Genomic DNA, 114803 nt, shown 5'->3' with positions numbered 1-114803 from the left:
TTCATCGAACGCGCCGGCAACGCCCTGCCCAACCCCATCGTCCTGTTCGCCGGGCTCTTCGCGCTGCTGGCCGTCGTCTCCACCGTCCTCGCCCTCGCCGGTGTCTCCGTCACCGTCCCCGGCACCGACGACACCAAGTCCATCGGCGGGCTGCTCACCGGTGAGGGGCTGCGCTGGCTGCTGGAGAACCTGATCCCCAACTTCGCCACGTTCCCGCCGATCGGCGCCGTGCTGGTGCTGATGATGGTGGTCGGACTCGCGGAGAAGACCGGTCTGCTGGAGACCGCGATGCGGGCCACGCTGGCCCGGGTGCCGCGTGCCGCGCTGCCGTACGCGGTGGCGATCATCGCCAGCCAGGCACACATGATGAGCGACGTCGGCGCCATCGTGCTGCCACCACTGGCGGCCCTGGTGTTCAAGAGCGCCGGACGCCATCCCGTCGCGGGCCTCATCGGCGGCTTCGCCTGTGTCACCGCGGGCTACGCGGCCGGGTTCACCATCGGCTCGCTGGACGCCCTGTACGTGGGCATCACCCAGCAGGCGGCCTCGGTGCTCCCGGCCGCCGAGGGCCTCCATATCCATGTGCTCATCAACTACTTCTTCACCGCCGCCAGCAGCGTCGTCCTGGGGCTGCTCGGCGGATTCCTCATCAGCCGTGTCCTCGAACCGCGCCTGGGTACCTACCAGGCGGCCGACGGCGAGACCACGGGGGAGGACCTGTCGCTCACCCCGGTGCAGCGCAAGGGGCTCGCGGTCACCTGCGCCGTCGTCGGTGTGTATCTGGCGGCGGTCCTCGCGCTGTGGCTGCCGCCCGGCGCCCCGCTGCGTGGGGAGGGCGGGGCCTTCGTCCCCTCGCCGGTGCTGACCGGTGTCGTCCCGGTGCTCTTCGGCGCCTTCCTGCTCGCCGGGCTCACCTACGGCTTCACGGTCAAGCAGCTCACCGGCACCGAGGACGTGGTCACCGCCATGACCGACTCGGTGAAGAACATGTCCGGCTACATCGTGATGATGTTCTTCGCCGCCCAGGTCATCGCGGTCTTCACCTGGTCCAACCTCGGGGTGCTGCTGGCGGTAAAGGCGGCCGCGCTGTTCAACTCCATCGGCGTGACGGGCTTCTGGGCGATCATCGCGTTCGTCCTGCTGGCCTCCTGCCTCAATCTGGTGATCCTCTCCGGATCCGCCCTGTGGTCCCTGGTCGGCCCCGTCTTCATCCCGGCCTTCATGCTCATGGACATGAGCCCGGCCCTCAGCCAGGCGGCCTTCCGCATCGGCGACTCGGCGACCGGCGCCATCACCCCGATGAACCCGTATCTCCTCCTGGTCCTGGCGATGGTCCGCGAATACGAACCGGAGGCCCGCCTGGGGACCCTCATCTCCCGGCTCGCCATCTTCGTGGTGCCGTTCCTGGTGGTGTGGCTGGCGATCCTCGGCATCTTCTACGGCCTGGACCTGCCGCTCGGCCCCGGAGCGTCCATCGGCGTCAAATGACGCTTCCCGAGCACCTGGGGTTGCCGTCCCCGCAGCCGTGGGGACGGCAACCATCAGGCACTCGGGGCTCAGCCGTCCCGCGGGCCGATCAGTACGCGGTCGGCCAGCCGCCGGACCAGTTCAGCAGGTTGACGCCCAGCTTCGGGGTGCCGTTGTCCTGGCCGTCGTAGTAGTGGTAGACGAGCAGATCGCCGTCGACGTCGCTCATCACCGACTGCCCGCCGGGGCCGATGTAGCGGCCGTGGGACTCCAGGACCGGGGTGCCGCCGTTGTTCATCATGTTCACCCCGCTCTTGTCGTAGTACGGACCGGTGGGGCTGGTGGCGCGGCCGACCTTGATCTTGTACGTGGAGCCGGCACCCGCGCAGCAGGTGTCGTACGACGCGAACAGGTAGTAGTAGCCGTTGCGCTTGACGACCGACGGGCCCTCGACCGCCTTGGTGCCGGTGGGCCGGGAGGCGATGGCGTAGACCGTCCTGTCGCCCGCGTACTGCTTGCCGGTGGCGGGGTCCAGGCGGATCATCTTCAGCCCCGACCACCACGAGCCGAACGACAGCCACCACTTTCCGTCGCTGTCCACGAAGAGGTTGGGGTCGATGGCGTTGTAGTCGCTGCCGCCGGTGGTGGCGTGCACGATGCCCCGGTCGGTCCAGGTCCCGGCCCTGCCGCTGGGGGAGGTGGCGAGGCCGATGGCGGAGTTGCTGGAGCCGAAGGACGAGACGGCGTAGTACATCAGGTAGGTGCCGCCCTGGTGCGAGATGTCCGGCGCCCAGGGGTCGTTGTCGGCGGAGTACGTCCGCCACCAGGAGGGCGGGGTGGTGAAGGCGCTGCCCGAGCGGCTGAAGGCGATCCGGTCGGTGGAGGTGCGGGCCTCCAGACCGCCGTGGGTGGAGTAGAGCAGATAGGTGCCGTCGGCGGCGCGGATCATCGACGGATCGTGGACGACGGTGTCGCCCGTCACCCGGCCGGGGTTGGGGTACGCGGAGGCGCTGGTGGGGAGCAGGGCGAGCAGGAGTGCGGTGGGCAGCGGGAGCCATCTGGTGGCGCGGCGCGCTTTCATGGCGGTTCTCCTCTCGTGGGCCTCGGGTGTGCGCGTTCGGCGAGCGAAAATGACGGAGCGTCAAGTCTAGTCGTGGACACGCGCGTAGGCCCTGGGCAGAGGCCCAGGGCCCTTCCGGGGCGAGGAGGTGTTTTACGCCTGTCGGTGTTCCTTCTCCCAGTTCGCCCTGCTGACCGGGGCCGGCCGGGGAAGCGGCCGGCCGTCCAGGTAGAGGTCGACCTTCTCGTTGTAGAAGGCGACCAGCCCCGCGATGGGGGACACCTGGCGGGTCGGGAAGTCATAGGTCCAGGCGAGGTCCGGGTGGGTGGCGGTGTCGGTCCGGACGGACCAGTAGCCGCTCGTCATGCCCTTGTACGGACAGCTGGTGACGGTCTCGGTGGGCTCCATGCGCGTCCAGTCCAGATACACCCGGTCCAGGTAGTAGCGGGTCGGGAGCCCCGTCTCCAGCACCATCACCGAGCTCGGGGCGTCGGCGAGCACGGCGCCGTCCAGCTCGACGCGCACGGCGCGGCCCGACCGGAGCGCGTCGACGCGGGTGTACGGGCTCCTGGGGTGGACGAAGACCTGCTCGTCCTCCTCGAACCAGGCGTCGATGGCCTCCCAGCGGAAGGTGAACTGGCCGACGATGCCGGAGGGCGCGTCCTCGCCCCACTCCCAGGCCGCGCCCGGGCGGGTGAGCGAGCCCACCTGGAGGGTCTGGCGGCGCGCCCCGCCGACCTTCAGCGCCATGCTCCGGCCCTCGTCGACGAGCGCCCCCTGGACTATGTCGTCGCGGGGCACGCAGTACTGCGGATAGCCCGGCCAGAGCCACACATAGCGCGCCCGCACCGTGTCGAAGACGGGACGGCCGGCCACGAAGCCACGGATGCGGCGCGGCACGGGCTCCACATGCCCGATCGGAACGATCATCGCGGGGTAGTCCGGTGTGTACTCCGTCATGCCTCTTCCAGGGCCTCTCCGAACTCGCGCAGCGCCTTGCCGTGCTGGCTGTGGGCCAGCCCGTGTCCGACCGCTATGGCCGCCGCCACCGGCCAATCGATGATCCCGACGGCGGCGATGACGCCGAGCCCGGCGAGGAAGCAGAGCTGCTCCCGCGACGGCAGCTCCACCCGCCGCCCATCGCACTGGACGGTCACCGAATGGCGCGCGCACACGTCCTCGGCCGCGGCGCGGGCACCGTGGGGTCGCCTCTTCCCCGCCGGAGCCGGTGTCCGGGAGGATGCCCTGGTGGGAGGGGCTGTACTGGTCGCTCTGGCCATTGCTTCGATCCGTTCGATCCGCTCATCGACCTGTGACGGACATCCGCGCGATGACCCTTCCACCGTAAGCCCACTTCCCGGGCTCATGCGCGTTGCGGGGTGACCCCGGGGGAGTGGAACACACTCACCGGCGGGCCCGTCATGGGCGGCAGGCCCGCGGTGGCGCCAATACCGGAATCGCTGCCTTCCACAATGGCGCGGAAATGCTTGCCACTGCCTATGGAACCGGAATGGTGAACAGCGTTCTGTGGGGGGTTTATGTCAAAGACCGCATTTCCGGGTCCCGCTGACGCGGTTCGACGGCAGCCTTGCGTCACTCTTCCGAGTCGGCCGAGCGCCGGAATCGTCAACGCAAGGAGAAGCGGTGTCGTCTTTCCAGATAGTTGTTCTTATGGTGGTGGCCTACATCGTCCTCATCGCGGCGGTGAGCGTCATCGCCCGTAAGGCGGGCGTGACGTCGGAAGGATTCGTCCGCGGCGGCCGGGTCTTCCCCGCAGCCGTGATCGGTCTGTTCATGGCGTCCGAAGTCGTGGGCACCACGGCCAGTATCGGGACGGCCCAGGGTGCCTTCACTTACGGAATCTCCGCTGCCTGGAACCTCGGCGCCCTGGGAATCGGGTTCATCGTCTTCGCCGTGCTGTTCGCGAAGCGATTCAAGCAACTGGACGAGGTGACCATCTCCGGCGCCCTGGAACGGGGATACGGAGCGGGCGTACGGCGAGCGGCTTCCGTGACCATGATCGTATCGCTCCTCCTGGTGGCCACCGCGGCCTATGTGAGCGGCGGAGCGATGATCTCGGCTCTGCTCAGGATCGATGCCGACTGGGCCGTCGTGATCGTTGGTGTCCTGTCGAGTGTCTACGTAGTGATCGGCGGTATGCGCTCGGTCATCTACACCAATCTGATCAACGTCTTCGTCAAAGTGGTAGGAATCGTTGTCGTCGCGGTGTCCGCGTACTTCGCCGCGGGGGGTTACGAAGGCATCAGCGACTCATCGCCGTCGAAGATGCTCGACTGGGACGGAGTCGGCTGGAATCAGATAGGCGCTTGGCTCATCGCCGGCGGCGGGGCCATGTTCGCGACGCAGTACGTAGTGCAGGCGATGACCGCGGTCGACGACGAGGCCAAAGCGCGGAACGCGGGCTTCTACACCAGCCTTGTCTTGATCCCCTATGGCATCCTCGCGGCATTCATCGGGGTCTGCGCGGCCGTGGTGCACCCCGACATCCCTAGCATCCAGGCACTTCCGTCCATGGTCGTCCGGCTCAGCCCATTTCTTCAGGGCATCGCGGTAACCGGACTGATCGCTTCGGTGTTCGGCCTCATATCCGCCCTGACGATCGGCGCTTCCACTCTGCTGCTGAAGGACTTCTACCAGCCGTATTTCAACCCGTCGGACAACGAGAAGAAGGCCGTGCGATTCGCCCGGCTCTCCACCCTTGGCTGCGGGCTGATCCCGGTGGTGGCGGCCCTGTTCGCATCGGACGTACTCGGCATGACGTTCCTCGCCAAGGCACTCCGGGCCTCCCTGGCCGTCTTCGTCGTCCTGATGTTCCGCCGGCCGTCGTACGGCTCCCGACAGGGCGCCCTGGCCGCCATCTGCCTGTCCCTCCCCGCAGTCGTCGGCTGGTACGCGGCGGGTGACCCCTTCGGCATCGACAACGCGTACATCGCCATCCTCACCCCCCTGCTGGTCATGACGATCGCCCAGCTCAGCGGGCGAGGCACCAAGGCGAGCGCGCCCATCGCCCGCACCCCCTCGACGGTGGCCGCCGCATCGCCCGCCGACTCGTCCCGGGAGGTGACGCACACAGACACATGAGCCGGTGCCGCAGCCCACTTCCCGGGCTCATGCGCGTTGCGGGGTCCCGAAGCGCACGGCGACCCCGGGGGAGTAGAGCACACTCACCGGCGGGCCCGTCATGGGCGGCAGGCCCGCGGTGGCGATCAGGCCGTCGTCGAGATCGAGCAGCTCGGCCCGGTGCAGCGGCCACGGTGCGTGGTCGTTCGGCAGGTGCACCGTGCGGCCGTGCCACGACACATGCAGCCCCCACCGGGCGGTCAGGAACCGTTCCAGCCGTGTGGGCTCCGTGATGGCCCCGCCTGTCCTCACCACGGCCCGGCTCGTGCGACCCCGGGCCGCCGGGCGCCGTCGCAGGCCGCAGCTATAGGTGATCACATCCTCCTCACGGCGCAGCCGCATCGTGGACCACCGATAGGGCAGCCGGACGGTGAGCCGGCCCACCAGCACGGGGAGCAGCCGGGCCGCGTCCAGGGACCGGAACACCACACCGCGCCGGCCCTGCCCGTCCACCGAGTACAGCCGCACGTTCGTCTCGCAGAACGTGCCCAGATACGGCAGGCCGGGCCCCGGCCCGAAGCCCACACCGCGCATCAGGAACGGGACCAGCCCGACATAGGTGACACCGTCGAGGGTGTCCGGGCGCGTACCGGCGGGCAGCAGCGGGGCCACGCGCTCCGGCTCCACCGGCCAGTGCAGGAAGGTGAGTTCATCCCAGCGCTGGACCAGTGTCGGCCGTCGCACGGGCCGTGGCGTGGACAGGGTGATCGGCTCGATCTCCATGGTCGGCGTCGTAGCACAGGAGTCCGGGCCACCCATCAGGCGGGTCCCGGATTCCCCGGCCGGGCGACCGGCTCGGAGAACTCGGCGCGCACCGCCTCCGTGTGCTCGCCCAGCTCCGGCACCGGCCGCATCGGCGCCCTGCGGCCCGCCACCTCCACCGGCGGCAGCAGACCGCGCAGCGGCCCGACCGGGGAGCCGAACTCGCCCCAGCGGCCGCGGGCGTCGAACTGGGGGTGGGCGGCGAACTCCGCGAGGTCGCGCAGCCGGGCGTTGGCGATACCGGCCCCGTCCAGCAGCGCGATCAGCCCCTCGGCGGTGTGGCCCGCGAAGCACGCCTCCAGCTCGGCCGTCAGCTCCTCGTCATGGGCGCGGCGCAGTGGGTTGTCCGCGAAGCGCGGATCGCGGATCAGCTCCGGGCGGCGGAGCACCCGCTCGCACAGGGCCACCCATTCCCGGTCGCTCTGCACGCTCAGGAACACCTGACCGCCGTCCCCGCAGCGGTAGGCGCCGTACGGCGAGATGGACGGATGGCGGGCGCCGCTGCGGACGACACCGGCACCGCCGTACGCCTGGGCGAAATAGGGGTGGCCCATCCACTCGCCCAGTGCGTCGAGCAGGCTCACGCTCAGATCGGTCCCCGCACCGGTGCGCTCCCGCTCGTACAGCGCGGTGAGGATGCCGGTGTAGGCGTACATCCCGCCCGCGATATCGGCGATCGAGATCCCGGGGCGGGCCGGGGCCTCGGGGCTGCCGGTGATCGACAGCAGCCCCGCCTCGCACTGGATGAGCAGGTCGTACGCCTTCTTCTCGCGGTACGGGCCGCTGTCCCCGTATCCGGAGATCGCGCAGGTGATCAGGCGGGGGTGGGCGGCCCGCAGCGTATCCGCCCCCAGGCCCAGCCGGTCCACGGCGCCGGGCGCCAGATTGTGCACGAAGACATCGGCGCGGGCGAGCATCGCATCGAGCAGCGCACGGTCGGTGGCGTCCTTGACGTCGAGGACGACGCTCTCCTTGCCCCGGTTGACCCAGACGAAGTAGGCCGACGCGCCCTTGACCTCGCGGTCGTACTCGCGGGCGAAGTCCCCGCGCCCCGGTCGCTCCACCTTGATGACCCTGGCCCCCAGATCGGCGAGCTGACGGGTGGCGAACGGGGCGGCGACGGCCTGCTCCAGGGCGACGACGGTGATGCCTTCCAGCGGTTGCGCGGGCACGGGCGGCTCCTTCGGTGCGGGTAGCCCCTGTCTACCCCGTGCCGGGCGGCGATCGAACGCCGCCCGGCACGTCCGGATCAGCCCAGCAGCCTCCGCAGGAAGGCGATCTGCTCGGCCTGCTGATGGGTGCCGCCGCCCTCGTGGCCGTTGAAGGACCACACCTTGAGGTCCTTCTCACCCGCGTAGTGGTGATAGGCGGCGAAGCCGCAGGAGGTCGGGGTGATCTCATCGCGCAGGGCGGTCGAGAACAGCGCCGGCGCGTTGGCGCGGGCCGCGAAGTTGAGCCCGTCGAAGTGGTCGAGCGTGGCGAACACCCGCTCGGCCAGCTCGCGCTGTCCGGCGCAGAACCGGGCCAGTTCACCGTAGGGATCGGCGTCGGTGATCTCGACCGCGCGCCGGATGTGGGTCATGAACGGCACATCCACCAGCGCCGCCGTCAGATCAGGCACCAGCCCGGCCGCCGCCAGGGCCAGCGCACCGCCCTGACTGCCCCCGCTGACCACGATCCGCGCGGGATCCACCAGCGGATGCTCACGGGCCGCCTCCACCGCCCGCACCGCGTCCGTGTACAGCCGGCGGTAGTAGTAGTCGTCCGGGGAGAGGACGCCGTGGGTCATCTTGCCCGGCGTCTCGGGCCCGGTGCCGCCGACCGGATCGGGGGTGACGCCGGGGGAGTGCTGGACCCACCCCTGACCCCGGCTGTCCATCACGAAGACCGCGTAGCCCGCCGACGGCCACAGCAGCCAGTTGTGCGGCAGCCCCCGGCCGCCGCTGTAGCCGAGGTACTGCACCACGCACGGCAGCGGGCCCGCCACGTCCCGCGGGGCCAGCAGCCAGCCGCGTATCCGGTGCCCGCCGAAGCCGGAGAACGCCACGTCGTAGGTGTGCACCCGGGTCAGTCCGGTGTCCTCCTCGGTGAACACCGCGTTCAGCTCGCTCGTGCGGGCCTCGGCGAGGGTCCGCTTCCAGAAGGCGTCGAAGCCGTCCGGTTCGGGCAGCGGGGGCTGGTAGGTGCGCAGCTGCTCCAGGGGCAGGTCGATGAACACGGTGGGCGGACCTCCGTAGTGATCGGTGCCGTGAAGGGATGTGCGGTCAGGAGCCGATTGAGGAGTCGGTTCAGGGGCGATGGAGGGTACGGGGGCGATGGAAGGGACGGGGGACACGGACTCGTCCGGACATCCGAGCAGTGTTCGACTCCTCGGTCATGAAGGAGCGCGGAGCGGCGGAGCGGTACTGGACCTGACCATGAGCCGGGTGGACAGCTCGGTCCGGACGGCCTCCGGCACCTCGCCGGTCATCAGCCGCAGCAGCGTGCGCAGCGCCGCGCCCGCCATCTCCGACAGGGGCTGACGGACCGTCGTCAGCGCGGGCGTGATCCAGCGGGCCTGCGGCAGATCGTCGAAGCCCACGACGCTGATGTCCCGCGGCACCCTCAGCCCCCGTCCCCTGACCGCCTGGTACACACCCGGCACCATCTGATCGGAGCAGACGAAGACGGCCGTGGGCGGCTCGGGCAGACCCAGCAGCTCACCCATCCGGTGGCGCGCCCCGGCCTCGCTGATCTCGCCGTAGCGCACATACGCGGACGGCACCGGTAACCCGGCCGCCGCCATCGCCGAACGGTACCCGGCGACCCGGCCGCCGTCCCGCGCCGCCCGTCCCAGGCCGCCGATCACCGCGATCCGGCGGTGGCCCAGCCCGATGAGGTGCTCGGTCGCGGCCATCCCGCCCTGCCAGTTGGCGGCCGCCACGGACGGCACCCCGGGCGGCGGGTCGCTCGCGGGGTCGATCAGCACGAACGGGATCCGCCGCTCGTCGAGCCAGGAGTACTGGGCGGGGGCGAGCTCCATGAGATGGAACAGCACACCCGAGCTGCCCCGGGCGTACAGCTTCTCCGGCCAGCCGTACTCGAGCCGGCCGTCCCGGCTCCGGGTGGCCGCGGCCGAGACCACCACCTCGAGTCCCGCCTCGTGCGCGGCCTCGGCCGCGCCGTGCAGCACCGCCCCCGACCAGGCGCTGTCGAGCGAGTGCACCACCAGGTCGACGATCGCGGTCGGCTTGGGCGCCTCGCAGCGCCGCCTGCGGATGTACCCCAGGCGGTCCAGGACCTCGGTGACCCGGCGGCGGGTCTCGGGGGCCACGTCCTCCCGGCCGTTGACCACCTTCGACGCGGTCGGCACCGACACACCCGCCTCACGGGCGACGACCGCCAGTGTGGGGCCCGTCGATCCCGAGGAACGAGCCATTGAGACTCCCTTCCCTAACCGCCCACGTGGAACCCCTGACCGGGCAGCAATCGGTTACCAACCCTAAGGCCGCCTCAAGTCGCCGGGAAGACCCCGGTCGTCGAGGTGGGAGGTCCGCGACTCCTTGTCGCCGCCGCCCGCGACAAGGTTGCCCGTTACGCGCCGTGGCGTCGCCGACCCGCGTCCCGCCCGCCGACCAGCACCCGGACCCGCGCCCGCACGGAGCTCAGCGGTCGATCCGCGCTCCGTGCGGGCCCGTGTCCGGCACCTCCCCGACCCGCGCCGCGGCCGGGTCGAGTACCCGGGTGAGAAAGGCCCGGGTGCGGGGGTGGGCCGGATCGGACACGACCTGCTCCGGTCCGCCCTCCTCCACGATCACCCCGTCGTCCATGAACACGACCCGGTCGGCGACCTCCCGCGCGAAGCTCATCTCATGGGTGACGACCAGCATCGTCATCCCCTCGTCGGCCAGGGCGCGCATCACCGCGAGCACATCGCCGACCAGCTCCGGATCGAGCGCCGACGTCGGCTCGTCGAACAGCATCAGCTCCGGGTCCATCGACAGCGCCCGGGCGATGGCCACCCGCTGCTGCTGGCCGCCCGAGAGCTGCGCCGGATAGGCCGACTCCTTGTCGCCCAGGCCGACCCGTCGCAGAGTCTCCCGTGCGATGCGCGCCGCCTCGGCCTTGTCTCGGCGCAGCACCCGCCGCTGGGCGATGGTGAGGTTCTCCAGCGCCGTCAGATGCGGAAAGAGATTGAACGCCTGGAACACCATGCCGATCCGCCGCCGCACCCGGTCGATGTCCACATCCGGGTCGGTCACCTCGGTCCCCGCCACGGTGACCGAGCCCGAGGTCGGCTCCTCCAGGAGGTTCACACAGCGCAGCAGCGTCGACTTGCCGGATCCCGAGGGGCCGATGACACAGACCACCTCGCCCCGCCGGACGGTGAGATCGATGCCCTTGAGCACCTCCAGCTCACCGAAGGACTTGTGCAGACCCGCCACCCGGATGGCGATGCCGTCCGCCTCGCCGGTTCCCTTCACCTCCGTCGTCTCCTTCACACCGGTCACCTCGCCTTCGCCGCGCGGGCCTCGAGCCGGCGCACCAGGTGGCCGAGCGGAACGGTGATGATCAGGTAGCACACCCCGGCGACCAGGATCGGGGTGAGGCTGCGGTGCTGATTCAGCGCGTCCCGGCCGAACTTGGACAGCTCGTACTGGTCCAGGGAGAGCCCCAGCAGATAGACCAGGGAGGAGTCCTTGGTCAGCAGCACCAGTTCATTGGTGAGCGGCGGCAGGACGATCCGGAACGCCTGCGGGATGATGATCGAGGCCATCGCCCGGCTGTGGGACATGCCCAGCGAACGCGCCGCCTCCATCTGCCCCTTGGGCACCGCCTGGATGCCCGCCCGCATCGTCTCCGCGATGTAGGCGGCGCCGACGAGCCCCAGCGCCAGCATGACCGTGACATACCGGTCCAGCGCCACCTGGAAGGCGAGCGGCACCCCGAATCCGAGCGCGATGAACACCAGCAGCGCGGGCACCCCGCGGAAGAACTCGATGTAGGCCACCGCCAGCCAGCGGTACGGCGGCACCTGGGAGAGCCGCATCAGCGCCAGCACCACCCCGAGGACCAGGCCGAAGCCGAAGCCGAGCAGGGTGTAGACGACGGTGTTGACCAGGGCGGTGGTGATGATGTCGGGAAACAGGGACCGGGCGACCTCGGCGTCGAAGAACGCGCGCCGCAGTTCACCCCAGTCCGCGGCCAGGACGATGGCGAGCAGCAGGGCGATCAGCACGGCGTACTGCACCGTTCGTATCGCCCGCGCCCGCTGCCGGCGGGTCATTGCCATAAGTGTGCGGACTCCTCAGCTCCGATGGCCGTCGGCGGGCGTCACTTCTTGGGCGCGGTGCCGAACCACTTCTTGTAGACGCGGTCGTAGGAGCCGTCCGCCCGGGCGGCCTTCAGCACCGCGTTGATCTTCTTGCGCAGTGCGTCGTTGCCGGTCCGCACGGCGATGCCGTAACTCTCGCCGGTGTCGAACTCGGCCGTCACCGCGGTGTCGGGGTTGTCCTTGACGTAGTCGTAGAGCACACCGTTGTCGTTGATGCCCGCGTCGGTCTGCCCGGTCTTGACGGCGGTCAGCAGCAGCGCGAGGTCCTCGAACTGGACCAGCTTCGCGCCCTTGGCGTGCTTCTGGGCGTAAGCCTCACCGGTGGTGCCCTGCTGGACCGCGAGCTTCTTGCCCTTGAGGTCGGCGAGGGAGGTGAACGGCTTGCCCTTGGCGGTGAGCAGCGCCTGCGTGGCCTCGAAATAGGGGGCGGAGAAGTCCAGGTTCTTCTCGCGTACGTCGGTGATGGTCATCCCGGCGGCGGCCACGTCGCACTGGTTGGTGTTGAGGTCCTCCCCGGACTGGATGCCCTCGAAGGGCGTGTCCACGATCTCCTGTTTCACATGGAGCGCCGAGGCCACGAGATCGACGATGTCCACATCGAAGCCGACGATCTTCTTGCCCTGCTTGGACTGGAAGGGCGGATAGGGCAGATGGGTACAGGTCGTGAGCTTCCCGGAGTTCACCAGGCTGATGTCCTTGCCGCCGGACCCCGACGACTTGGTGCTGGTGCACCCGGCCAGCAGGGCGGATACGGCGGCGACGGCTATGACGGGCGGCAGGGCGGAGCGAGCGAACACGGCACCTCCGGGGGCAGGGTCGGCGAACGACCACGGATCTCATGATCAGTGAGTCGGGCCGCATCCTCCCACCGGAAGTGGCGCGGTGTCTTTACGCGTGCAATTGCGACCGGGTAACGGAGAGGCGAGGTCAGCGCCGCCGGCGCCGCCTGCGGCGCTTGCTCCAGAACCAGCCGGCCGGCGGCTCGTCCGCCCGCCAGGGCTGGGGCTCGGGCGCGCCGCGCCGCCAGCGCGCGGTCAGCATCCGGGTGCGCGCGGCGGGCTCGGTGACCTCGGCGTCACGTATGAAGTCCGCGTCGAGGACGACGTCGTCCCAGTCGTCGGCGTCGTCCCCTCGGGGTGTGGATCCGGTGCTCACGGGCACCTCCCGTCGGCCGGTGCCGCTCGGGCACAGGAGCGTGTTCCTCGAGCGGGGAACGCGTGGGGTGTCCGCCGAGTTCCGGCGGACGCGGGGCGACCCATGCCGTGGTCGGCGAGGATCAGCAGGGCGGGTCCGGACGTCAGCCGGGCGGGGTCCGGACCGGGATCCACACCCGCATCGCGCCGGGCTCGCGGTTCGCCCACGCGTAGTACGGGATCGCGGTCACCGGGACCGGCTCGGGGGCCTTCGCGCCACCCGAGGCCCCGCCGGAGCCCGTACCGTCGCTCCGGTACGGCCACCAGCCGTCGCGCGCGACGGTGTGGGGCAGGGCCAGGGCGGTGATCACGGTCATCCCGCCCAGCAGCTCCGGCCGGTGCTCCGGGGCCGGCGCGGCATCCGGGTCGAGGTCGATGTCGTCCAACCGCAGCCCGGCGGGCTGATCGGGCTGCTCCAGGCAGTACACCAGCGGGCCGCGCTCGATCGCGGCACAGCCGCGCACCCCGTCGATCCGCGGATCGGGCCGGGTGAGCCGGGGGGCCAGGGGCAGGCCCAGCACGACCGTCTCACCGGGCCGCCAGCGCCGCCGCAGCCGCAACCAGCCGTTCTCGGCCCGCTCGGCCACCGGCTCCCCGCCGACCGTCGCCTCGTACGTCCGCGCCCAGTGCGGGATGCGCAGCGACAGCGTCCAGTCCTCGTCCGGCGGGGCCGCGTCCACGACCACCGCGATCCGCCCCTCCCAGGGGTAGCCGGTCCCCACCCGCACCGCGCCGCCGCCCGCCTCGTACGAGCCGGACGCGTACTGGTGCAGCTGGAGCCCCTCGGCGTCACCGCTCGCCATGTAGTGCGGCAGCGAGGCCAGCAGCCGCATCACGTTGGGCGGGCAGCAGGCACACCGGAACCACGGCGTCCGGTGGGCGCTCTGGTCACCGGTGGCGGCCTTACGGTGCTCATCGTCCTGGCGGACCCGCAGCGGATTCACATAGAGCCAGCGCTCACCGTCGATCGACACCCCCGACGCGAAGCCGTTGAACAGGGTCCGCTCCACCAGATCGCTGTAGCGGGCCTCCCCGGTCAGCAGCGCCATCCGCCAGCCGAAGTGGATGGCGGCGATGGCCGCGCAGGTCTCGGCGTACGCCCGGTCCTGCGGCAGCTCGTACGCGTCGCCGAAGGACTCCAGCTCGTGCCGGGAGCCCACCCCGCCGGTCAGATGGGTCTTGGTCGCGGCCATGTCCTCCCACAGCCGCACCAGGGCGTCCCGCAGCCCCTCGTCGCCGGTCTCCGCCGCCACATCGGCGGCCCCGGCCAGGAGGTACAGCTGGCGCACCGCATGACCGGCGACCGCCGTCGCCTCCCGCACCGGGACGTGGTCCTGCCAGTAGGGCGCCCCGGGACGGGGGCCGGGTGAGCCGTCCGGCGGGCCGTCGCCGAGGCTGCCCCGCCCGCGCCGGTCCACGAAGTACCCGGCCAGATCGAGATAGCGCCGCTCACCGGTCTCCCGGTACAGCTCGACCAGGGCGGTCTCGATCTCCGGATGGCCGCACACCGTCTCGTCCTTGCCGGGCCCGAAGGTGGCGTCGATCAGATCGGCGTACCGCACCGCCACATCGAGCAGTCCGTCCCGGCCGGTGGCCCGGTGATGGGCTATCGCGGCCTGGAGGAGATGGCCCGCGCAGTACAGCTCGTGCCCCCAGCGCGGGTCCGTCCACCGCCGGGCGTCCGGGCCGAGCTGGTAGTACGTCTGGAGATAGCCGTCCTCGTCCTGGGCGGCCGCGACCAGCCCGGCCAGCCGCTCCACCTGCCGGGACAGCTCCTCCTCGGCCGGTCCCTCGCCGCCGTCCGCGAGCTGCCAGGACGCCGCCTCCAGCCACTTGTGCACATCGGAGTCCTGGAACGGGAAGTCGCCCCGGAAGCCGGACTCCTCCGGCGCCGCTCCCGCGGCGGCCCGGAGGTTGGCGAGGTTGCCCGCCCGCTCCAGCCGGTCCGGCCCCTGGGGAACGCTCACCTCGGCGTTGACGCGGCGTCTGGCGGCCCAGAAGCCGCCGGTGATCCGCGCCGAGGTGGCCGGGCGGAGCGCGGTGCGCGCTTCCCGGGAGAGCCGGATCGGACCTGCGGACATCCGTCCACCCCTTACGCCGCGCCGCCGGCCACGCCCGTCTCCCGGTCACGCAGGAGTGGAAACCGGTTTCCGCCGCGAGCATATGGACGCGTTCTTCCGGCCGACAAGACCTTGCACACACCATTCATCGACGTTCGACAACCGGAGTCGGCGGGCGGGCGAGGCGGCCGGAGCGGCGGCTTACGCCGAGGTCAGCGCCCCCTGTTCGGCCACATGGGCCACCACACAGGTGACGTTGTCGGGCCCGCCCGCGCGGTTGGCGAGGGCGACCAGCTCCCGCACCGCCCTGCCCGGGTCGTCCTCCGAGGCGAGCACGCGCTGGATCTCCTCGGTGGGCACGACCCCCGTCAGCCCGTCCGAGCACAGCAGATAGCGGTCCTCGGCGCGGGCGTCCCGCAGGGCGAAGTCCGGCTCGAACGCCGAACCGGCGCCCACGGCGCGCAGCAGCAGCGCCCGCTGGGGGTGCGAGGCGGCCTCCTCGAGGGTGATCCGCCCCTCGTCGATCAGCGACTGGACCACCGTGTGGTCATGGGTGATCTGGAAGAGCTCGTCGTCGCGCAGCAGATAGGCGCGCGAGTCGCCGATGTGGACCAGCCCAAGACGGGAGCCCGACCACACCATCGCGGTGAGCGTCGTGCCGACATCCCGCAGCGCGGGGTCGGACGCGGCCAGCGCGGAGACCGACTCATGGGCCCGGTGCGCCGCCTCCTCCAGGGCGCTGAGCAGCTCTCCGCCCGGGACGCCCGCGTCCAGCGGTTTGAGCGCCTCGATCGCCGCCTCGCCCGCGCGCCGTCCGCCCCCGACTCCGTCGGCCACGGCGAGCAGGCGCGGACCGGCGTAACCGGCGTCGTCATTGCTCTCCCGGACCGAGCCGGTGTCGGAGAGCACGGCGTAGCGGATCCCCAGGGTGGTGTGGTCAGAAGACATCGTGGTGTCCTTCCCGGACAGATGGTCGACGAGGAAGGCGGCCAGGTCCCGCCGGGCGGCGGTGTCGGCCTCGACCCGCGCCCAGTACGCGCGCACCTCCCGCGCCGCTGCCTCCGGCTCCAGCTCGCACACCGCCCGGATGTCGGCCAGCGGCATGCCGAGCCGCCTCAGCCACGCCACCAGACGGGCCCGCTCCAGCTGGGCCGGATCGTAGAGGCGGTAGCCGGAGTACGGATCGACGCGGGCGGGCGGCAGCAGCCCGAGCTCGTCGTACAGGCGGAGCGCCTTGGGGGACAGCCGCGACGCCCTCGCGAACGCACCGATGGTCAGCAGCCCCATGCTCGCCCTCCTCGTCGCCGGGCACCTCGCCCGGCGACCACGATGCTCGGGCTTCCCCCTTGGGGAAGGTCAATGGGAGCAGCGGGACCAGCGGGAGAAGCGGTGTAGGGGCGAAGGGCGTTGGCCGGGGTCGCGATCAGTATCGCTCTTCTCGTATGACGATTTCCTAAGTAAGCGAGCGCGTCCAATCCGATATCCACCCCTCATGGCAATGAGTCGGTCATATCCACACATCTTGTCTTCTTCGGGTATCCGCCATGCTTGCCCCGGGAATTGACGGTGTATCCGCGCACTCTCGTGGCCTCACGAGGCATCACGAGAAGAGGGAGGTCCTCTCATGGTCGTTTCCACCACTCCCGGCACCGTCTGGGGCACCTGGATCAATCTTCAGGGCGGCATCCACTCCGAGCCCGCCCCGGTCGCGTTCGCCGACGACCGGGTGCAGGTCTTCATCCGGGGCGGGTCGAACATCCTGTGGAGCAGGGTGGAGGCCCGCGACGGCACGTGGGGGCCGTGGCAGCAATACCCGGGCCTGTCCGTCGACGGCATCCCGGCGCCGATCCGGGGCAAGGACGGAAAGATCCGGGTCTTCTACCGCACCCCGAGCAACAATCTGGAGGTCATCACCCAGACCTCCATCAACTCCGGCTACGGGCCGCCCCAGACCCTGGTCACCGGCATCGGGGACGACCCGGCCGCGGCGCTCGGCGCCGACGGCCGCATCTACGTGTTCTTCCCCGGCACCGACAACGCCCTGTGGTACATCCGCAATCAGGATCTGCAGTACGAGACCTACACCTCCGCGAGCTCGCTGGGCGGTGCCATCTTCGCCACGCCCTCGCCCATCCTCGACGGGGGAGGGCGGCTCGTGGTGGCGGTCAAGGGCTCCGGCGAGACCTTGTACACCATCCAGCAGCAGACCGAGAACTCCACTGTCTGGGAGGCGTTCTCGCTCAATGCCGCCAACGTGACCAGCCGTCCGTCGGTGTGCCTGGACGCGGCCGGCCGGGTGCAGATCTTCTACCGCGGTTCCGACGGGTCCGTCCGGCGGGTCGGACAGAGCGACGACTACGACACGTTCGGCGCCCCCGTGAGCCTCGGCGCGCAGATCGTCTGGCGGCCCGTCTGCGCCCTGGCCCAGGACGGCCGGGTCAACGTGTTCATCAAGGCCACCGACAACGCCCTGTGGGTCGCCGTGCAGAACACGGAGAACGGCACGGCCTACAGCGGCTTCCAGTCCCTGGGCGGGGTCGTCGGCTCCGCCGGCGTCGGTGTCCCCATCCTCAACGAGGAGAACCTGCTCTACGTCTTCATCCAGGGCAGCGGAACCGCCAGGGACCTCTGGCTGCAGCGCCAGACCTTCGTCTGATCCACCCCACCATTCCCTCGCGTCCTCCAGGGCTCCACGGTTTTCGAAACTTTCGCACCCTCTCCAGGGGCTGTCGGAAGTCATCAGAACCCTTAATCTCCGAACAAATTCGATCACTTCGGATCGCAGGAGCCCTCTGATGCCCCCGCATGCCACCCGACCCTGGAGAACGCCGGCAGTGCTGCTCGCGCTGCTGGCCGCCCTCGCTCTCGTGGTCCCCCTCACCGCGAGCCGTGTGCACGCCGCGGAGCACCACCGGAGCGACGGGAGCGGACGCGCCGCGCAGCAGCCCACCACGGTCTCCCGCTATCTGTTCACCGCCTTCACGAACAGCAGCGAGAGCAATATGTACGTCTACGGGTCCGACGACGCCCAGAACTTCTGGTCGATCCAGGACAAGGCGTACGCCCCGCCCTCCGGTCTCGTCCGCGACCCCAGCGTCATCCACCGCGGCGGCCGCTACTACGTGGCCTACACCACCGGATGGACCGGCACCACCTTCGGCCTCGCCGTGAGCGACGACCGCCGCACCTGGACCCATCTCGCCGACATCGACCACGGCGTGGCCGCCAACAACACCTGGGCACCGGAGTTCTTCACCGACGCGCCCGACGGCAAGGTCCGCATCGTCGTCTCGCTGTCCACCGGACCCACCGCCTACCGGCACTTCCAGCCCCATGTCCTCACCGCCCTCGACGACACCCTCACCAAGTGGAGCAAGCCCCAGCCGCTCGAGGGCATCTCGCCGAGCGAGAGCGACTACAACGGCTACATCGACACCTTCGTGGTCCGTAAGGGCGCCACATACCACGCGTTCACCAAGAACGCCACGGGCGAACTCATCGAGCACGCCGTCGCCGACCGCGTCACCGGTCCGTACCGCTTCACCGGCAAGGGCGACTGGGCGGGATGGGGCAGCCTGCTGGAGGGCCAGACCGTCGTCGCCCTGCCCGGCGGGGGCTATCGCATGTTCATGGACGGCTACACCGTCAAGAAGTACTACTACAGCGACAGCCCCGACCTGGAGCACTGGACGCCCAAACGGGAGCTGCCCGGCCTGTCGGGGGTGGTGCGCCACGGCACGGTCATCCGGGAGACCGCCACCGTGCGGCCCGGAGACTCCAACCCCGCGCTGCCCGGCTACCACGCCGACCCCGATGTGATGTACGCCGAGGGGCGGTACTGGATCTACCCCACCGAGGACGGTCACCCCGGCTGGAGCGGCACCCGTTTCAACGGCTTCTCCTCACCCGACCTCGTCCACTGGACCGACCACGGCCCCGCCCTCGACCTCGCCGATGTCTCCTGGTGCCACGAGAACGCCTGGGCCCCCTCGGTGGTCAGGAAGGGCGACACCTACTGGATGTACTTCAGCGCCTGCCAGTCCATCGGCGTCGCCAAGTCCTCCAGCCCCCAGGGACCGTTCACCGACGCCCTCGGCAAACCGCTGGTCGCCAAGGGGCAGTTCGGCCACCAGACGATCGACCCGGACGCCTTCGTCGACGACGACGGCACCCCCTACCTCTACTTCGGACAGGGCGCCTTCGAGACGGCCCGGCTGAACGACGACATGGTCTCCTTCGCCACCCAGCCGGTGAAGATCACTCCGCCCGGCTACAACGAGGCCCCGACCGTCTTCAAGCGCGCGGGCCGCTACTACGCGATGTGGTCGGAGGACGACACCCGCAGCCCCGACTACCGGGTGGCCTACGGGGTCTCCGACTCACCGCTCGGCCCCTTCACCAAGGCGGCGGGCAACCCGGTCCTGGCCAAGGACCCCGGCGATCAGATCCTCGGCACCGGCCACAACTCCGTCATCCAGGTCCCGGGCCGCGACGAGTGGTACATCGTCTACCACCGCTTCGCCCGCCCCGGCGGCGACGGCACCCATCGCGAAGTCGCCATCGACCGGATGCGGTTCGACCCCGACGGCACCATCCAGAAGGTCCGCCCGACGCAGGCCGGCATCGAGCCCGTCCGATAGACCGGCGTCACGCCCGTCCGATGTCAGGCGCAGCAGCCGCCAGAGCAGGAGAGAACCGTATGAGCCGCAGCGAAGAGCACCAGCCCAGCCGCAGACGCGTGGTGATGGGCGCCCTCGTCCTGGGGGCGGCCGCCGGAACACCCGGCATCGCGCGTGCCGCCACCCCCGCGGCGCCGCGAGCGGCCGCCAAGGCCCCCGCGTACGCCAATCCGCTGGTGCGCCGGCGCGCCGATCCGCACATCCTCAAGCACACGGATGGCTACTACTACTTCACGGCCACCGCCCCCGAGTACGACCGCATCGTCCTGCGGCGCTCCAGGACCATCGGCGGCCTGGCCACCGCCGCCGAGTCGGTGATCTGGAAGAAGCACACCAGCGGCGACATGGGCGCCCACATATGGGCCCCGGAAATCCACTTCATCGACGGCAAGTGGTACGTCTACTTCGCCTCGGCGCCCGCCAACGACGTCTGGAAGATCCGGATGTGGGTGCTGGAGAACGCGAGCGCCAACCCCCTGGCCGGGACCTGGACCGAGAAGGGCCGCATCGTCACGCCCGTCGACTCCTTCTCCCTCGACGCCTCCACCTTCACGCACCAGGGCACCCGCTATCTCGTCTGGGCCCAGAGCAACCCGGACGTCGGCAACAACTCGAGCATCTACCTCGCCCGGATGGCCAATCCGTGGACCATCACCGGGCCCCAGGTGGAGATCTCCCGGCCCACGTACGACTGGGAGACCCGGGGCTTCAAGGTCAACGAGGGCCCCTCGGTCCTCCAGCGGAACGGCCGGGTCTTCCTCACCTACTCCGCCAGCGCCACCGACGCCAACTACTGCATGGGGCTGCTGACCGCCTCCGCCGGCAGCGACCTGCTCGCCCCCGCGTCCTGGAAGAAGAGCCCGCAGCCGGTCTTCACCAGCAATGACACCACCAAGCAGTACGGGCCCGGCCACAACTCCTTCACCGTCGCCGAGGACGGCCACACCGACCTCCTCGTCTACCACGCCCGCCAGTACAAGGACATCACCGGCGACCCGCTGAACGACCCCAACCGGCACACCCGCGTCCAGGCGCTCGGCTGGAAGGCCGACGGCACCCCGGACTTCGGTGTGCCCGTGGCCGACGCGCCCGCGCGGGACACCACGGCCGCCACCCGCTTCACCATGACGGCGTTCACCAACAGCAGCGAGTCGAACATGTACGTCTACCAGTCGTCCGACGCGACCACGTACACCCTGCTCAAGGGACCCGCCTACACCCCGCCGTCCGGGCTGATCCGCGACCCCAGCGTCATCAAGCACACCGACGGCTACTACTACATCGTCTACACGACCGACTGGACCGGGAACACCATCGGCTTCGCGCGCAGCCGCGACCGCGTCAACTGGACCTTCGTCCGCAACCACACCCTCCCGGTGGCCGGTCTCGAGCGCACCTGGGCGCCCGAGTTCTTCGTGGACGACGGCGGCGGCGTCCACATCATCGTCTCGCTGGACACCACCGCCACACCCGACTACATCTTCCGGCCGCATCTGCTCACCGCCACCAACGCCTCGCTGTCGTCCTGGACCACGCCCACACCGCTGAAGGGCCTGGACACCGCCAACTACATCGACACCTTCGTGGTCCGCCACGCGGGGCAGTACCACGCCTTCACCAAGCAGGAGACGACCAAGTACATCGAGCACGCCACGGCCACCAGCCTCGGCGGGCCGTACACCTTCCGCGGCACCGGCGACTGGGCGGGCTGGGGCAACTGGCGCGAGGGGCCCGCGCTGGTGCGTCTGGACAACGGCGGCTGGCGGATCTACTTCGACGGCTACACCGAGCAGAAGTACTACTACAGCGACAGCCTCGACGGCTTCCGGACCTGGACCCCGATCCGGGAGCTGCCCGGGCTCACCGGATTCGCCCGCCACTTCACCGTGTGGAAGGAGACCGTGTGATGCGCGGACGTCCCAGGGCCCGTCTGTGGACCCTCGTCCTGGCCGCCGTCCTCGGGCTGCTCGCCCCGTTAGCGGGGGCCGGCGCGGCGCAGGCCGCCCCCGTGACCGTCGCCAACGGCACACAGTTCACCACCACGTCGGGCGAGGCGGTGCACGCCCACGGCGGGGGAGTCATCAAGTCCGGCGGCTACTACTACTGGTTCGGCGAGAACCGCAACGCCGACAACACCTTCCGTTATGTCTCCGCCTATCGCTCCACGGACCTGAAGACCTGGGAGTTCCGCCGCCACGTCCTCACCCAGGCCACCGACCCCGAGCTGGCCTCCGCCAACATCGAGCGGCCCAAGGTGCTCTACAACGAGCGGACCAGGAGTTACGTGATGTGGATGCACAAGGAGAACGGCAGCGACTACAGCGAGGCGCGCGCGGCCGTCGCCACCTCCGCCACCATCGACGGTGACTACACCTGGCGGGGCAGCTTCCGCCCGCTGGGCCGGCACATGTCCCGGGACATCACCCTCTTCCAGGACAGTGACGGCGCCGGATACATGGTCTCGGCCGCCCGGGACAACTACGACCTGCACATCTACCGGCTGACCGACGACTACACCGGGGTGGCGAGCCTGGTGGCCAACCCCTGGCCCGGCGGCCACCGTGAGGCACCGGCGCTCTTCAAGCGCGGGAACGTGTACTTCATGCTGACCTCCGGCGCCACCGGCTGGAACCCCAACCAGCAGCAGTACGCCACCGCCACCAGCCTGGCGGGCCCCTGGAGCGCGATGCGCGACGTGGGCGACGCCACCGCCTACGGTTCGCAGACCGCGTACGTCCTGCCGGTGCAGGGCAGCGGCACCACCTCGTACCTCTACCTGGGCGACCGCTGGGGGAACTCCTTCGGCGGCACCGTCAACGACTCGCGCTACGTCTGGCTGCCCCTGGCCTTCCCCACCGCCACCACCCTGACCATGGACTGGTATCCGCAGCTCACCATCGACACGGCGGCGGGCACGGTGACCGGCTCCGGCGGTCCGTACACCACGCTCAAGGCGCGGCACAGCGGCAAGTGCGCCGACATCGTCTCCGGCTCGCAGACCGATGGCACCGCGGCCGTGCAGTACACCTGCAACGGTGGTGGCAACCAGCTGTTCTGGTCCAAGGACGTGGGCGGTGGCCAGGTCCAGCTGGTCGCCCGGCACAGCTCCCAGTGTCTGACCGTGGCCGGCGGCTCCACCGCCGACGGCGCCGCCGTGGTCCAGTCGGCCTGTGGCACGGCGACGAACCAGCAGTGGCGGGCCACCGACACCGGTGACGGCTACGTCCGGTTCACCGCCCGCTCCAGCGGCAAGTGCCTGGACGTGGCGGACGAGTCCACGGCCGACAAGGCCGCGCTCCTCCAGTGGAGCTGCACCGGCGGCGCCAACCAGCAGTGGCGGCGCGAGTCATGAGCGAACCAGTCGACAGACGGCACTTCATCGCCACCACGGCCTCCGGAGCCGCGGCCGTGGCGCTCACCGTCGGCGCCGGAGGCACCGCCGCCGCGGCGCCCCCCGGCGCCACCCCGGCCGCGACCCACCGCAAACCCAAGGCGCTGACCAGTGCTCAGCCCTTTCCGCTCACCGCCGTGACCCTGCTCCCCGGCGCCTTCAAGGACAACCAGTCCCGTAACACCGCCTATCTGCGCTTCGTCGACATCGACCGGCTGCTGCACACCTTCCGCCTCAACGTGGGCCTCCCCAGCAGCGCCCAGCCCTGCGGCGGCTGGGAGAGCCCCAGCACGGAACTGCGCGGCCACAGCACCGGCCACCTCCTGTCCGGGCTGGCCCTCAGCTACGCGGGCACCGGCGACACCGCCCTGCTCGACAAGGGCCGCAAGCTGGTCTCGGCACTCGCCGCCTGCCAGGCCAAGTCCCCGGCCGCCGGCTACGGGCAGGGCTATCTCTCGGCGTTCCCCGAGAGCTTCTTCGACCGGCTGGAGGCCGGTACCGGGGTGTGGGCGCCGTACTACACCATCCACAAGATCATGGCCGGGCTCGTCGACCAGTACCGGCTCGCGGGCAACGCCGAGGCCCTGGAGACCGTGCTGCGCCAGGCCGCATGGGTCGACACCCGCACCGGCAAGCTCAGCTACGACCAGATGCAGCGGGTGCTGCAGACCGAGTTCGGCGGCATGAACGACGTCCTCGCCGATCTGCACGCCATCACCGGCGACAGCCGCTGGCTGAAGGTCGCCGAGCGCTTCACCCACGCCCGGGTCTTCGACCCGCTGGCCCGCAATGAGGACCGGCTCGCCGGGCTGCACGCCAACACCCAGATCCCCAAGATGGTCGGCGCCATGCGGCTGTGGGAGGAGGGGCTCGACAGCCGCTACCGCACCATCGGCGAGAACTTCTGGAAGATCGTCACCGACCACCACACCTATGTGATCGGCGGGAACAGCAACGGCGAGTCCTTCCACGAACCCGACGCCATCGCCGCGCAACTCAGCGACAACTGCTGCGAGAACTGCAACAGCTACAACATGCTCAAGCTCACCCGGCTGATCCACTTCCACGCGCCGGAGCGCGTGGACCTGCTCGACTACTACGAGCGCACCCTGTTCAACCAGATGCTCGGCGAACAGGACCCGGACTCGGCCCACGGCTTCAACATCTACTACACGGGTCTCGCCCCCGGCTCCTTCAAACAGCAGCCGTCCTTCATGGGCCCCGACCCCAATCAGTACTCCACCGACTACGACAACTTCTCCTGCGACCACGGCAGCGGCATGGAGACCCAGGCCAAGTTCGCCGACACCATCTACACCCACGCCGACCGCAGCCTGCTGGTGAACCTCTTCATCCCCTCCGAGCTGCGCTGGCAGGACAAGGGCATCACCTGGCGCCAGACCACCGGCTTCCCCGACCAGCAGACCACCACCCTCACCGTCACCTCCGGCGCGGCCTCCCTCGAACTGCGCGTCCGCGTCCCCTCCTGGGCGGCCGGGGCCCGCGCCACGCTCAACGGCACCACCCTCGCCGACCGGCCGCCCCCCGGGAGCTGGCTGATCATCGACCGCCAGTGGAAGACCGGCGACCGGGTCGAGGTGACCCTGCCGATGAAGCTGACGTTCGACCCCACCCCCGATGACCCCGACGTCCAGGCCGTGCTCTACGGGCCCGTGGTGCTCGCCGGGGCGTACGGCGGACGCACCGGGATGACCATGCCGCGCCTGGACACCGGATCCGTGTCCCAGACGGCCACCAGCCCCCTGCGGTTCAGCGCCACGGCCAGTGGGGAGAGCGTGACCCTGCTGCCGGTCGCCCGCGTCCACCACCAGCACTACAACGTGTACTGGCTGACCGGGCAGCCGCCCACCCCGCCGCCCGCCTTCGCCGCCTGGCACCGCTTCGACGAGACCTCCGGCACCACCGCGGCCGACGCCACCGGCCGGGGGAAAACCGCCCGGCTCGTCGGCGGCGCCTCCTGGACGGCGGGCAGGACCGGTGGCGCGGTCGCCCTGAACGGCACGGACGCCCATGTCGTCCTCGCCGACGACCTCCTGGCCGGCGCCCGTGCCTACACCCTGGCCACCTGGGTCCGGCTGGACGGCACCCCCGCCACCTGGACCCGGATCTTCGACATCGGCACCGGTGTCACCGCCAATATGTTCCTCACCCCCGTGGCCGACTCCGGAAAGCTGCGCTTCGCCATCACCGCGGGCGGCGGCGGAGCCGAGCAGCGCATCGAGGCCGCACCGCTGCCCACCGGCCAGTGGGTCCATGTGGCCGTCGCCTACGGCAGCGGCACCGCCGTCCTCTACGCCGGCGGGCGCGAGGTGGGGCGCAACACCGCCATCACCGTCGAGCCCGTCCACTTCGGCAACCACATCCGCGCCGGCTATCTCGGCAAGTCGCAGTACCCGGACCCGTACCTCAAGGCCGCGTTCGACGACGTCCGTGTGTACGGCAGGACACTCAGCGCCAATGAGGTCGCCACTTTGGCCCAAAGCTGACAAGCTCAGGCGGGCGGGCCGTCCCCACGGTCCGTCCGCTCCCCACCGCACCGTACGGACAAGGACGACGCGCATGGTCCACCTCGCCGCCGAGAAACGATACGACTCCATGCAGTACCAGCGCTGCGGCCGCAGCGGTGTGCTGCTTCCGAAGGTCTCGCTCGGCCTGTGGCACAACTTCGGCGACACCCACCCCCTGGAGACCCAGCGCGCGGTGCTGCGCCGCGCCTTCGACCTCGGGGTCACCCATATCGATCTGGCCAACAACTACGGTCCGCCGCCCGGCAGCGCCGAGAGCAACTTCGGCTCGATCTTCGCCCAGGACTTCCGCCCCTACCGCGATGAGCTCTTCATCGCCACCAAGGCGGGGCACCTCATGTGGCCGGGGCCGTACGGCGAGTGGGGTTCGCGCAAGTACGTCCTCGCCAGTCTCGACCAGTCGCTGTCCCGGATGGGACTGGACTACGTCGACGTCTTCTACTCCCACCGCTTCGACCCGGACACCCCGATCGAGGAGACGATGGTCGCCCTCGACAGCGCGGTGCGCCAGGGCAAGGCGCTGTACGCGGGCGTGTCCAACTACCCGCCGGAGGCGATCGCCGAGGCCGCCGCGATCCTGAAGGAGCTGCGCACCCCGTACCTGATCAACCAGTACCCGTACTCGATCCTCCAGCGCGGCGTCGAGGGCGGGGTGCTCCAGGCGTCCGCCGAGGCGGGCGTCGGGGTCATCGCCTTCTCGCCGCTGGCGCAGGGGCAGCTCACCGACCGCTATCTGCACGGGGTGCCCGCCGATTCGCGCATGGCGCTCGGCCACTTCCTCAAGCGCGAGACCCTCACCGAGGAGCGGCTGGCCCTGCTGCACGCCCTCAACAAGCTCGCGGAGGGGCGCGGCCAGACCCTCGCCCAGCTGGCGCTCGCCTGGGTGCTGCGGGACCCCCGGGTCGTCTCGGTGCTGATCGGCGCGAGCAGCGTCGCCCAGCTCGAGCAGAACGTCTCGGTGCTGGACTCGCCCGGCTTCAGCGACGCCGAGCTGGCCGAGATCGACCGCCTCTCGGCCGAGGCGGGGATCGAGATCCCCTGACGGGCCCGGACCCGGGAGCACGAAGGACCCGGGGCCCGCCGCGCCGGCGTGGCGGGCCCCGGTCACGCGCGCGACACGGTCATCGGCGGCCGGATAGCATGAGCGGTCCGCCCGAGATCACCACGGACCGCCGCACGGAGACACAGCCTTGGCCACACAACGGATTCCGGTCATTCTCGTCACGGGTTTTCTGGGCTCCGGCAAGACGACGATGCTCAACCATCTGATGCGGGACAGCGTGGACACCCGGATCGGCGTCATCGTCAACGACTTCGGATCGATCAACATCGACGCCCTGGCCGTCGCCGGGCAGGTCGATTCGATGATCCCGATCGAGAACGGCTGTCTGTGCTGTGCGGCGGACGCCTCCGAGATGGACGAGATGCTCGAGCGGCTCACCGATCCCGAGCTGCGCATCGATGTCGTGGTGATCGAGGCCAGCGGCCTCGCCGAGCCGCAGAGCATGATCCGTACGCTGCTGTCCAGCACCAATGAGCGGATCGTCTACGGCGGCCTGGTGGAGGTCGTGGACGCCGCGGAGTTCCCGGACACCCGCGTCCGCCACCCCGAGCTCGACCGTCATGTCCGCGCCGCGGACCTCGTCGTGCTCAACAAGACCGACCGCGTCGCCGAGGACGAGCGGCGGGGTCTGCTGGAGACCCTCCAGGAGATCGCCCCCGGTGCGCCGGTCGTGACCGCCGCGCACGGGCGCGTGGACCCCGCTCTCCTCTTCGACCGCCGGCCCCGCGAGACCGCGGAGGAAGGCTTCCGGCAGCTCTCGTTCGCCGACGTATGGGCCGACGAGGCGGGTGGCGCCGACGGGTGCGGGGACGACATCTGCGGCCACGGCCATGACCACAGCCACCACCTCCACGCCGCCTACGAGAGCGTGGAGTTCTCCGCGGCCGAGCCGCTCCATCCGCAACGGCTGATGGAATTCCTCGACCGCCGCCCGGCGGGCCTCTACCGGGCCAAGGGGTTCCTCCACTTCGCCGGCGCGGGCCGGGAGCGGAAGTTCGGGCTGCACGCGGTCGGCTCGTACCTCCGCTTCCAGCTCTCGCCCTGGGAGCGCGGCGAGCCCCGCACCACCCAGCTGGTGATGATCGGCACCGGGATCGACGCCGACACCCTCACCAAACGCCTGGCCGAGTGCGTGGCGACGCCCGAGGAAGAGATCGACGAGACCCACATGATGGGCGTGCTCCGCTATGTGGACGAGACGGACTAGGGAAATCCATGGAAGCGGCCGTGCAACCGTGAGGCGGCGTCAGGTGTCCTGCTGGGTGTACATGAGGTAAACGCTCATCAACGAGCAGGAGGAAGTGTGCGCCCCCGTTCCCTCACCACCGTCGTGCGCTGCGCGACGGTGGCCGCACTTGTGACCACCCCCGCCTTACTCGCCGTACCCTCCGCGGGCGCCGCCGAGGCGCGCCCCGCCGCGGCCGCCGCCCCGAAGGTCGACTTCAACAAGGACGGACGCGCCGACCTCGCCGTCTCCGCCCCCACCGCCACGGTGGGCGGCAAGGCCAAGGCGGGCTATGTCGCCGTCGTCTACGGCTCCGCCTCCGGCGCGGACACCGCCCACCGCCAGGTCGTCAGCCAGGCGACCGAGGGCGTCCCCGGCGACCCCGCCGCGTCGGCGTACTTCGGGGCCCATACCGTCGCCCGCGACCTGGACGGCGACGGCTACACCGATCTGGCGATCCAGCCCGGCCAGTCCCCGGCCCTCACGGTCCTGTGGGGCTCTCCGAACGGGCTGACCGGTGGCACCCCGCTGCCCGCGGGCAACGGCGACCACTGGGGCGACAGCGCCATCGCGGGTGGCGACTTCAACGGTGACGGCCACGCCGACCTGGTCGACGTGGTCACCACCGACGAGGGCTCGGAGGAGGAGAAGACCGGAGTGCGCGTCCGTCTCGGCCCATTCACCCGGGACGGCAAGGACGCGGGCAGCTCCTTCTCCGACACCGGCCGGTTCGACGGGCCGACCAGCCTGACCGCGGGCGACATCACCGGCGACGGCAAGGACGACCTCGTCTCCACCCACGCCTTCGAGGAGATGTCCCAGTCCAGCCTGTTCTTCAAGGGCGACGACAAGGGCCTGTCGCAGAAGGCCGCCGACCTCACCGACGCCGCCTCCGCGACCATCGCCGACGTCGACAAGGACGGCCACGGCGATCTGGTCCTGCGCACCGTCCCCGGTGACGTCATCGAGAACCTGCCGTACGACCACGGCACGCTCAAGGTCCTCTACGGCACCGCGTCGGGGCCGAGCACCACCCGCACCACGACCATCGACCAGAACACCGCGGGCGTCCCCGGCGTCAACGAGGACGGCGACCAGTTCGGCTACTCGCTCAGCTCCGGCGACGTCAACGGCGACGGCTACGCGGACATCGCCGTCGGCATCCCGTACGAGGGCCTGGACTCGGTCAAGGAGGCGGGCAGCGTCGTCCAGCTCTACGGCGGCCGGGGCGGGCTGTCCGGCACCGGAGCCCAGGCGTTCACCCAGGACACCGCCGGTGTCCCCGGTGTCGCGGAGGCGGGCGACCACTTCGCCATGGCGACCGGGCTCGCCGACACCGACGGCGACGGCAAGGACGACCTGGCCGTGGGCGCGCCCGACGAGGACGGCGCCCAGTCCACCAGCGGCGCGGCCTGGGTGCTGCGCGGCCAGGCGAGCGGTCTGACCACGGACGGCGTCGTCTCGTTCGGGCCGGACTCCCTCGGTGCGCCGGAGGCCGGTGCGGCCCTGGGGCACGGTTTCCAGCGGTAACCACATCGCCTCCGCACCGAACCGCTGGTCAGGCGTGAACAGTTGACGATCCCTCAGGTTTACTGGACGGTAGGTCCATGCCGACTCATGAGACACGAGGGATACGGATAGGCCGCCCCCGACCGGGTCGCACCCGGCTGCTCGGGGTGGCCGTCCTGCTGTTGGCGGCGGCCGCGGCCCCGGGCACTCCGGCGGCCGCGGCCGAGGCGCCCTGGTTCGACGGCCGGGCGGCGGACCAGGTGACCGTGGACGGCACCCGGTTCGCCGACGGCCACGGCCGCGAGGTCGTGCTGCGCGGCTTCAACGTGTCCGGCGAGACCAAACTGGAGGAGAACGGCGGGCTCCCGTTCGCCACCACCGCCGACGCCAGGAAGTCCGCCGCCGCCATGCGCCACCTGACCGGCGCCAACGCGGTGCGGTTCCTGCTGTCCTGGGCCCATGCCGAGCCCGAGCCCGGCCAGGTGGACACCGGCTATCTGGAGAAGGCCACCGCGCAGATGAAGGCGTTCCTCGACGCCGGAATCCGGGTCTTCCCCGACTTCCACCAGGACCTCTACTCCCGCCACCTCTTCGACAAGGACAGCTGGTACAGCGGCGACGGCGCCCCGAAGTGGGTCATCGACGCGGGCGGCTACCCCAAGGAGTCCTGCGGCATCTGCTTCCACTGGGGCCAGAACATCACCCAGAACCAGGCGGTCACAGGCGCCACCCGCGACTTCTGGCGCAACCGGGCCCTGACCACCGGCGCGGGCACCGTCCGCGTCCAGGACGCCTTCCTGGCCACCGCCGAGAAGACCATGACCTACCTCGCCCGCCATCTCACCGACGACCAGTTCACCCGCGTCGTCGGCTTCGACCCGCTCAACGAGCCGTACGCGGGCGCGTACGACGACGGCCAGAACAGCCGCACCTGGGAGAAGAGCGTGCTCTGGCCCTTCTACGAGAAGTTCCGCGCCCGCATGGACGCCGCGGGCTGGCAGGACAAGCCCGCCTTCGTGGAGCCCAATATGTTCTGGAACTCCAACCTGGACTTCCAGCGCCAGGAGGGCGGACTCCTCGACGCCGGAAAGCCCGGCCCCGACTACGTCTTCAACACCCACTACTACGACCAGAAGGCCATCTCCGGGGTCTTCATGCCCGGCAAGGCGGCCGACGGCCAGTACGCAGGCGACTTCGGCGCCCTGCGCGACCGCTCCACCGCCCTGGACCTGCCCGCCGTCATGAGCGAATTCGGCCATCCGCTGGCCGGCTTCACCTCCGACAAGGCCCCCACTGTCGTCAAGGGCATGTACCAGGCCCTGGACTCGCGCCTCCCCGGCGCCTCCTGGTGGACCCGGCCGGCCGCCTCCGGCGCCGTGCTCTCCTCCACCCAGTGGCAGTGGGACATCTACAACGACCGCCACCACGAGGCCATGAACGGCAACACCGGGAAGATCCTCACCGAGGGCGACGCCTGGAACGACGAGGACCTCTCGGCCGTCCGCCTCGACGACTCCGGCACCGCCGCCCTGCGCCAGGACGCCCGGCTGCTCGACCGGATCTATCCGCGCGCCGTCCAGGGCCGCACCCTCGCCTTCACCTTCGAGGACCGCTCACGCGACGGCTCCACCACGCTCAGCTGGGACCGCGTCCCCGGCAGCCTGCCCAACGTCGCCAAGGTCACCGGCTCCGGCCGCTACGGCATGCTGGTGTGGCGCTCCGACGGCGCCACCGGCGCCCCCACCGAACTCCGGCTGCCCCGCGACTTCGACCCCGCCCGGACCACCGTCGTCTCCGATCTCGGCACCGTCACCGGCCCGCCCGCGTACACCGCGCACGGCCACACCGCCGACCACCCCGTCGCCACCGCGGCGGAGCCCGGCGACGGCGACGGGAACCGGCTGGTGCTCTCCGCCCCGGCCGACGAGTCCACCGGCACCGTGCACTACGCGCTGGTCGCCGACGGCACCGCGGCCCCCTCGGCGGAGCAGCGCGCCGCCGCCCAGCGCGAACTCGCGCGATGGGCGGCGGACGCCGGCTTCTGAGCGCCGCGTGCCACCGTCACCAGCGATGGTGCACCCGGGCCCGGATCCGCCGGTCGTACAGGTCGCCGACGGCCTCCAGCGTGGCGCCCGGCAGTGGGGGCAGCCCCGCCGCGGCCGCGTTCGCCCGAGCCTGCTCGGGCGAACGCGCCCCCGGGATGACCGAGGTCACGCCCGGCTGCTGGATGATCCACCGCAGCGCCGTCTGCGCGGGGGTGGCTCCCCGCGGGGCCAGCTCGGCGAAGTCCACCGCCGCTTCGACACCCTCCTCGAAGCCCACCCCCGAGAACGTCTCGCCCTGGTCGAACATCTCGCCGTGCCGGTTGAAGGTGCGGTGGTCGTTCTCGGCGAAGACGGTGTCCTTGGTGTACGTCCCCGACAGCAGACCGGACGCCAGCGGCACCCGCGCGATGATTCCCACACCGGCCTCCAGCGCCGCCGGCACCACCTCCTCCAGCGGCTTCAGCCGGAACGGGTTGAGGATGATCTGCACACTCGCCGTGCCCGGACGCGCGATCGCCGCCATCGCCTCCGCACACGTCTCGACGCTCACCCCGTACGCCGCCACCCGCCCCTCGGCCACCAGCGTGTCCAGCGCGTCGAAGACCGCGGCCGAGGAGTGCACCGAGGACGGCGGGCAGTGCAACTGCACCAGATCCAGGGTGTCCACGCCCAGATTGGCCCGCGAACGGTCGGTCCACGCGCGGAAGTTGTCCAGGGTGTAGTTCTCCGCGAGCTGCGGCAGCCGCCGCCCCATCTTGGTCGCCACGAAGATCCCGGCGTCCGGGCGCTCCCGCAGGAACCGCCCGATGAGCTGCTCGCTGCGCCCGTCCCCGTACACATCGGCGGTGTCGAAGAACGTCACGCCCGCTTCGACGGCCGCGTCCAGCACGGTCAGGGCGTCGCTCTCGTCCACCTCGCCCCAGTCCGCGCCCAGCTGCCAGGTGCCCAGGCCCACCACCGAGACCTTCCGGCCGAGCCGGCCGAATTCACGCTGCTCCATGCTCCCTCTTCTCACTTACGGCGACGCGGCTCACCGTAGCTGGCGTTCACCAGTCGTGCACCGTGCCGTCCGCCAGCCGGTTCACCGGCAGATACGCGGGCTGGTAGCGGAAGGAGGTGCGGAAGACCTCCAGCGTGTCGGCGCTGTGCGGCATGTACTCCTGTATGCCGAAGTTGTGGACGGCCAGATCCAGGTGGAGCGCCGCGGCCATGCCCACGGGGGAGATGTCGGTCGGACCGTGCATACCGGACTTGATCCCGTAGACCGCGGCCAGGTCCAGCAGTTTGCGCATGGCGGTGACCCCGCCGGTGTGGGGTCACCGCCGAGCGCACGTAGTCGATCAGCCGCTCGCTCAGCAGGGTGGTGTAGTCGTGGACGTGGTTGAAGACCTCGCCGATGGCCAGCGGGGTGGTGGTGTGCTGCCGGATGAGCCGCAGCGCGGCCTGGTCCTCACCGGGCGTGGCGTCCTCCAGCCAGAACAGGTCGTACGGCTCCAGCGCCTTCCCGAGCCGGGCCGCCCGGATCGGTGTCATCCGGTGGTGGCCGTCGTGCGGCAGCGGCACCTACCCGCTTCCCGCCGCCGGGATCCGGAGGTGACGGCCCCTCGCGAACTCACCTCGCACACCGGTAGCGTGGCGGCATGCTTTGACGCGCGCACCCCCGAGGCCCACCGGGACACCTCCTTCGCATCGCCCGCACGCCATCAGGTATCGAAGGAGGCATCCGTCATGACCACCCTCACCGTCGCCCTGCTCCAACTCGCCCCGCCCGGGCCCGACCTGTCCGTGAACCTCGCCCTCGGCGAGGCGGCCTGCCGCCGGGCCCGGGCGCTCGGCGCCGATATCGCGCTCTTCCCCGAGATGTGGAGCAACGGCTACAGCTGCGCCGTCCCCGAAGGCTCCGCCGACGGCGACGTCTACCGCCATCCGTCGCTCTGGGACGGCGCCCGCACCCCGGCCGCGCCATGGCCCGAGCCGGTCTGGCTCGGCGAGCCGATCGCCCGCGACTCGCCGTTCGTCACCCGCTTCCGCGAGCTGGCCGCCGAGCTCGAGATGGCCATCGCGCTCACCTATCTGGAGCGCTGGGAAGGGCCGCCGCGCAACACCCTCTCCCTCATCGACCGGCACGGCCGCCTGGTGCTGACCTACGCCAAGGTGCACACCTGCGTCTTCGACCTGCCCGAGGCCGGCCTGACCCCGGGGGAGGGGTTCGAGGTGTGCGCCCTGGACACGGCGGTGGGCGAGGTGATGACCGGGGCGATGATCTGTTACGACCGCGAGTTCCCGGAGAGCGCCCGCGCCCTGATGCTCGCCGGGGCGGAGATCGTCCTCACCCCGAACGCCTGCGAGTTGGAGGTCAACCGGCTCTCCCAGTTCCGCTCCCGCGCCGTGGAGAACATGACCGGCATGGCCATGGCCAACTACGCCGGTCCCGGCTGGGGCCACTCCGTCGCCCACGACGGCGTCGCCTTCGTGGACGGGCGGTCGCGCGACACCCTGGTGGTCGAGGCGGGCGAGGCCGAGGGGGTCTATCCGGCCGTCTTCGACCTCGACGCGCTGCGCGACAACCGGCGCCGGGAGGCATGGGGAGACGCCTTCCGCCGCCCCGCCGCGTACCGGAGCCTGACGGACCGTGAGGTGCGCGAGCCGTTCGTCCGGGTCGGGCCCGACGGCGGTCCCGTCCCCGGCCGCAGCCGTCCCTAATGGCTGGAAAGGTTTGTCAAGTACCTACAAAAACATGATCTGAGCTGCGGCGATTGCTGACGGGGTACCTGGTGAGTAGGGTGTCCTCATGTCAGCACTCAACGTGGAATTCAGCGATCGAGAACTGGAGGACCTCCGTCAGATCGCCAAGGAGCGCGGTACCACGATGAAAGCCCTCGTCCGCGAGGCGACCGTGGCCGACATCGCGCGTCACCGCGCTCTGCAGGAGGGTGCCGAGGTCTTCCGGCGGTTCTTCGCGGACAACGCCGACGCCTTCGCGGACGCGTTCCCCGACGATGAGCACCGCCAGCCCGGGCAGGCCGCCTGACCATGGCCCCGCTGCTGCATATCGACGTCCCCTGGCTGCTGCAGCGCCATGAGGAGGTCATGCCGGAACAGCCGGCCATCTCGGACTTCTCGGGTCTGGTCGCGGCCGTCGCCCGCCACCGCGTCGACCCGCCGCGCCTGGGCGTCGATCCCGACCCCGCGTGGCGGGCCGCGGCCCTGCTGCACACCATCGCGCTGCTCAGGCCGCTTCCGGCGAGCAACGCGCGGTTCGCCGCCGCGACCGCGGTCGCCTATATGCACGCCTCCGGCGAGGGCATCGACCCGCCGTACGGGGCGCTGATCGACCTGGTCCGCGACATCCTCTCGGGCAAGTCCGATGTCTTCGACGCGGCCAGCCACATCCGCTCCTGGCGGATCTGAGGCTCCTGACGGATCTGAAGGGGGACGGTACGGGGCCCTCATGGACGGGGCCCGCCGGGGCCCCGTCCCGCGTCAGCCCGCCGAGCCGAGCTCCTCGGCCAGCGCCTGCTTTTCCAGCGTCTCGCGCCGCTCCTCGGCCGGGGTGTGTCCGGCCGCCTCCGCCGCCTGGACGCGCTCGGCCTCGGCGAGCAGCGAGTGCCCGGTGGCCAGGACGCCGATGCCCAGCGCGACCGCCGCGGCCCCGATGTAGAAGGGCAGATGCACACCGCTGTGCTCGGCGATCTTGCCCGCCGCGTACGGTGCGAGACCGCCGCCGATGAAGCGGACGAAACCGTAGGAGGCGGAGGCGACGGGCCGCTCGACGGGGGCGACGGTCATTACCGCCTGGGTGGTGATGGTGTTGTTGATCCCGATGAAGGCGCCGGCCACGATCACCGCCACGATCAGCGTCGTCTTGGAGTCGGTGAACAGGCCGATGACGAGGATGTCGAGGGCGAAGAGCGCCAGATTCAGATACAGCGAGCGGGCTATGCCGAGCCTCGCCTGCAGCCAGGGGGCGCCGAAGACCGAGAAGACGGCGACGAGCACACCCCAGCCGGTGAAGACGTAGCCGAGCTGATGGGTGCCCAGGTCCATCGGGAACGGGGCGTAGCCCAGCACCGTGAAGAAGCCCCAGTTGTAGCAGAGCGCGGTCAGCCCCATGGTGAGCAGTCCGCGGTGGCGCAGCGCCTTGATCGGGTCGGCGATCGAGGCCCGGCGCGCCGGCGTCGGGGTGGGCTGGACCAGCACGATCGTCGCGATCAGCGCGATGGCCATCAGGACCGCCACGCCGAAGAACGGCCCGCGCCAGCTGATCCCGCCGAGCTCGCCGCCCAGCAGCGGCCCGATCGCGATGCCGATGCCCAGCGCGGTCTCGTAGAGGATGATCGCGCCGGCGAAGCCACCGCTGGCCGAGCCCACGATGACGGCCAGCGAGGTGGCGATGAAGAGGGCGTTGCCCAGCCCCCATCCGGCGCGGAAGCCGACGATCCCGTCGATGCTGCCGGACGCCCCGGCCGCCGCGCTGAAGAGCACGATGAGCACCAGACCGGCCACCAGGGTGCGCTTGGCGCCGATACGGCTGGAGACGAACCCGGTGACCAGCATGGCGACGGCGGTGACCACCAGATAGCTGGTGAACAGCAGCGACACCTGGCTCGGCGTGGCATGCAGCTTGGCGGAGAGGGAGGGCAGGATCGGATCCACGAGGCCGATGCCCATGAAGGAGATCACACAGGCGAAGGCGACCGCCCATACGGCCTTCGGCTGCTTGAAGGGGTTGGGGGCGCTGGGATGAGCGGACAAATCGATGCTCCGTCGTTCAGGGCCCGAGCCGTGACGACATGGCGAGCCGTGGCGCGGCAGGGTGCCGGTTGATCAGGAAGCGGGGTTTCCCGGGGACCTCCGCGCCCGTGCCGCGTTCTCGACCAGCCGCTGGAAGGCGGGGGTGGCGGCGCGGACGGCGGTGGCGAGTGCCTGCTCGTCCTCGGGGGAGAGGGTGGCCAGCAGTTCGGCGAGCCGGTTCGTACGGCCGCGGCGCCGCTCGGCGAGCAGCTCCCGCCCGGCGTCGGTGATCGCCACCAGGACCACCCGCCCGTCGTGCGGATCGTCGACCCGGGTCACCAGACCCTGCCGTTCCAGCCGCTGGATGAGCTGGGTCATCGAGGGCTGGGTGACGCCCTCGTCGGCGGCCAGGGCCGTGAGGCGGGACGGGCCCTCCCGGCTGAGCCGGCCGAGGGTCGAGGCCGCGGTGAAGCTGATGTCCCGGTTGGTCAGATGGCGCACCGCGAGGAACGCCAGCCGCTCCAGCGCCTCCGCGACCTCCTCACGGGTGGCGGGGGCGTCGGATTCCCGGGCACCGGACTGCTGTGTGTATTCCACATCTAGTTTTATATCATGCCTCTATATAGGCAGGCTATGCAGATGGTCACAGGCCCCGCCGGGCACCTCCGGGGAATACCGCCTCAGCGGAAGATTCCGGTGTGCCCGAGGGAGTAGCGGCCGGGCTGGGGGTAGACCGCGAGCCCGTGCGGCCCGCCGCCGACCGGGATCCGGGCACGCAGCCGGCCGGTGCGGGTGTCGATCGCGTAGACCTCGGCGTTGTAGCGGCCCGAGAGCCACAGCACCTTGCCGTCGGTGGACACTCCGCCCATGTCGGGGCTGCCGCCGCCGGGGAGCCGCCACCGCCGCAGCAGCTTGCCGGTCTTGAAGGACAGCACCGAGATGGTGCCCTCGCCGCGGTTGGAGATGTACATGGAGCGGGAGTCGCGGCTGACGTAGAGGCCGTGCGTGCCCTTTCCGGTGGGCAGCAGCCGCGGCTTGCCGAAGGTGTCGCCGTTGAGCACCCACAGTCCGTTCGCCACCATGTCGGCGATGTACCACGTCTTGCCGTTGGGCGAGACCTTGACGTCCTGCGGCATGGCCCCGGCCATCGGCAGCCGCTGCTTGGCGATCACCTTCTTCTTCGCCGTGTCCACCTTCAGCAGCTCACCGGAGAACTCGCACGAGACGATGAAGTAGCGCCCGTCGGGTGAGAAATCCGCGTGGTTGACGCCGTAGCAGTCCACCGGAACCGACTTGACCACCTTCATGGTGTGCGCGTCCCGGAAGACCAGCGCCCGGTCCATGGAGGCCATCACCACGGCGTACTTCCCGTCCGGGGTGAAGTAGAGGTTGTACGGGTCGTGGACGTCCACCGGGCGGCCCACCCGGCCGTTGGCGGGATTGATGGGAGTGAGGGTGTTCCCCAGGTCGTTGTTGACCCACAGCGTCTTCAGATCCCACGAGGGCACCACGTGCTGCGGCTGGTGGCCCACCTGGACGGTGCGGATGACCTTGAACTTCTTCGGGTCGATGACGCTCACCGTGTCCGAGAGCGTGTTGGGTACGTACACCCGCGACGGATAGTCCTTCACCGTCCGGGACAGCTTCCCCGGCCGGTCGGCCGCGTAGAGGTCATGCGGGTCCAGCGGGGGCGGCATCCCCGGCAGCAGCCGGGCCGGTTCGGCCTTCTTCTCCGCCTTCTTCTTCGCCGCGGCCGACGCCTGGAGCGCGCTCTGCCGCGCCGACGCCGATGCCGCCCGGTCCGGCCGGTGCTCGCTGGAGGAGGCGCAGGCCGGAACCGCGGCCCCGCACAGCAGCAGGGCCGCCGCGGCCCGGACCGTGGCAGGCCGCCGGTGTGTGCGGGAGGGGGAGCGCGACGAGCCACGGGCCACGGGTTCCTCCAGCGGTGAGCGTGGGCTTCGGCCGTCCCCCGTACCGTGGCCGGCCATGGCCTCACCCTGGCACCGCCCCCGCCCACCGGCATCCGTCCGCGGCCAAGCGGGCGAGGGGCGTACCGCCCTCGGCCGAAGCGGCCGGGCCGCCCGGGCGTAGGATCGCGGCCGACACCCGGGGGAGGCCCCGGGGGCTTCGCGCGGAGGGGGACGGACAGTGCGGTTCGGAGTGCTGGGCACCGGACACTGGGCGGCCGAGACCCACGCGGCGGCGCTTGCCGCGCACCCCGTGGCCGAACTGGCCGGGATCTGGGGGCGCGATCCGGCGAAGGCGAAGGCGCTGGCGGACCGCTGGGGCACCCGCGCCTACCCGGACGCCGACGCCCTGATCGCCGACGTGGACGCCGTGGCCATCGCCCTCCCGCCGGACATCCAGAGCGGGCTCGCCGAGCGGGCCGCGCTGGCCGGGTGCCATCTGCTGCTGGACAAGCCACTGGCCTTCAGCACCGAGGAGGCCGACCGGATCGTGCGCGCCGTGGACGAACGCGCGCTGGCCTCGGTCGTGTTCTTCACCAACCGTTTCGCGGCGCCCGTCGAGACCTTCCTCCAGCGGGCCGCGGCGGACGGCGGCTGGGACGGCGGCCGTGCCACCGCCTTCGCCTCGATCTTCCAGCCCGGCGGCCACTACGGCGGCTCCCACTGGCGGCGGGAGCGCGGCGGGCTGTGGGACGTCGGCCCGCACTCGCTGTCCGTCCTGCTGCCGGTGCTCGGCCCGGTGGCCGAGGTCACCGCCCTGGAGGGGCCGCGCGGTGCCGCGCATGTGCTGCTGCGCCACCACTCCGGCGCCATCGGCACCCTCGCGCTCACCCTGGACGCCCGGCCCGCCGCCCAGGGCTTCTCCTGCGACTTCTACGGCGAGCGGGGGATCGCCGAGGTGCCCGAGGCGGGGACCACCGCGGTGGACGCCTTCGCCACGGCCGTCGACCGGCTGCTGAGCGCCGCCCGCGACGGCGGCGCGGCCGACCCCTGCGACGTGCGGTTCGGCCGGGAGGTCGTCGCCGTGCTGGAGGCCGCCGACCGCTCCGGCCGCGAGGGGCGCACCGTCGTGCCGCGCTGAGCGAGCGCCGTCCCCTGGACGAGTGCTGTCCCCTGGACGAGCGCTGTCCCCTGCTGGGCGAGCGCCGCCCCGCGCTGAGCGCGCCCGTCCCGCCCTGAGTGCGCGCCGCGCTCCGCCGAGTGCCCGCCGTGCTCCGCCGAGTGGGGGAAGGCTTCCCCCGTCCCCGCATATTCCGGCGTTCCCGGGGGAACCGGGGGCCATGACCAAGCTCTGCCTGCCCGATGGCATCCGAGCCTGCCTGTTCGACCTCGACGGGGTGCTGACCCGGACCGCGGTGGTGCACGCGGCGGCGTGGAAACAGATGTTCGACGAGTATCTGCGGCGGCGCGACGGCCCCTCCTTCCGCCCCTTCGACTCGGGCCGCGACTACGACGAGTACGTGGACGGCCGTCCGCGCGCCGACGGCGTACGCACCTTCCTCGCCTCCCGGGGCATCGAACTCCCCGACGGCGAGCCGGACGACCCGCCCGACAAGGACACCGTGCACGGCCTGGGCAACCGCAAGAACATCCTCGTCCTGGAGAAGATCCGGAAGGAGGGGGTGGAGGCGTACCCGGGCTCGGTGCGCTTCGTGGCGGCCGTGCGCGCCGAGGGCCTGCGGACCGCGGTCGTCTCCTCCAGCGCCAACTGCCGCGATGTGCTGATCGCCGCCGGTATCGAGCACCTCTTCGAGGTGCGGATCGACGGTGTGGTCGCCGCCGAGCGCAAGCTGCCCGGCAAACCACACCCCGACACCTTCCTGGAGGCCGGACGGGAGCTGGCCACCGGGCCCGAGGCGGCCGCCGTCTTCGAGGACGCCCTGGCGGGCATGGAGGCCGGGCACTCCGGGCACTTCGGCTGTGTCGTCGGCGTGGACCGAGTGGGCCAGGCCGACGCGCTGCGCGCACACGGCGCCGACATCGTGGTCGAGGATCTCGCCGAGCTGCTGGAGGACGACTCGTGATCACCGATTCCTCGTACGCCGTCGACCCCTGGCTGCTGCGGGAGACCGATCTCCGGCTCGATCTGCTGCCCCAGAGCGAATCGGTCTTCGCGCTCTCCAACGGCCATGTGGGCTGGCGCGCCAACCTCGACGAGGGGGAGCCCCACGGCCTCCCCGGCTCCTACCTCAACGGGGTGTACGAACGCCGTCCCCTGCCCTACGCCGAGGCCGGATACGGCTACCCCGAGGCCGGTCAGACCATGATCAACGTCACCAACGGCAAGATCATCCGGCTGCTGGTGGACGACGAGCCCTTCGATCTGCGCTACGGACGGCTGCGCTCCCACGAGCGGGTGCTCGACCTGCGCGGCGGACTGCTCCACCGCACCTGCGAATGGACCTCCCCCTCCGGCATCAGTGTGCGGGTCCGCTCCACCCGGCTGGTCTCCCTCACCCAGCGGGCCATCGCCGCCGTCGCCTACGAGGTGGAGGCCATCGACGCCCAGATCCGCGTCGTCGTCCAGTCCGAACTGGTCGCCAACGAGCAGCTCCCCGAGCGCGGCGGCGACCCCCGGGTGGCCGAGGCCCTGGAGTCCCCGCTGAAGCCCGAGGAGAACGCCGCCGACGACAAGCGGCTGCGGCTGATCCACTGCACCGAGGCCAGCTGCCTGCGGGTCGCGGCCGCCGCCGACCACCTGATCACCGGGCCGCCGCCCACCCGCTACGCCAGCGAGAGCGCCGACGACGTGGCCCGGCTGACCGTCACCTCGGTGCTGGAGCCGGGCCAGGTGCTGCGGCTGGAGAAGCTGGTGGCCTACGGCTGGTCCGGCGCCCGTTCGCTGCCCGCCGTACGGGACCAGGTCGAGGCCGCGCTGGCCGGGGCCGCCAGCACCGGCTGGCGCGGCCTGGTGGACCAGCAGCGCGCCTGGCTGGAGGACTTCTGGTCCCGCTCCGACGTCGAGGTCGAGGGCGATGCCGAGATCCAGCAGGCCGTGCGCTTCGCCCTCTTCCACGTCCTGCAGGCCGGCGCCCGTGCCGAGGAACGGGCCATCCCCGCCAAGGGCCTCACCGGCTCCGGCTACGACGGCCACTCGTTCTGGGACACCGACACCTTCGTCCTGCCCCTGCTCACCTACACCTTCCCCGAGTCCGTGGCCGAGGCGCTGCGCTGGCGCCAGTCCATCCTGCCCGCCGCCCGGGACCGGGCCCGGCAACTGGGCCACGAGGGCGCCGCCTTCCCCTGGCGCACCATCGACGGCTCCGAATGCTCCGCCTACTGGCCGGCCGGCACCGCGGCCTTCCACGTCAACGCCGATGTGGCGGACGCGGTGGTGCGCTATGTGGCCGCCACCGGGGACGACGAGTTCGAGCGCGAGACCGCCGTGGAACTGCTGGTGGAGACCGCCCGGCTGTGGCGCTCCCTCGGCCACCACGACCACCACGGCCGCTTCCACATCGACGGGGTGACCGGCCCCGACGAGTACAGCGCCGTCGCGGACGACAACGTGTACACCAACCTCATGGCCCAGTCGAACCTGCGGGCCGCCGCGGACATCGTCGAACGCCATCCGGACAAGGGCGCCGAACTGGGCGTCGACGACGAGGAGGCCGCCGCCTGGCGGGACGCCGCCGAGTCCATGACGGTCCCGTACAACAAGACCCTGGGCGTCCACGAGCAGTCCGCGGACTTCACCGGCCACCAGGAGTGGGACTTCCAGGGCACCCACGCCGACGAGTACCCGCTGATGCTCCACTTCCCGTACTTCGACATGTACCGCAAACAGGTGGTCAAACAGGCCGATCTGGTGCTGGCGATGTATCTGCGCGGCGAGTGCTTCACCGAGGAGCAGAAGGCCCGCAACTTCGACTACTACGAGCGGTTGACGGTCCGGGACTCCTCGCTTTCCGCGTGCGCCCAGGCCGTCATGGCCGCCGAGGTCGGCCATCTGCGGCTCGCCTACGACTACCTGGGCGAGGCGGCCCTGATGGACCTCAAGGACCTGGAGCACAACACCCGCGACGGTCTGCACATCGCCTCGCTCGCCGGCACCTGGATCGCCCTGGTCGCCGGGTTCGGCGGGATGCGGCACCGCGACGGCAGGCTGGAGTTCTCGCCCAAGCTGCCCGAGAAGCTGGCCCGGCTCGCCTTCACCATGCAGGTGCTGGGCCGGAGGCTGCGCGTGGAGATCACCAACCGCTCCGTCACCTACTCCCTGGCCGAGGGCGCCCCCCTGGAGGTCCGGCACTACGGCCGGCCCATCACCGTCTCCGAGAAGACCCCCCAGACCTGCGACATCGACGAGCTGACGGCACGTCCCGAACCCCGTCAGCCCCCCGGCCGCCGCCCGAACCGCCGCGCCTGAGGCACGGACGCCCTACGTCACGACACCCCGCACGCCACGCCACCCACAGCGAGGAGCGCCCGATGGACCCGCTGGAGGCCCTGGACCGGATCGCGTTTCTCCTGGAGCGCGCCCAGGCGCCGACCTACCGGGTGCGTGCCTTCCGCACGGCCCAGTCGGTGCTCGCCGACCTGGACCCCCAGGAGGTGGGGCGGCGTGCCGCGAACGGCACCCTCCGGTCGCTCAAGGGGCTCGGCCCCAAGACCTCGCAGGTGGTCCAGGAGGCGCTGAAGGACCAGGTGCCCGGGTATCTGGCGAAGCTGGAGGCCGAGGCCGCCGAGGCCGGGCGCGAGTCCGACGAGGACGCGGCGAAGCTGTGCGCCGCGCTGCGCGGGGACTGCCATATGCACTCGGACTGGTCCGACGGCGGTTCCCCGATCGAGCTGATGGCCCGTACGGCGGCGCGGCTGGGGCACAGATGGGCGGTGCTCACCGACCATTCCCCGCGGCTGACGGTGGCCCGCGGCCTCTCGGCGGACCGGCTGCGCGCCCAGCTGGACGTGGTGGCGGAGCTGCGCGCGAAGCTCGCCCCGTTCCAGCTGCTCACCGGGATCGAGGTCGACATCCTCCCCGACGGCTCCCTGGACCAGGAGCCGGAGCTGCTGGACCAGTTGGACGTGGTGGTGGCGTCGGTTCACTCCAAGCTGCGGATGGACGCCCGCCCCATGACCCGCCGGATGGTCACCGCCGTCAGCGATCCGCTGGTCGATGTGCTGGGCCACTGCACCGGACGGCTGCTCGGCGGCAAGCGCCCCGAGTCGGCCTTCGACCATGAGGAGGTCTTCGGCGCTTGCGCGGCCGCGGGCACCGCCGTGGAGATCAACTGTCGCCCGGAGCGGCTGGATCCGCCGCGCAGGCTGCTGCGGGAGGCCGTGCGGGCGGGGACGTTCTTCTCCATCGACACCGACGCCCACGCGCCCGGCCAGCTCGACTGGCAGCCGGGCGGGTGCGCTCGGGCCGTGGAATGCGGGGTGCCGACGGAGCGGGTCATCACCACCTGGACGGCCCGGCAGTTGGTGGACTGGACCCGCACGCGCAGGCCCCCGCGGACCTGCGGATGAGGCAGCGCTGTCCGCGCCATGTGGTGGACCGGCGGCCACCCCGCCCCCTGCGCCCGTGCCGTCGCCGCCGCATGGGTCTTCGCGGCCGGCGCCTGCCTTCCGGCGATCGGCATCTGGACGGGCGTCCTGGACGGGGTGTCCGCCTGAGGGGCGGTCGGGGACGGTCAGGGGCGGTCGCAGGTCGACAGGCCGGGCCGCCAGCGGCAGGCGATGGCGGCGAACCCGCCGTCCGCCGCGACCGGCACGGACAGGGTCTGCCCGCCGCGCACCACCCTGGGCGTGCGGACCAGACCGTCCGGGCCGTCCAGGATCAGATCGACCAGCCAGCGGCCCGGCTCCAGCCGCAGCGGCACCTCGGCGGTGTGCGCGGGGCCGGTGAACGTACCGCCGATGAACCACCGCGAGCCGTCGGCGCGGGCGAGCACCGCGCTCTCACCCGGCCGCCCCGCCAGCAGCCGGGTGCGGTCCCAACTCGCGGGGATCTGTTCCAGGAACCGGCGGGCGAGCGGACGGGCGTCGTAGGACTCCGGGGTGCCCGCCAGGTTCTGGATCCCGGACTCGTAGAGCACCGACAGGCCGACTTCGCCCGCGTCCGACGCCGCGTTGGGGCGCTGGGGCCGGTGGAAGGCCCCAGGGGTGAAGTCCATGGAGCCGATGACATTGCGGGTGAAGGGCAGCGTCGCCAGGTGCTGCGGGGTGTTGGTCCGCTTCTCCTCGCCGTTCACGCCCTCCATCGACATCACCTGCGGCCAGGTGCGCTGAATGCCCTTGGGGATCGTCGAGCCGTGGAAGTTGACGAGCAGATGGTGGGCCGCGGTGCCCTTGAGGATCTCGTCGTACCAGCGCAGCGTCTCCTGGGACTCGGAGTCCATGAAGTCGATCTTCACGCCCTTCACCCCCCACCGCTCCAGGGTGGGCAGCCACTGCTCGCGCTCCTCGGCGGTGTCGAGGTCACGGTGGTGGATCCAGACCTGGATGCCCACTCGCCGCTCGCGGGCGTAGTCCACGAGCTGCGGGATCCAGCTCGTCCGTTGCCAGTCGGGATCGGTGACGTCCCACTGGTCGGGGTCGAAGTACCAGCCCGCGTCGACCACCACATACGGCCATCCGCGCTGGGCCGCGTAGTCCACGTACCCCTTCTGCATCGACAGGCTCTGCCCGGCCGGTTTGCCGCCCGCGAGCCAGGTCCACAGGGCGGGGCCGGGCCGGATCCACGAGGTGTCGGCGACCCGTGACGCCGGTGCCAGATCGTCGGTGAAGGTGGACTGGGTGACGGTCGACAGATCGCCCACGATCAGGGCGCGCCAGGGTGTGCTGAGCGGCCCGTCGGACTCGACCCGCTCGTCCCACAGGCCGATGCGGTACGTGGGCACCCCCTGCTGGTGGATCAGCCGGGCGGCGGAGTAGCGGCCGGTGAGATCCGACTCCGCGATCAGGGCGTAGCCGCCGCCCGTCTCGAAGAGCGCCTGCGCCATGAACTCACCGGTGGGCGCGGTCGCCGCAGTGTACTCCTTGAACAGGTTCTCGTTGTCCTTGCGGTAGTCGCCCAGCCACGCGGCCGCGTCCGGGGGCAGCGTGAAGGCCGAGGTCTCGCCGAGGACATCGCCACTGCCGGAGGGCAGGTCGTAGCGATAGGCGACCCCGTCGTCCGAGACCCGCACCACGAGGTCCAGCCGGGCGTTCCCGCCGCCCCGGAACCGGAAGCGGGTCTCGGTCATCCGCGCGGTGCGCGAGCGCTGCTTGCCGACCGTCGACCGGTAGCGCTCCACGACGGTGCGGTCGTGGCGCCCCAGATAGCGCAGCCCGTGCGACAGATCCGCCCGCTCGGTGACGATGCCCACGGGCGAGGGCTCGACCACCGTACGTCCGCCCCGGGACACCTGGAGCGTCAGCGCTCCCGAGGCGCCGTCAAGCCGCAGTTGGGCGAGGGGACCGGAGTGGGGCGAGGGGCCGCGCACGGTCCAGGCGGAGTCCCTCGCCTGTGCGGGCCCGGTGGTAAAGAGCGTCATGGCCAGGACGCCGCAGAGCACGAATGCCACTGCGGAGCGTCGGTAAGATCTCGGCATCGTTGCCTCCCGAGGCGGATACGTTACCGAGTCATCCGATAACTGGGGAGGGGTTGAGCGGTATTACGCCCAGCCAAGGGTTGTTGACGGGTGAGAGATCGGATCTATGACTGGGTTGCTTCCCGGGATGGAGCCGGGGTAAAGGGTCGGCGAACGGACCCGCGTACGGTCCGGAAGAGGAGGCGCACACGATGAGCGGCACGGATCGGCCCGGCGACCCGGACCGGGAGACGGCGGACCCGGCGCCCGCCGAACCCGAGGGCGGGGACCCCGCCTGCTGGCTGGAGATGGTGTGCGCCGACTGCGGCGCGATCCAGGACACCGCCCACTTCACTCGCTGTGCGCGCTGCGGAGCCCCGAGGGAGTGAGCGGGGTGCCCGGGATGCGATGATGCCGGGCGACAAAGGCGAGCCAGGAGACTCACGCGGTCGCCTCCTCGAGCGACACCGGGGCGGACTTCCCCGGAGGAGGGGTGATGCGGCATGCCCGTGAGGCCGGCCGATCCGCTGCCGTGCCGGGTGACCGTGTGCCGGGACTGCTGCTGCGGCAGTCCCAAGGTGACCGGCATCGACCATGCTGCGCAGATCGCGCGGCTCGGCGAGGAGGCGCCCGTACGCGTCTCGGAGTGTCTGGACGTCTGCGACCAGGCCAATGTGATCGTGGTGCAGCCGTCGGCCGCCGGACGGGCCGCCGGGGGCAGGCCGGTGTGGCTCGGCCTGGTCAACGACCCGGACGCGACGGAGGACATCGTGGCCTGGGTCCGGGCGGGCGGCCCCGGGGTGGCGCCACTGCCCGACATCCTCGATCTGTACGCCTTCTCGCCGCGGGGCAGCGCCTCGACCGAGCCGTCGCCGGGCGGTCGCTGAGCGCCCGAAGTCCGCCGCGCCCTGACGGCGGCGGGCGGTGTGCTCGCCGGCGCCGCGCTCGCCCAGGCGGCGGTTCCGGCCCTCGCCGCTTCCGGGGCGTCCTCGGACGCGGACGCCATCGTGGTCGGCCACGGGCTCGCCGGGCTGGTGGCCACGGCGGAACTGGCGGCCGCGGGGCGCACGGTGCTCCTCCTCGACCAGGAGCCCGAGAGCAACCTCGGCGGCCAGGCGTTCTGGTCCTTCGGCGGCCTGTTCTTCGTCGACTCCGAGGAACAGCGGCTGATGGGGATCAAGGACTCCCCCGAACTGGCCTGGCAGGACTGGCCCCGACCGGCTCGGCTCACCGCCGAAGTTCATGGTCACCGGCGTCCCCGCGTATGTGGACGGCCGCATGCTGGCGATCACCGAGAAGGTGGGCGGACGGATCGTCAACCCCGACCGCATGTGGCACTACACCGAGGGCCTCAGGAACTACGACCCGATCTGGCCGGGCCATGGCATCCGCATTCTGCCGGGCCCGTCGTCGATGTGGTTCGACGCGAAGGGCAGGCGGAGTTCGCGCTCTCGGGCTCGGAGCAGAACCCGGACCTGACCAACAAGGACATCCCGCAACTCCTCTCCCGCATCTGGCAGACTCCCGGGCCGATCCAGCGGTTCCGGGACAAGGGCGAGGACTTCGTCGTCGCCGACAACCTGCCCCAACTCGTCGCGGGAATGAACAAGTTGACCGGCGACAACCTGATCGACCTGGCGGACCTCACCCGGCAGATCGAGGCCCGCGACCGCGAGATCGAGAACCCGTACACCAAGGACGTCCAGGTCATGGGCATCCGCAACGCGCTCGCCTACCCCGGGGCCACCCTCAGCCGCACCGCCTCCGCGCACCGGATCCTGGACCCGGGTGCCGGACCGCTGATCGCCGTGCGCCTCAACATCCTCACCCGCAAGACCCTCGGCGGCCTCCAGACCGACCTCTCCGGCCGCGTCCTGGACGCCTCCGGCCACCCGATCAGCGGCCTGTACGCGGCCGGTGAGGTCGCGGGCTTCGGCGGGGGAGGAGTGCACGGCTACCGCTCCCTGGAGGGCACCTTCCTCGGCGGTTGCCTCTTCTCGGGCCGCACCGCGGGCCGCGCGGCGGCGTCCGCGACCGCGACCTGAACCGGCGGGCGGAACGCTCTCGGTTCGGGCGGGGACGATCCGCACTCCGTGGCAAGGAGGACGCATTGGGCGGGGCGTGTCGCCGGACTCCGCTACCGCGCCGGGTCTGACTGAGCAACGGTGCGCTCCACCGCTGTGCGCCGCGGCAGCGTCACGCCGTCTCGCCGCCGTCGGCGCCGCCCGGAGACACCCGCCGGGGCGGTGAGGACGGCCAGGCAGGCGAGGACGAGTGCGATACCGCCCCAGCCGACGGCGGGGAGGCGTTCGCCGATGACCAGCACGGCGAGGACGGCCGCGACGGCCGGTTCCAGCAGGGACAGCGTGGTCGCCGTGCTGGCGGGCACATGCGCCAGTCCCCAGCCGAACAGGACGTAGCCCGCGAACATGGGCACCAGCGCCATGTACGCCCCGACGGCCATGTTGGGCCCGGAGTCGAGGAGCGGGGCCCCGGTGACCATGAGGACGGGCACCAGAAGCAGTCCGCCCACGCCGAAGACCGCGCCCATCGCCGCGCGTGAGGTGATCCCCTGGGTGATCAGCCGGTGGGCCGCCCAGGAGTAGAGGGCGTAGGTGGTGGCCGCGACGAGGCCCAGCCCCACGCCGAACACCGTGGCGGCCGTGGACACCTGCTCCGCGCCGCCGGGGGCCCCGGCGGCTTGGCCCGCGCAGAGCATGAGGGTGCCCAACAGGCCCAGGGCGGCGCCGAGTTTCCAGCGGCGCGTCAGCCGGCGCCGGTCCATGACGCGTTCGATCACGGCCGAGGCCAGCGGTGCCAAGCCGATGGACACCACGGTGCCCACCGCCACTCCGGCCAGGTGCATCGAGCTGTAGAACGCCAAGGGGTAGGCCGCCACCGCGACCGAGCCGAGAGTTACGGTGCCGCGCCGCGCGCGCAGCCGCGGGGCCTGGCGGGCGATGCGGGGAGCGGCGACCAGGGCCTGGAGCAGCCCGCCGAGGCCCATGGCGACGGCGCCGATGGCGAGGGGGCCGACGGCCGGGGCGAAGGTGGCCGCCGTGCCGGTGGTGCCCCACAACACGGACGCGGCGAGCACGCACAACGATCCGGCGCCCGCCGAACGGGCGCCGTGTCCGGGGGCCGTCACGGCCGGTCCAGCAGGGCCGCCGCCATCGCGCGGGCGTGCCGCAGGCGGCTGTCGTCGCCTTCCAGACCGGCGCGTGCCATCGCGCCCTCCAGCAGGAACGCCAGGTGCTCCGCCATCGTCCGAGCGTCGTCGGGGCGCCCGGGCAGCAGCTCTTCGAGGTGGCCGGCGATCAGCCGCTCGACCTCCTCCTTGTGGCGGCGTACGACGGTCCGCCCCTCGTCCCCGGCGGGCAGCTCGGCGGCCGCGTTGAGCAGGCCGCAGCCGCGAAAGCCGCGCTCGTAGGCGAACGCCGCGTGATCGGCGTAGGCGTCGAAGACCGCGAGGACGCCGTCGCGGGGGCTCCCGGCCCGCTCCAGCCGTGCCCGGTACAGCGCGAGCCACTCCTCGTGGCGGGCGTCGAGATAGGCCCTGACGAGATCGGCCTTGGAGGAGAAGTTGTTGTAGAGGCTCATCTTCGCCACGCCCGCTTCGGCCGTGATCGTGTCGATTCCGGTCGCCGTCACGCCGTCGGCGTAGAAGCGGCGTGCGGCGGCCGCCAGCAGACGCTCCCGCGCCGGCCGCCGCCTCCCGGGCTCCGTCGTCCTCACACCGGTCTCACTCATCGCATGCATCCTGACAGATTAGGTAGGTAGGTCTACCTACTATAGGGGGCGCCGGGGGCGTCCCGGAGCGCGCCGTCGCCGGCTCCGCCCGGCAGGCCGGGGCGCGGGTGGTCTTCGTCCCGCACCGCCGCTGGGAGTCACCGCGCTGCGAGAGGAGGGTCAGGGGGCGCAGGGGCCGCGCTACGACGTGGCGCCCGGGTCGGAACTGGCGGGCTCCCCGGGGGCCGGCGCAGGGTCGGCAGGTGGCGGACCAGGGCGAGCGTGGTGAGGAGTGCGACGAGTGCGCAGACACCCCACCAGCCGGCCCGGCCCCAGGCGCGTACGCCGAGCCAGGAACCCGCGCTGCCGCCCAGATAGGCGCAGGTCATATAGGCGGTGTTGAGCCTGCTGCGGACATCCGGGCGCAGAGCGTAGACGCGGGCCTGGTTGGCCACCATGCCGGACTGCATTGCCACGTCCAGCAGCAGCGTGCCGACCGTCAGGGCGGCCAGGCCCGGCGTTCCGCCCAGGGCACCCGCGGCGAGGATCGCGGCGGAGAGGAGCACCCCGAGCAGGCAGATGAGGTTCACCGGATCGGGCCCTCGGCGGTCCACCAGGCGCCCGGCGAGCGGGGTACCCAGCATGGTCGCCACGCCGACCAGGGCGAGCATGCCGACGGCCTGGGCACCGAGCCCGTAGGCGGGACTGGTGAGGAGGAGCGCCAGGCAGGTCCAGACGGCCGAGAATCCGGCGAAGACGGTCGCCTGGTACCAGCAGGAGCGGCGCAGCTCCGGCTCGGTGCGCAGCAGGCGCAGCGGTTCGGCCAGGAGCGCGGGGTAGGACTGCCGGGAGGCCGGGGTCGTGGCGGGGATCGCGAACGCCAGGACGGTGGCGAGCAGCAGTGCCAGGACCGCGGCCACGAGATACGGGGCCCGCCAGCCCAGCCACTCGCCGAGGGTGCCGCTGAAGGTACGGGCCAGCAGCATGCCGCCGGTCGATCCACTCAACAGGGTGCCGATCACCGCTCCCCGGCGGTCGGCGGCCACGAGACCGGCCGCCAGCGGGCCGACGATCTGCGCCGCCACCGTGGTCAGGCCGACGAGAGCGCTCGCGGCGACGAGGGGCGGCAGGGCCGGTGCGCACCCCGCGGCGAGCAGCGCCAGGCCGGTGAGGCCGAGCAGGACGACGAGGAACGTACGCTGCGGAATACGGTCGCCGAGCGGCACCAGCAGGACGATTCCGGCCGTGTAGCCGACCTGGGTGGCGGTCACCACCACGGCGGCCGAGTCGGCGGACACCTGCAGCCCGTCGGCCACCAGCGGGCCGATGGCCTGCGGGAAGTAGATGTTGCCCACCGCCACCGCGCAGGTGATGGCGAGGAGCAGGACCATGCGGCGGCTCATCCGGCCGTGGTCCGCACACGTGGGGTCCGCACACGCGGGGGGTGTCTCACGGAATGTGTCGTGGGATGTGTCATGGGCCGAAGTCCATGACACCGGAGCTCCACTGCCAATCGATGTAGCGTATGGCTTAATGATCAGCTTTGTGCTCGATGTCGAGGACCTGGCGGACACGCGGTTCGCCGTATCGCCCTTGAACGAGACGGTGTTCAGCCTGCGGGTGCTGCGCGATCCGAGCCTGTCCGCGGTGCATCTCCCGTGGCGCAGATCCGTGCTGGGCGGGCTCGGCGACCTGGACACCGACCTGCTGATGTCCCTGGTGGCGCGGCGACGCACCCTTCCGGACTTTCTGACTCCACGGCCCGCCACCTTCGCCCCGGCCTTCGAGGACGAGCTCGCCGTCGCCCGTCAGACCCCTCCCGGCCTGGTCCGCCGCGATCTGCTGGCCACGCACGCGCCGGACCCGCTGCCCCCGGCGCTGCGCGACGCCACCGCAGCCGACGACGCGTCCGTCGCCGGACTCCGTGACACCATCTGCGCCCTCCTGCGGCAGTACTGGGAGATCGCCGTCAAGCCGATGTGGCCGCGGATGCGACTCGTCGTGGAGGCGGACATGACCTACCGCGCGCGCCGACTGGCCATGGGAGGCGCCCGCCTGCTCTTCGCCGATATGCATCCCCATGTGCGCTGGCGCAACGGGGTGCTGCACATCGCCAAGATGATCAGTCGGCACCGTGTCGTGGCATCCGGCCGAGGGCTGCTTCTCCTGCCCTCCGTCTTCGCACACAAGCCCGCGCCCCCGGTGAGCCCGGAGGAACCTCCGTCGCTGGTCTACCCCAGCCGTGGCGTCGCGACGCTGTGGGCCTCGGCGCCCGCCCACGACGCGGCCGCTCTGGTGTCGCTCATCGGGGCGCCCCGGGCGAGGCTCCTCGGCCTCCTCGAGGAGCCCCTGCCCACCGTTGAACTCGCCCGCCGCCTGAGGGTGACTCCGAGCGCCGTGTCCCAGCACCTGCGCGTCCTGCACGCCACGGGGCTGGTCACCCGGGCGCGCCACGGACGGCAGGTGCTGTACCGGCGAAGTCCCCTCGGCGACCGACTCGCCGCCACGGACCGACCGCGCGAGTGAGGGCCTATTCGGACGGGGCCGGGTGCACGGGGCACCTCGGCTCTGCGCTCGACGGCGCGCGGTTCAGGGGCTGTTCGCGGGCCACGGCGACGGCGCGCTTTCCCGGGACGAGGGTCACGTGCCACATGCGCTGGGCCTCCGGCGCGGGGTCGGCGGCGGTCAGCTCCACCCTCCCCAGCACCTCGCGAATGATCACCTTCATCTCCATCATGGCGAGTTGCGCACCGACGCAGTAGCGGCGGCCGCCGCCGAACGGCAGGAACGACTTCTGTGCCGCCTGGGCGCCCTCACCGAGGAACCGCTCCGGCCGGAACTCCTCGGAGTCCGGATACGCCTCGCTGTCCTGGTGGATGAGCGAGAACATCGGGATGGCCACCCATCCGGCCGGGATCTCGTATCCGCCCAGCCGCAGCGGCTTGTCCAGCAGACGCCCCGAGCCGGTGATCACCGGGCGCAGCCGCAGCACCTCCTTGACGACCGCTTCGAGGTAGCTGTCGTCCTCGCCCCGCTCCAACTCCTCCCGCAGCCGCCGCAGTACGTCCGGGGAACGCATCAACCGTTCGAAGGCCCAGGAGAGGCCGGTCGCCGTGGTCTCGAGTCCGGCCTCCAGCAGGGTGAGCAGCTCATCGCGGATCTCCTGGTCGCTCATCGAGCGGCCCTGGTCGTCCCGCGCCTGCAGCAACCGCCCCAGCACATCGGTGGCGCCGCTGTCCTCCTCGTCCCTGCGCCGGGCGATCTCGGCGAAGAGGATCTCGTCCACCGCCGCGCTGGCCTTCATGGTGCGGGTCGTCGGCAGGACCGGTATGCGCATCGCCAGCGGCGACTTCTCCGCCCATGCCCGCAGTCGCGCGGGCATCAGGAACAGGAGCGGGGCGCCACTGGCCTTGGACAGGGTGAGGAGTAACGCCCGCAGCCGGGCCAGCTGTGTGACGTCGCGGATCCCGAAGACCAGCCGCAGGGTGATCTCCAGCGTGATGGCCTGCATGTGCTCCTGGAGCGCGAACGGCCTGCCGAGCGGCCACGTCCGGATGTCCTCCGCGGCGATCTCGGCGATGAGCTCCGGATAGCTCGCGATGGACCGGCCGTGCAGGGCCGGGCTGAGCAGCTTGCGGTGCCGCCACCACGGCTCGCCGTCGTTCGTGAACAGCGAATAGTCGCCGAGCCAGGGCACGTATCCGGCGCGCAGCGCCCCGGCCCGGTTGCCGTCGCCGTCCGTGCTGTAGATCTCCGCGGCGAGTTCCGCGGTGGACACCACCACTTGGGGCGGGAAGCCGATCAGCTTCATGCGGAACACCGGACCGTAGCGCCGCCGAAGTGACGCGAAGTAGTGGACCGGGTCGCGCATGCGCACGGTCTGCAGAAGGGCGGGCTGCCGGGAGCCGGGAGGAAGGAGGGACATCGGTTTTCTCCAGTTCTCCAGCGTCCGCTCAGTTCTCCGGCGTCCACGAGGTAGTGGCAACTAGTGGCCACTGTGCGGCCCACCAGGGATTCGCCACTGGCCGGGGAGAACAAAGGGCGTGGGGGCAGGAAACGGGGCGGAAGCAATGGCAAGGATCCTAGCGTTACCAGCTCACTACTACCCCCGGCGAACGCCGAGCGCCAGGGGTCGGCAACCACTAGGGGAATGCGTAGCAATCAGCCAAAGTGTCAGGGCGTCATGAAGTGGCCGTGCAAAAGAGCGGGGAACGATCGCAATCCCCAGACCCGTGGGGTACGGTGAAACTTCCTCGTGATCAAGCGGGGTGTGTTTCACGACGCGCGTGCCCGGAGGTCAAGGAAACCGATGCGAGCCATAGTCGACGACAGCCTCCCAGGTGAGGCTGCGAAGCTGGCGGGCGGGAAGGGGAAGAATCTCCATGAGCTCTCCAGGAACGGGCTCGCCGTCCCCCGGTGGGCAGTCGTCGGACTCGATGTGTTCCAGGAATTCATCGCCGCACTCGACGAGGCGGGACGCATCGAGAATCTGCTCGCCGAGGTCACCCAGGACAATGTGAACCGAATCTCCCGGCAGTTGGCCGAAATCATCGAGTCGGGGAAGTTGAGCGACGATGCCGCGTCGGTCGTCGAAGAAGCGTACGCGCATGTGGGGCGCCCCCGGGTCGCGGTGCGCTCTTCCGGCGCCGAGGAGGACGGCGCGGAGCTCTCCTTCGCCGGACAGTTCGCCACCTTCCTCAATGTGTCCGGGCTCCCCGAAGTGACGGCACACGTCAAGAAGTGCTGGGCCTCGGCATTCTCCGAGCGATCGCTGCACTACCGGCTGCGCCACGGGCTGCCGCTGCGCGACGCGGGCATCGCCGTCGTAGTGCAGGACATGGTGGATGCCGAGCGCAGCGGCGTCATGTTCACCGCCAACCCGGTGACCGGCAACCGGCGGCAGTATGTGATCAGTTCGGTGTACGGACTGGGCGAGGGCCTGGTCTCGGGCGCGGTGGACGCCGACACCGTCGTCCTCGACGGCGCCACGGGCGCGGTGGACGACACCGTGCTCGGCGACAAGCAGGAGCGATACCACCTGGATCCGACTGGTTCCGGATATCTGATCGCCGAAGTGGATCGGGCCGACCGGGAGAAGCTGTCGCTGGAGCCGAAGGACATAGCGCGGCTGCACGAGGCCGGGGCACGCATCGCGACGGTCTTCGACACGCCACAGGACGTCGAGTGGGCGCTCGCGGACGACGCGCTGTGGATTTTACAGGCCCGCAACATCACCGCGCTGCCGGATGTGATCCGGCCATCGGAGGATGAGTCAGGGCCGAGTGAAGGTGAACTCCGGATCTGGGACAACGCCAACATCATCGAGAGCTTCTCCGGAATCGTTTCACCGCTGACCTACAGCTTCGCGGCCAATGTCTACGGCAGGGTCTACGAATACTACGCCCGAGGGCTCCGGGTCCCGCCCGCCGCACTGCGCGAGATTGAGGAATGGGCTCCCCATATGCTCGGCTATTTTCATGGCCGGGTGTACTACAACCTGCTCCACTGGTACCGGATGGTACGCATCGCGCCACTGTACAAACTCAACAGGAAAGTACTGGAGGTCGCGATCGGCGTCGAGGAGCCACTCGACGACGAAATGGCCGAGACCCTCTACCCGTACACCTTCTCTTCTTCTCCGCGCGGCCGGCTGTCCCGCGCGAGGACGGTGGCCGCTTTCGTACGCCGCTTCCTCACCATGAACCGCTCTGTCGAACGTTTCATGGCCTACTTCTACAAGGCGTACGAGGAGTTCGACAACGTCGACTACGACGCGATGGAGGGCCAGGACGTCTACCGGCGATTCCGCGCCCTGGAGAAGGACCTGCTGGAGAAGTGGGGTCCGATGCAGACCCTGGACGCGGCGATTCTCTGGTCCATCGGCGCACTCGCCCTGCTGAACAGACGCTGGCTGCCCGACGCCCCCGAGTGGCTCACCTGGAGCGCCGCCAGCCCCGGCTCCCGGGTGGAGTCCATCGAACCCGCCCGCGCGCTGTCGGCGCTCGCCGCCACCGTCCGTGCCGACGCCGAACTGAGCCGCCTCATCCAGGAAACCCCGGCCGCGGACACCTATCAGGCGCTGCGCGACGGCGGCCACACCGCGTTCCTCGCCTCGGTGGACGAGTACGTCGCCGCGTACGGATACCGCAGTGTCGACGAGCTCAAGCTCGAAGTGCCCGATCTGCGCGAGGACCCGTCGAGCCTGTTCGCCATGGTGCGTGCCGCGCTGCCCGAGGTGGACGCCCATTCCGGCGAGAAGGCCGACGCCTATCTGGACGAGCACCTGCGCGGACCGCGCCGGATGCTCTACAACGTCGTCCGCCGCAAGGCACAGACCTCCCTCTACAACCGGGAGCGGCTGAGATTCTGCCGCACCCGCGCCTTCGGCTCGGCGAAGCGGATGCTGCGCGCCATGGGCCGCGATCTCGCCAGGATGCGGGCGATCGACCACTGGAACGATGTCTTCTTCCTTCGCCTGGAGGAGCTGCGGGGCGCCTACGAGGGCACGACGGCGCACACCGATCTGCGCGGCCTCGTGGAGCTGCGCAAGCGTCAGCGGGCCGAGGACGAGCAACTGTCCGCGCCGTCCCGGTTCACCACCCGTGGGGCCGCCTACTGGCGGGGCAATCTGGAGCGGGCCGGCTTTGTGAAGGGCGGCGTGGCGCGCACCGGTGTCCGGGAGTTGCGCGGCACCCCGTCCTGCCCCGGTGTGGTGGAGGCCCGCGCCGTCGTCACGGACACTCCGGTGGATGTGGACGGCGGTGTCCTGGTGACCTACCGCACGGATCCGGGCTGGGTCGCCGCGCTGCCGTCCGCCTCGGCACTCATCATCGAGCGGGGCAGCCCGCTGACGCATGTGGCGATCGTCGCCCGTGAGCTCGGCATTCCGACGGTCGTCCAGGTCAAGGGCGCGGTCACGGAGATGGAGACCGGTATGCGGCTGAGGGTGGACGGAGGCACGGGGGCGATCACGTTCCTGGACGACGACACCCCGGCCGAAACCGGCACCGGGGCCGGAACGGACAGCGGGGCCGGAACGGACAGCCGGGCCGAGGCCGGGAAGGCGAAGGACGCGAAGAGTGAGTGACGCACTGCTGCCCTGGCTGACGGACCCTCCTCGGACGGCCGGAGACCTCCACGGCCGAGGCATCCACCTCGCCGACGACCGAGGCGGCTGGGAGTTCCACGGATACCCCGAACTCGCCGCCTCCGCACGACGGGTGGCCGGATCGCTGGCGGCACAGGGCGTACGCCCCGGCCACGTGGTGTGTGTCCTCCTGCCCACCGGTTTCCCGTGTCTGTCGTCGCTCTTCGGCGTCTGGGCCGCGGGCGCCACGGTCTGCCTCATCCCCCCGCCGGCGTTCGCCGCCGAGGCCGAGTACGTGGAGCACGCGGCCGGGATCCTGCGGCAGACCGAGGCCGCCGTCACCATCACCGCCGAGGGCCTCGCCCCCCTGGCCGCCCGGGTACTGGCCGCCGCGGGCTCCGACCGCGAGCCGTGGATCTGGCGCGATGACGGCGATGAGATCCAGCCCCGCGAACCCGGCGAACTCGCCCTCCTCCAGTTCACCTCGGGCTCCAGCAGCCGGCCCCGCGGGGTCCGGGTCACCTGGGCGAACCTGGAGGCCAACCTCGCGCTGATCCGGAGCGCACTCGGCTGGCGCGCGGGCGACGCCGGGGCCTCCTGGCTGCCGCTCCACCACGACATGGGCCTCATCGGCTGTCTGCTCACCCCCGTGAGCGTGAGGGACGATCTGTGGCTCATGCGCCCCGAGCAGTTCATCCGCGATCCGGCCCGCTGGCTGCGGTGCTTCGCCGTCGCCGCGCACACCGCCGCCCCGCCCTTCGCGTTCGAGTACGCGGCCCGGCGGCTCGGCGACCGGCTCGCTGACCTGGACCTGTCCGCGTGGCGCAACGCCATCGTCGGCGCCGAACCCATCAACCCCCGTACCCTGGAGCACTTCGCCCGGCTCGCCGCACCCGCCGGGTTCTCCCCCTCCGTCTACCTCCCGTCGTACGGGCTCGCCGAGGCCACGCTCGCGGTGACCGTCCGTACCTCCGAGGCTCCCGCGCCGACCGTGCGCGTGGACACCGGCACGCTGCGCTTCGGGAGCCCCGTCACCATCGACGAGGAGGGCGAATTCGCGAGCTCCGTGAACGCGCCCCCGGACGACGGCGAAGACGGCTGGCTGATCGGCTGCGGTGGCCCCGGCGACGGGATGGGCGCCACGGTGGTCGACGACGAGGGACGGCCCCTGCCGGACGGGCACCTCGGCGAGATCGAGGTGACGGGCCCCTCGGTGACGAGTGGCTACCACGCCGGGCGCACCGGCTCCACACGGTTCGTCGACGGCGGCATCAGGACCGGGGACGCCGGGTTCTTCCACCGCGGCGAGCTGTTCGTGCTCGGCCGGATGGGCGACAGCCTCAAGGCGCGCGGACGCAGCGTCTACATGGAGGACCTGGAGGCGAAGGTGGTCTCCGCGACCGGGATCGCCCGGGAGAAGTGCGCGGTCGTCGGCGTCGAGGGCACCGGCGGCACCTCGGTGACGCTGTTCGCGGAGAAGGCCGAGGGCGCGTGGGTGGAGGACGCCACGCTGGTCCTGCGCGGCGCACTCGGCGACGAGGTCGCCATCACCGTCGTCACCGGCCGCAGCGGGCTGATCAGAAAGACGTCCAGCGGCAAGCCGAGACGCCGCCACATGTGGGAAGAGCTGCGAGCGGGCCGTCTCAAAGACGCGCGCGTCCTCGAGACGGCCCATGTCACCACCGGGAGGCCCGTGTGATCCTCAGCGAGGACTATCTGCAGAACCTGCTCGACAAGACCATTCCGCGGATCCACTCCGTCGCCAACTGCGCCGTGGTCCTCGAGGGTTCGATCGCCGAGGGCTTCGGCAATTCCTCGTCCGACATCGACTTCCTGCTCATCGCCGACAGCGACGCCGACCTGCCCACCATGCCCTCGCTCCTGTTCCTGGACGGGCGGCGGGTCGAGGTCAGGACCCGTTCCGTGCGGCAGCTCGCCGAGCAGTTCTCCGCGATCACCGCCGACACGCACGGCCACGTGGGCGCCGTCCCGGAGGATCTGCTGAACCGCTGTCAGCGTCTGCTGCGCAGCTTCCCGCTGCGCAATCCGGACCTGGTGGCGAAGGTCAAGGGGCTGATGTCCTTCGAGGACTTCCAGGACACGATGCGGGAGTGGTGGGCACACCACGCGCGCCAGTCGATCCGCTACGCGCTCGCCCTTCGGGAACTCGGCCAGGACGGGGAAGCCGCGGCATGGACCGAAGCCGGACTGCTCCAGGCGGTGAAGTCCTGGGCGGCGGGGCAGGGAGAGACCTATCTGGAGCCGAAGTGGCTGCCCATGCAGCTCGACCGCATCGGTGACCAACCGCTGTGTGACCGGTACCGGACGCTCGCCTCGCCGGAGGCATCGGGCCTCGACACCGCCGAGTACATCACCGCGGGCGTCCGGCTCACGGCCGATCTGGGGGTGGCGGGCGCCGAACCCGACTCCGAGCGGATCACCGTGGCCAGGGCCACCGGGGTGACCACCTGGCAGACCGGCGACCGTGTGCATGTCGTACGCGACAAGCAGGACGTGTTCGTCCTCGGTAACCGGGCGGCGCGGGCCTGGCGTTCGGTCGTCTTCGGCCGGCCCCTGGGCAGCGTCGTGGCCGTGGCGGACGCGTCGGGGGCACCGCAGGCGGGCCCGCTGATCGCCCAGTTCCTCCGCTTCGGCCTGGTGAAGGTGGCGTGGCAGGGCGACGGCCCGATCGTCCCCGCCATGCCGCTGGCCGCCCCGTCCGGCCCCGTCACTCCGCCACCGAGTATCGCGCGGCCCCTCGTCACCGTGGGCGGGGCCGCGGTCGGCGGTGAGGAGGGCATCGACCTCGTGCCCATGCCCGCCCGCCGGTTCAGCGCCGCCGCGATGACCCTGGTGTGGTCCAACGTGCTGGTCGAGAACGCCCGCGAGGACCTCACCGGCGCCCTGGACCGCGAGCAGTGGAGCGTCGCCGAACTGAGCGCCCGGAGGATACTGCGGGCCGCGCTGCGCGGCGTGCTCAGCGCCTACGGCGTCAACCCGCTGCCACCGGACTCCGAGGTCGTCCGCAGGCTGTCCCTCCTTCCCGCGGGGGCGGACACCGACGAGATCCGGGCGAAGGCCCGGCACCTCGCCACGCTGACGATCGCGTCCGAGGCCCAGGGCGGCGCGGCGCTCACCGCACTGGACGACTTCGTCGCCCTGGTCCGGCACACGATCGGCGCGCACGGCTTCCCGTCCTCCTTCGACTCCTCGGACGGATGGCGGCAGACGCTGGAGATCGGCTACGACTGGCTGCGCCTCGGCGCCCACCTCGACGCGGACCTGCCCATCGACGAGGCGAGCGATCTGCTGTCCAGCGGTGGTGCGCAGCCCCATCTCGCCACCACCTGACGCTGAGGGAGGAACGTTGACGTCAAGCACCAGCACACCATCGCTGAACGAGGACGAGACGCGGAGCAAGGTGTACGCGATCGTCGGCGCGATGGCGCCCGCGGGGGGCGCCACCCTGGCCGACGACACCGCGCTCGTCGCGGATCTGGCCTATGACTCGCTCCGGCTCATCGGGCTGACACTGGCGCTGGAGGAGGCATTCGGGCTCGGGGAGCTCGCTCAGGAGCGGACCGCCACGGTCACCACGCTCGGCGACATCGTCCGCCTGGTGACGGACGTACGGCAAGAGACCGAGGCGCGGCGAGAGACCGAAGCGCGGCAAGCGGAGGCGGGCCGATGACGGAGCGCTTGAGGATCCTGGTGACCGGCGCGGCCGGGCTGGTCGGCGCGGAGGTCACCGCCCGGCTGGTGGCGGCCGGGCACCAGGTCACCGCCCTGGTCCACAACCAGCCGGTGGTCATACGCAACGACGGCACCCCGCTGGAGCCGGACGCCGTCACCTGCCTGCCGGGCGATGTGACCAGGCCCCGGCTGGGCCTGCCCGGGGCCGCGTACCAGGCGCTGGTCGCGGACGGCCTCGACCGGATCGTGCACTGCGCCGCCATCACCGACTTCGGCCTCCCCGACGAGGTCTACCAGGCGGTCAACGTCGACGGCACCGCCCACGTCCTGGAGTTGGCCCGGGCCGGCGGCGTGCCTCTCGTGCACGTGGGAACCGCCTATGTGTGCGGTGAGCGCGACGGGCTGATCCGCGAGACGGAGCTGGACGAGGGCCAGCGCCTCGCCAACGCCTACGAGGACAGCAAGTTCCGGGCCGAGACCCTGGTGCACAAGGCCCGGGCCGACGGGGTGCGAGCCGCGATCGTCCGCCCCAGCATCGTCGTGGGCGATGAGCGAACCGGCGTGGTGCGCGACTACAAGAACATCTACGTCGTGCTCAAACTGGCCACCGAGGGCAAGGTCCGCTCCATCCCCGGCCAGTACGAGGCGCGTCTCGACCTGGTGCCCGTGGACTATGTGGCGGACATCATCACCGAGGTCACCCACCGGTTCCAGGAGGCGGCGGGCCGGACCTTCCACGCGGTGGGCGCACCGCTGACGCTGCGGGACTTCTCCGATGTGATGGCCGAGTACCCGCCGTTCCACGTGCCGCGGTTCGTCCCGCCGACGAGCTTCGACGCCCAGCGGCTGCCCCGCCGGGAGCGGGCGTACTACGAGCGTGTCATGACGCTCTACGAGAGCTACTTCCGGCGCCGGACGCGTTTCGACGACTCCCACACGGCGGGCCTCGCCGCCCGCAGGCCACCGGCGGACGGGCAGGACTTCCTGCGCGCACTGATCGACCACTGCCTGGAGACGGGCTACCTGGGCGCACCGCCCGCCGACGCCACGGAGGTGCTCGCCCGGCTGAACATATCGGCCCCGGACGCGACCCCGGCGGCGAACGGGACCAGCCCGACCGCGAGCGATGTGAACGGAGCCGGCCGATGACCGACGACACGACGAACGGCCGGCCCTTCGGCGACGACATATCCCCGGCCCTGAGCTGCGATCCGCGCAAGCGCGTCCTCTTCGGCTCGGACACCTACTTCCTGGAGAGCGTCGAACAGCTCGCCACCCTCACCGCCGATGCCGACGGTTTCCTCCACCGGCACGCCGCGCTGCTGCTCAAGCCCGACGCCGTGGTCAGCAGGCAGTTACCGACGACCGTCGACTGGCTGGCCCGGGAGGGCTTCCGGATCGTGGCCGCGGAACGCACCCGGCTCACCCCCAACACCGTGCGGGCGCTGTGGTACTTCCAGTGGAACCTGGCCACACCGGAGCGCCGCCGTCTCGCCGATCTGTTCACCGACACCTGCGACGCGGTGGTGCTCGTGGTGCGCCAGGACGCCGACGGGGCCGAGGCTCTGCCGAGCGTACCCGCGGCGGTCGTCCTGACCGAGCGGAAGGGCCCCACCGACCCGCGGGCCCGGATTCCCGGTCAGCTCCGCCACGCGACCGGCCGCTACAGCTATCTGCTCAACCTCGTCCACACCCCCGACGAACCCGCCGATGTGGCCCGGGAGTTGGGTATCTACTTCGGCGCGGCGCTCCGGCAGCGGGTCTACGCCTCCGCGCTGGCGGGCGAGGACCAGTCGGCCCGAGCGCGTGAGCTCGGCGAGCGGTTGCACGCCGAGGTGCCCGAGCGGGATCTCTCCTTCGAACCGGCCGCGGAACGGCTCAAGCGGGCCGTGGCGGAGGCGGAGGAATCCCTGGCCCCCGGCGCCGCCCGGGACGAGCTGCGCGCGGCCCGGCTCGCCGCCCGGGACCAGGAGGGCTACCGGCGGCTGATCGAAGCCGTCTGGCGGGCGGGGCTGACGCTCGACGCCTGGGACACGGTGATCGTCGGCTCCCACGTCCTGCCGATGAAGCGCAAGGGGCTGGCGCCCGTGCTCGGTGGAGTCAGCGTGTCCGACTGGCAGCACCACCTGGCGCGGTCGGCGGTTCGGTAACACAGAGGGGGAAGCATGGACACGGTGGAATTCAGCCAGACGGTGCCGCGGGAGCTCGTCCATCGGCTGAGCCTGGCCGAGGTGTTTCTGACCGGCGTGCTCGCCCGGGACGAGGACACCCTCGACATCGGGGTGCAGATACCCCGCTCACACGCCTTCTACCGGGACACGGCGGGCTGCCGCCACGTCTACGACCCGATGGTCCTGGTGGAGGCCGTCCGGCAGTCGCTCCTCATGCTGGGCCACGATCTGTTCGAGAACCCGTTCGGTACGAAGTTCATCCTCCGGGACATCGCCCTGCGCGACGCGGACATCACCGCACTCGCGGTAGGCGACGTACCCACCGAGGTGGTGCTGCGCTGCCGCATCGTGCGCCGCTTCCGTGGCCGCGAGGGCCTGAAGGGGGCGCGGCTGTCCTACACCGCGCTGATCGGTGACCGCGTTGTGGCGGTGCTGGAGGGCTCCATGTCCTGGCTGACGCCCGCCCAGTGGCAAGCGGCGCGCGAGGAAGTGCGTGCCACACTGGGGCTGCCCGTCCAGGCCACGTTCACGGCCTGTGAGCCGGGGCCGCGGATCGGGGAGGCCCTGGTCGACCGCAGGGACGCCGCGAACGTGGTCATCTCCCCATTCCAGCTCCAACTCCCACCGGACGGCGAAGAGATGGGGGCCGCGCGGCTTCTCGTCGACACCAGCCACCCCGTGCTGTTCGACCACCCCCTGGACCATGTCCCCGGCATGCTGACCCTTGAGGCGTTCCGGCAGCTGAGCATCGCCACCGCCGTGGAAACCGGGGCGCTGCCGTCGGCGTCGGCCGTCCTCACGGGGCTGAGGGCGCGGTTCACGGGCTTCGGCGAGCTGGATCTGCCGATCACCTGTGAGAGCGTCCGGGTGGAGGGCGACGGGACGAGCGCCGTTCTGCGCTGTGCCATGAAGCAGGCCGGACACACCATCGCCGAGGGCGAACTGCGTCTGACACCGGCCCCGGCGGAAGCGCGGCCGATATGACCGCCGCCCCCGGCACGCTCGACCGTCCCCTGTCCGGGAGACGGTGGCGGCGTTGAGCGATGTCCTGACCGCTGCCCGCGTGCCGGCCCGGCTGGGCCGTTTCGTCCTGCGGATGTTCCGCCCGCAGATCTACGTCACCTACGGCGTGCTGTGGACCCTGACCCTGGAAGGCTCGGCCGAGGCACTCTCGGGGCCCTCCTCGCACTGGACGCCCTCCGGGGCGACCGTGGTGCGCGCGGTGAGCGTGGTGCTGGCCCTGCTGTTCGCCCGCATGGTCGATGAGCAGAAGGACCTGGAGTACGACCGCCGGCACAACCCGGACCGGCCGCTGGTGACGGGCGCCATCACGGTGGCGGAGCTGCGCGGCGCCATGGCGCTCATCACGGTACTCGTCGTCGTGCTGAACGCACTCGTCTCGGCCCTCTCCGTGCTGCTGATCCTGCTCGCCCTCGGATACACGCTGTTCCTGGTCGCGCTGGAACGCTGGTCGCCGCGGATCGGCGAGGCCCTCATCGCCAATCTCCTCGTCAGCTACCCGGTGCAGCTGCTGCTCTCCGTCTACCTCTATGTCTCGCTGCTGACCAGCGACGCGATCGACGGTGACGGGCGGGCCGTCCCGCTGATGGCCATGTTCGCCTGCGCCTTCCTCCAGTTCGAGTTCGCGCGGAAGACCGAGTGGCGGCGGGACCCGGAGGCACGGCTGTACTCGGAGGTTTTCGGCCCGCGCGGCAGCGCGGCCGTGTGCCTCGCTCTCGCCGTGGGCGCGGTGGCACTCGGGCTCCTGCTCTTCGGGACGCGGGGCCTGCTGCCGGCGCTGAGCATCGTCTTCCCCGCCCTCGGCGCCTGGCGCTTCCTGGTGCGCAGACAGCCATCCGGGCTGATGCTCCCGGCGATGGGCTTTGTGCTCTTCTTCAACCTGCTGTGCTTCTACGGTTCCACAGCGATCGCGATCGGACGGTGAGAGAGGTGCGGCCGGTGATCATCGACAAGGTGCGGATCTTCGACGGGACAGCGCTGCTGGGCCCCGGCTCGGTGGAATTCGCCGACGGGGTCATCACCCGCGTCCTGACGGAGCCCGCCGTGGCCTCGGAGGCATCGGCGTCGGCCGATGTGATCGACGGAACGGGTTTGACGCTGCTGCCCGGGCTGATCGACGCGCATACGCATGTGTTCGGCGCCGAGAGCAATCTCGAACTGGCGCTGGCCTTCGGTGTGACGACCGAGCTGGACATGTTCATGGGCCCGCCGGAGCTCACCCGGGCCCTGTGCACGGCGGCCGGTCAGCGTGCCGACCTCGCCGATATGCGCAGCTCGGGGCTGGTGGCAAGCGCGCCCGGAGGGCATCCCGGCCACGCCATGCCGCTGCTGCCGACGGTGGCCGGGCCCGATGAGGCCGACACGTTCGTGGCCGCGCGACAGGCGGAGGGCGCGCACTTCATCAAGATCATCGTGGACGATGGCGCGAACCACGGGATGTCGCTGCCCGCCCTGGACGGGGCGACCGTGACGGCGCTCGCCGACGCCGCGCGGCGCCGGGGCCTGCCCACCGTGGCCCATGTGTCCGCCGGGTGGTCCGCGCGACTCGCCCTGGACAGCGGTGTGGACATGCTGACGCACCTTCCGCTGGAAGCCCCTCTGGACGACGCGTTCGTCAGCCGGACCGCGGACGAGAAGCGGGTCGCCATCCCCACCCTGGCCATGCTGGAGGCGTCCGCCCCGGAGACCTCCTCCCGGTCCGGTACGGGACGAGCGCTGGCGGACGATCCGCGGATCGTCGCCTACCTCCCGGACCACGCCCGTACCGCGATCGCGGAAGGCCACGAGGGCCTCTGCGTGGAGAAGGCGTCCCCCGAGCACCACTTCACCCACGCCCTGGCGAGCGTGGCCCGTCTGCACCGGGCAGGAGTCCCCGTGCTGGCGGGAACCGACACCAACTACCGGCCGGACCGCGCCTGCCCGGTCGTCCACGGCGCCAGTCTCCACACCGAGCTGGCCCTCCTCGTCGAGGCCGGACTGACTCCGGCGGAGGCGCTCACGGCGGCGACCTCGGCCCCCGCCGCGCACTTCGGTCTGTCCGACCGCGGGGTGATCGCGCCGGGGCGGCGCGCGGACCTCGTCCTGGTCGAGGGCGACCCCACGCAGGACATCACGCGCACCCGGTCGATCGAGGCGATCTGGCGGGGCGGCGTCCGCTTCGACCGTGCGGCGTACCGCGAGCGCACCGCCTCATGAGCTGGAGCGACACGCTCATGAGCGGGAACGACGCGCTCATGAACGGGAGAGAAGACATGAGAGACCACCACACGAAGCGGAGGACCACGTGACCGACGGACACGAGCGCCTGGCGGGAGTCAGCAGCACCGCGCTGTTCGTGGGCATCACTCGCGCGGACGAGAGCCGGCGCCCGGACCGGCTGTTCGAGGACACCCTGGCCACGCGTTTCGTCGACGCCGCGGGCGCCGAGCAGCAGGCGGTCTGGACCGAGGGGCAGGGAAAGCTGTTCACCGAGGCCATGGGCGACTACTTCGCCCTGCGCACCCGGTACTTCGACGACTACTTCATACAGGCGTGCGCGGCGGGCTGCCGCCAGGCCGTCCTGCTCGCGGCGGGCCTGGACACCCGTGCCTTCCGTCTGCACTGGCCGGACGGGACACGCCTCTTCGAACTGGACCAGCCCGAGGTGCTCGACTTCAAGGAACACGTCCTCCGGGGCGAGGAGCCGCGCTGCGAGCGCGAGGTGATCGCGGCCGACCTGCGCGAGGACTGGCCGTCGTTGCTGGCGAAGCAGGGCTTCCGCGAGGACGTGCCGACGGCCTGGCTGGTCGAGGGGATACTCGTCTACCTGACCGAGCGCGACGCCGACCATCTGCTCGACCGGATCACCGCGCTGTCCGCGCCGGGCAGCCACCTCGGGGTGGAACATGTCACCCGGTCGATGGTGAACACCGACCAGGCCCAGGAGGCGGCGTCCGCCTCACCGGAGGGCATCATGGGCATGCTGTCCTCCCTGTGGAAGAACGAGATGACGCGGCCCCCCGCGAACTGGCTCGCGGACCACGGCTGGAGCGCCGCGGAAGAACTCCTCACCGACCTGGCGGAGCGCCACGCCCGCCCCGTCCCCCCGGCCTTCGACCCGGCCCTCCCCGGCACGGGCCGCGTCCGCCTGCTGACGGCGGACCGCTGACCGACCGCCGCCGCCAGGTGGTCAGCCTTGACTTCAACTTAGGTTGAACTTCTACGGTCGATCCCATCGTCAATCGAGTTCACGCAACGACGGAGGGGCCGGCCATGGAGTACTCCCACAGCGACGCCGAACTGCTCAACCAGCCCATCGGATACTGGAGTTGGGCGGCCTACAAGGCCGTGGTCAGCCGCATCCAGGCGGCTCTCGCCGGGGTCGGCACCACCCAGCCACAGTGGTGGGTCATCGCGCAGGTCGCGCGCGCCGACACCGTCAAGACCCGCGGCGAGGTGTCCGGCCTCCTCCGCAACTATCTCGACGCAGGTCCGGAGGTCATGGAGGCGGAGATCGACCGGACCATCGCCCTGGGCTGGATCACCGAGGACGCCGAGGGGCGCCTGCGCCTCACGGAGGAGGGCCGGGCCTTTTACGACAAGGCCGCGGCGCTCCAGGACGAGCTGTGGGCGGAACGGCACGCGGGCATCTCCGACGAGGAGTACCTGACGACCCTCAAGGTGTTGCAGCGCTTCATCCACAACACGGGCGGTCACGCCTGGCACCACTAGATCCCCCTGCCTTGGATCAGGTGCTCGGCCGGGCCGGGAGGGATGCGGCGGTGACAGTGCCGACCAAACGGTTCCCCAGCATTCAGAGGCTGACCACCGGCCGGTCCCGCCTGCCCGTACGGCTCTCCACCGTCGAGCCCGGCCAAGGGCGCGTGTGTTCCGGGCGGATCCCGCCGCCCGGAACACACGCGGCGCCGGAGCGGCAGAGCGCTCACGTGCTGATCAGTAAATGGTGGTCAGCATGTTCAGGACCTGCGCCTGATCGGGCGACAGCGGATTGTTCTTCGTCACCGCGTCCGCCACCGCCCCGGCGGCGATGGAGGGCAGCATGGCGCGGTCGGCGCCGAGCGTCCTCAGGGGGCGTTTCACCTCGACGGTGCCCGCGATCTCGCGTACCCCCTCGATGGCCGCCCTCGTCCAGTCCCCGTCGGCGGGCGGTGCGAGGCGCATGGCCCGTGCCACCTGTTCGTAGGCGCCCTGTGCGGCGGGAGCGTTGAACTCCATCACCTCCTCGAGGACGGCGGCGAGGGCGACGCCGTGGGGCGTGCCGGTGTGCGCGGTCAGGGCGTGGCCGATGCCGTGGACGAGCCCGAGCCCGGAGAGGGTGAGTGCCTGGCCCGCGAGATGGGCTCCCAGCATCAGTTCGGCGCGGGCGTCGAGGTCCGAGCCGTTCCGGTACGCGGCGGGCAGGGCGCGGCTGACCATGGCCACGGCCTGGGTGGCGTAGGCGGTGGAGATCGGGTTCGCGCCGCGCGAGGCGAGCGACTCGATGCCATGCACCAGGGCGTCGATCCCGGTGGCGGCGGTGGCGGGCGCGGGCAGGCCCAGGGTGAGCTCCGGGTCGAGCAGCGCGACGCGCGGCTTCACCGACGGGTGGCCGATGTACACCTTGCGGCAGACGGCGGTGTCCTCGATGACCCCGAAGCCGTTGGTCTCGGCGCCGGTGCCGGAGGTGGTGGGGATCGCGACGAGCGGCAGCCCGTCGGCCGCCTCCCAGAGGTCGTCGGCGTCCGCGGCCGTGGCGCTCGCGTTGCCGGCCAGCAGCGCGATGCCCTTCGCCGCGTCGAGTACGGAGCCACCGCCGAGGGCGACGACCGCGGCGGTGCCGAACGTACGGGCCCGTGCGGCACCCGCGTCGACGTTGGCGGTGGACGGGTTGGGCGCCACCTCGTCGTAGACGGCGTACTCCAGCCCGGCGGCTTCGAGGGCCTTGAGGACCGGCTCGAGGACACCCGCGGCACGCAGGCCGTGGTCGGTGACGACGAAGGCGCGATCGTGGCCGGTCGCCGCGATCAGGGCGGGAAGCCGGTCGATGCGGCCGGGGCCGAACTCGATGCGGCAGGTGGGGTCGATGCTCAGCGGTGCGGGACCGCCGGGCCCGGAAGAGGTCATGGGTGCGGCTCCTGACGTCGTGGTGCGGGGTGGCGTTCGCTCGTTGTCAGACCGCGACGGTCGCGCCCAGCGGGGCGGTGGCCGGGAGGGCCAGCCGGAACTCCTGCCCGGCGAGGGCCTCGTAGAGGCGGACGGGGCTCATCTCGCCCGCGAGATCGCCGTGCTCGGTCCTGGAGCGGCGGAAGATCTGCTCGACCACTGCCGACAGCTCGGTGGGCACGCCCAGGTCGCGGCCGAGGTCGATGGCGAGGCCGAGGTCCTTGCAGGCGAGGACCATGGCGAAGGAGTCGTCGTAGTCGCCTTCGGTGAGGATGCGGATGAAGTCGTGCTCCAGGAAGTAGGACGCGGCGGAGCTCTTGAGCAGGGAATCACGCAGCAGGCCGAGGTCGACACCCGCCTTGGCGCCCATCGCGAACACCTCGGAGGTGGCCACGAGCTTGCTGAACCACAGCAGGTTGAGCAGCAGCTTGACCGTGTAGCCGGCGCCGAGCGGGCCGACGTGCAGGATGCGCTTCGGGTCGCCCATCGCCTCCAGCGCGGGCAGCGCGGCCCGGAAGTCGTCCTCGGCACCGCCGACGAAGATCTGCAGGGTGCCGGAGTCGGCGCCGTGCGACATCCCGCAGACGGGCGCGTCGAGGCGGCGCACCTTCTGGGCGTCCAGCACCTCGGCGGCGATCCGCTCGGCGGCCGCCGGGGTCGAGGTCGACATGTCGACCCACAGCGCTCCCGGCGCCAGGGCCGCGGCGGCGCCGCCCCGCAGCAGTACGTCCTCGACGACACGCGGGGTCGGCAGGCTGGTGACCAGGAGTTCCACGCCGTCCGCGCACGCGGCGGGGGTGTCGGCCCATCCGGCGCCGAGCGCGAGATGCTCCGCGGCGGCCTCGGGTCGGATGTCGTGCACGGTGACCTGGTGTCCCGCCTGGATCAGGTGGCGGGCCATGTGGCGACCCATGTTGCCCAGGCCGATGAAACCGATCCTCATCGTTGTCCTCGCTGTGGTGAGAAGAGAAAGTAAAGGGGGAGGGGCGTTGTGGAGGTGGCCGTGAACCGTGTCCGGTTCAGGCCAGGTTGACCCAGGTGGTCTTCAGCGCGGTGTACGCGTCCCAAGCGTGCAGGGACTTGTCACGGCCCGCGCCGGTGGCCTTGAAGCCGCCGAACGGGGTGATGACATCACTGGCGTCGAAGGTGTTGATCCAGACCGTCCCGGCCCGCAGCCGCTTGGCGGCGCGGTGGGCGACGGCCACGTCACGGGTCCAGACGGAGGCGACGAGCCCGTAGTCGCTCTCGTTGGCCAGCCGGATCCCCTCGTCGGCGTCGCCGTCGTAGGACACGACGGCCAGGACCGGGCCGAAGATCTCCCGCTGGGCGACGGCGGAGGTGTTCACCACCCCGTCCAGGACGGTCGGTTCGACATAGCTGCCGCCCGACTCGGTGAGGGTGCGGCCACCGCCCAACACCACGGTCGCCCCGTCCTCCACGCCACGCTCGATGTGGCCGAGGACCGTGGCCAGCTGGTTCTCGTCGACCAGGGGGCCCATGACGGTGGCCGGGTCGAGCGGATCGCCCACCCGGAAGGTGTCGTCGGTGATCCGGCGCACGGCGTCCAGGAGCCGGTCCTTGACGGAGGCGTGGACCACGACGCGGGAACCGGCGTTGCAGGTCTGCCCGGCGTTGTAGAAGATGCCCCATGCCACGGCCGACGCGGCGGCCTCGATGTCGGCGTCCTCCAGCACGAGCTGGGGCGACTTGCCACCCGCCTCGACCGCCACCTGCTTGCCGTTGGACTCGCCCGCGTACACCTGGAAGAGCCGGGCCACCTCCACCGAGCCCGTGAAGGCGATCTTGTCGACCTCGGGGTGGCGGCCCAGCGCTTGCCCGGCGACCTCGCCACGCCCGGGGATGACGTTGAGCACCCCGTCCGGCAGACCCGCCTCGGTGGCGAGGGCGGCCAGGCGCAGGGCGGCCAGGGACGTCTGCTCGGCGGGCTTGAGCACGACGCTGTTGCCGGTGGCCAGGGCCGGGCCCAGCTTCCAACTGGCGATGAGCAGCGCGTAGTTCCACGGGATGACCGCGCCGATGACGCCCAGGGGCTCCCGGGTGATCAGGGCGAGCGCGTCCCCGGGGGTCGGCGCCACCTCGTCGTAGGTCTTGTCGATGGCCTCGGCGTACCAGGCGATGGTCTCGGCGGCCTTGTCCACGTCGATCCGCACGGACTCGGTGATGGGCTTGCCCATCTCCAGGGTGTCGAGGAGGGCCAGCTCCTCCGCGTGTCCCCGGATCAGGTCGGCCCAGCGCAGCAGCACGCGCTTGCGCTCCTTGGGCGGGAGGTCACGCCAGCGTCCGTCCTCGAAGGCGCCGCGCGCGCCGCGTACGGCACGGTCCACGTCCTCGGCGCCGGCCGCCTGCACCTTGGCGAGCACCGCGCCGTCGCGCGGCGACAGGCTGGTGAAGGTTTCGCCGGAGAGCGCGTCGGTGAAGTGGCCGTCGATGAACGGCCGTGTCTCGAATGTGAGTTGGCCGGCCGCGGTCAGCCACTGGTCGTGGTTGCGGGAGAGCAGGGCGTCGATGCCGTGCGTCATGTGATCCTCCACCGGTCGATCGCGTCTTCGTCCAGTTCGATGCCGAGGCCCGGCCTCGCGGGCACCTCGAGGTCGCCGTCGCCGCCCACCCGCACCGGGTCGGCGAGCATGAAGTCCCGGCGCTCCGGGGTCCACCCGGGCGGGTCGTAGGGGAACTCGAAGTACGGGCCGCCGCCGACTCCCGCCGCCACGTGCAGATTGGCGAGTACACCGATGCCGTTGGTCCAGCTGTGCGGGGTGAAGTGGCGGTGCTTGAGCCGTGCCACTTCCGCCAGGGTCCGGGCGCGGTGCATGCCGATCGCGAGCACCACGTCCATCTGGTAGATGTCGAGGGCGTCCTCTTCGAGGTAGCGCAGCAGCTCGGTGGGGGAGTGGTGCATCTCGCCCGCGGCGATCCGCACCCCGGGGTTCTCGGCCCGCAGGCGCTTGAAGCCCGCCACGTCGCAGTAGGGCAGCGGCTCCTCGACCCAGAACACATCGAGTTCGGCCAGCCGGGCGATGGTCTTGCGGGTCCGGGCGAGGTCGGTGGCGCCCGCGGTGTCGCCCGCCATGCGCCACGACTGGTTCAGATCCACCATGATCTCGAAGTCCGCGCCCAGTTCCTCGCGCACGGCCCGGACCGCGGCGATCCCCTCGTCCACCCGGTTGCGGTCGATGCGGATCTTCATCGCGCGGAAGCCGGCTTCGCGGACCTTCAGCGCGGTGGCCACGCGCTCCTCGGGCGATTTGAGTTCACCGCAGGAGGCGTAGGCGGGCAGCTTCCTGGCCGCGTTGCCGAACAGCTCCGCCACCGGGCGGCCGTGGACCGTGCCGATGATGTCCCACAGCGCCGCCTCCAGCGGCCAGTAGTGGGCGCCGTGGAAGTTCGCGGTCTCGATGGCTTTGACGTGCCGGGTGATGTCGAGCGGGTCCTCGCCGACGAACAGGTGCTTGTAGGTGTCGAAGCCGTCCATGAGGTCACCGGAGCCGATACCGGTGATCCCCTCGTCGGTGTGGACGCGGACGATCGTCGCGTCGAAGTGGCGCCGCGGCTCGGGGTCCCAGGCGGCCCGGAACGGCGGGTCCAGCTCCAGCCGCAGCCGGTCCAGGGTGATGTCCGTGATCTTCATCGGGCGAGCGCCTCGGAGGCGGGGGCGTAGAACGGGTTGGCCGGGCCTTCCCCGGCGGCCGCTAGGACATCGGCCACGGTCGGGGTGGCGTTCACCGCGGCCCGCACCGCGTCGTACGCGGCGGAGCGCTGGTTGCGGAAGGACACGTCCAGGTCGTCGACCGCCGGGTTCACCCAGATCGCGGCGATGATCAGCAGGTCGTCGGCCTCCTCGGCGGGCAGCAGACCGTCCCGGACCGCGTCCGTGACGCCCTGCGCCAGACCGGCCTGGGCGGAACCCCACGTGGCGCGCTGGTGCAGCTCACCTTCGGCGGCGGCCTTCGTCACGAACAGCGTCAGCGGCTTCACCGGGACCGAGGGCCGCACGATCGTCAGGAAGGGGACGTGTCCGGCGCTGGGCGTGGCAAGCGCCGTGGCCCAGGCCGTCTCGACGGGTCCGCCCTTGCGTCCGATCACGACGTTCGTGTGCGCGGCGTTGGCACCCTCCCCGGCGAAGGACTCGCCGATGAGGGCGGTCGGGGCAAAAGGCGATGGCATGGGATCTCCTGGATCTCCGGGAGCGGGGAATCGGCGGACCGAGGGGATGAACCTCGCATTCACCGCAGTTCATCCGGTCCGATGCGGCGAATCTAGAACCGCCGCCACCCCCTCGCAAGGCACCCGCTGGAATCGAAATGCCGGTTGCTCTCACGACAACCCGGCGGCTGACCTGGGGGTTCCCAGGGACCCGCCTTTAGGATGGCGCGCGTGACGAACCTCCTCCCGCGCGGCGCCGACGGCCCCGAGGACCCCGCCGACGCCCACGGCGCGGGCCCCCGAGCCGGCTCTTCCGGCCCCGGAGACACCATCGCCCCGCGCGGCCACGGGCTGCGCCGTGACATCGACCTGCTGGAGGCGCTCGCCTCCGACGAGGCCCAGAACGCCGGCGGGCTCGGTGTCGTACGCCTGGCGCAACTGGTGGGCCGGGAGAAGACCCAGGTCTCGCGGGCCCTCAAGGCCCTGGCCGCCGCGGGAATCGTGGAACGGGACCCCGACACCCTGGAGTACCGGCTGGGCTGGCGGCTCTTCTCGCTCGTCGCGCGAACGTCGCAGAACCGGCTGGTGCGCATGGCGGAGCCGGTGATGCACGCGCTGTCGGCGGACGTGGAGGAGACCAGCCATCTGTGTGTCCTGAGCGACCGCGAGGTGCTCACCCTGCTCTCGGTCTCCGGACACTCCTTCCGCGTCCACGGCTGGGAGGGGCGCGGAGTCCCCGCGTGGCAGACCTCGGCCGGGCGTGTACTGCTCGCCGATGCCACGCCCGACGAGCTGTACGTCCGCTTCGGCACCACCTCCACCCCGCCGCTTCCCGAGCTGTGGGCGCTGATCCAGGAGGCGTCGCGCCAGGGATACGCGAGGGTTAGCGAGGAGTTCGAGGCGGGTCTGGTCGGCGTCTCGGCGCCCGTGCGCGACTTCCGGGGACGGGTCGTGGCGGCGATCAACATCTCGGCGCCCACGTCCCGGCTCGGCGACCGCCTGGACCAGGCGGGCCGCACCACCGCCAAGGCGGCGGCACGCGTCTCCGCGCTGCTGGGCTGGGAGCCGCGGCACACCCCGTTCCCCCGGGCGCGGCTCATCTGAGGGCGTCCGGACCGGGTTTCCCCGCCCGTCCCCTCCCTGTCGTATGCGGTGAGTTGCCCTGACAGCAACCACCATTGCGATCCGAGAAGCGGCCTTGTCGGCCGTGTGACGCGCTCGTAAATTCACCGCGAACCGGACCAGCCCTCGTTCGGAACGGAGAAAAGAGCAGCTCATGAACCTCCCCGGGATGGAAACCCTCGTCAAGGCACCGTTCGCCGAAGGCGATGTGTTCATCGCCGGCCGCTGGTGTGCGGCCGAGGACGGACGGACGTTTCCCGTGCACGACCCGGCTACCGCGGAGCTGATCCGCGAGGTGTCCGCGGCGGGCCCGGGCGACGCCGTGGCGGCGGTCGACGCGGCCCGAGAGGCCGCCGCCGGATGGCGGGCCACGCCACCTCGCCGTCGCTCGGAGGTGCTGCACACCGCCTTCGCGCTGATGCGGGAACACACCGACACGCTCGCCCGCCTGATCGTCCTGGAAAACGGCAAGGCGTTCCGGGACGCGGTGGCCGAGGTCGGTTACGCGGCGGAGTTCTTCCGCTGGTTCGCCGAGGAGGCGGTACGGATCGGCTCCTCGTTCGGCGACGCACCCGGTGGTGGCTTCCGCCACGTCGTACGCAGGCACCCGGTGGGCGTCACCGCCTTCGTCACCCCCTGGAACTTCCCGGCCGCGATGGCCACCCGGAAGATCGCTCCGGCGCTCGCCGCCGGCTGCCCGGTGCTCCTCAAACCGGCGCCGGACACCCCGCTCACCGCCCTCGCGATCGCCGCCCTGATGAGTGAGGCGGGCCTGCCCGACGGGCTGCTGAACGTGCTGCCCACCGACCGCGCACCCGAGGTGGTCTCCGTCTGGCTGCGCGACGAGCGGGTCCGCAAGTTCTCCTTCACCGGCTCCACCGCCACCGGCCGGAAACTCCTGGAGCAGGCGGCGGCGAACGTCGTCAACGTGACCATGGAACTGGGCGGCAACGCGCCCTTCATCGTCTGCGAGGACGCCGACGTCGACGCCGCGGTGCGCGGTGCGATGGACGCCAAGATGCGGGGCGGTGGCGAGGTCTGCGTCGCCGCCAACCGGTTCTACGTCCATCAGTCCGTGGCCGCCGAGTTCACCGAGAAGTTCGCGGCGGCGATGACCGCGGTACGCGCCGGAGCGGGGCTGGAGGAGGGCGTCACCCTCGGCCCGATGATCAACCGGACCGCCGTGGAGTCCATCCGGTCCCTGGTCGACGACGCGGTCGGGCGTGGCGCGAGGGTCGCCGCGCGGGGCAGCGTGCCCGAGGGTCCCGGCTACTACCACCCGGCGACCGTCCTGGTGGACGTCCCCGAGGGCGCCCGGATCATGAACGAGGAGGTCTTCGGGCCGGTCGCGCCCCTGGCCACGTTCACCGACGAGGACCAGCTGGTGGCCCGCGCCAACGCGACGGTGCACGGACTCGCCTCGTACATCTACTCGCGCGACGTGGCCCGGGCCCTGCGCATCGCCGAACGCCTGGAGAGCGGCATGGTCGGCCTCAACCGTGGCCTGCTCTCCGACCCGGCAGCGCCCTTCGGCGGCGTCAAGCAGTCGGGTCTGGGCAGGGAGGGCGGCCGCGAGGGCATCGAGGCGTTCCTGGAAACGCAGTACATCGCCCTCGACTGGCCGACCGGCTGATTCCGCCTCTCCCCGCCACTTTCCCCGGGCCCCGCTCGTCCCGGCCCCACTCCTCCCGGGGCAGCTCTTCCCGGGGCGGCGTTTCCCCCTCCCAGTAAGGACCCGCGCATGGCAACGACGCCTGTGACCGAGCACAACGAGCCCAGCACACCGCCGGGCGCGCCCGCCACCGAACGCGAACGGAAGCGGCTGCACACCAAGCTGAAGCTGGCCACCCAGATCGGCCAGGGAATCGACGGCTACATCATCGGCGGCATCGGCCTGGCGATGGGGGCGATCACCGACGACCTCCATCTGACCTCCATGGAACAGGGGCTGGTCGGGGCCGCGCCGCTGATCGGCATCTTCGTCGGAGGGCCGCTCTTCGGCCGGCTGGCCGACCGGTTCGGACGCCGGCCGGTGTTCCTCATCGACATGTTGATCTTCCTGGTCGGCTCGGTGCTCCAGTTCTTCGTCGTGGACGGCCCACAGCTCTTCCTCATCCGGCTGGTGATGGGTGTGGCGATCGGCGGCGAGTACGCGATCGGCGCGCCGCTGCTGTCGGAGTACGCGGGCCGACGTGGCCGCGGGCGGCTGCTGGCGAGCCTGGAGATCAGCTGGTACCTGGGGTACGCGCTGGCCACGGTCGTGGGGGCGCTGTTCACCTCCGTCGACGGCGGCTGGCGCTGGTCCTTGGCGAGCAGTGCGGTGATCGCGCTGGTGTGCGTGGCCCTGCGCGGTGGCATCCCGGAGTCCGCGCGCTGGCTGCTGAGCCAGGGGCGCCGGGACGAGGCGGAGGCGCTGATCGAGAAGTACGGCATCGAGGTGGATGTCGCCGCGGAACTCGACGAGCGCGACGAAGTGCGGCAGGACGGGTTCCGTGCGCTCTTCAGCCGGCAGCATGTCCGCTCCACGGTGTTCGCCAGCGTCTTCTGGGCCGCCCTCGTGCTGCCGTACTTCGCCATCGGTACCTTCTGGACGGACGTCTTCGAGGCTCTGCACATGGGGGACAACGCGGTGGCGGCGCTGCTCGTCTACTCCTTCACCGCCGTGGCCGGTGTCACCGCGGGGTGCCTGGTCGTGGAGCGGATCGGCCGCCGCAAGCTGCTGATCCCGCCGTTCTGGATCACGGCCGCGTGTCTGGCCCTGGTGGCGGTGTGGCCGTCCTCCACCCCCGTCATCGTCGTCGGCTTCCTGTTCTTCATCTTCCTCAACGCCGCCTCCTCCGCGCTGACCGCGGTCTATCCACTGGAGGTGTTCCCCACGTCCCTGCGCACCACGGGCGTCGGCTTCGCCACGGCCATGAGCCGGGTGGGCGCCGCGATCGGTACGTTCCTGCTGCCGATGGGGCTCGACCACTTCGGAGCGGAGTTCGTGCTCCTGGTCGGCGCCGGAGTGCTGGTGGTCGGCGCCGTCGTGTCACAGTTCCTGGCGCCGGAGACCACCGACCTGGACCTGGCCCGCGCGGCGCGAACGGCCCGCGAAGGGGCGTAGCGGCACACGCCGGGCCCGCCCGGTGTGCGGATCGCGCACACCGGGCGGGCACCGTTCCTCGGCGGCGCGGCGTAGTCGTAGTCGTTGGTGTGCACGGCCCACAGCGGCAGCAGATCAGCTCGCGGGTGGCGGCGTCGCCCGCCGCGTAGAGCCCGGGCACCGTGGTGGCGCAGTCGTCACCGGACCACGTCCGGCCGGTGTCGGAGGGGCGCTGACCGCACCGGTGGGGAGCCAGACGGCAGATATATGCAATGTTTGTCGCTCGGAACGGATTCTTCCGCGCTGATTCGTGCCACACTGAACGTAAGGCCCTCGCCGTTCCCCCGTCGGTGAGGGCCGTTTGCTGTCGGCCCCCGTCGGCCGACGTCCCTCAGCGCGTCCGGTCGCCGAGGGTGCTGCGGAAGCGGGCCCGGTAGACCGTCGGTGAGACGCCGAGGGTGTGCTGAAAGACCCGGCGCAGCGACTCCGAGGAGCCGAACCCGGCCTGCCGCGCCACCTCCTCGACCGAGCCGGTGCCATCGGCGAGCAGGGTCTGGGCGGCCTCGACGCGGACGGATTCGACGTAACGGCCGGGTGTCATGCCGACCTCGGCGCGAAACAGCCGCTCCAGGTGACGGACGCTCACACCGCCCGAGCCGGCCAGCGTGGCGAGCGTATGGCACCCCGCGGGGTCCGCGGTGACGCGGTCCATCACCCGGCGCACCGCAGGATGCCGTGGTTCCCGCGGGGCCAGCCGCGCGCTGAACTGCGCCTGCCCGCCCGGGCGGGCCATGAAGACCACCAGCTGCCTGGCCACGTCACGTGCCACCTCCGCTCCCCAGTCCTCCTCGACCAGAGACAGCGAAAGATCGATCCCCGCGGTGATGCCGGCCGATGTGGCCACATGGCCGTCCCGGACGAAGACGGGATGGCCGTCCACCCGCACCTGCGGGTAGGCGGCGGCCATCTGGGAGGCCAATTCCCAGTGCGTGGCGGCACGGCGGCCGTCCAGGATGCCGGCCTCGGCCAGGACGAAGGCCCCCGCGCATACCGACGCCACGCGCTTCGCCCGCGTCGACAGGTCGGTCACCAGCCCGACCAGGCCGGTGTCGGCCACTGCCGAGCGCCAGTCCCTTCTGCCGGGCACCAGCAGGGTGCCCAGGCGTCGCGGCAGTGTGCACGGCGCGCCATCAGCACTGATCACCAGCCCGGACGAGGTGGTGACGGCGTCACCGGCGAGGGACACGACCCGTACGTCGTAGTCGGCACCGTAGTGATTGGCCGTGGTGAAGACCTCCACCGGGCCGGTGACATCCAGCAGTTGCACCCCGTCGAACGCGACGATCACGACGGTGCGTCCGCCACCGGATGCCCCTGGTGCCCCTGGTGCCCCTGATATCCGCGATGGTCCCGACCCCCGTCGGGCTATTCCGTCCACTGGGAATCCAGGATCGTCCGGACGAAGTCCCCTCGTTCGAAGCCGGGTACGAAGTGCTCCAGGACGTCCGCCTTGACGTTGCCGAACGTCGTCTCCGGCTTGGAACGGATGCCGTCGGTGAACGCCCGCAGAATCCTGTTCCTGAAGTCGGGGCGCGGATGCAGCGCCACGACCGCCTCCCGGTCCTCGGCGGAGAGGTCCCCATAGCCGATGCCGAGCACGTCGTACTCGACACCGGCCGTCACCAGGGCCACCTCCGGTTCCATGAACTCGGGGATTCCGGGAGTGGTGTGCAGGGCGATCGCCGTCCAGACCCGGCGGACGCTGTCCTCGGGGACGCCGTGAGTCTGCAGAAACCGCTTCGCCTCGTTCGCGCTGTCCACCTCGAAACGGCGGCCGCTGGCATGGAACGCCTCGTTCAGGCCCACGTCGTGGAACATGGCCCCCAGGTACAGCAGCTCCGGGTCGAAGCTCAGATCGCGCCTGCGGCCCTGCAGACTTCCGAAGAAGTACACCCGGCGTGAGTGGTGATAGATGAGCTCGCTCGTCGTGTCACGGATCAGCTCCGTCGCCTCGCGCGCCAGCGTCGTCGCCGGCACCTTCACACCCGCCGCGATATCAAGGTCAGTCGTCATGTATCCGCTCTCCGCGTCCGTAGCAGTACGCCCCTGTAGGCCACAGCCTCGCGCGGCGGCCGGACCGCCGCCATGACGATAGCGCCCTGTATCCCACAGATTGCGACGTGAAACGCGCCTGGACGCTCCGGTGGAGGCGCATGTCGTCGGCCGGCCACCGAGGTCGATCTGTTCCTGCTGGGACGCGCGCCGAGGCCCTGCTACGGCTTGTTCTCCTCCACCCAGCGGAAGAAGGCGATCTGCCGGGACATGAGGGTGATCAGCTCATACGCGGTGTGCGAGGCGGCCACGGAGGTGATCTCGGCGTGGTCGTACGCCGGGGCGACCTCGACCAGGTCGGCGGAGACCACATAGCAATCGGCGAGCCCGCGCACGATCTCCAGCAGTTCCCGCGAGGTGAGGCCGCCCGCCTCGGGGGTGCCGGTGCCGGGGGCGTGTGCGGGATCCAGGACATCGATGTCCACGGAGATGTACAGCGGCCGTTTGCCGATGCGCTCCTTGAGCTGCTGCACCACCTCGTCCACCCCGCGTCGCATCACATCGGCCGCGGTGACGATCCCGAAGCCCAGCTTGGTGTCCTCGTCCAGGTCTTCCTTGCTGTACAGCGAGCCGCGGGTGCCGACGTGGGAGAGCGCGGAGGTGTCGAGGAGACCTTCCTCGACCGCACGGCGGAATGGAGTCCCATGGGTGTAGTGGGCGCCGAAGTGGGAGTCCCAGGTATCCAGGTGCGCGTCGAAGTGCAGCAGTGCCACCGGGCCGTGGCGGCGGGCCACCGAGCGCAGGAGCGGGAGCGCGATGGTGTGGTCGCCGCCCAGTGTCATCAGCTGCGCGCCCGTGGACAGCAGAGTGTCCGCGCCCGCCTCGATGGTCTCGACGGCCTCGTCGATGTTGTGCGGATTGGCGGTGATGTCACCGGCGTCGGCGACCTGGGCGTAGTGAAACGGATACACGTCCAGGGCCGGGTTGTAGGGGCGCAGTTGGCGCGACGCCTCCCGGACGGCGTTCGCCCCGAAGCGGGCCCCGGGCCGGTAGGAGACACCGGCGTCGAACGGCACCCCGACCACGGCGATGTCCGCGGTGCCGATCTGGTCCAGGCGAGGGACGCGGCCGAAGGTGGCTGGGCCCGTGAAGTGCAGGGTGGCGTCGGTCTCCTGGGGCGGGACGGGCCTGGTTGCGTCGGGAGGGTTCGCGGTCATGGTCGGTGCTGGATCCTTCATCTGTGTGGGGGGAAAGCATCTGTGTGGGGGTGTGCATCTGCGTGGGGGAGTGCCGGCCCGTGGGAGGCCGTGGTGCGTGGACGATCAGGGGTGTTCCCTGCCCATGACACGTGGCGCATACGCCGGGAGCCAGCCATGTGGTCGGGGTTTCTCGGATCCGACAAGCCCGTCCCGTGAACGCCTCGATCAGTGGCCCTTCATCTTTCCGCCACGTGGCAACGGCGTCTGTGACGGCCCCTCACTGTGCGCCGTCCGTTCCGTGGACGTGGGGAGCGTGGCCGGCCACCGCCGCCGTCAGCCAACCAGAACCGCGAGGACGCTGCCGTCCGGCGTTCACGCACGTCTCACATCCTTGTGGTCCCCCGTCGCCACAGGCGGCCGCCCTTCCTCGTGGCACGCGGCAGGCAGCCGGGCAACCGCTGGCCGGTGCACGTACCTTGGTCGTGTCCGATCGTAGAACCGGGTGTCGAAGCCCTCTCACCCGGCCTCCGAGGACTGCTCGTGCCGGGCAACTGACCTGGCCGGATGGGGCGATCCGGGTCAGGAGCGGGGAAACCGTTCCGCGGTGGCACGGGTCTCCAGGCGGACCCCTTCGGCCTGGGCGCGGACTACGCCGTCGGCCCGACCCTGCTCTCCGAGTTCGTCCCCAGTCGGCTGCGCGGTGTCCTCCTGGGCTCGCTCACCGTGCTGTGGACCGTCGGCTACGTACTGGCCGCGCAGCCACCCGTGGCCCGCTACCGCGAGCTCTTCGCCCGTGGCCAGGCGACCAAGACCTGGTTCGGTGTCACCTTCTACAGCGCCCAGGTGCTGCCCTACTTCGCCATCTACACCTTCATGCCGCAGATCCTGGCCACCCTGAACATCTCCGGGGCCGACACCCAGAACCTGGTGCTCAACCTGGCCCTGCTGCTGGGCGGTGTGATCGGGCTGTGGCCAGTGCAGCGCCTGGGCCGCAGGTCAACGGCACCAGCAGGGTGGCGTCCGCCATCGGTACCTTCGTGCTGCCGGTCAGCCTGAGCCACTTCGGCGCGGGCTGGTCGATGGGATGGATGGCGCTGGTGCTGTTGCTCGGAACGGTCGTCAGCCTGGCCTGGGCGCCGGAGACCCGTGACACCCTCACCGCCGAGGATCTGCACCACTGAGCCGCGTCCAGCGGCGGGGCGGCTGCGGACACCGGCGCGGTGGTCGCGGATACCGGCGCGGTGGTCGCGGACACTTCACACCGCCCCTGGACACCGGCCCACCCCAGGCCGGTGTCGCTCCACCCTCGGGCTGCCCTGGCTGCTGGGCGGCTATGAGTACGGCGGGAAGATCGACCAGATCATGTACGGCTGGATCGGCGATGTCCGCGTCGTGGACCGAGCGCTGCCGGTGCGGGACTTCATGGCCTCCTGACCGAACGGCATCGGGCCGTCCCGAGGATGCGTACGTGTCCATCAAGTGAACTATCGCATTGGCCGGATCTTGACGCATTTACCGGTCAATGCAAGGCTGTTGGAACGCTTTGCGTAAAAGATCATAACCCAACCAGAACGGACGGGGGCGTTCCGTTGGTGGCACGTTCGCAAGAAGTCGTCGATGACGCGATCGACCTTCTGGATAATCGCCGATTATTCTTTTCCGGGCCGGACCGCACACTCCTCGGAATTGAACCCATCGCACACCATCTGGTCGATTCCGAGGAGGACGTAGCGCAAGCGCTGGCGGCCGGCGGAGGAATCGGCTTCGTGGCCTTTCCGTTTCAGCGCCAAGAGCCCATCCGGCTCGCGGTTCCCGCCCGGACACTGAGCCTGGAGGCGACGCCCGGCCACCGTCGTCTCCTCGCCTCGGTCCCGACCCCCTCCGTCAAGAGCGCTGAACCCGGCGCATACGCGCTGCGGTCCAGCGAACCGCCGGAGCAGTGGTGCGGCAGCGTCGCCGACGCGGCGCGTGCCGTGCGCCGCGGAGAGCTGCGCAAGGCGGTGCTCGCCCGCCGCATCCAGATGGAGTGCGACGCGGACATCCAGTCGCCCGTGGTGCTGCGGCGGCTCGCCCACACCTTCCCCTCCGCCTATCTGTTCTCCGCCTTCGGCCTGGTGGGAGCCAGTCCGGAGCTGTTGCTCGCCAAGCGCGGGCGGATGGTGGAGTCGCGTGCCCTGGCCGGCACCATCCGCCGTGGCGGCGACGCCGAGTCCGACCGCCGGCTCGCGACCTGGCTCCAGGAGTCCCGTAAGAACCAGGAGGAGCACCGGGTCCTGCGGGAGGCGGTGCTGGACGCCCTGACGCCCAGCACCACATGGATCACAGCCAACGAGCGGCCCGAGACGCTGAAACTGGCGAACGTCCAGCATCTGATGACCCGGGTCCGGGCCGAGCTCAAAGCCGACCACCCGCCATTTCTCCGACTGGCGGCCATGCTTCATCCGACCCCCGCCGTGTGCGGGTGGCCCCGTGACAAGGCGTACGAAGTGATCGAGCGCCTGGAGGGCTGGGACAGAGGACTTTACGGAGGGGCGCTGGGCTGGGTGGACGCGGAGGGAAACGGCTGTCTCTGCGTGACCATTCGCTGCGCCGAGATACACGGCAGAAACGCCACCATGTACGTCGGGAACGGCATTGTCGCCGATTCCGATCCGAAAGAGGAACTGGCCGAGACCCGCGCGAAGCTGGGCGCCATTCTGCCCGCGCTCATAGCGCCCTGAAGGCGAGGGATCATCAATGGCAAGCGCACATCATGTTCCCGCGAGCACTGTGGACGCGCCGAGCGTTCCCTTCCCCTCGGACCGGCGCACCCCGCTGACATGGTCGACCGCGGCCATCACCGGCGCCGGGAGCCATGCGCCCACCGTGCTGGCATGGCGCTCCACGGCGCCCGTCTCCCCGGGGCGGCTGCGCCTGTTCGTCGCCTGTGACGTGCGGGACGTCCGTCGCGTCGAGGCCGTCTCGGTGGGCACCGGTCGGCCGCTCGGCTCGTTCGACATCCGGTACGCCGACTGCCACCAGCCCTACGATCTGCCGCTGGACACCGAGGCGGTACGGGCCGTGCTGGACGAGGGCGTACGGCTCACGCTCACCCCCGAACCGGCCACCGAGCCGCTGTGGATCTTCTCCGGCCCGGAGGCCCCCGTCGAGCGGCGGCCCGCGCTGCTGCTGGAGGCCGGGGACCCACCGGCTCCGGGCGCGGCACTCCACCGCCACCTCACCAGCCTGGCCAGTGTGCAGCCGTTCGGGTGGATGGAGGGATGCGTGCTGGACGCGCTGTACGACCTGCGCACCACCTTTCCCGGCGACACCCGCGCCGAGACGGCGCTGCGCGACCACCTTGCCGTCTATGTCCACGGCACCCGGCTGCGCTACGAGGATCCGCGCAGCCGCCCCGCGAACGACCGTGTGTACGGGATCGAGGCCACGCTCCCCTTCGCCGTGGTCGCGAAGCGGGATCCGCGGCACCCCACGCTCCGGCTGGCCGTCGAGTCCTGGAACGTCCGGACCGATCCCCATGGATGCGTCAAGGACGACCCGACCACCGCCGAGGGGTGCTACACCGTCGCCTACCCCATGGCCGTCCTCGCGAAGGCCACCGGGGACACCCGGCTGCGCGAGGCGGCCGTCCGTCAGCTCCGCGTTCGCCGCAGGCGGCTGACGTGGGACGACGACCTCTACCTCAGGCTGCTGCCCGACGGCAGCCGCGTCTACCGCAACTGGGCCCGTGCGTACGCCTGGTACCTGCTCGGCCTGGTGCGCACCCTGACCGAACTCGGCGACCAGCCGGACACCGACGACCTGTGGGACGAGGCCGCGAGGGCCGCCCGGCTCGTACTGTCCCGCCGCAACGCCGCGGGCATCTGGGACTGCTACCTGGCGGAGCCCGCCACCGGGGCGGAGACCTGCGGATCCGCCGGTATCGCCGCGGCCCTGGCGCTGGGCGTGGAGCGCGGCCGCTTCGCCGCCGATCGCGAGGGCGTGGTGGCGCAGGAGGCATGGGAGATGTTGTGCGACCGGCTGACACCGGACGGCTGGCTCGACGGCTCCTCCCCGTCGAACAAGGGCGGGGAGGAGCTCCAGCGCAGCGGCTACCGGATGCTCTCCGGCGTCGGCTCCGGACTGCTGGGCCAGCTCGGCGCGGCGCTGACCCGGCTCGGTGCGGTGAAGGATTGGACACGCTGATGGCGGGCCGTGAATCCGTGGACGGACGCATCACCGCCGCTGACACCCGGGGCGGCGCTCAGGCGGCCCGGGACACCGAGGGCGGCGCTCAGGCGGCCCCCGACACCGAGGGCGGCGCTCAGGCGGCCCCCGACACCGAGGGCGGCGCTCAGGCGGCCTTCGCCGCCACCCTCGTCGACGAATGGGTCCGCGCGGGGCTGAGCGACGCCGTCATCGCGCCCGGCTCCCGCTCCACCCCGCTCGCGCTCGCCCTCGCCCAGGACGGCCGGATCCGGCTGCGCATACGCCTCGACGAGCGCGCGGCGGGCTTCCTCGCCCTGGGGCTGAGCCGTGCCACCGGGCGCGCCACCGTCGTGGTCACCACCAGCGGTACGGCGTCGGCCGAGCTCCATCCGGCGGTCGCCGAGGCCGATCTGGCGGGGGTGCCGATGGTGGTGTGCACGGCCGACCGCCCACCGGAGTTACAGGGAGTGGGCGCCCCGCAGACCATGGTCCAGACGGGCCTGTACGGATCGGCGGTGCGCTGGGCCGTGGCCGTGGCGGTTCCCGAGCGGAGCCAGGACGGGATGTGGCGCTCCCTCGCCGCACGCGCCGTGGCGGAGGCCGAGGCCGGACCGTGCGGCCCCGGCCCCGTCCACCTCAACCTGGCCTTCCGTGACCCTTTGGTCGCACGGCCCGGCTTCCTGCCCCCCGGCCGGCCGGACGGGCGGCCCTGGCACCACGTCAGCCGCCCGGTCCTGACCGCCACCCGGGCGGACGTGGCCGCTGTCGCGGACGGGCACGAGCGGGGTGTCCTGCTCGTGGGCGCGGGTGCGGGCGATCCGGCCGCCGTGCACGAGGCCGCCGCGGCACTGGGCTGGCCGGTGCTGGCCGATCCGCGCTCCGGCGCCCGTACGCCGGGCGCCGGCACCGTGGCGGCGGCCGACGCCATCCTGCGCGGCCCGCACGCCCGGGACCGGCTGCGCCCCGAGGTGGTCGTGCACCTCGGGGAGCGCTGGGCCTCCCGGGCAGTGGCCGACTGGCTGCGGCGGCCCGGCACCCGGCATGTGCTCGTCGATCCGGACTGGCGGTGGCGGGACCCGGACCGGCTGGCCGCCACCGTGCTGCGCACCGAGCCCACGGCCCTGTGCCGCGCGGTGGCCGAGGCGGTGCCGGAGCCCCTGGCCGGACCGGACTGGCGCACCGCGTGGACATCGGCGGAAGCCACCGCGCAGGCGGCCATGGCCGATGCCTTGGACGGCCGAGCCGAACTCACCGAACCGCGAGTGGCTCGTACGCTTTTCGACGCCCTGCCCACCGAGGCGACGCTGGTGGTCGGGTCCTCGATGCCCGTACGGGACCTCGAGTGGTTCGCCGCGCCCCGCCACCGTCCCCCCGCCGTGCTGGCCAACCGCGGTGTCAACGGGATCGACGGCACGATCGCCACCGCGCTCGGCGTGGCCGCGGCCCGGAGTCCGGTGGCCGTACTGCTGGGCGATCTGACCTTCCTCCATGACGCGGGCGCGCTGCTGGGCGCGGCCGAGGCCCCGGATCTGAGCTGCACACTCGTCGTGGTGGACAACCACGGGGGTGGGATCTTCTCGTTCCTGCCACAGGCGTCACGCCTCCCGGAGGACACCTTCGAGCTGCTCTTCGGCACCCCGCAGGCCGCCGATGTGTGCGCGGTGGCCGCCGCCTATGGAGTCGGTGTCGTCCGCGCCGCCGACGAGGGGGAGTTGCGGTCCGCACTGATGGAACGGGTGGGCTCCCCGGGCGTGTCGATGATTCATCTGCGCACCGACCGCGCGGCCAATGTCGCGGTGCACGACCAGACGCACCGGACCGTGGCCCGCGCCCTCGAAGAGCTGTGGACGCTCCGGTGATCGGCGTCGAGCGGGACCTCGCCGCCGGAGTGGCACAGCTCCGCATCGACCGACCCCGGGCACGCAACGCGCTGACCACCGAGGCGGCCGCGCTGTTGCTTCAGGCCGTGGAGGACGCGCTGGCCGATGACGCCGTACGGGTGCTCGTCCTCAGCGGCAGCGGACCGGACTTCTGCGTCGGGGCCGACCGGGACGAGGAGTTGGGGAACGAGGGCCGTGTGGGCCGGCTTCGGGTCTTCGCGCGGTTGCAGCGGACGGTGGCAGCGGCGCCCAAGGCGACCGTGGCCGCGATCGAGGGACGTTGTGTCGCCGCCGGTGCGGAGCTGGCCGCCGCGTGCGACATCAGGGTGGGCGCCGAGGATTCGGTGTACCGCTTCCCGGGCTCCCGCCTGGGGGTCCCCATCGGGGCGGCGAAGCTCATCGGGCTGGTCGGCCTGGGCGCCGCCAAGGATCTGCTCCTGACCTCCCGCTGGGTGACGGCACACGAGTCCTACCAACTGGGGCTGTTGCAGCGGCTCGTACCTCCGGGCCGGGCGGGTGCGGAGGCCACCGCGTGTGCCGCCGAGATCTCCGCCAACGACCCGAGCACGACGGCGCTGCTCAAGCGCCAGCTCCAGCGCTTCTCCGGGGTGCTGGAGCGGATCGACGCCGAGCTGCTGGCCGCGGAGTCCCTCCCCGGCCCCGAGCCGGAAACGCAGCCGGGAACGGGGCGAGGGACAGAGCGGGAAACGGGGCGAGGAGCATGAGGCTGACCGGCATAGCCGAGGTCACGGCCCTGGTCACCGGCGCGGCAGGGGCCATCGGAGCCGCCACCGCACATCAACTGGCCGCCGAGGGAGCGATCGTGGCCGTGGCGGACATCGACGAGGACGGGGCACGCACCGTGGCCCGGCAACTGGGCGCCACGGCACACCCCGTACGCCTCGACGTCACCGACTCCGGCGAGGTGGAACGGGCCGTCCAGGACGTGGAGGACCGGCTCGGCCCGATCGGCATCCTGGTCAACGCCGCCGGAGTACTCGGCCGTACCGCCCCGCTGACCGAGCAGGAGGACGCCGAGTGGGAGCGGGTGTTCGGCGTCAACGTCCGGGGGACCTTCAACTGCGTCCGTGCGGTGGGCCGACGGATGGCGCGGCGCGGACGCGGCTGCGTCATCACCGTGGCATCGAACAGCGCCGGAATCGTCAAGTACGACCAAGGGCTCTACGGGGCCTCGAAGGCGGCCGCCCAGTACCTCACCAACTGCGCCGGACTGGAACTCGCCGGGCACGGCGTGCGATCCGTCGTCGTGGCGCCGGGGACCACCGAATCCCCGATGTCCCGCGCCAACGCACATCTGCCCGGCCGGAGACAGGCGCTGCTGCGCGGAGACCCCGAACGCCACCGGGTGGGCATTCCCCGCGGCACGCTGGCCGAGCCCGAGGACATCGCCTCCGTCATCGGCTTCCTGGTGTCTGACCAGGCGGCCCACATGACGATCACCACCGTGACGGTGGACGGCGGCTCCACCCTCAGGCCCTAGACACCACCACTTCATCTCTCGACGACGCCATCTCCCGACGACGGGAAGGGGAACCTCCGTGCCGCGCATCGACCGGCTCGACCTCTCCGTGGTGGAGCTGCGGCTCACCCACGGCTTCACCGCCAGTACCCACAGCGCCAAGACCCTGCTGCACATGGTCGTCCGCGCCACCACCGCCGACGGCCTCACGGGGTGGGGCGAGGCACCGGTGCCGGTGGACCCGTACTACCTGGGCGAGACGACCGGCACGGTGTGGTCCGTGACCCGCGACTTCCTCGCCCCGGCGGTGGTGGGCCGCTCCTGGGACACCATCGAGGAGTTCACGGCCCTCTACGGCCGGGTCAAGGGCAACAACTTCGCCCGGTGCGGCCTGGAGATGGCCGCGTGGAACCTGCTGGCCGCCACCACCGGCCGGCCGCTGGCCACCCTGCTCGGTGGCGCGGCGCGCACCCATGTCCCCTCCGGCGTGAGTGTGGGCATGGACAGCGACCACGACCGGCTGTGCGACACCATCGCGGGCTACGTCGGTCAGGGGTACCAAAGGGTGAAGGTCAAGATCGGCCCAGGAGCCGATGTGAAGGTGCTGGAGGCGATCAGGAACCGGTTCCCGGAGCTGCCGCTGATGGCCGACGCCAACTGCGCCTACACCCTGAAGGACCTTCCGCGGCTGCGTGATCTGGACGCGTTCGGCCTGATGATGATCGAGCAGCCGCTGGCCTGGGACGATCTGCTGGACCACGCCACCCTGCAGAAGGAGCTGGCCACACCGCTCTGCCTCGACGAGAGCCTTACCTCGGCCGGACGGGCGCGGGAGGCGCTGGCGCTGGGCAGCTGCCGCGTGGTCAACATCAAGCCCGCTCGCCTGGGTGGCCTCCTGGAGGCCGTCCGGGTTCATGACGCCTGCGTCGCGGCCGGGGTGCCGGTGTGGTGCGGTGGCATGCACGACTTCGGCATCAGCAGAGCCGCCAACGTGACGCTCTCGGCGCTGCCCGGTTTCACACTGCCCGGCGACAACTCCGGCTCCGACAAGTACTTCGGCGAGGACATCGTCACACCGGAAACGCGGGCGGTGGACGGCCTGATCGAGGTTCCGGCCACAGCCGTGCCGTACGAGGTGAAGGAGGACTTCCTCAAGGCCCACACCCGGCGCCACATCGAGCTGACGGCCTGAGGCCGGGGGACCGGGCGGTACACAACGGCCGGGCCGTGGAAAACACCCGGGGCCGTACGCCCCCGACCTCACTCCGCGGTGAACAGGCGGCGCACGGCCGACCGGTCCGGCTTCCCCACGCCACGCAGGGGCAGGGCCTCGACGACCCGGATGTCCTTGGGCGCGGCGGCGCGCCCGAGCCGCTCCCGGACCGCGCCCTTCAGCGCGCCCACGGACCCCTGCCCCACCGTCCCCGGTTCACGCGGGGTGACGGCGGCCACCACGATCTGCCCCCACTCCGGGTCGTCCACCCCCACCACGCACGCGTCCCCGACCCCGGGTTGCTCCCGCAGGACCTGCTCCACCACGGACGGGGACACCTTCACACCGCCGGTGACGATCACGTCATCGGCCCGGCCCAGCACCTGAAGACGGCCGTCCTCCCGCCGGCGCCCGAGGTCGTCCGTCTGGAACCAGCCGTCGTGGAAGGAACGGGCCGTCAGCTCAGGACGGTTGAGATAGCCGGATGCCAGGGTCGGCCCGCCGAGAGCGATCGGACCGCCCGCGGCGGGCCCGGCCGTCACGTCCGGTGGCGGACCGATCCGCACCCGTACCCCCTCAAGCGGCACCCCGTCGTAGACGCAGCCGCCGGCGGTCTCGGTCATGCCGTAGGTGGTCACCACCCTCACGCCCGCCTCACGCGCCCGCGTCAGCAGCGGCTCGGGTGTGCCGGCGCCGCCCAGCAGTACGGCGTCGAACTCCCGTAACGCCGCCAGGCCGGGGCCACCCGCATCCAGCAGACGGCGGATCTGCGTGGGCACCAGCGCGGTGTAGCGGCAACCGGCGGAGCGGAACCGCTCGGGCCGGAAGCCCTGCCGCAGATCGTGGACCACTGCCTCCGCCCCGGCCAGCAGCGAGCGGATCAGGACCTGCACACCCGCCACATGGTGTGCGGGCAGCGCCAGCAACCAGCGCCCGGGGCCCCCGAGCCTGGTGTGCGTGGCCTCGGCCGACGCGCGCAGTGCCCGGGCGGAGAGCAGCACCCCCTTGGGCTCGCTGGTGGAGCCGGAGGTACCGACCACCACCGCCGTTCGGGAGGGCACGGGCCCGCGGGTGTCGAACCCCGGCGAGCCCCCACCGGCCGCCACGGGCAGCACGGCTTCCCCGTCGCCCTCGACCGCCACGGCCAGCGCGCGCGACAGCGCACCGACCGTGTCCGCCGAGCCGTCGCATGGCAGGATCAGCATCGCGGTGGCCCCCCCCGCGGAAAGACGTCCGTCATCGCGTGAGCGATCGCCTTCACACCGCGAGACCGCTCACCCCTCCGGCCACGCTACGGCCCGGCGGCAGGGCGTGCCGACGCCCGGGAAACGTCCTGTCAGGAAGCTGCCACGGCATCGCCGCATGGATCGGCCTCGCGCGGAATGGCCATTCCCGCCGTCGGACATATCAGTGATGCCTGGTTTCCGCCGCGATATCGAGGTGACCCATAGACCCCTGAGGATCCAGCGAAGGAAAGGACGTGGCGATGAGCGCGGCGGACGCGGAACGCAGGGAGGCAGCGCGGCTGCCGGAGGGCGATGTGGTGGCGATCCTGCTGGAGCAGCACGCCCGCATCCGGGACCTCTTCGAGGATGTGAAGAGCGCCGAGGGCGAGCACAAGCAGCAGGCGTTCGATGAGCTGCGGGCCCTGCTGGCGGTGCACGAGACGGCGGAGGAGATGATCATCCGGCCGGTCGCGCAGGACACCGTCGGCAAGCAGGAGGCCGAGGCCCGCAACCACGAGGAGGAAGAGGCCAACAAGGTGCTGGCCCGGCTGGAGAAGATGGATGTCACCAGCCCCGATTTCGACGCACAGTTGATGGAGTTCGAACGCTCCGTGAGCGACCACGCCGAACACGAGGAGCGCGAGGAATTCCCCGGTGTGCGTGCCGGGCGGACCGAAGAGCAGCTCAGGAGCATGGGAACGCGGCTGCGGGCGGCCGAGAAGATCGCCCCCACCCATCCTCACCCCTCGGCGGCGGGTTCACCGGCGGCGCAGTGGACCGTGGGCCCCTTCGCGTCCCTGGTCGACCGGACACGGGACGCCATCAACGCGGCCACGGGCGGCTGACGCCGACGCTCGCCGCCTGACTGCCCGGCGCCGGACCGGCGGCCGGTCACGCCCACAGCCCGGGGATTCGTGCCGCGAGCAGGATCAGCGATGCCGCGAGCAGGATCAGCGATCCGGTTCCGTGTCGCCTTCCTCTTCGAGCTGTTCCTCCGGGACGGTGTGCACGGCGGCTTCCTCGGCGCCGGCAGCGCCCGCGTCAATGCCTTCGTCCCTGGCGATGACCTCCTTGGTGGTGTCGGTGTGCGCTCCCTCGTCGGGGGCGACGAGGCGGCCCGTGCGGTCCGTTCCCGCCTCGGGGTCGACCGGTTCGCCCTCGCCCTCCTGTACATCTCCCACCTCGTCGCCCGCTGGGGCTTCGACATCGGGGGTCTCTTCGGCCAGCCGCTCGTCGAGCGTCTCGCGCTCGTGCTGTTCGGCCGCCGTCGTGCCGTGCTTGGTGACACCCAGTGGCTTCTCCGGCGGCGAGTAGCCCTCGTCGAGCATCTCGTCGTAGTCGCGCTCGTCCAGGGAGTCCTGGGCGTCCAGGGGGGCCGCGTCCTCCTGCTCCTCGTTGGTGCCGGTCGGCTGATAGACGTCGTCCGCCCTCTCGTCGCTCATCATCGCTTCCTCCCTCGCATGGTGCTTCTTCTCGGCTTTCGGCCTGCCTGGGCCGTCCAGCGCGAACTCATGTGGTCGGGTTTCCTGTCTCGCCTTTTCCTCACACCGTCGGCGGTTCTGCTTGATCGGCGAGTTGCTCCGCTTGTGCTGCCGCGTCCGCGGCCCGCCGCCTCGCCTCACGGACCGCCCGGTCCGCCTTCCGCACCCGCGTGCGGGCCTCCCGGACGGCTTCATCGGCCTCCCGCCGCTCGTCCTCGGCTTCGTTCAGTTGTTTTCTCAGGTCCGCCAGACGCTGCTGTGCCTGGTGTTTGCGCTGGTCAGCACGGCCTTGCTCGCACTCGGCCGCGGTGAGCTCCGCCTCGCGGGCGCGCAGGTGACGCACGGCGTCCTCGGCCTCCTGATGCGCACGGGCCTGCCGCGCTCGCTGTTCGCGGCGCTTCTCCTGTTCCGCGCGGCGCTGCTCCTTCTGCTGTCGTTCACGGCGCCGCTCCTGCTCCTGTTGCTTACGGCGCCGCTCCTGCTCCTGTCGTTCGCGGCGCCGCGAACGAGCGGCGTCCAGGTCGGCCACCCGGCTGCCGGAGACCCGCTCGCCGCGGCGCGAGGTGGGTGGCGCGGACCGGGCGGCGCCGGCGACGAGCGCGAATCCGGTGGGCGCCGTGAGCGGCTTGGCCAGTCGCCCCCGCACCCATTCCTGACCCGCGTCCGGGTCGGCCAGCACGGCGCGCAAGGTCTCCTCCACCTCGCGCTGGGCGCCCTCGCCGATCGGTTGCCCGGCCCGGGCGGTCAGATCCCTCGCCTGGCGGGCGAGCGCCGCGATGACCTGGCGCTGCTGTGTGGACAGCTTCCGCAGTCGCCCGCCGTCCAGATCCTGGTGTGCTTGCCGCAGGGCTTCTCCGAGCCGAAGGACCTGCTCGGCTTCGTCCGGCTGCCGCCGTACCAGCAGATTGCTCGCCCACGCCGCCTTGGTGGGACGGCGCAAGCGGCGGATCCGCTCGGCCAGCTTCCGGTCTCCCGCGGTGCGGGCGTCTTTGGCGCGGTCGTCACGGGCGGCGGTGAAGTCCGCCGGTGGCAGGGCGTACAGCTCATCGGCGACGGCGTCCAGGTCCACCAGCCCTCCTGCCCGGCGTGGATCAACCTCCTGGGATCATTTTGTCACCTTTTGGCCGAGTGGGCCGATGAGTGGCCCTGCCCGATGTCACAGCCATGTCGTCGCCGGCCAGATGGTCACGGCCGCGGCGAGGAAGAGCGTGATGTTGAGCGCCACCTGGCGGTCTCCACGGCGCAGGTGAACCCTTGTGGCGCCGATCTGCAGGATCACGAACCCGATGGCCGCGGCCAGGGCCAGCCACGGCGCGATGCCGGTCAGCGGCGGGAGGATCAGCCCGATCGCGCCGAGCACTTCGATCACGCCGATGGCCCTGACGGCCGCCATCGGCGTGCTGTCCACCCAGGCCATCATCGGCCGGAGCCGCTCACGGCTCCGGACCACCTTCACCCCGCCCCCGTAGAGGTAGAAGAGGGCGAGCAGACCGGCGACGACCCAATACGCCACGTTCACGATTCCCGTCCGGCCTTCCGGGCGACGCCGGTGGCGGGCTCGGTGGCATAGTGGCTCATCACCTGGACACTGGTTTTCGGTTCCTCAGTCACACCAAGATTCCACCGCCGGGGCGCCGCGACCGTCCAAGACTTCTTCTGTGGTGTCGATGCCGGATGGGTATCGTCGCACCATGGAGCTACGCACGCTGCGCTATTTCGTGGCGGTCGCCGAGGAACTCCACTTCGGCCGGGCCGCCGTCCGGCTGCACATGAGCCAGCCGCCGCTGAGCCGGGCGATCAAGCAGCTGGAGACCGAGCTGGGCGCCGCGCTGTTCCGCAGGTCGTCCGCCGGTGTCACGCTCACCCCGGTGGGGGCCGTGCTGCTCGACGAGGCGCGCGCCCTGCTCGACCACGCCGACCGGGTACGCGTACGGGTGGCCGCGGCGGTCGGCACCGCGAGCCTCACCGTGGGCATCCTGGGCGACAGCACCGACCCGGGCGCCACTCGGCTGGCCGGCGCCTACTACCGGCGGCACCCGGGCGTCGAGGTCCACGTCCGCGAGACCGACCTGACCGATCCCACCTGCGGGCTGCACGCCGGGCTGGTGGACATCGCCCTGACCCGCAGGCCGTTCGACGAAACCGGCCTGACCGTGCACGAGCTGCGCACCGACCCGGTGGGCGCACTGCTGCGGGCCGACGATCCGCTGGCCCGCCGCGACAGCCTGAAACTGGCGGACCTGGCGGACCGCCGCTGGTTCCTGTTCCCGGAGGGCACCGACCCCGTCTGGCAGGCGTACTGGAACGGCGGGGAACCGCGCGAGGGCCCGGTGGTGCGCGGAGTCCAGGAATGCCGGCAAGTCGTGCTGTGGAACGGCACGGTCGGCATGACGCTCGTGGACCACGAGCCGCCGGAGGGGCTCACCGTGGTGCCGCTGATCGACATGGAGCCGAGCCGCGTGGTGGTGGCGTGGAGGGAGGACGACACGAATCCCCTGATCCGTTCGTTCGTGGAAATCGCCACCGCCGCCTACCGCGGCAGTGGCGGTGTTACGTCTCGTCCTGGCCCATCCTGACCAGGTGTACGGGACTCGCCGACAGGCCGGCCTCGGTGACCGCCGACTGGTCGACGCTCGGCTTCACCGGCAAGGCCGGTCCGGGATCCGTGGCACCACGAGAACCTCGGCACTCGTCGGCGACCCATGTCTCACTGCTCGCCGGGGCGGCGTGCCGGTGGCGGCGGGGGCAGGACCGCGCCCGAGGTGAAGCGGCTGGGCCGGAAGTCCTTCAGCAGGGGGGACTCATTGCCGTGGAGTTCGTCCGCGACCAGGCGGCCGAGCAGTGGCGCCAGGGTGATGCCGCTGTGGGTCGCCACCACATAGAACGGAACGTCGCTGGTGGGGAAGCCCGCCACCGTGAAGCCGTCGCCCGGCATGGCGCGCCGGCCGACCCGAACCTTCTCCACCACGGTGCCCTCGGCGCCGTTCAGCACCTCGGGCAGGCGGGCCAGCATGGCGGTGGCGATCTCGCCGTCGGGCGCGTACGACTTGGCGGGGTCCGCCGTCGCGTCCAGGTCCAGGGCCTGGAGCAGCAGCCGACCGCCGCCGTCCGGGCGGACGTTCAGCCGTGGACCGGTCAGCACGCGGGACAGCCGCGCGGCCGCCGGCGCGGTGGTGGCGAGGAAGCCGACCGTGGCCGAACCCGCGAGATCCGGGTCCGCCATGGGGACGTGCGCACCCGCCAGTCGGGCCACTTCCTGTGTCCACCGGCCCGCGCAGCTCACCACCGTGTCCGCCGGGTGGCGGCCGCCGTCGGCGCAGATCACCGTGGTTCCGGCCGGGCCGCGTTCGATCGCCGTCACCCTGGCGCCGGCGACCACCGTGGCGCCACGGTCCCTGGCCGCTCCCAGCAGCCGGGACAGCAGCAGCACGGGCAGGGTGTACGCCTCCTCGGGGAAGAAGGCGAACATGGCGTGGGACGGTGCCGGCGCGAGGTCCGGCTCCAGCTCCCGGGCCTGTTCCGCGGTGATCCACTCCACCGGGTAGTCCCTGGCCCGCAACCGTGCCACCCGTCCGGTCAGCACCTCCTTGTGCCGGTCCGTCACCGCCCACTCCAGGTTTCCGGCGGGGAAGAACCACGGCGCGCCGTCCCCGGCCAACTCGTAGTGTGCGCGGATACCGGCGTGGTTGAGCGCGAAGTACGGCTCCGGCTCCTTGTTCGCGCTGTTGATCCAGGCGAATGAGTTCGCGGTGGTGCCCGCTCCGGGGTGAGCCGCCTCCAGCACGGTGACCCGGGCGCCACGCGCGGCCAGCTCCGCCGCCACGGCCGCGCCCACCACTCCGGCTCCGATGACCACAACTCGCACGGGAATCCTCCTTGGCACGAAGGTCACTGCTCGGGGTCGGCCCCGAACAGATGCGCGACGCCGACGACGCGCTCGATGATGACGACGGCCACCGCGGCGAAGAGCACCATCACGGTGCCGACGGCGGTCACGGTCGGGTCGTAGTTGTACTGGAGGTAGTTGAAGATCCGCACCGGCAGGGTCTGCATGTCCGTGGTCACCACGAACAGCGCGATCGTCAGGTCGTCGAAGGACGTGATCAGGGCGAAGAACGCCCCCGCGATCAGCGGCCCGCGCACGGCGGGCAGCGTCACGTGCCAGAACACCTGCGGAGCCTTCGCGCCCAGCCCGGCGGCGGCCAGCTCCGCCGACCGGTCGAGCCCGGCGAGCCCGGCCAGCACCAGGCGCACGGTGTACGGCACGGTCAGCACCAGATGCGCCAGCAGCAGGGTGAGCGGGCTGGACGCCATGCCGAGCTGGGCGTACCACTGGAGCAGCCCGATGCCGAGCACGATCGTCGGCACGGCGAACGCGCTCGAGAACAGCCGGTCCAGCATCGACTTCCCCGGGAACGGATAGCGGTGGATGGCCAGCCCCGCGGCGAGTCCGAGCGCCGTGGACACCACGGCCGCGCCCGCCGCCACGCCGATGCTGAGCAGGAACGAGTCCAGGAACTCGGGGCGGTTCAGCAGTTCCGCGTACCAGTGCAGGGTCAGCCCCTTGGGCGGGAAGGTGACGTAGCTGGTCGTGGTGAGCGAGGAGGCGATGGTCACCAGCACGGGCGCCAGCAGGAACAGGCCGACGAGCGCGGCGAACACGGCGCCGAGCAGGCGCCTCGCGCGCCCGCCCGCGCCTCCGGCGATCGGCTTGTCCGCAGCCTCGCTCGTTGCCGTTGACGCTTCAGTCTCCGCTTCGGTCGCCGTGGTCACGCGAACACCTCCTTGCCGCCACGCCCGCGCAGCAGCCGGGCGTACACGGCCGTCAGAATCGTCGTCACCACGATCAGGACGAAGCCGATCGCCGCCGCGTACGGCCAGTTCAGATTGGACGTCGCCTCGGTGTAGACGAAGTACGGCATCAGCTTCACCGTGGGCCCGCCCAGGATCGCCGGGGTGACGAAGCTGGAGACGGTCAGGCTGAACACGATCAGCGAACCGGCGAGCATCCCCGGCAAGGACAGCGGCACGGTGATCCGCCAGAAACACGTCCAGCCACTCGCCCCCAGCCCCTTTGCCGCGGGTGTGAGGGCCGGGTCGATCCGGTCCAGACTGCCCATCAGCGGCAGCACCATGTAGGCGAGCATCACATGCACCATGCCGATCACGACCGCGGTGTCGTTGTACAGCATCTTCGGCGCGTCCAGGCCCACGGCGTGGAACCCGTCCGCGATCGGCCCCTTGGGCCCGAGCAGCACCAGCCACCCGTACGCCCTGGTCACCATCGAGATGAGCAGCGGCGACAGCAGCACGAGGGAGAGGTAGTTGCGCGCCCTGGGGGAGCGTCCGCGCAGATAGACGGCGAACGGGTAGCCCACCACGAGGCAGCCGAGGGTGGTCAGCGCGCCGATCCACAAGGTGTGCCACAGGACATCCCGGTAGAAGGAATCCCCCAGGAATCGCGTGTAGTTGTGCAGTGTGGGATCGCCCGCCTGGGTGCGGAAGCTGTTGTACACCAGCATGAACAGCGGTGCGATGAAGAGCAGGGCGAGCACCGCGATGGCGGGGGAGGCCAGCAGCAGACCGGTGCGCCACGGGCCGCGCTTCTTGACCGGCCGGGAAACCCCCGGCGCCGGCGCGGAGCCGTCGGGCGTCAGGGCCGGGCCGTCAGCGACGCGTGCTGTGGCTGCCATGCGCAGATCACCTCCTCGCCAAGACCGGGCACCCCGGAACCGAACGGCAGCGTGGCCTCGACACGTCCCGCGGCCGTGGCCACGACGCAGCGGACACGGGTGCCGAGGAAGCGGGTGGCCTCGACGGTGCCGGGAAGCCCCGGCTCCGCCGCCGTACGGGCAGGTGCGCTCGCCGCCGAACGGCCCTTCCCGGGCACGGCTTCGGGCACGGCCAGCACCCGGACGGCCTCCGGCCGCACATAGAGCCGTACCGCCTCGCCGTCGCCCGGCGCGGCGCCCACCGGTGTCGCCGTGACGAGGTGGGTGTCACCGATCCGGCAGCGGTGCCCCTCGACGGCCGCCCCCGCCGCGATCCCGTCGAGCACATTGACCTCCCCGACGAACTGCGCCACGAAGTCCGTGGCCGGACGCAGATACACCGTCTCGGGGGCGTCCAGCTGATGGATCGTCCCCTCGGTCATCACCGCGATCCGGTCCGACACCGCGAGCGCCTCGTCCTGATCGTGGGTGACCAGGACGGTGGTGGTGCCCACCCGGCGCTGGAGGGCGGCTACCTCCTCGCGCAGACGCACCCTGAGCTGGGCGTCGAGGTTGGAGAACGGCTCGTCGAGCAGCAGCAGATCGGGCTCCACGATCAGCGCCCTGGCCAGGGCCGTGCGCTGACGCTGTCCGCCGGAGAGCTGGCGTGGATAGCGCTCGCCCATGCCGTCGAGTCCCACCAGCTCCAGGGCCTCGGCCGCCCTGCGCCTGCGCTGGGCCGCCCCGACCTTGCGCATCCGCAGGCCGAACGCGATGTTCTCCGCCACCGTCATATGGGGGAAGAGGGCGTACGACTGGAACACCATGCCCATGGCCCGCCGGTTCGCCGGGAGCCGGGTGATGTCGCGGCCGTCCACCTCCACCACGCCGGAGTCGGGCAGCAGATGGCCCGCCACCATGTTCAGCGTGGTGCTCTTGCCGCATCCCGACGGACCGAGCAGGGTGAGGAACTCCCCGGGCTCCATCGTCAGGTCGATGCCACGGACGACCTCCTTGCCGCCGAGGGCCTTGTGGATCCCCTTGAGGACCAGCCGCCCGCGGGTGCTCCCCGCTCGTGTGGCGGTGCCCGTCCCGGTCGGCGCGCTCTCCTTGCCGACGGTGTCCGTCCCCGCGGTCACTTGCTCTCCACCTGCTTGTTCCACTTGTCGGTCCAGGCGGAGCGGTTCTCGTTGATGGTCTTCCAGTCGAGCTTCAGCAGGGAGTCCACCTTGTCGGTGCTGACGACCTTGTTCTTCAGGGCGGGGTCCTCCTTGACGCCCTGGACCACCGAGCCGTCATAGGTGGCCTTGGCCAGCGCCCGCTGGACGGACGGCTCCAGCAGATGCGCGACGAACTTCTGGGCCAGCTCCTCATGCGGTGCCTTCCTGACCACGTTCGCCGTGGTCACCAGGCCGATCGCACCGTCCTTCGGGTAGACGAACTCGATCGGGAAGTCCTTCTCCGCCAGCGTCGAGGTCCGCGACACCCCCCACACCGAGGCGGCGGCCTGGCCCTGGAGGAAGTAGTTGGACACATCGGCGGTGGTGTCGAACGTCGCCGCGTTCCTGGCGATCCTCTTGACCGCCGTGAGACCGGGGCCGACGTCCTTCTCCGAGCCGCCGTTCGCCTTGGACGCCCCGACCAGCAGCCCCACTCCATAGGTGTTGGTGATCGAGGGCAGGACCACCTTGTCCTTCAGCTTGGGGTTGGCCAGATCCTCCCAGGTGGTGGGCTTGGGGATGCCATGATCCTCGAACCACTCGGGGTTGTAGGCGATGCCCGTGGCCGTCAGCCCGAATCCCACCCCCGAGTCGTTCTCCATCCTGGCGATCTTCACCACGTTGTCCACCGGCACCACCTTGGTGTCGATCGACGCGAGCAGCCCGGCCTCCAGCGCCTGCGCCTGGGGACCGTCGTCCACCAGCGCCACGTCGATCTGCGGGTTGGCGCGCTGGGCCTTGAGCTTGGCGACGGTGTCGGTGGAGGAGCCGGGGATGTAGGTGACCTTGCAGCCGCAGCTCTTCTCGAACGCGGGCAGGACCGAGTCGCGGAACGCCGTCTCGAACGAGCCGCCGTAGCCGGCCACCACCAGGGCGCCTCCCTTGCCGCCACCGGCGGAGGGCTTGGGGGCGCCGCAGCCGGTGACGGCGACGGTGAGCGCGAGGGCACTGGTCACGGCACCCAGGGTGGGCAGGGCTGATCGGGGGGATGGCATGGCTACCTCCTGCGAGGAGAGATGGAAGTGCCGTTCCCGCGACCGGAGGAGGCGGGAGGGAAGGGGGGAACGAGGGATGACCGGCGGAGAGGAAGCGGGGAAACGGTTCGGCGGGGAGGCGAACAGGGGTCAGCGGAGCGGGCCTTGGAGCGAGGTCTCCACGTAGAAGCGGGAGGTGTCGGTCGGCAGGATGATTTCGAGGTGTTCGACCACCTCGTCGTTCTCCGCCCAGGTGACGCGCAGCCAGCGGAAGACCGCGGTACCCGGCTTCAGGCCGAAGAGCCCGGCGTGCTCCTCGTCCAGGGCGTACGGCTCCACATAAAGCCGCGAGCGTCGCAGTGGCACGCCGCGGTCGCGGAGGTACATATGGCTCGTGATGGTGACCAGATCCTGGTCGAGCAGGTCGGGGGCGAATCGGAAGGGCAGCACGGCGAGCTCCGTGCTGGTCACGCGGCTGCCGTCGGGGCTCAGCTTGTGGCGATCGAGCTGCACGACGGCGTCGTTGTCGTCCAGGCCGGGCAGCCGCAGCGCCGCGCCGCCCGCGGGCAGGACCTCGGCGCTGATCACCCGGTGGTCGCCGTGGGTCTCGGGCCCACTGGTCAGCACGCCCGCGGAGCGGAGCAGATTCTCCTCATCGGTGGTCTGTGCGACGAACGTGCCATGCCTGCGGTACCGGACGACCAGCCCGGCGTCCACGAGCTCGCGCAGCGCGCGCTGCACGGTGATCCGCGAGACACCGAACCGTTCTCCGAGCTCGGCCTCGGTGGGCACCCGGGTCCCGGGCTGCCACCGGCCGTCCCGGATGTTGCCCTCCAGCTCCCGGCGGATCTGCTCGTACAGCGGGAGGTCACGTTCGGCCATGCCAAGAGAGTGATCTCCCTCAATTGATATGTCAATACGTTGGATGGATATGACGTGATGCCGCACCGGACGGGACACCACTGACGTCTTTCGGTGGAGGGCGCGGCTCGCACCGATGACCGGGCAGCCGAACGTCGTCGCACACACCCCTGCCGTGCCCCTTACCGCTGGGTAATTACCTCTTACTGAGAGGTAAAGTGGAGACATGGCCACAGAGGAGTTCCCCGACTCGTTCGCCGACGTACTGGGCGGCGTCCAGCGGCTGATCCGGCGGCGGCTGCGGGCCGGGATGACGGAGCCGCGGCTGCGCGGCGCCCAGGTGGAGCTGTTGCGGTTGGTCATGGCCCATCCCGGGATCCGGGTGTCGGCCGCGGCCAGGGAGCTCTACCTCGCGGGCAACTCGGTCTCCACCCTGGTCAACCAGCTGGTGAAGGCGGGCTACCTGCACCGCGAGACCGATCCCGAGGACCGGCGCTCCGCCCGGCTGACGGCCACCCCCGCCGCCGAGGCCCGGCTGCGGGAGTGGCAGGCACGGCGCGGCGCGCTGGTCCGCGAGCAGGTGACGAAGCTGTCCGAGAGTGACCGGGCGGCGCTGGCCGCCGCCGTTCCGGCGCTGCGCAAGCTGGCCGAGAACCTTCATGAGGAGGTGGAAGGGATATGTCCTCCGTCCCGGAGAGCACCGCTCCCGTCGCGCTCGCCTGTGACGGCCTGCGATACGCGTTCGGGGAGACCAAGGCGGTCGACGACCTGGAGCTGACGGTCCGGGCGGGCGAGGTCTTCGGCCTGCTCGGCCCCAACGGAGCGGGCAAGACCACCGCGATCCGCTGCATCACCACACTGCTGCCGGTCCCCGTCGGCATGGTGCGGGTGTTCGGGCACGACGCGGCGAAGGAGCGGATGGCGGTCCGCCGGCTGCTGGGCTACGTACCGCAGCAGCTGTCCGCCGACGCCGGGCTCACCGGCCGGGAGAACGTGGAGCTGTTCGCCCGCGTCTTCGACGTCACCCGGCGGGAGCGGGCCGACCGCGTGGCGCGGGTGCTGGAGGCGGTCGACCTCACCGCGGCGGCCGACCGGCTCGCCAAGACGTACTCCGGCGGCATGATCCGCCGTCTCGAACTGGCCCAGGCGCTGGTCAGCGCGCCCCGGCTGCTGATGCTGGACGAGCCGACGATCGGCCTGGACCCGATCGCCCGGACCAGCGTGTGGGAGCACATCAACGCGGTGCGGGCGGCCACCGGGATGACCGTGCTGGTCACCACGCACTACATGGACGAGGCCGACCAGTACTGCGACCGGGTCGCGCTGATGCACCGCGGCCGGATCCACGCCCTCGGAACGCCCCATGAACTCCGCTCCGAGCTGGCCGACCGCCGCCGGGCGGAGGGCGAGGCCGATCCGAAGCCGACCCTGGAGGACGTCTTCCGCGATGTCGCCGGCAGCGGCCTCGACGAGCAGGGAGGAGATTTCCGTGATGTCCGAAGCACCCGTCGCACCGCGTTCCGGGTCGGCTGACGCCGCCGGGCTCGCACGGAACGGCCGCCCCGATCCGCTGCTGACCCCGCCGCGTGCCCGCACCGGCTGGCGGATGCTGCCCGCGCGGGTCGTCGCGATGTGCGTGGTCGAACTGCAGAAGCTGCGGCACGACCGCACCGAGCTGTACGCCCGGGCCGTCCAGCCCGCCCTGTGGCTGCTGATCTTCGGCGAGACCTTCACCCGGCTCAAGGCCATACCGACCGGTGGCACCCCGTACATCGACTATCTCGCGCCCGGCATCATCGCCCAGTCCGCGATGTTCATCGCCATCTTCTACGGGATCCAGATCATCTGGGAGCGGGACGCCGGAATCCTCACCAAACTGCTGGTCACCCCGACCCCACGAGCCGCCCTGATCACCGGCAAGGCATTCGCTTCCGGGGTGAAGGCGCTGATCCAAGCGGTCGTGGTGATCGCCATCGCGGCGGTGCTCGGGGTGGCGCTGACCTGGAACCCGCTGCGGCTCCTCGGGGTGGCCGTCGCGGTGATCCTGGGCTCGGCCTTCTTCTCCTGCCTGTCCATGACCATCGCGGGGATCGTGCTGACCCGCGACCGGCTGATGGGCATCGGGCAGGCCATCACCATGCCGCTGTTCTTCGGCTCCAACGCGCTGTATCCGGTGGCCCTCATGCCCGGCTGGCTGCAGGCCGTCAGCAAGGCCAATCCACTGAGCTACCAGGTCGACGCGTTGCGCGGACTGCTGCTGGGCACCCCGCACCACCTCGCACTCGACTACGCCGTCCTGGTGCTGGCCGCGGCGGCCGGTATCGCTGCGGCCTCCTCGCTGCTGGGACGGCTGGCCCGCTGACCCGCTCGGTGTGCGCGGTGCCGACGGAATTCGTCCACGCGCTCGCGGTCCTCTGCCGGGACAACCCCACCAACCGCATGCGGGGCTGGCAGAGCTGCACCCTCCCGCACCCGGACGGGAAGCCGCCCTACCCCGTCGTGGTGAACGTCGACGGCACCGAGGTCACCCTCGGCAGCGCCGAGATCAGACTCCTGTCCCGCGACGGCCGTTGGCTCATCGCCCCCAACCTCGTCCTCCACTACGTGGCCGCCCACGGCTACCTCCCGCCACAGGAGTTCATCGAGGCGGTGATGGCGAGGCGGGCCATCCCGGAACCGCCCTCGGGGATGCCGCGGTTCTAGGTGCCGATCGCCTGCGGGTAGCTGAAGAAGTTGGTCGGGTCGTACGTACGGTTCACCCGGACCAGCCGGTCGTAGTTCGCGCCGTAGTACGCCCGCCGCCAGTCCTTCAGGGTCGGATCCGGGAAGTTCTGGTAGGAGTGTGGAGGAGGCGTATCGCCGAAAATGGCGTGGTAGAACTCGGGGAGCCACTGAAGATTCGCCGTGGCGACGCGAGGCGGGTCGTAGTCCGCCCATGAGGTCTCGGCGGCGAGGATGAACACGGCGTTGCGGTGGACGAACGCTGTCGCGTCCGGCGGCACTTGGTTGATCTCGCCACCGAGAGCGAACATGGCGAACCCGGCTCCGTCCTCATTGTCGCTGCCGGGCCATTCCAGCAGCTGCTCGGCGGCAGCGGCGACCTGCTCATCGGTCAGGAGCGTCCGGGAGGTCAGCACCGCCGACTTGGCGGCGAACTGTTGCACCGGCGTGGTGGCGCTCAGCAGCACGCTCGCCTCACCCGGAGTGACCTCGCGGACCGACGCGTTGTTGCCGGCCCGCTCCTCGGCCGTGCCGATGGCGAGCAGCGGAGCCAGGATGTCGCGCAACTCCTCCAGGTCGCCGTAGTACTGGCCGATGGCATTGACGCCCGCGTTGGCGCGGATCTCGTCCCTGGTGAGCCCATGAGTCCCCATGCCGGCGCGGAGATGGAACCGCTTGTTGTCCAGGGTGTCCACGGCGATCCGTTGCGCGGCGGCCATCACCGGCAGTGCCGAGTCCAGGCTCCAGCCCAGCCGGTAGAAGCCCACGTTGCCCTGGAACTGCTCGTACTGGAACGTAAAGGAGGTGTTGACACCGAAGTTGTTTCCCGCGCCGCCGCGGCAGCCCCAGTACAGGTCGGAGTGCGCGTTCTGACTGGCCTCCACCACGTCGCCGTCGGCCAGCACCACGGTCGTCGAGACCAGCCGGTCGCAGGTGAGGCCGAACATCTTGTCGCTGAAGCCGATCCCGCCGCCGAGTACGAGCCCGGCCACCCCGACCGTGGGGCAGCGGCCGGTCGGCACGAACATGCCTCGGTCCTCCAGTATCGGGTGCAGATCGGCGTTGGTGACCCCGGCCCCGACGGTGACGGTCCCCGCATCGTGGACGACCTTGATCCGCCCGTATGTCCGGGTCCGGGAGCGGGGACCCGGCACCGGGGTGGACTCGATGCGCTTCATACGGGCCATGTTGAGCAGCAGACCGGTGGTGGCGGAGTACCCGGCGTAGTTGTGGCCCAGCCCGGAGCGGGGCACGGCGGGCAGCCCCACCGTCCGGGCCCAGCGGACCGCCGTACGGACGTCCCTGGTGGTGCCGCACGCCACGATTCCCGCCGACCGGATCCCGGCGTACCGGTGGTTGAACGGAAGCGCCAGCGGCGGGTAGCCGGAATCCCCCGGCCGGTAGAGGGTGGAGCGCGGCGACAGCGCCTGGGCCAGCAGCTCCCAGTCCCGCCGGCTGACCCGCTCCGCCACGTCGGGCGGTGGCGTGGCAGCGGCGGGCGGTGACTGCGAAGCCATCACCTCCGTGCCCAGAACACCGACCGTGCCTGCCCGCAGTACGTTCCGTCTGTTGATCAAGGTGGCTGCCCTCACAAGACGCGCTCCGGAGACCCGATCGCCTCCGCCCGCGCCAAGTCAACCGGTGTATGGCCGGCACGGCCGCAAAACGACTTCCGCGCACGGGCCCGCAACCCGAAAGGATGCCGGCCTACCGCTGAATGCCCCGGCCGGTACGAAAAGCAGAGCTCAGCCGCTCGGGGGCGGTGCGCTCCCGGCCATCGATCCAGCACCGCCTCAGTCGGACCGCTCGCCGCACGATCAGGGGCTCCACCAGACCCAGGACATCTCGGCCTTGCGCCGGCACGCGCGGGCTCTGTCCGGCTGCCCCAGTTGCTCCAATGCCTGGCCCAGCACACTCAGGATCGACCCGCGGCGCCACTTGTTGCCGATGGAGCCGAGCGCCAGTGCCTGCTCGGCATGGGTGGCCGCCTCGGCCGGGTGGTTCGCTGCGAGGTACACCTCGGCGAGCCGGGCGTGGGTGGAACCCTCCCAGAGCGGTTGCCGGTTGTCGCGGAAGGTGCTGAGCGCCTCCAGCAGTTCGCTCAGTGCCGCGGCATGCCGTCCTGCCCGGTGCAGAGCGATTCCCAGGGCGAGTTGGCCATTGGCGATGCGCCAGGTGCTGCCCAGGCTCCGCCGGAGGTCGACTCCCCGCGTGGCGAGGTCGACGGCGCTGTCGGCCCGGCCCGTGGCGGCGTGTACACGGGAGAGATTGGACAACACACTGGCCACGCAGGCGAGGTTGTCGTCGGCCCGGAAGCCGCGCAGCGCCTCGCGGAGGTGTGTTTCCGCGTCGTCGTAGCGCTGCTGGTAGATCGCTACGACGCCACGTACGTTCAGAGCGTGGCAGGCGGTGGTCGGATCTCCCGCGGCAGTCGCGAGCAGGCCCGCGCGGCGGGCTTCGTCGTCGGCCTGCTGCTGGCCCCTGGCGACGGGGAACATCCCCGCCAGCGCCAGGCGGGCCCGGCCCTCCGCGGCCGTGTCCCCGGCGATGTGGGCGGCGTTGCCCACCGAACGGGCCGCCGCCTCGTACTGGAGGTAGTGCGTACCGGACTCGACCAGGTCCCGGGTGACCAGGAGGAGGTCCGCCGCGCGGCGTACGGCGCCTCTCTCCAGGGACTTGGCGCCTTGCTGGGCGCAGGTGAGGAGGCAGTCCGCTTCGCTGAGGAGCCAGTCCAGCGCGGTGCGGGCGCCCCCGAAGTCCTGCCCGGGGTGGTCGGTGGACATCAGGTGGCCGACGAGCCGGTCTCCCGGTCGCCCCATGGCGTACACGCGTGCGGCCGAGGCCACGTAGAAGTCCCGCATGCGCGACATCGCGGCCGCTCGGCCTGCCGGCGGCTCATCCCGCTCGGCGCGGTCGCGCGCGTAGATGCGAACGAGGTCGTGGTAGCGGTAGCGGCCGGGCTCGGGCGAATGCAGCAGGCTGGTATCGACGAGTGACTCGAGTAATCGCTCGGCCTCCTGCGTGGTGACGCCGAGGACGGCCGTGGCCGCGGCCAGGGAGATGTCCGGCCCATAGGTGAGCGCGAGCAGCCGGAAGGCCCGTGCCTGCGAGGGTCCCAACTGCGCGTATCCGAACTCGAAGCTCGTCTTGACGGCCAGATCCCCGGCTCGCAGCTCGTGCAGGCGGCGGTGGGCGTCGGCCAGGCGGTCGGTCAGGTTGCGCACGGTCCAGGCCGGGCGGGTCGTCAGCCGGGCGGCGGCGATCCTGATGGCCAGGGGCAGATAGCCACAGGCGGCGACGGCCCTGCGGCAGGCGTGGGGCTCGGCCGCGGCCCGCTCGTGGCCGATGATGCGGGTGAACAGGGCCAGCGCCTCGGGCTGGTCCATGGTGCTGAGGTCGACCACACGGGCGCCGTCGAGCCCGGTCATGGGGGTGCGGCTGGTGATCAGCGCGGCGCAGCTCGGAGAGCCGGGCAGCAGCGGGCGGACCTGTGCCGTGTCGTGGGCGTTGTCCAGCAGGACCAGCACCCGGCGGTCGGCCAGGACCGAGCGGTACAGCGCCGCTCGCTCGGGCAGCCCCTCCGGGATCTCCGCGGGCGGGGTGCCCAGCGCACGGAGGAATGTGCCCAGTACGGCCGCGGGGTCGGCGGGCTGGGCGTGGTGGCCGATGAGATCGACGAACAACTGCCCGTCGGGGAAACGCTCCCGGACCGCCTGCGCGACGCACACGGCCAGGGCCGTCTTGCCCACTCCGCCGAGTCCCTGCACCACGGAGATCGCCATCACCGTCCCCTGGGCGAGCAGCAGGCGCTTCCGCAAGGTGTCCATGACGGCGGCGCGTCCGGTGAAGTCCGCGAGCTTCGCCGGGAGTTGCGCCGGACGTGGCGCGGGTGTGGCCGTGGGCACGGCTTTGGCCTCGGCCGGGAGCCTTCGTGGCCCGGCGAGCGTGGGGTCGGCGCGCAGGATGCGCTGATGGAGCCGGGCGAGTTCCGTGCTGGGCGCCACGCCCAGTTCCTCGGCCAGGAGGCGGCGGGTGTCGGTGTACACACCCAGCGCCTCCGCCTGTCGGCCGCCGCGGTAGAGCGCCGTCATCAGCAGCGTGCGCAGCCGCTCCCGCAGCGGGTGCTCCGCGGTCAGCGCGGTCAGCTCCGACACCGCATCGGTGTGCGGGCCCAGTTCCAGGTCGAGTTCGAGGCGCGCCTCCAGCAGGGACAGGCGCCACTGCTCCAGACGGGCGCGCTGGGCCTCGGCGTACGGGCCGGGCACTCCGGCCAGCGGTTGCCCCTCCCACAGCTCCACCGCCATGTGCAGCAGCTTCCGCGCGCCGGTCAACTCCCCTTCCGCCCTGGCACGCTTCGCTCGTGCCTCGTAGTCCTCGCACAGCTCGAGGTCCAGTGCCCCGGGCCGTATCCGCAGTACGTACCCTCCCGCCTCCGACACCAGTACGCCGGGCCCCAGCGCTCGGCGAATACGGAAGGCGTGGGTGCGTAAGCTGGCGATCGCCTGAGGTGGCGGGGTGTCTCCCCACACTCCGTCGACCAGCTCGCTCGCGGTGGCGGTGCGTCCCCGCAGCAGGAGCACACACAGCACGGCGCGCTCCAGCGGCCTGAGGGCCGGAAGCGCCTGCTCGCCACGCCGGATGCGAACGGGCCCCAGTACGGCGAACCGCAAGTCTGAGCCCGCGCCACCGGATGCCGAGGGACCGCGGTGCTGCTGGGGGAGGGGGAAACCGAGGCGTTCCAGCGTCGCGCCGAACATGTCCTCCAGCACGCGTTGGCTGGACAGCCCCGGATATGGCGGATCAGGCTCACGCCATCGGTGGAATTGCCGGGCCGTCACCTGCTCCGGCTCTCCCAGACGGGCGGCGACATTGGCGTAGACCGCGAGAAACACCGCGGGGTGACTCCACTGACGCTCTTCGCACAGTCGCCCGAATACGGTGTGCCCCAATGCCGCCACGTCCCGGTGCCGCCGATTTCGTTCTGCCAGACGCTCGAAAACACCGTAGCCCCAGGCTGTACCACGCGCAGCACACAACCAAGCGAAAGTCTGACGCGAAACTCCCGCCGCCCGGGGAATTACGCAATCCGCTTGAACGCCTCTTCGATCGACCGGTGGTTCCGTGCATTTTTCTGCCTAGACTTCCGCCGTGAACGACACCACTTACACCATACGGATCAGACCGGGCAATCCGGCCGACGCACCGGCGGTGCTGGACATGCTCGACGCCGCGGTGGTCTGGATGAACGATCGCGGCAACACGGAGCAGTGGGGCACGATGCCGTACTCGCGGCGGCCCGGCGGGGTGGCGCGGGTCGAGCGGTATCTGACCGAGAACGCTCCGTACATCGCGGAGCTGGACGGGGCACCCGTCGGAGCCCTGGTGCTGGACTCCGGGCCCAGCCCGCAGATGCCGATCTCCCCGGCCGACGAACCCGAACGATACGTGCGGCTGCTGGTCTCCGACCGACGGCACGCCGGCCGGGGCATCGGGGCGGCGCTGCTGGCCCATGCCGCGGAGGAGACCCGGCGCGCCGGGGTGGAACTGCTGCGGGTCGATTGCTGGGCGGGTGGCGGGGGCGAACTGGTCGCGTTCTACGAGCGCAACGGTTTCACGCCCACCGAGCGCTTCCTGTCCGGGGCGTGGCCGGGGCAGGTGTTGGCGCGGCGGGTCGACTGACGTGTGCGGGGCGCCGCCCCGTACGGCCGGCGCCCCGGGCCCCGTTACGCGTCGTCGGTTTCGGCGGCCGGGCGGGGGCCGCCGAAGCCGTGGGCGGAGAGGTCGAACCAGTTGCCCTCCGGGTCGATGGCCCGGTACTCGGCGAACGGGCGGTTGGTGAAGCGCTCGGCGGGTTCATCGGCGCCCGAGGCGACCAAAGCGGCGGATATCTCGGAGGTGTCGGCGACGTGGAAACCGAAGTGGTTCATGCCGGGCGGGGTGTCGCCGTCGAGTTGATGCTTGATGAGAGCGAGGGTGAGATACCCGTCGGAGAGGAAACAGCTGCCATCGGGGTCCCGGTGGAAGAGCTCCATGTCGAAGATTCCGCTGTAGAACTCGGCCAGCTTCTCGGGGTCACGGGCGACAATGGCCAGGTGCCGCAGTTTGGGCCTGTCCGGGGTGGACGCGTCAGACATGGGCAATTCCTCCAGTGGTCGTAAACCGGCGGGGTGGCCGGTCGGGGTGGGAATCATGGTGTGGAATGCGGTGATCCGTCAGGCGCCCGGTCGCCATCGGCGCTCAAGCGTCACCGGCGCCCAGGCGTCATCGGCTCCCGCGCGGAAGAGCTCACAGCCCTTGGACCCGCTCGTCGTCAGTCGCGGTCATCGGCCTCACACCCCGACCACGGCCCTGGTCCGTATCCGCAGGGGGAGTTCGGCGCACGGAAGGTGAGGGCTCTCGGGCGGGGGCGGCGCCCAGGCGGCGAGGGCGTGGTACATGACGTCGCCGCGACGTTCCAGGTAGCAGATGAGGTTGACGGGCCAGCCGGTGTTGCCGAAGACGTGCTGATCCATCGGGGTCGGGCGCTCACTGAGGATGAGCTGCCGCTCCTCCGGCGGGCCGATGCGATGCCAGTCGGGGTGCATATGCACGGACCCCAGGATCTCCAGACCGTCGGCTTCGGCCTCGCGCGAGGCTCTGAGCAGGTCGTGGGAGTCGATCCACCAGCCGCGCGTCTCGTTCTCGTACGCCGGGCCGAAGAGCGGCACGATCGACTCGGTGAACTCACGGCGCGCGGCCGGGTCGGTGGTACGGGCATTGCGGCCGAACGCGACGCGTTCGACGGTCAAGGTCGCCTGGTCCGCCGAACCCACGAGGAGAGCGAAGCACGGCAGCGGTGTTTCGGAGGTGATGCGCTGGTACTCACCGACGGCCACCTCGAGAAATTCATCGAGTGCCGGATTCTCTACCAGGACAACATTCACCTAAGTGCGACGCGCGCATGTCAAACCACCTATGGGGTGTGGATGTCGAACGCGGTGGGGGAGCGGAGCCGTCGTACTGTACCCCGGTATTCTTTTGGGCTCAAACGGCATCCATGGCTTCGGCCCTGGCCGGGACCCGCGCGCATGGGCCCCGTCCGGTCAGCGGGTGAAGCACTCCCGGGTGCTGTGGAGTCTCGGTTCGAAACAGACCCGCAGCTCGGTGAGGTCCGTGCCGTCGACCATGGGTGTGAAGACGTAGTCCTGTGCGTCGTAGGTGTCGGTGACCTCGGCCCGCTGCGGCCTGCCGCCATCGGCCGACACCTCGATGACGTTTCCGATGTGCGAGTGCCAGATCCGCGCCCATGCGGCGGAGCACGCCGCGCTGTATCTGAACTCCAGCCGGGCGCCGGTGGAGGTGCGGAGCGGCGAGCCGAGCGCGCGGACCCCTGAGGGCGTGCCGCAGCCCATCAGGCCCGGGTCCTTGCCGACACAGCCCTGAGCACGGCAACCGGGGGCCGGTGGCGCGGTGGACGCGGGTTCGTGCGCCGCGGAGTCGCTCGATCCCGTGTTCGCCAGGACTGCCACCCACACCGCTGCCACGGCGGCCCCGGCCACACACGCGGCGACGCCGACAGCGGCCCATCCGCGCAACCCGATGCGCCTGCCGTGTCGTTGGTCCGGCTCGGCCGGATGCGGCGACCGGCCATGGCCGCCCATGACATCGGGCTCCGGTCGCGCCGTAGCGTGTGCGGTCGCGGGGCGTGGCGTGCTGCCCGCCCGGCCGCTCCACTCGCCGTCCGCCAGCTCCCACAGCGCCAACAGGCGCCCGGGCGGCTCTCTCGCCATCGTGCACAGGGCTTCGACCGCTTGGCGCGGGGCGAGTTGCTTGCCGTTGAGATAGCGCTCCCAGGAGGACTTGCTGTACGTGGTGCGCTCGGCCAGCGCCGCCATGCTCAGGCCCGTACGCGCCCTGAGCTCGCGCAGCCCGGCGGCCAGGCGGGCGCAGGCGGATGCGGTGGCGGGCGGTGTGGTGTCCTTCATCCTCGGAGCACCTGCCAGGTGTGCGGGCCGACGATGCCATCGGGCGGCAGCCCGGATTTCTTCTGGAGTCGTTTGACGGCCCGTGTGGTGTGCTCCCCGTAGACGCCGTCGGCGCCACCGGGGTCGAAGCCCAGGTGGCGCAGGAGGCACTGGGCTTCCACGACGTCCCAACCCGGCTGGGAGAGGACGGCGGTGCGGGTGGTGCTGTAGCCCGCGTAGCTCCGTCCGTGCTCCCGCTTGACGGCGCAGGGGTAGGTCTTGCCCGGCCTGTAGGCGAAGGTCCCATGAGAGGGCCCGGCCGCCGCGCTGGGCTTCGTTTCGGCCGCGTCCTTCCCGCTGCCCCCTCCGTCGTTCCAGGGCGCCGCGATCAGCAGTCCGACGAGCAGGGTGCCGAGCGCCACGGCCGCGCAGACGCCGATCAGCACTCCGCGGCGTACGCCCCTTGGCCCCGGCGTGTCCGCCGACGCCGGCTGGTCCCCCGACGCCGGTACGTCCGACCCCGCTGCCTTCTCCCGCCACGCGGCCTCGGCCACCTCGTGGAGCACCAGCAGGCGTGTCGGCTCGACGCCGCCCACCCGGGCCAGGTCCTCCACCGCCTGCCGCGGCGGCAGCGCCTTCCCATTGAGGTAGCGCTCCCAGGAGGAGCGGCTGTAGCCGGTCTTGGACTCCAGCGACGGCAGTCCCAGCCCGCTACGGTCCTTCAACCGGCGCAACTGCACAACCAGTTGCCGGACCCGGTCATCGAGCGAATCCGGTAATGGCCTCCAACGCGACATGTTCCACCCCATACGCATTGAGTCCCGCGAGCCCGGATTATCCACCTCCCGTGAGCTCTGGGCCGGTGCTTTAAGCCCTCTTGGTTCTCCCTGCCCTGCCCCACCGCACGCCCTTCGGTCGGCGTGCGCCCCGGAGCCCGGCTCAGCGCGTCCCAGCGGTGCGTTCTCGCGGACGGCATCCGCGCAGGTCAGCGCGTGGGACGTCCCCCGAACTCCGCAATGTGCCGCGGGCCCTGGCGAGTAGCCGGGGTGGGGCGGCAGTCTCGGTACCGCACGGCGGGCGGCGCGGTCCACCCCGCGCCGCCCCACCACCCGCCACACCCCACCACGACGGCGGTCCGTCCTTCACGGGGGGAAGGACGGACCGCCGTCCGCGCATGAGTGAGAGAGGTGCCTGATCAGAGGAAGCTGACGCCCTGGGCGAGGGAGAGCTCGCTGGAGTAGTTGATGGTGTTGGTGGCCGGGCGCATATACGCCTTCCAGGCGTCGGAGCCGGACTCCCGGCCGCCGCCGGTGTCCTTCTCGCCGCCGAAGGCACCGCCGATCTCCGCTCCCGAGGTGCCGATGTTGACGTTGGCGATGCCGCAGTCGGAGCCGGCGGCGGACAGGAAGATCTCGGCTTCCCGCAGGTCGCGGGTGAAGATGCTGGACGACAGGCCCTGGGGGACGTCGTTGTGCAGGGCGATCGCCTCCTCCAGGGTGTCGTACGTGAGGACGTACAGGATCGGCGCGAAGGTCTCCTCCCGTACGACATCCGTCTGTGCGTCGACGCGCACGAGGACCGGCTCGACATAGGCGGCCGCGGGGGCGGCCTCGGCCAGGCGCCGGTTGCCGCCGGCCAGGATCTTGCCGCCCTGGGCCTGGACGCGGGTGAGGGCGCTGTTCATGGTGTCGAGGGCCGCGGGGGAGATGAGCGGGCCGACCAGCGTGGTGTCCTCGAACGGATTGCCGATGGGGAGCTTGCCGTAGGCGGCGGTCAGCCGCTCGACGAGGGTGTCGGCGATGTCGCGGTGGACGATGAGGCGGCGCAGCGTCGTACAGCGCTGGCCCGCGGTGCCGGCCGCGGCGAACACGATGCCCTGGATGGCGAGGTCGAGGTCGGCGGACGGGGCCACGATCGCCGCGTTGTTGCCGCCGAGTTCCAGCAGGCTGCGGCCGAAGCGGGCGGCGACGCGGGGGCCGACCTCGCGGCCCATGCGGGTGGAGCCGGTGGCGCTGACGAGGGCGACGCGCGGATCGTCGACGAGCTTCTCACCGACCGCGCGGTCGCCGAGCAGGAGACGGTGTACGTCGCGGGGCGCGCCGGCCTCCTCGGCGGCCCGGGCGAGCAGGTGGTCGCAGGCCAGGGAGATCAGCGGGGTGAGCTCCGAGGGCTTCCAGATGACGGTGTCGCCGCAGACGAGGGCGACGGCGGTGTTCCACGACCACACGGCGGCGGGGAAGTTGAAGGCGGAGATGACGCCGACCACGCCGAGCGGGTGCCAGGTCTCGGCCAGGCGGTGGCCGGGGCGTTCGGAGGCGATCGTGCGGCCGTACAACTGCCGGGACAGGCCGACCGCGAAGTCGCAGATGTCGATCATCTCCTGGATCTCGCCGAGCGCCTCGGAGCGGATCTTGCCCGCCTCGATGGTGACCAGGTCGGCCAGGTCGCTCTTGTGCTCGCGCAGCAACTCGCCGAGGCGGCGGACGAGTTCACCGCGGCGCGGCGCCGGCGTGGTGCGCCAGGTCAGGAAGGCCGTACGGGACGCCGCGATGGTGTCTTCGGTGTCGGCGTCGGTGGCGGCCGTCAGCCCGAAGAGGTTCTCGCCCGTGAGCGGTGTGCGGGCGGAGAAGTCGCCGCCCTCGGCCACGTCGGCGCCGACCTTGTCGAGGGCGGCACGGGCGCGGGCGCGCAGGTGGTCCGTGGTGGGCAGTGCGGTGCCGGTCATGGTGGTCCTCCGGGGGTGAGGGGTCAGCCGAGGGTGCCGGTGAGGCCCAGTTCACGGGCGACGTGTGCGAGGGAGTCGCTCTGCTGCTGCGCGTACAGGGCGAAGGGGTCCAGGACGTCGCGGCCGATGGCGCCGGAGAGCCAGTCCGCGTCGTAGGCGGTGCCCTGCTGGTCGCTGTGGCGGGTGCCCTCGCCGCTGAGGTTGGACTGGAAGATGCCGGCGGCGGAGCGGGGCAGGAAGTCCTCGTAGACGATGGGCTCGGCGCGCACCCAGCCCTGCCGCAGCAGCTCGCCGACGCCCGTGGGCGGCCCGCTGCCGCCGTGGGGCCGGTCGGGGTGGAGGTGGTAGGTGAAGTAGGCCAGCCCCTTGGCGGCGAGCTCCTGTTCGGTGCCGGGCAGGTGCCGCTCCCACACGGCGCGCGCGATCTCACCCCGGGACGCCGAGGGGTTCTGGGACGCCTGCTCGTCCACGTGGCCGAGGAGTTCGTCGTAGAGGGCGCGGCCCTCGCGGGTGAGGGCGATGCCGCGGGCCTCGACCTCACCGAAGCGGACCCGCAGGGCGCCGCTGATGACACTGCCGTCCGGGGTCCGCATCGCGCGGGGTTCGGCCAGGGCCCGGAAGGAGGTCTGCCGCAGCAGCACGTCGGGGCCCTTCCAGCCGGGCGGGCCCTGGATGGTGTCGATCATCTCGATACCGCGGTCGGTCATGCGCCGGTACAGCTCGTCGATGTCGAGGACGCGCGGGGTGAGGTGGTTGATGTGGGTGCTGCGCACACCGCCGATGTCCGCGGCCACGGCGGAGATCCGCTCCAGGGTCTCGTACCAGCTCTTGTCGACCGGCTCGGCGGACAGCTCGAATGCCCGCACGGCCAGGTGCAGGAACCGCTCGGCCTCCTCCCGCGGCAGCTCCCGCTCGGCCGTGGCACGGTCGGCCAGCGCGAGCAGCTCGGGGGGAAAGAGCTCGCGGTCCGCGAGGAAGGCTTCCAGCCGCGAGCGCAGCTCGGCGTCGAAGAAGCGGGGGTCGGCCGGGGTGAGCAGGGAGGTGAACAC

At 71.1% G+C, this 114803-nt stretch carries 99 protein-coding genes and 3 pseudogenes (2 of these 102 only partly in view); 53 read left to right on the top strand and 49 right to left on the bottom strand.

Features of this window, described 5'->3' with window-relative positions; genetic code table 11:
- On the top strand, window positions 1–1488 hold the 3' portion of the coding sequence (locus ACZ6TD_RS04625; RefSeq protein ID WP_471350901.1) for an AbgT family transporter. The gene continues 84 nt to the left of window position 1, outside the view; 1488 of the gene's 1572 nt are visible here — the last part of the coding sequence; the start codon falls outside the window, past its left edge; it ends in the stop codon at window positions 1486–1488.
- A gap of 88 nt (window positions 1489–1576) precedes the next feature.
- On the opposite strand, the gene ACZ6TD_RS04620 is transcribed toward ACZ6TD_RS04625, so the two are convergent.
- The 3 genes from ACZ6TD_RS04620 to ACZ6TD_RS04610 form a co-directional block, all read right to left on the bottom strand.
- The gene (locus ACZ6TD_RS04620) at window positions 1577–2548 is read right to left on the bottom strand and encodes an arabinan endo-1,5-alpha-L-arabinosidase (protein WP_471350898.1); all 972 of its coding nucleotides are present in this window, start codon (window positions 2546–2548) and stop codon (window positions 1577–1579) included.
- Window positions 2549–2680: 132 nt separating this feature from the next.
- Window positions 2681–3487: a DUF427 domain-containing protein gene (locus ACZ6TD_RS04615; RefSeq protein ID WP_471350895.1), complete on the bottom strand. Its 807-nt coding sequence runs from the start codon at window positions 3485–3487 to the stop codon at window positions 2681–2683.
- The gene (locus tag ACZ6TD_RS04610) at window positions 3484–3702 is read right to left on the bottom strand and encodes a hypothetical protein (protein WP_471350893.1); all 219 of its coding nucleotides are present in this window, start codon (window positions 3700–3702) and stop codon (window positions 3484–3486) included. Before ACZ6TD_RS04610 ends, ACZ6TD_RS04615 begins: the two co-directional genes overlap by 4 nt.
- 469 nt (window positions 3703–4171) lie before the next feature.
- Here ACZ6TD_RS04610 and ACZ6TD_RS04605 point away from each other — a divergent pair, with 469 nt between their 5' ends.
- Window positions 4172–5629, top strand: coding sequence for a sodium:solute symporter family protein (locus tag ACZ6TD_RS04605; protein ID WP_471350890.1), 1458 nt, complete (start codon window positions 4172–4174; stop codon window positions 5627–5629).
- A 27-nt stretch (window positions 5630–5656) separates the two neighbouring features.
- Here ACZ6TD_RS04605 and ACZ6TD_RS04600 read toward each other — a convergent pair whose 3' ends face one another.
- From ACZ6TD_RS04600 to ACZ6TD_RS04555, 10 genes are all read right to left on the bottom strand, one after another.
- A complete protein-coding gene (locus ACZ6TD_RS04600; RefSeq protein WP_471350887.1) occupies window positions 5657–6391 on the bottom strand; it encodes a YqjF family protein in 735 nt (244 codons plus the stop codon).
- A gap of 35 nt (window positions 6392–6426) precedes the next feature.
- Window positions 6427–7602 (bottom strand): CaiB/BaiF CoA transferase family protein, encoded by a 1176-nt coding sequence (locus ACZ6TD_RS04595; protein WP_471350885.1) that lies wholly within the window; start codon window positions 7600–7602, stop codon window positions 6427–6429.
- 77 nt (window positions 7603–7679) lie between these two features.
- Window positions 7680–8648 carry an acetylxylan esterase gene (locus ACZ6TD_RS04590; protein ID WP_471350883.1) on the bottom strand — a complete coding sequence of 323 codons (969 nt, stop codon included), beginning with the start codon at window positions 8646–8648 and terminating at the stop codon, window positions 7680–7682.
- 156 nt (window positions 8649–8804) lie between these two features.
- On the bottom strand, window positions 8805–9848 hold the full coding sequence (locus ACZ6TD_RS04585) for a LacI family DNA-binding transcriptional regulator (protein ID WP_471350881.1): 1044 nt from the start codon (window positions 9846–9848) through the stop codon (window positions 8805–8807).
- 226 nt (window positions 9849–10074) lie between these two features.
- The gene (locus tag ACZ6TD_RS04580) at window positions 10075–10920 is read right to left on the bottom strand and encodes an amino acid ABC transporter ATP-binding protein (RefSeq protein WP_471350878.1); all 846 of its coding nucleotides are present in this window, start codon (window positions 10918–10920) and stop codon (window positions 10075–10077) included.
- Window positions 10917–11702, bottom strand: a complete 786-nt coding sequence (locus tag ACZ6TD_RS04575) for an amino acid ABC transporter permease (protein WP_470003843.1) — start codon at window positions 11700–11702, stop codon at window positions 10917–10919. The genes ACZ6TD_RS04580 and ACZ6TD_RS04575 overlap by 4 nt, the downstream gene beginning before the upstream one ends.
- 41 nt (window positions 11703–11743) lie before the next feature.
- Complete coding sequence (locus ACZ6TD_RS04570; protein WP_471350874.1) at window positions 11744–12541, bottom strand: basic amino acid ABC transporter substrate-binding protein; 798 nt, start codon at window positions 12539–12541, stop codon at window positions 11744–11746.
- Window positions 12542–12671: 130 nt separating this feature from the next.
- A complete protein-coding gene (locus ACZ6TD_RS04565) occupies window positions 12672–12899 on the bottom strand; it encodes an SGM_3592 family protein (protein ID WP_210943942.1) in 228 nt (75 codons plus the stop codon).
- Between the two features lie 142 nt (window positions 12900–13041).
- On the bottom strand, window positions 13042–15018 hold the full coding sequence (locus ACZ6TD_RS04560; protein ID WP_471350867.1) for a glycoside hydrolase family 127 protein: 1977 nt from the start codon (window positions 15016–15018) through the stop codon (window positions 13042–13044).
- 180 nt (window positions 15019–15198) lie between these two features.
- The gene (locus ACZ6TD_RS04555; protein ID WP_471350863.1) at window positions 15199–16284 is read right to left on the bottom strand and encodes a MerR family transcriptional regulator; all 1086 of its coding nucleotides are present in this window, start codon (window positions 16282–16284) and stop codon (window positions 15199–15201) included.
- A 337-nt stretch (window positions 16285–16621) separates the two neighbouring features.
- On the opposite strand from ACZ6TD_RS04555, the gene ACZ6TD_RS04550 reads away from it, so the two are divergent.
- The 9 genes from ACZ6TD_RS04550 (at window position 16622) to ACZ6TD_RS04510 (ending at window position 31455) form a co-directional block, all read left to right on the top strand.
- Window positions 16622–17653 (top strand): DUF8189 domain-containing protein, encoded by a 1032-nt coding sequence (locus ACZ6TD_RS04550; protein ID WP_471350860.1) that lies wholly within the window; start codon window positions 16622–16624, stop codon window positions 17651–17653.
- 139 nt (window positions 17654–17792) lie between these two features.
- On the top strand, window positions 17793–19637 hold the full coding sequence (locus tag ACZ6TD_RS04545) for a family 43 glycosylhydrolase (protein ID WP_471350856.1): 1845 nt from the start codon (window positions 17793–17795) through the stop codon (window positions 19635–19637).
- Between the two features lie 59 nt (window positions 19638–19696).
- Complete coding sequence (locus tag ACZ6TD_RS04540) at window positions 19697–21583, top strand: family 43 glycosylhydrolase (protein WP_471350852.1); 1887 nt, start codon at window positions 19697–19699, stop codon at window positions 21581–21583.
- Window positions 21583–23028: an RICIN domain-containing protein gene (locus ACZ6TD_RS04535; RefSeq protein WP_471350848.1), complete on the top strand. Its 1446-nt coding sequence runs from the start codon at window positions 21583–21585 to the stop codon at window positions 23026–23028. Before ACZ6TD_RS04540 ends, ACZ6TD_RS04535 begins: the two co-directional genes overlap by 1 nt.
- Window positions 23025–25574 (top strand): glycoside hydrolase family 127 protein, encoded by a 2550-nt coding sequence (locus tag ACZ6TD_RS04530; RefSeq protein WP_471350845.1) that lies wholly within the window; start codon window positions 23025–23027, stop codon window positions 25572–25574. Before ACZ6TD_RS04535 ends, ACZ6TD_RS04530 begins: the two co-directional genes overlap by 4 nt.
- 73 nt (window positions 25575–25647) lie before the next feature.
- Window positions 25648–26655: an aldo/keto reductase gene (locus ACZ6TD_RS04525; RefSeq protein ID WP_471350842.1), complete on the top strand. Its 1008-nt coding sequence runs from the start codon at window positions 25648–25650 to the stop codon at window positions 26653–26655.
- 148 nt (window positions 26656–26803) lie between these two features.
- Window positions 26804–27883, top strand: coding sequence for a CobW family GTP-binding protein (locus tag ACZ6TD_RS04520; RefSeq protein WP_471350838.1), 1080 nt, complete (start codon window positions 26804–26806; stop codon window positions 27881–27883).
- 96 nt (window positions 27884–27979) lie between these two features.
- The gene (locus ACZ6TD_RS04515) at window positions 27980–29431 is read left to right on the top strand and encodes an FG-GAP and VCBS repeat-containing protein (RefSeq protein ID WP_471350832.1); all 1452 of its coding nucleotides are present in this window, start codon (window positions 27980–27982) and stop codon (window positions 29429–29431) included.
- 77 nt (window positions 29432–29508) lie between these two features.
- The gene (locus ACZ6TD_RS04510) at window positions 29509–31455 is read left to right on the top strand and encodes a cellulase family glycosylhydrolase (protein WP_471350828.1); all 1947 of its coding nucleotides are present in this window, start codon (window positions 29509–29511) and stop codon (window positions 31453–31455) included.
- Between the two features lie 16 nt (window positions 31456–31471).
- On the opposite strand, the gene ACZ6TD_RS04505 is transcribed toward ACZ6TD_RS04510, so the two are convergent.
- Both ACZ6TD_RS04505 and ACZ6TD_RS04500 read right to left on the bottom strand, forming a co-directional pair.
- Window positions 31472–32455 (bottom strand): aldo/keto reductase, encoded by a 984-nt coding sequence (locus ACZ6TD_RS04505; protein ID WP_471350825.1) that lies wholly within the window; start codon window positions 32453–32455, stop codon window positions 31472–31474.
- Window positions 32456–32501: 46 nt separating this feature from the next.
- Window positions 32502–33018: pseudogene (locus ACZ6TD_RS04500) on the bottom strand (enolase C-terminal domain-like protein); the annotation flags it as partial.
- A gap of 165 nt (window positions 33019–33183) precedes the next feature.
- Here ACZ6TD_RS04500 and ACZ6TD_RS04495 point away from each other — a divergent pair.
- The 3 genes from ACZ6TD_RS04495 to ACZ6TD_RS04485 all read left to right on the top strand — a co-directional run bounded on the left by ACZ6TD_RS04495 (window position 33184) and on the right by ACZ6TD_RS04485 (window position 34866).
- Window positions 33184–34158, top strand: coding sequence for a carbon-nitrogen hydrolase family protein (locus ACZ6TD_RS04495; RefSeq protein WP_471350823.1), 975 nt, complete (start codon window positions 33184–33186; stop codon window positions 34156–34158).
- Between the two features lie 88 nt (window positions 34159–34246).
- A complete protein-coding gene (locus ACZ6TD_RS04490; protein WP_020865818.1) occupies window positions 34247–34486 on the top strand; it encodes a hypothetical protein in 240 nt (79 codons plus the stop codon).
- Window positions 34487–34488: 2 nt separating this feature from the next.
- Window positions 34489–34866 (top strand): toxin Doc, encoded by a 378-nt coding sequence (locus tag ACZ6TD_RS04485; RefSeq protein WP_470003816.1) that lies wholly within the window; start codon window positions 34489–34491, stop codon window positions 34864–34866.
- Window positions 34867–34938: 72 nt separating this feature from the next.
- Here ACZ6TD_RS04485 and ACZ6TD_RS04480 read toward each other — a convergent pair whose 3' ends face one another.
- The 3 genes from ACZ6TD_RS04480 to ACZ6TD_RS04470 all read right to left on the bottom strand — a co-directional run bounded on the left by ACZ6TD_RS04480 (window position 34939) and on the right by ACZ6TD_RS04470 (window position 38120).
- Window positions 34939–36210, bottom strand: a complete 1272-nt coding sequence (locus tag ACZ6TD_RS04480; RefSeq protein ID WP_471350819.1) for an MFS transporter — start codon at window positions 36208–36210, stop codon at window positions 34939–34941.
- Between the two features lie 72 nt (window positions 36211–36282).
- Window positions 36283–36786 carry a MarR family winged helix-turn-helix transcriptional regulator gene (locus ACZ6TD_RS04475; RefSeq protein ID WP_471350817.1) on the bottom strand — a complete coding sequence of 168 codons (504 nt, stop codon included), beginning with the start codon at window positions 36784–36786 and terminating at the stop codon, window positions 36283–36285.
- Window positions 36787–36869: 83 nt separating this feature from the next.
- Window positions 36870–38120, bottom strand: coding sequence for a YVTN family beta-propeller repeat protein (locus ACZ6TD_RS04470; RefSeq protein WP_471350813.1), 1251 nt, complete (start codon window positions 38118–38120; stop codon window positions 36870–36872).
- Between the two features lie 217 nt (window positions 38121–38337).
- Between ACZ6TD_RS04470 and ACZ6TD_RS04465 the strand changes: the two genes are divergently transcribed.
- The 5 genes from ACZ6TD_RS04465 (at window position 38338) to ACZ6TD_RS04445 (ending at window position 43769) form a co-directional block, all read left to right on the top strand.
- Complete coding sequence (locus tag ACZ6TD_RS04465) at window positions 38338–39237, top strand: Gfo/Idh/MocA family protein (RefSeq protein WP_471350811.1); 900 nt, start codon at window positions 38338–38340, stop codon at window positions 39235–39237.
- Window positions 39238–39436: 199 nt separating this feature from the next.
- Window positions 39437–40180, top strand: a complete 744-nt coding sequence (locus tag ACZ6TD_RS04460) for an HAD family hydrolase (RefSeq protein WP_471350808.1) — start codon at window positions 39437–39439, stop codon at window positions 40178–40180.
- Window positions 40177–42522 (top strand): glycoside hydrolase family 65 protein, encoded by a 2346-nt coding sequence (locus ACZ6TD_RS04455; RefSeq protein ID WP_471350805.1) that lies wholly within the window; start codon window positions 40177–40179, stop codon window positions 42520–42522. Before ACZ6TD_RS04460 ends, ACZ6TD_RS04455 begins: the two co-directional genes overlap by 4 nt.
- 62 nt (window positions 42523–42584) lie before the next feature.
- Window positions 42585–43622 carry a PHP domain-containing protein gene (locus ACZ6TD_RS04450; protein ID WP_471350801.1) on the top strand — a complete coding sequence of 346 codons (1038 nt, stop codon included), beginning with the start codon at window positions 42585–42587 and terminating at the stop codon, window positions 43620–43622.
- A gap of 18 nt (window positions 43623–43640) precedes the next feature.
- Window positions 43641–43769 (top strand): hypothetical protein, encoded by a 129-nt coding sequence (locus tag ACZ6TD_RS04445; protein WP_471350799.1) that lies wholly within the window; start codon window positions 43641–43643, stop codon window positions 43767–43769.
- Between the two features lie 17 nt (window positions 43770–43786).
- On the opposite strand, the gene ACZ6TD_RS04440 is transcribed toward ACZ6TD_RS04445, so the two are convergent.
- Window positions 43787–45688: a glycoside hydrolase family 97 protein gene (locus ACZ6TD_RS04440; RefSeq protein WP_471350796.1), complete on the bottom strand. Its 1902-nt coding sequence runs from the start codon at window positions 45686–45688 to the stop codon at window positions 43787–43789.
- Window positions 45689–45879: 191 nt separating this feature from the next.
- Here ACZ6TD_RS04440 and ACZ6TD_RS04435 point away from each other — a divergent pair, with 191 nt between their 5' ends.
- The 3 genes and pseudogenes from ACZ6TD_RS04435 to ACZ6TD_RS04425 all read left to right on the top strand — a co-directional run bounded on the left by ACZ6TD_RS04435 (window position 45880) and on the right by ACZ6TD_RS04425 (window position 47712).
- Window positions 45880–46056 carry a hypothetical protein gene (locus tag ACZ6TD_RS04435; protein ID WP_471350794.1) on the top strand — a complete coding sequence of 59 codons (177 nt, stop codon included), beginning with the start codon at window positions 45880–45882 and terminating at the stop codon, window positions 46054–46056.
- A gap of 114 nt (window positions 46057–46170) precedes the next feature.
- Window positions 46171–46554, top strand: coding sequence for a (2Fe-2S) ferredoxin domain-containing protein (locus ACZ6TD_RS04430; RefSeq protein ID WP_471350791.1), 384 nt, complete (start codon window positions 46171–46173; stop codon window positions 46552–46554).
- A gap of 120 nt (window positions 46555–46674) precedes the next feature.
- Window positions 46675–47712, top strand: a pseudogene (locus tag ACZ6TD_RS04425) (FAD-binding protein).
- A gap of 92 nt (window positions 47713–47804) precedes the next feature.
- Here the strand turns inward: ACZ6TD_RS04425 and ACZ6TD_RS04420 are convergent.
- The 3 genes from ACZ6TD_RS04420 to ACZ6TD_RS04410 all read right to left on the bottom strand — a co-directional run bounded on the left by ACZ6TD_RS04420 (window position 47805) and on the right by ACZ6TD_RS04410 (window position 50799).
- The gene (locus ACZ6TD_RS04420) at window positions 47805–48764 is read right to left on the bottom strand and encodes a DMT family transporter (protein ID WP_471358835.1); all 960 of its coding nucleotides are present in this window, start codon (window positions 48762–48764) and stop codon (window positions 47805–47807) included.
- A 47-nt stretch (window positions 48765–48811) separates the two neighbouring features.
- A complete protein-coding gene (locus ACZ6TD_RS04415) occupies window positions 48812–49417 on the bottom strand; it encodes a TetR/AcrR family transcriptional regulator (RefSeq protein ID WP_471350789.1) in 606 nt (201 codons plus the stop codon).
- 137 nt (window positions 49418–49554) lie between these two features.
- Window positions 49555–50799: an MFS transporter gene (locus ACZ6TD_RS04410; RefSeq protein ID WP_471350785.1), complete on the bottom strand. Its 1245-nt coding sequence runs from the start codon at window positions 50797–50799 to the stop codon at window positions 49555–49557.
- A 130-nt stretch (window positions 50800–50929) separates the two neighbouring features.
- Here ACZ6TD_RS04410 and ACZ6TD_RS04405 point away from each other — a divergent pair, with 130 nt between their 5' ends.
- Window positions 50930–51922 (top strand): ArsR/SmtB family transcription factor, encoded by a 993-nt coding sequence (locus tag ACZ6TD_RS04405; RefSeq protein WP_471350782.1) that lies wholly within the window; start codon window positions 50930–50932, stop codon window positions 51920–51922.
- Window positions 51923–51926: 4 nt separating this feature from the next.
- Here ACZ6TD_RS04405 and ACZ6TD_RS04400 read toward each other — a convergent pair whose 3' ends face one another.
- On the bottom strand, window positions 51927–53321 hold the full coding sequence (locus ACZ6TD_RS04400) for a cytochrome P450 (RefSeq protein WP_471350779.1): 1395 nt from the start codon (window positions 53319–53321) through the stop codon (window positions 51927–51929).
- A gap of 384 nt (window positions 53322–53705) precedes the next feature.
- Between ACZ6TD_RS04400 and ACZ6TD_RS04395 the strand changes: the two genes are divergently transcribed.
- The 11 genes from ACZ6TD_RS04395 to ACZ6TD_RS04345 all read left to right on the top strand — a co-directional run bounded on the left by ACZ6TD_RS04395 (window position 53706) and on the right by ACZ6TD_RS04345 (window position 67078).
- Window positions 53706–56483, top strand: coding sequence for a phosphoenolpyruvate synthase (locus ACZ6TD_RS04395; RefSeq protein WP_471350775.1), 2778 nt, complete (start codon window positions 53706–53708; stop codon window positions 56481–56483).
- Entirely contained in the window at window positions 56476–58182 is a 1707-nt protein-coding gene (locus tag ACZ6TD_RS04390) for an AMP-binding protein (RefSeq protein ID WP_471350773.1), read from the top strand. Before ACZ6TD_RS04395 ends, ACZ6TD_RS04390 begins: the two co-directional genes overlap by 8 nt.
- The gene (locus tag ACZ6TD_RS04385) at window positions 58179–59834 is read left to right on the top strand and encodes a hypothetical protein (RefSeq protein ID WP_471350772.1); all 1656 of its coding nucleotides are present in this window, start codon (window positions 58179–58181) and stop codon (window positions 59832–59834) included. The genes ACZ6TD_RS04390 and ACZ6TD_RS04385 overlap by 4 nt, the downstream gene beginning before the upstream one ends.
- Window positions 59835–59850: 16 nt before the next feature.
- A complete protein-coding gene (locus ACZ6TD_RS04380; RefSeq protein WP_471350768.1) occupies window positions 59851–60174 on the top strand; it encodes an acyl carrier protein in 324 nt (107 codons plus the stop codon).
- Window positions 60171–61325, top strand: a complete 1155-nt coding sequence (locus ACZ6TD_RS04375) for an SDR family oxidoreductase (protein WP_471350766.1) — start codon at window positions 60171–60173, stop codon at window positions 61323–61325. Before ACZ6TD_RS04380 ends, ACZ6TD_RS04375 begins: the two co-directional genes overlap by 4 nt.
- Window positions 61322–62326 (top strand): nucleoside-diphosphate kinase, encoded by a 1005-nt coding sequence (locus ACZ6TD_RS04370; RefSeq protein ID WP_471350764.1) that lies wholly within the window; start codon window positions 61322–61324, stop codon window positions 62324–62326. Before ACZ6TD_RS04375 ends, ACZ6TD_RS04370 begins: the two co-directional genes overlap by 4 nt.
- Window positions 62327–62341: 15 nt before the next feature.
- Window positions 62342–63331, top strand: a complete 990-nt coding sequence (locus tag ACZ6TD_RS04365) for a ScbA/BarX family gamma-butyrolactone biosynthesis protein (protein ID WP_471350761.1) — start codon at window positions 62342–62344, stop codon at window positions 63329–63331.
- Between the two features lie 52 nt (window positions 63332–63383).
- The gene (locus tag ACZ6TD_RS04360) at window positions 63384–64292 is read left to right on the top strand and encodes a UbiA family prenyltransferase (protein ID WP_471350758.1); all 909 of its coding nucleotides are present in this window, start codon (window positions 63384–63386) and stop codon (window positions 64290–64292) included.
- A 5-nt stretch (window positions 64293–64297) separates the two neighbouring features.
- Window positions 64298–65563, top strand: coding sequence for an amidohydrolase family protein (locus tag ACZ6TD_RS04355; RefSeq protein ID WP_471358833.1), 1266 nt, complete (start codon window positions 64298–64300; stop codon window positions 65561–65563).
- Between the two features lie 88 nt (window positions 65564–65651).
- On the top strand, window positions 65652–66515 hold the full coding sequence (locus ACZ6TD_RS04350) for an SAM-dependent methyltransferase (protein ID WP_471350755.1): 864 nt from the start codon (window positions 65652–65654) through the stop codon (window positions 66513–66515).
- 104 nt (window positions 66516–66619) lie between these two features.
- Complete coding sequence (locus tag ACZ6TD_RS04345) at window positions 66620–67078, top strand: MarR family winged helix-turn-helix transcriptional regulator (RefSeq protein WP_471350752.1); 459 nt, start codon at window positions 66620–66622, stop codon at window positions 67076–67078.
- Between the two features lie 222 nt (window positions 67079–67300).
- On the opposite strand, the gene ACZ6TD_RS04340 is transcribed toward ACZ6TD_RS04345, so the two are convergent.
- From ACZ6TD_RS04340 to fae, 5 genes are all read right to left on the bottom strand, one after another.
- Window positions 67301–68470: an iron-containing alcohol dehydrogenase family protein gene (locus ACZ6TD_RS04340; protein ID WP_471350750.1), complete on the bottom strand. Its 1170-nt coding sequence runs from the start codon at window positions 68468–68470 to the stop codon at window positions 67301–67303.
- A 46-nt stretch (window positions 68471–68516) separates the two neighbouring features.
- Entirely contained in the window at window positions 68517–69452 is a 936-nt protein-coding gene (locus tag ACZ6TD_RS04335) for an NAD(P)-dependent oxidoreductase (protein WP_471350748.1), read from the bottom strand.
- A gap of 76 nt (window positions 69453–69528) precedes the next feature.
- Complete coding sequence (locus ACZ6TD_RS04330; protein ID WP_471350745.1) at window positions 69529–71049, bottom strand: aldehyde dehydrogenase; 1521 nt, start codon at window positions 71047–71049, stop codon at window positions 69529–69531.
- A complete protein-coding gene (locus tag ACZ6TD_RS04325; RefSeq protein ID WP_471350742.1) occupies window positions 71046–72158 on the bottom strand; it encodes a mandelate racemase/muconate lactonizing enzyme family protein in 1113 nt (370 codons plus the stop codon). The genes ACZ6TD_RS04330 and ACZ6TD_RS04325 overlap by 4 nt, the downstream gene beginning before the upstream one ends.
- Entirely contained in the window at window positions 72155–72694 is a 540-nt protein-coding gene (gene fae / locus ACZ6TD_RS04320) for a formaldehyde-activating enzyme (protein WP_471350739.1), read from the bottom strand. Before fae ends, ACZ6TD_RS04325 begins: the two co-directional genes overlap by 4 nt.
- Window positions 72695–72904: 210 nt before the next feature.
- On the opposite strand from fae, the gene ACZ6TD_RS04315 reads away from it, so the two are divergent.
- The 3 genes from ACZ6TD_RS04315 to ACZ6TD_RS04305 all read left to right on the top strand — a co-directional run bounded on the left by ACZ6TD_RS04315 (window position 72905) and on the right by ACZ6TD_RS04305 (window position 76901).
- Entirely contained in the window at window positions 72905–73777 is an 873-nt protein-coding gene (locus tag ACZ6TD_RS04315; protein WP_471350734.1) for an IclR family transcriptional regulator, read from the top strand.
- Between the two features lie 172 nt (window positions 73778–73949).
- The gene (locus ACZ6TD_RS04310; RefSeq protein WP_471350728.1) at window positions 73950–75428 is read left to right on the top strand and encodes an NAD-dependent succinate-semialdehyde dehydrogenase; all 1479 of its coding nucleotides are present in this window, start codon (window positions 73950–73952) and stop codon (window positions 75426–75428) included.
- Between the two features lie 108 nt (window positions 75429–75536).
- Window positions 75537–76901 carry an MFS transporter gene (locus tag ACZ6TD_RS04305; RefSeq protein ID WP_471350723.1) on the top strand — a complete coding sequence of 455 codons (1365 nt, stop codon included), beginning with the start codon at window positions 75537–75539 and terminating at the stop codon, window positions 76899–76901.
- 370 nt (window positions 76902–77271) lie between these two features.
- Here ACZ6TD_RS04305 and ACZ6TD_RS04300 read toward each other — a convergent pair whose 3' ends face one another.
- From ACZ6TD_RS04300 to speB, 3 genes are all read right to left on the bottom strand, one after another.
- Window positions 77272–78228, bottom strand: a complete 957-nt coding sequence (locus tag ACZ6TD_RS04300) for a GlxA family transcriptional regulator (RefSeq protein ID WP_471350721.1) — start codon at window positions 78226–78228, stop codon at window positions 77272–77274.
- A 77-nt stretch (window positions 78229–78305) separates the two neighbouring features.
- On the bottom strand, window positions 78306–78953 hold the full coding sequence (locus tag ACZ6TD_RS04295; RefSeq protein WP_471350718.1) for an HD domain-containing protein: 648 nt from the start codon (window positions 78951–78953) through the stop codon (window positions 78306–78308).
- A 200-nt stretch (window positions 78954–79153) separates the two neighbouring features.
- A complete protein-coding gene (gene speB, locus ACZ6TD_RS04290) occupies window positions 79154–80149 on the bottom strand; it encodes an agmatinase (RefSeq protein WP_471350715.1) in 996 nt (331 codons plus the stop codon).
- A 546-nt stretch (window positions 80150–80695) separates the two neighbouring features.
- On the opposite strand from speB, the gene ACZ6TD_RS04285 reads away from it, so the two are divergent.
- The 9 genes from ACZ6TD_RS04285 to menC all read left to right on the top strand — a co-directional run bounded on the left by ACZ6TD_RS04285 (window position 80696) and on the right by menC (window position 88871).
- Window positions 80696–81187, top strand: a complete 492-nt coding sequence (locus ACZ6TD_RS04285; protein ID WP_471350711.1) for a hypothetical protein — start codon at window positions 80696–80698, stop codon at window positions 81185–81187.
- Window positions 81169–81312, top strand: coding sequence for a hypothetical protein (locus ACZ6TD_RS04280; RefSeq protein ID WP_471350709.1), 144 nt, complete (start codon window positions 81169–81171; stop codon window positions 81310–81312). Before ACZ6TD_RS04285 ends, ACZ6TD_RS04280 begins: the two co-directional genes overlap by 19 nt.
- Window positions 81278–81565 (top strand): hypothetical protein, encoded by a 288-nt coding sequence (locus ACZ6TD_RS04275; RefSeq protein ID WP_471358904.1) that lies wholly within the window; start codon window positions 81278–81280, stop codon window positions 81563–81565. The genes ACZ6TD_RS04280 and ACZ6TD_RS04275 overlap by 35 nt, the downstream gene beginning before the upstream one ends.
- A 158-nt stretch (window positions 81566–81723) precedes the next feature.
- Window positions 81724–82851, top strand: a complete 1128-nt coding sequence (locus tag ACZ6TD_RS04270) for an isochorismate synthase (RefSeq protein WP_471350706.1) — start codon at window positions 81724–81726, stop codon at window positions 82849–82851.
- Between the two features lie 16 nt (window positions 82852–82867).
- Window positions 82868–84316 carry a glycoside hydrolase family 88 protein gene (locus ACZ6TD_RS04265; RefSeq protein WP_471350704.1) on the top strand — a complete coding sequence of 483 codons (1449 nt, stop codon included), beginning with the start codon at window positions 82868–82870 and terminating at the stop codon, window positions 84314–84316.
- Window positions 84316–86178 (top strand): 2-succinyl-5-enolpyruvyl-6-hydroxy-3-cyclohexene-1-carboxylic-acid synthase, encoded by a 1863-nt coding sequence (gene menD / locus ACZ6TD_RS04260; RefSeq protein ID WP_471350701.1) that lies wholly within the window; start codon window positions 84316–84318, stop codon window positions 86176–86178. The genes ACZ6TD_RS04265 and menD overlap by 1 nt, the downstream gene beginning before the upstream one ends.
- Entirely contained in the window at window positions 86163–86924 is a 762-nt protein-coding gene (locus tag ACZ6TD_RS04255) for an enoyl-CoA hydratase/isomerase family protein (RefSeq protein WP_471350699.1), read from the top strand. Before menD ends, ACZ6TD_RS04255 begins: the two co-directional genes overlap by 16 nt.
- On the top strand, window positions 86921–87700 hold the full coding sequence (locus tag ACZ6TD_RS04250) for an SDR family oxidoreductase (protein ID WP_471350696.1): 780 nt from the start codon (window positions 86921–86923) through the stop codon (window positions 87698–87700). Before ACZ6TD_RS04255 ends, ACZ6TD_RS04250 begins: the two co-directional genes overlap by 4 nt.
- Before the next feature lie 58 nt (window positions 87701–87758).
- Window positions 87759–88871: an o-succinylbenzoate synthase gene (gene menC / locus ACZ6TD_RS04245; protein ID WP_471350692.1), complete on the top strand. Its 1113-nt coding sequence runs from the start codon at window positions 87759–87761 to the stop codon at window positions 88869–88871.
- A 68-nt stretch (window positions 88872–88939) separates the two neighbouring features.
- On the opposite strand, the gene menE is transcribed toward menC, so the two are convergent.
- The gene (menE, locus tag ACZ6TD_RS04240) at window positions 88940–90097 is read right to left on the bottom strand and encodes an o-succinylbenzoate--CoA ligase (protein WP_471350688.1); all 1158 of its coding nucleotides are present in this window, start codon (window positions 90095–90097) and stop codon (window positions 88940–88942) included.
- Between the two features lie 281 nt (window positions 90098–90378).
- Here menE and ACZ6TD_RS04235 point away from each other — a divergent pair, with 281 nt between their 5' ends.
- Complete coding sequence (locus tag ACZ6TD_RS04235) at window positions 90379–90963, top strand: hemerythrin domain-containing protein (protein WP_471358831.1); 585 nt, start codon at window positions 90379–90381, stop codon at window positions 90961–90963.
- Between the two features lie 105 nt (window positions 90964–91068).
- On the opposite strand, the gene ACZ6TD_RS04230 is transcribed toward ACZ6TD_RS04235, so the two are convergent.
- The 3 genes from ACZ6TD_RS04230 to ACZ6TD_RS04220 all read right to left on the bottom strand — a co-directional run bounded on the left by ACZ6TD_RS04230 (window position 91069) and on the right by ACZ6TD_RS04220 (window position 93118).
- Window positions 91069–91563, bottom strand: a complete 495-nt coding sequence (locus tag ACZ6TD_RS04230) for a DUF5709 domain-containing protein (protein ID WP_471350685.1) — start codon at window positions 91561–91563, stop codon at window positions 91069–91071.
- 97 nt (window positions 91564–91660) lie between these two features.
- The gene (locus ACZ6TD_RS04225; RefSeq protein ID WP_471350683.1) at window positions 91661–92668 is read right to left on the bottom strand and encodes a hypothetical protein; all 1008 of its coding nucleotides are present in this window, start codon (window positions 92666–92668) and stop codon (window positions 91661–91663) included.
- 87 nt (window positions 92669–92755) lie between these two features.
- Complete coding sequence (locus ACZ6TD_RS04220; RefSeq protein ID WP_471350679.1) at window positions 92756–93118, bottom strand: DoxX family protein; 363 nt, start codon at window positions 93116–93118, stop codon at window positions 92756–92758.
- A gap of 172 nt (window positions 93119–93290) precedes the next feature.
- Here ACZ6TD_RS04220 and ACZ6TD_RS04215 point away from each other — a divergent pair, with 172 nt between their 5' ends.
- Window positions 93291–94175, top strand: a complete 885-nt coding sequence (locus ACZ6TD_RS04215; protein ID WP_471350675.1) for a LysR family transcriptional regulator — start codon at window positions 93291–93293, stop codon at window positions 94173–94175.
- Between the two features lie 131 nt (window positions 94176–94306).
- On the opposite strand, the gene ACZ6TD_RS04210 is transcribed toward ACZ6TD_RS04215, so the two are convergent.
- The 6 genes from ACZ6TD_RS04210 to ACZ6TD_RS04185 all read right to left on the bottom strand — a co-directional run bounded on the left by ACZ6TD_RS04210 (window position 94307) and on the right by ACZ6TD_RS04185 (window position 100386).
- Window positions 94307–95464 (bottom strand): NAD(P)/FAD-dependent oxidoreductase, encoded by a 1158-nt coding sequence (locus tag ACZ6TD_RS04210; protein WP_471350670.1) that lies wholly within the window; start codon window positions 95462–95464, stop codon window positions 94307–94309.
- Window positions 95465–95487: 23 nt separating this feature from the next.
- Window positions 95488–96372: an ABC transporter permease gene (locus tag ACZ6TD_RS04205; RefSeq protein ID WP_471350666.1), complete on the bottom strand. Its 885-nt coding sequence runs from the start codon at window positions 96370–96372 to the stop codon at window positions 95488–95490.
- On the bottom strand, window positions 96369–97292 hold the full coding sequence (locus ACZ6TD_RS04200; RefSeq protein ID WP_471350661.1) for an ABC transporter permease: 924 nt from the start codon (window positions 97290–97292) through the stop codon (window positions 96369–96371). Before ACZ6TD_RS04200 ends, ACZ6TD_RS04205 begins: the two co-directional genes overlap by 4 nt.
- Complete coding sequence (locus ACZ6TD_RS04195) at window positions 97253–98449, bottom strand: ABC transporter ATP-binding protein (protein WP_471350658.1); 1197 nt, start codon at window positions 98447–98449, stop codon at window positions 97253–97255. The genes ACZ6TD_RS04200 and ACZ6TD_RS04195 overlap by 40 nt, the downstream gene beginning before the upstream one ends.
- Entirely contained in the window at window positions 98446–99486 is a 1041-nt protein-coding gene (locus ACZ6TD_RS04190) for an ABC transporter substrate-binding protein (RefSeq protein ID WP_471350655.1), read from the bottom strand. The genes ACZ6TD_RS04195 and ACZ6TD_RS04190 overlap by 4 nt, the downstream gene beginning before the upstream one ends.
- Before the next feature lie 168 nt (window positions 99487–99654).
- Complete coding sequence (locus ACZ6TD_RS04185) at window positions 99655–100386, bottom strand: GntR family transcriptional regulator (protein ID WP_471350652.1); 732 nt, start codon at window positions 100384–100386, stop codon at window positions 99655–99657.
- Between the two features lie 205 nt (window positions 100387–100591).
- On the opposite strand from ACZ6TD_RS04185, the pseudogene ACZ6TD_RS04180 reads away from it, so the two are divergent.
- The 4 genes and pseudogenes from ACZ6TD_RS04180 to ACZ6TD_RS04165 form a co-directional block, all read left to right on the top strand.
- Window positions 100592–101038 (top strand): annotated as a pseudogene (locus tag ACZ6TD_RS04180) (MarR family winged helix-turn-helix transcriptional regulator); the annotation flags it as partial.
- A gap of 5 nt (window positions 101039–101043) precedes the next feature.
- Window positions 101044–101898: an ABC transporter ATP-binding protein gene (locus tag ACZ6TD_RS04175; RefSeq protein ID WP_471350649.1), complete on the top strand. Its 855-nt coding sequence runs from the start codon at window positions 101044–101046 to the stop codon at window positions 101896–101898.
- Window positions 101858–102727 (top strand): ABC transporter permease, encoded by an 870-nt coding sequence (locus ACZ6TD_RS04170; RefSeq protein ID WP_471350647.1) that lies wholly within the window; start codon window positions 101858–101860, stop codon window positions 102725–102727. The genes ACZ6TD_RS04175 and ACZ6TD_RS04170 overlap by 41 nt, the downstream gene beginning before the upstream one ends.
- Before the next feature lie 17 nt (window positions 102728–102744).
- Window positions 102745–103068 carry a DUF7919 family protein gene (locus tag ACZ6TD_RS04165; RefSeq protein ID WP_471350644.1) on the top strand — a complete coding sequence of 108 codons (324 nt, stop codon included), beginning with the start codon at window positions 102745–102747 and terminating at the stop codon, window positions 103066–103068.
- Here the strand turns inward: ACZ6TD_RS04165 and ACZ6TD_RS04160 are convergent.
- Entirely contained in the window at window positions 103065–104603 is a 1539-nt protein-coding gene (locus tag ACZ6TD_RS04160; protein WP_471350641.1) for an FAD-binding oxidoreductase, read from the bottom strand. The genes ACZ6TD_RS04165 and ACZ6TD_RS04160 overlap by 4 nt on opposite strands.
- Window positions 104604–104903: 300 nt before the next feature.
- A complete protein-coding gene (locus tag ACZ6TD_RS04155; protein WP_471350639.1) occupies window positions 104904–107978 on the bottom strand; it encodes an AfsR/SARP family transcriptional regulator in 3075 nt (1024 codons plus the stop codon).
- A 256-nt stretch (window positions 107979–108234) separates the two neighbouring features.
- Here ACZ6TD_RS04155 and ACZ6TD_RS04150 point away from each other — a divergent pair, with 256 nt between their 5' ends.
- Window positions 108235–108765 carry a GNAT family N-acetyltransferase gene (locus ACZ6TD_RS04150; RefSeq protein ID WP_471350636.1) on the top strand — a complete coding sequence of 177 codons (531 nt, stop codon included), beginning with the start codon at window positions 108235–108237 and terminating at the stop codon, window positions 108763–108765.
- A gap of 44 nt (window positions 108766–108809) precedes the next feature.
- Here ACZ6TD_RS04150 and ACZ6TD_RS04145 read toward each other — a convergent pair whose 3' ends face one another.
- From ACZ6TD_RS04145 to hglS, 6 genes are all read right to left on the bottom strand, one after another.
- Window positions 108810–109220 carry a VOC family protein gene (locus ACZ6TD_RS04145; protein WP_471350633.1) on the bottom strand — a complete coding sequence of 137 codons (411 nt, stop codon included), beginning with the start codon at window positions 109218–109220 and terminating at the stop codon, window positions 108810–108812.
- 195 nt (window positions 109221–109415) lie between these two features.
- A complete protein-coding gene (locus tag ACZ6TD_RS04140; RefSeq protein ID WP_308280267.1) occupies window positions 109416–109961 on the bottom strand; it encodes an MPN domain-containing protein in 546 nt (181 codons plus the stop codon).
- A gap of 207 nt (window positions 109962–110168) precedes the next feature.
- Entirely contained in the window at window positions 110169–111050 is an 882-nt protein-coding gene (locus ACZ6TD_RS04135) for a helix-turn-helix domain-containing protein (RefSeq protein WP_471350629.1), read from the bottom strand.
- Window positions 111047–111754 (bottom strand): peptidoglycan-binding protein, encoded by a 708-nt coding sequence (locus ACZ6TD_RS04130; protein ID WP_471350626.1) that lies wholly within the window; start codon window positions 111752–111754, stop codon window positions 111047–111049. The genes ACZ6TD_RS04135 and ACZ6TD_RS04130 overlap by 4 nt, the downstream gene beginning before the upstream one ends.
- Before the next feature lie 470 nt (window positions 111755–112224).
- Window positions 112225–113754 (bottom strand): L-piperidine-6-carboxylate dehydrogenase, encoded by a 1530-nt coding sequence (amaB, locus tag ACZ6TD_RS04125; protein WP_471350624.1) that lies wholly within the window; start codon window positions 113752–113754, stop codon window positions 112225–112227.
- Between the two features lie 23 nt (window positions 113755–113777).
- A protein-coding gene (gene hglS / locus ACZ6TD_RS04120; protein ID WP_471350621.1) for a 2-oxoadipate dioxygenase/decarboxylase crosses the window boundary here: on the bottom strand, window positions 113778–114803 show its 3' portion. It continues 372 nt past the right edge of the window; 1026 of the gene's 1398 nt are visible here — the last part of the coding sequence; the start codon falls outside the window, past its right edge; its stop codon occupies window positions 113778–113780.

It is taken from the genome of Streptomyces yongxingensis, from assembly GCF_055597465.1.
The sequence above is the reverse complement of the archived record's forward strand: the minus strand, read 5'-3'. Positions and strand labels throughout refer to the sequence as shown.

Excerpts from the sequence above, each read along its gene's own strand:
- ACZ6TD_RS04620 (WP_471350898.1), bottom strand. The coding sequence starts at position 2,548 with ATGAAAGCGCGCCGCGCCACCAGATGGCTCCCGCTGCCCACCGCACTC.
- ACZ6TD_RS04615 (WP_471350895.1), bottom strand. The coding sequence starts at position 3,487 with ATGACGGAGTACACACCGGACTACCCCGCGATGATCGTTCCGATCGGG.
- ACZ6TD_RS04600 (WP_471350887.1), bottom strand. The coding sequence starts at position 6,391 with ATGGAGATCGAGCCGATCACCCTGTCCACGCCACGGCCCGTGCGACGG.
- ACZ6TD_RS04585 (WP_471350881.1), bottom strand. The coding sequence starts at position 9,848 with ATGGCTCGTTCCTCGGGATCGACGGGCCCCACACTGGCGGTCGTCGCC.
- ACZ6TD_RS04575 (WP_470003843.1), bottom strand. The coding sequence starts at position 11,702 with ATGGCAATGACCCGCCGGCAGCGGGCGCGGGCGATACGAACGGTGCAG.
- ACZ6TD_RS04560 (WP_471350867.1), bottom strand. The coding sequence starts at position 15,018 with ATGTCCGCAGGTCCGATCCGGCTCTCCCGGGAAGCGCGCACCGCGCTC.
- ACZ6TD_RS04555 (WP_471350863.1), bottom strand. The coding sequence starts at position 16,284 with ATGGGGCTGCTGACCATCGGTGCGTTCGCGAGGGCGTCGCGGCTGTCC.
- ACZ6TD_RS04550 (WP_471350860.1), top strand. The coding sequence starts at position 16,622 with ATGGTCGTTTCCACCACTCCCGGCACCGTCTGGGGCACCTGGATCAAT.
- ACZ6TD_RS04545 (WP_471350856.1), top strand. The coding sequence starts at position 17,793 with ATGCCCCCGCATGCCACCCGACCCTGGAGAACGCCGGCAGTGCTGCTC.
- ACZ6TD_RS04540 (WP_471350852.1), top strand. The coding sequence starts at position 19,697 with ATGAGCCGCAGCGAAGAGCACCAGCCCAGCCGCAGACGCGTGGTGATG.
- ACZ6TD_RS04535 (WP_471350848.1), top strand. The coding sequence starts at position 21,583 with ATGCGCGGACGTCCCAGGGCCCGTCTGTGGACCCTCGTCCTGGCCGCC.
- ACZ6TD_RS04530 (WP_471350845.1), top strand. The coding sequence starts at position 23,025 with ATGAGCGAACCAGTCGACAGACGGCACTTCATCGCCACCACGGCCTCC.
- ACZ6TD_RS04525 (WP_471350842.1), top strand. The coding sequence starts at position 25,648 with ATGGTCCACCTCGCCGCCGAGAAACGATACGACTCCATGCAGTACCAG.
- ACZ6TD_RS04510 (WP_471350828.1), top strand. The coding sequence starts at position 29,509 with ATGCCGACTCATGAGACACGAGGGATACGGATAGGCCGCCCCCGACCG.
- ACZ6TD_RS04505 (WP_471350825.1), bottom strand. The coding sequence starts at position 32,455 with ATGGAGCAGCGTGAATTCGGCCGGCTCGGCCGGAAGGTCTCGGTGGTG.
- ACZ6TD_RS04495 (WP_471350823.1), top strand. The coding sequence starts at position 33,184 with ATGACCACCCTCACCGTCGCCCTGCTCCAACTCGCCCCGCCCGGGCCC.
- ACZ6TD_RS04490 (WP_020865818.1), top strand. The coding sequence starts at position 34,247 with ATGTCAGCACTCAACGTGGAATTCAGCGATCGAGAACTGGAGGACCTC.
- ACZ6TD_RS04485 (WP_470003816.1), top strand. The coding sequence starts at position 34,489 with ATGGCCCCGCTGCTGCATATCGACGTCCCCTGGCTGCTGCAGCGCCAT.
- ACZ6TD_RS04460 (WP_471350808.1), top strand. The coding sequence starts at position 39,437 with ATGACCAAGCTCTGCCTGCCCGATGGCATCCGAGCCTGCCTGTTCGAC.
- ACZ6TD_RS04450 (WP_471350801.1), top strand. The coding sequence starts at position 42,585 with ATGGACCCGCTGGAGGCCCTGGACCGGATCGCGTTTCTCCTGGAGCGC.
- ACZ6TD_RS04445 (WP_471350799.1), top strand. The coding sequence starts at position 43,641 with ATGTGGTGGACCGGCGGCCACCCCGCCCCCTGCGCCCGTGCCGTCGCC.
- ACZ6TD_RS04440 (WP_471350796.1), bottom strand. The coding sequence starts at position 45,688 with ATGCCGAGATCTTACCGACGCTCCGCAGTGGCATTCGTGCTCTGCGGC.
- ACZ6TD_RS04435 (WP_471350794.1), top strand. The coding sequence starts at position 45,880 with ATGAGCGGCACGGATCGGCCCGGCGACCCGGACCGGGAGACGGCGGAC.
- ACZ6TD_RS04430 (WP_471350791.1), top strand. The coding sequence starts at position 46,171 with ATGCCCGTGAGGCCGGCCGATCCGCTGCCGTGCCGGGTGACCGTGTGC.
- ACZ6TD_RS04415 (WP_471350789.1), bottom strand. The coding sequence starts at position 49,417 with ATGAGTGAGACCGGTGTGAGGACGACGGAGCCCGGGAGGCGGCGGCCG.
- ACZ6TD_RS04410 (WP_471350785.1), bottom strand. The coding sequence starts at position 50,799 with ATGAGCCGCCGCATGGTCCTGCTCCTCGCCATCACCTGCGCGGTGGCG.
- ACZ6TD_RS04405 (WP_471350782.1), top strand. The coding sequence starts at position 50,930 with ATGATCAGCTTTGTGCTCGATGTCGAGGACCTGGCGGACACGCGGTTC.
- ACZ6TD_RS04400 (WP_471350779.1), bottom strand. The coding sequence starts at position 53,321 with ATGTCCCTCCTTCCTCCCGGCTCCCGGCAGCCCGCCCTTCTGCAGACC.
- ACZ6TD_RS04395 (WP_471350775.1), top strand. The coding sequence starts at position 53,706 with ATGCGAGCCATAGTCGACGACAGCCTCCCAGGTGAGGCTGCGAAGCTG.
- ACZ6TD_RS04375 (WP_471350766.1), top strand. The coding sequence starts at position 60,171 with ATGACGGAGCGCTTGAGGATCCTGGTGACCGGCGCGGCCGGGCTGGTC.
- ACZ6TD_RS04370 (WP_471350764.1), top strand. The coding sequence starts at position 61,322 with ATGACCGACGACACGACGAACGGCCGGCCCTTCGGCGACGACATATCC.
- ACZ6TD_RS04365 (WP_471350761.1), top strand. The coding sequence starts at position 62,342 with ATGGACACGGTGGAATTCAGCCAGACGGTGCCGCGGGAGCTCGTCCAT.
- ACZ6TD_RS04345 (WP_471350752.1), top strand. The coding sequence starts at position 66,620 with ATGGAGTACTCCCACAGCGACGCCGAACTGCTCAACCAGCCCATCGGA.
- ACZ6TD_RS04340 (WP_471350750.1), bottom strand. The coding sequence starts at position 68,470 with ATGACCTCTTCCGGGCCCGGCGGTCCCGCACCGCTGAGCATCGACCCC.
- ACZ6TD_RS04335 (WP_471350748.1), bottom strand. The coding sequence starts at position 69,452 with ATGAGGATCGGTTTCATCGGCCTGGGCAACATGGGTCGCCACATGGCC.
- ACZ6TD_RS04330 (WP_471350745.1), bottom strand. The coding sequence starts at position 71,049 with ATGACGCACGGCATCGACGCCCTGCTCTCCCGCAACCACGACCAGTGG.
- ACZ6TD_RS04325 (WP_471350742.1), bottom strand. The coding sequence starts at position 72,158 with ATGAAGATCACGGACATCACCCTGGACCGGCTGCGGCTGGAGCTGGAC.
- fae (WP_471350739.1), bottom strand. The coding sequence starts at position 72,694 with ATGCCATCGCCTTTTGCCCCGACCGCCCTCATCGGCGAGTCCTTCGCC.
- ACZ6TD_RS04310 (WP_471350728.1), top strand. The coding sequence starts at position 73,950 with ATGAACCTCCCCGGGATGGAAACCCTCGTCAAGGCACCGTTCGCCGAA.
- ACZ6TD_RS04305 (WP_471350723.1), top strand. The coding sequence starts at position 75,537 with ATGGCAACGACGCCTGTGACCGAGCACAACGAGCCCAGCACACCGCCG.
- ACZ6TD_RS04295 (WP_471350718.1), bottom strand. The coding sequence starts at position 78,953 with ATGACGACTGACCTTGATATCGCGGCGGGTGTGAAGGTGCCGGCGACG.
- speB (WP_471350715.1), bottom strand. The coding sequence starts at position 80,149 with ATGACCGCGAACCCTCCCGACGCAACCAGGCCCGTCCCGCCCCAGGAG.
- ACZ6TD_RS04285 (WP_471350711.1), top strand. The coding sequence starts at position 80,696 with ATGGGGCGATCCGGGTCAGGAGCGGGGAAACCGTTCCGCGGTGGCACG.
- ACZ6TD_RS04265 (WP_471350704.1), top strand. The coding sequence starts at position 82,868 with ATGGCAAGCGCACATCATGTTCCCGCGAGCACTGTGGACGCGCCGAGC.
- menD (WP_471350701.1), top strand. The coding sequence starts at position 84,316 with ATGGCGGGCCGTGAATCCGTGGACGGACGCATCACCGCCGCTGACACC.
- ACZ6TD_RS04250 (WP_471350696.1), top strand. The coding sequence starts at position 86,921 with ATGAGGCTGACCGGCATAGCCGAGGTCACGGCCCTGGTCACCGGCGCG.
- menE (WP_471350688.1), bottom strand. The coding sequence starts at position 90,097 with ATGCTGATCCTGCCATGCGACGGCTCGGCGGACACGGTCGGTGCGCTG.
- ACZ6TD_RS04235 (WP_471358831.1), top strand. The coding sequence starts at position 90,379 with ATGAGCGCGGCGGACGCGGAACGCAGGGAGGCAGCGCGGCTGCCGGAG.
- ACZ6TD_RS04230 (WP_471350685.1), bottom strand. The coding sequence starts at position 91,563 with ATGATGAGCGACGAGAGGGCGGACGACGTCTATCAGCCGACCGGCACC.
- ACZ6TD_RS04215 (WP_471350675.1), top strand. The coding sequence starts at position 93,291 with ATGGAGCTACGCACGCTGCGCTATTTCGTGGCGGTCGCCGAGGAACTC.
- ACZ6TD_RS04200 (WP_471350661.1), bottom strand. The coding sequence starts at position 97,292 with ATGGCAGCCACAGCACGCGTCGCTGACGGCCCGGCCCTGACGCCCGAC.
- ACZ6TD_RS04185 (WP_471350652.1), bottom strand. The coding sequence starts at position 100,386 with ATGGCCGAACGTGACCTCCCGCTGTACGAGCAGATCCGCCGGGAGCTG.
- ACZ6TD_RS04175 (WP_471350649.1), top strand. The coding sequence starts at position 101,044 with ATGTCCTCCGTCCCGGAGAGCACCGCTCCCGTCGCGCTCGCCTGTGAC.
- ACZ6TD_RS04170 (WP_471350647.1), top strand. The coding sequence starts at position 101,858 with ATGTCCGAAGCACCCGTCGCACCGCGTTCCGGGTCGGCTGACGCCGCC.
- ACZ6TD_RS04160 (WP_471350641.1), bottom strand. The coding sequence starts at position 104,603 with ATGGCTTCGCAGTCACCGCCCGCCGCTGCCACGCCACCGCCCGACGTG.
- ACZ6TD_RS04145 (WP_471350633.1), bottom strand. The coding sequence starts at position 109,220 with ATGTCTGACGCGTCCACCCCGGACAGGCCCAAACTGCGGCACCTGGCC.
- ACZ6TD_RS04135 (WP_471350629.1), bottom strand. The coding sequence starts at position 111,050 with ATGAAGGACACCACACCGCCCGCCACCGCATCCGCCTGCGCCCGCCTG.
- amaB (WP_471350624.1), bottom strand. The coding sequence starts at position 113,754 with ATGACCGGCACCGCACTGCCCACCACGGACCACCTGCGCGCCCGCGCC.